The organism is Streptococcus oralis subsp. tigurinus (assembly GCF_002356415.1).
GTDB lineage: Bacteria > Bacillota > Bacilli > Lactobacillales > Streptococcaceae > Streptococcus > Streptococcus oralis_F.
Genome location: NZ_AP018338.1, coordinates 1 through 115343 on the forward strand (window position 1 = coordinate 1; position 115343 = coordinate 115343).

General features: G+C 39.4%; 113 protein-coding genes, 3 tRNA genes, 1 pseudogene and 1 riboswitch (1 of these 118 running past the window's edge). Of the genes and pseudogenes, 95 read left to right on the forward strand and 22 right to left on the reverse strand.

Annotation, left to right across the window (positions count from 1 at the left end):
- Window positions 1-153: 153 nt before the first annotated feature.
- The 3 genes from dnaA to STO1_RS00015 form a co-directional block, all read right to left on the reverse strand.
- Window positions 154-1515: a chromosomal replication initiator protein DnaA gene (gene dnaA, locus STO1_RS00005; protein WP_007520973.1), complete on the reverse strand. Its 1362-nt coding sequence runs from the start codon at window positions 1513-1515 to the stop codon at window positions 154-156.
- Window positions 1516-1731: 216 nt separating this feature from the next.
- Entirely contained in the window at window positions 1732-2490 is a 759-nt protein-coding gene (locus STO1_RS00010; RefSeq protein ID WP_045618162.1) for a ParB/RepB/Spo0J family partition protein, read from the reverse strand.
- 57 nt (window positions 2491-2547) lie between these two features.
- The gene (locus STO1_RS00015; RefSeq protein WP_007520971.1) at window positions 2548-3738 is read right to left on the reverse strand and encodes a serine protease HtrA; all 1191 of its coding nucleotides are present in this window, start codon (window positions 3736-3738) and stop codon (window positions 2548-2550) included.
- 185 nt (window positions 3739-3923) lie between these two features.
- On the opposite strand from STO1_RS00015, the gene rlmH reads away from it, so the two are divergent.
- The 7 genes from rlmH to STO1_RS00050 all read left to right on the forward strand — a co-directional run bounded on the left by rlmH (window position 3924) and on the right by STO1_RS00050 (window position 7091).
- On the forward strand, window positions 3924-4403 hold the full coding sequence (rlmH, locus tag STO1_RS00020) for a 23S rRNA (pseudouridine(1915)-N(3))-methyltransferase RlmH (RefSeq protein ID WP_007520969.1): 480 nt from the start codon (window positions 3924-3926) through the stop codon (window positions 4401-4403).
- 43 nt (window positions 4404-4446) lie between these two features.
- A tRNA-Arg gene (locus STO1_RS00025) sits at window positions 4447-4520 on the forward strand.
- 165 nt (window positions 4521-4685) lie between these two features.
- Window positions 4686-4808 carry a competence-stimulating peptide ComC gene (comC, locus tag STO1_RS00030; RefSeq protein WP_007520968.1) on the forward strand — a complete coding sequence of 41 codons (123 nt, stop codon included), beginning with the start codon at window positions 4686-4688 and terminating at the stop codon, window positions 4806-4808.
- A 12-nt stretch (window positions 4809-4820) separates the two neighbouring features.
- Window positions 4821-6140, forward strand: a complete 1320-nt coding sequence (gene comD / locus STO1_RS00035; RefSeq protein WP_007520967.1) for a competence system sensor histidine kinase ComD — start codon at window positions 4821-4823, stop codon at window positions 6138-6140.
- Complete coding sequence (gene comE / locus STO1_RS00040; RefSeq protein ID WP_000866082.1) at window positions 6137-6889, forward strand: competence system response regulator transcription factor ComE; 753 nt, start codon at window positions 6137-6139, stop codon at window positions 6887-6889. Before comD ends, comE begins: the two co-directional genes overlap by 4 nt.
- A 51-nt stretch (window positions 6890-6940) precedes the next feature.
- Window positions 6941-7012: transfer RNA gene (locus STO1_RS00045), tRNA-Glu, on the forward strand.
- A gap of 5 nt (window positions 7013-7017) precedes the next feature.
- Window positions 7018-7091, forward strand: a tRNA-Asn gene (locus STO1_RS00050).
- A gap of 38 nt (window positions 7092-7129) precedes the next feature.
- Here the strand turns inward: STO1_RS00050 and STO1_RS00055 are convergent.
- Window positions 7130-7672 carry a TetR/AcrR family transcriptional regulator gene (locus STO1_RS00055; protein WP_007520966.1) on the reverse strand — a complete coding sequence of 181 codons (543 nt, stop codon included), beginning with the start codon at window positions 7670-7672 and terminating at the stop codon, window positions 7130-7132.
- A gap of 127 nt (window positions 7673-7799) precedes the next feature.
- Here STO1_RS00055 and STO1_RS00060 point away from each other — a divergent pair, with 127 nt between their 5' ends.
- A complete protein-coding gene (locus STO1_RS00060; protein WP_061588635.1) occupies window positions 7800-10454 on the forward strand; it encodes a YhgE/Pip domain-containing protein in 2655 nt (884 codons plus the stop codon).
- Window positions 10455-10475: 21 nt separating this feature from the next.
- On the opposite strand, the gene STO1_RS00065 is transcribed toward STO1_RS00060, so the two are convergent.
- Both STO1_RS00065 and STO1_RS00070 read right to left on the reverse strand, forming a co-directional pair.
- Window positions 10476-13028 carry a YfhO family protein gene (locus STO1_RS00065; RefSeq protein WP_096421403.1) on the reverse strand — a complete coding sequence of 851 codons (2553 nt, stop codon included), beginning with the start codon at window positions 13026-13028 and terminating at the stop codon, window positions 10476-10478.
- Window positions 13029-13089: 61 nt separating this feature from the next.
- Window positions 13090-14712, reverse strand: coding sequence for an ATP-binding cassette domain-containing protein (locus STO1_RS00070; RefSeq protein ID WP_007520963.1), 1623 nt, complete (start codon window positions 14710-14712; stop codon window positions 13090-13092).
- 196 nt (window positions 14713-14908) lie between these two features.
- Here STO1_RS00070 and trpS point away from each other — a divergent pair, with 196 nt between their 5' ends.
- Together trpS and guaB are read left to right on the forward strand one after the other, a co-directional pair.
- On the forward strand, window positions 14909-15934 hold the full coding sequence (trpS, locus tag STO1_RS00075; protein WP_096421405.1) for a tryptophan--tRNA ligase: 1026 nt from the start codon (window positions 14909-14911) through the stop codon (window positions 15932-15934).
- A gap of 162 nt (window positions 15935-16096) precedes the next feature.
- Window positions 16097-17575, forward strand: a complete 1479-nt coding sequence (gene guaB / locus STO1_RS00080) for an IMP dehydrogenase (protein WP_000073416.1) — start codon at window positions 16097-16099, stop codon at window positions 17573-17575.
- 52 nt (window positions 17576-17627) lie between these two features.
- Here guaB and recF read toward each other — a convergent pair whose 3' ends face one another.
- Complete coding sequence (gene recF, locus STO1_RS00085) at window positions 17628-18725, reverse strand: DNA replication/repair protein RecF (RefSeq protein WP_096421407.1); 1098 nt, start codon at window positions 18723-18725, stop codon at window positions 17628-17630.
- Window positions 18726-18727: 2 nt separating this feature from the next.
- A complete protein-coding gene (yaaA, locus tag STO1_RS00090) occupies window positions 18728-19096 on the reverse strand; it encodes a S4 domain-containing protein YaaA (protein ID WP_061588637.1) in 369 nt (122 codons plus the stop codon).
- 158 nt (window positions 19097-19254) lie between these two features.
- On the opposite strand from yaaA, the gene yfmF reads away from it, so the two are divergent.
- The 12 genes from yfmF (at window position 19255) to tsf (ending at window position 30441) form a co-directional block, all read left to right on the forward strand.
- On the forward strand, window positions 19255-20505 hold the full coding sequence (yfmF, locus tag STO1_RS00095) for an EF-P 5-aminopentanol modification-associated protein YfmF (protein ID WP_084938518.1): 1251 nt from the start codon (window positions 19255-19257) through the stop codon (window positions 20503-20505).
- A complete protein-coding gene (gene yfmH, locus STO1_RS00100; RefSeq protein WP_096421409.1) occupies window positions 20502-21785 on the forward strand; it encodes an EF-P 5-aminopentanol modification-associated protein YfmH in 1284 nt (427 codons plus the stop codon). Before yfmF ends, yfmH begins: the two co-directional genes overlap by 4 nt.
- Before the next feature lie 36 nt (window positions 21786-21821).
- Window positions 21822-22643, forward strand: a complete 822-nt coding sequence (rodZ, locus tag STO1_RS00105; RefSeq protein ID WP_172843630.1) for a cytoskeleton protein RodZ — start codon at window positions 21822-21824, stop codon at window positions 22641-22643.
- A 10-nt stretch (window positions 22644-22653) separates the two neighbouring features.
- On the forward strand, window positions 22654-23199 hold the full coding sequence (pgsA, locus tag STO1_RS00110) for a CDP-diacylglycerol--glycerol-3-phosphate 3-phosphatidyltransferase (RefSeq protein ID WP_042903077.1): 546 nt from the start codon (window positions 22654-22656) through the stop codon (window positions 23197-23199).
- Window positions 23196-24023 (forward strand): energy-coupling factor ABC transporter ATP-binding protein, encoded by an 828-nt coding sequence (locus STO1_RS00115; protein ID WP_042768706.1) that lies wholly within the window; start codon window positions 23196-23198, stop codon window positions 24021-24023. Before pgsA ends, STO1_RS00115 begins: the two co-directional genes overlap by 4 nt.
- On the forward strand, window positions 24008-24847 hold the full coding sequence (locus STO1_RS00120; protein ID WP_096421413.1) for an energy-coupling factor transporter ATPase: 840 nt from the start codon (window positions 24008-24010) through the stop codon (window positions 24845-24847). The genes STO1_RS00115 and STO1_RS00120 overlap by 16 nt, the downstream gene beginning before the upstream one ends.
- Window positions 24840-25634 (forward strand): energy-coupling factor transporter transmembrane component T family protein, encoded by a 795-nt coding sequence (locus STO1_RS00125; RefSeq protein WP_045618149.1) that lies wholly within the window; start codon window positions 24840-24842, stop codon window positions 25632-25634. Before STO1_RS00120 ends, STO1_RS00125 begins: the two co-directional genes overlap by 8 nt.
- A 60-nt stretch (window positions 25635-25694) precedes the next feature.
- Entirely contained in the window at window positions 25695-26510 is an 816-nt protein-coding gene (gene mreC / locus STO1_RS00130) for a rod shape-determining protein MreC (RefSeq protein WP_061588640.1), read from the forward strand.
- A gap of 2 nt (window positions 26511-26512) precedes the next feature.
- Window positions 26513-27007: a rod shape-determining protein MreD gene (gene mreD / locus STO1_RS00135; protein ID WP_045618147.1), complete on the forward strand. Its 495-nt coding sequence runs from the start codon at window positions 26513-26515 to the stop codon at window positions 27005-27007.
- 93 nt (window positions 27008-27100) lie between these two features.
- Window positions 27101-28330: a peptidoglycan hydrolase PcsB gene (pcsB, locus tag STO1_RS00140; RefSeq protein ID WP_096421415.1), complete on the forward strand. Its 1230-nt coding sequence runs from the start codon at window positions 27101-27103 to the stop codon at window positions 28328-28330.
- Window positions 28331-28554: 224 nt separating this feature from the next.
- A complete protein-coding gene (gene rpsB, locus STO1_RS00145; RefSeq protein ID WP_002877761.1) occupies window positions 28555-29322 on the forward strand; it encodes a 30S ribosomal protein S2 in 768 nt (255 codons plus the stop codon).
- 78 nt (window positions 29323-29400) lie between these two features.
- Window positions 29401-30441 (forward strand): translation elongation factor Ts, encoded by a 1041-nt coding sequence (gene tsf, locus STO1_RS00150; protein ID WP_000808088.1) that lies wholly within the window; start codon window positions 29401-29403, stop codon window positions 30439-30441.
- Between the two features lie 279 nt (window positions 30442-30720).
- Here the strand turns inward: tsf and cysK are convergent, their stop codons facing one another.
- From cysK to STO1_RS00170, 3 genes are all read right to left on the reverse strand, one after another.
- Complete coding sequence (gene cysK, locus STO1_RS00160) at window positions 30721-31647, reverse strand: cysteine synthase A (RefSeq protein WP_096421417.1); 927 nt, start codon at window positions 31645-31647, stop codon at window positions 30721-30723.
- Between the two features lie 96 nt (window positions 31648-31743).
- Window positions 31744-32187 (reverse strand): PH domain-containing protein, encoded by a 444-nt coding sequence (locus STO1_RS00165; protein WP_033584681.1) that lies wholly within the window; start codon window positions 32185-32187, stop codon window positions 31744-31746.
- 15 nt (window positions 32188-32202) lie between these two features.
- Complete coding sequence (locus STO1_RS00170; protein ID WP_096421419.1) at window positions 32203-32838, reverse strand: YigZ family protein; 636 nt, start codon at window positions 32836-32838, stop codon at window positions 32203-32205.
- Between the two features lie 56 nt (window positions 32839-32894).
- Here STO1_RS00170 and STO1_RS00175 point away from each other — a divergent pair, with 56 nt between their 5' ends.
- The 23 genes from STO1_RS00175 (at window position 32895) to STO1_RS00285 (ending at window position 57010) form a co-directional block, all read left to right on the forward strand.
- Window positions 32895-34193, forward strand: a complete 1299-nt coding sequence (locus STO1_RS00175) for an ATP-dependent helicase ComFA (RefSeq protein ID WP_096421421.1) — start codon at window positions 32895-32897, stop codon at window positions 34191-34193.
- Complete coding sequence (locus tag STO1_RS00180; protein WP_096421423.1) at window positions 34190-34855, forward strand: ComF family protein; 666 nt, start codon at window positions 34190-34192, stop codon at window positions 34853-34855. The genes STO1_RS00175 and STO1_RS00180 overlap by 4 nt, the downstream gene beginning before the upstream one ends.
- A 79-nt stretch (window positions 34856-34934) precedes the next feature.
- Window positions 34935-35483: a ribosome hibernation-promoting factor, HPF/YfiA family gene (hpf, locus tag STO1_RS00185; RefSeq protein WP_096421425.1), complete on the forward strand. Its 549-nt coding sequence runs from the start codon at window positions 34935-34937 to the stop codon at window positions 35481-35483.
- Window positions 35484-35730: 247 nt separating this feature from the next.
- Entirely contained in the window at window positions 35731-36939 is a 1209-nt protein-coding gene (locus tag STO1_RS00190) for an acyl-CoA dehydrogenase FadE (RefSeq protein WP_000201480.1), read from the forward strand.
- Between the two features lie 80 nt (window positions 36940-37019).
- Window positions 37020-37868: a 3-hydroxybutyryl-CoA dehydrogenase gene (locus tag STO1_RS00195; RefSeq protein WP_025171502.1), complete on the forward strand. Its 849-nt coding sequence runs from the start codon at window positions 37020-37022 to the stop codon at window positions 37866-37868.
- A gap of 18 nt (window positions 37869-37886) precedes the next feature.
- Complete coding sequence (locus tag STO1_RS00200) at window positions 37887-39065, forward strand: acetyl-CoA C-acetyltransferase (protein WP_007520939.1); 1179 nt, start codon at window positions 37887-37889, stop codon at window positions 39063-39065.
- A gap of 319 nt (window positions 39066-39384) precedes the next feature.
- On the forward strand, window positions 39385-40164 hold the full coding sequence (locus tag STO1_RS00205) for an enoyl-CoA hydratase-related protein (protein ID WP_096421427.1): 780 nt from the start codon (window positions 39385-39387) through the stop codon (window positions 40162-40164).
- 16 nt (window positions 40165-40180) lie between these two features.
- The gene (locus tag STO1_RS00210; protein WP_096421429.1) at window positions 40181-40906 is read left to right on the forward strand and encodes a CoA transferase subunit A; all 726 of its coding nucleotides are present in this window, start codon (window positions 40181-40183) and stop codon (window positions 40904-40906) included.
- Between the two features lies 1 nt (window position 40907).
- Window positions 40908-41558, forward strand: coding sequence for a 3-oxoacid CoA-transferase subunit B (locus STO1_RS00215; protein WP_049537954.1), 651 nt, complete (start codon window positions 40908-40910; stop codon window positions 41556-41558).
- A 195-nt stretch (window positions 41559-41753) separates the two neighbouring features.
- Window positions 41754-42662: a LysR family transcriptional regulator gene (locus STO1_RS00220; RefSeq protein ID WP_172843631.1), complete on the forward strand. Its 909-nt coding sequence runs from the start codon at window positions 41754-41756 to the stop codon at window positions 42660-42662.
- A gap of 15 nt (window positions 42663-42677) precedes the next feature.
- Window positions 42678-43790 carry an acyl-CoA dehydrogenase family protein gene (locus STO1_RS00225; RefSeq protein WP_096421433.1) on the forward strand — a complete coding sequence of 371 codons (1113 nt, stop codon included), beginning with the start codon at window positions 42678-42680 and terminating at the stop codon, window positions 43788-43790.
- Between the two features lie 3 nt (window positions 43791-43793).
- Window positions 43794-44711: an MBL fold metallo-hydrolase gene (locus STO1_RS00230; protein WP_061588528.1), complete on the forward strand. Its 918-nt coding sequence runs from the start codon at window positions 43794-43796 to the stop codon at window positions 44709-44711.
- A 106-nt stretch (window positions 44712-44817) separates the two neighbouring features.
- Entirely contained in the window at window positions 44818-45756 is a 939-nt protein-coding gene (locus STO1_RS00235) for a nitronate monooxygenase (RefSeq protein WP_045617924.1), read from the forward strand.
- A 175-nt stretch (window positions 45757-45931) separates the two neighbouring features.
- The gene (locus STO1_RS00240) at window positions 45932-47905 is read left to right on the forward strand and encodes a DHH family phosphoesterase (protein WP_096421435.1); all 1974 of its coding nucleotides are present in this window, start codon (window positions 45932-45934) and stop codon (window positions 47903-47905) included.
- Window positions 47902-48354 carry a 50S ribosomal protein L9 gene (rplI, locus tag STO1_RS00245; protein ID WP_000864211.1) on the forward strand — a complete coding sequence of 151 codons (453 nt, stop codon included), beginning with the start codon at window positions 47902-47904 and terminating at the stop codon, window positions 48352-48354. The genes STO1_RS00240 and rplI overlap by 4 nt, the downstream gene beginning before the upstream one ends.
- A 43-nt stretch (window positions 48355-48397) precedes the next feature.
- Window positions 48398-49750, forward strand: coding sequence for a replicative DNA helicase (dnaB, locus tag STO1_RS00250; RefSeq protein ID WP_096421437.1), 1353 nt, complete (start codon window positions 48398-48400; stop codon window positions 49748-49750).
- 1 nt (window position 49751) lies between these two features.
- On the forward strand, window positions 49752-50027 hold the full coding sequence (locus tag STO1_RS00255; RefSeq protein WP_045617919.1) for a Veg family protein: 276 nt from the start codon (window positions 49752-49754) through the stop codon (window positions 50025-50027).
- Between the two features lie 90 nt (window positions 50028-50117).
- Complete coding sequence (locus STO1_RS00260) at window positions 50118-51227, forward strand: SH3 domain-containing protein (RefSeq protein ID WP_096421439.1); 1110 nt, start codon at window positions 50118-50120, stop codon at window positions 51225-51227.
- A gap of 84 nt (window positions 51228-51311) precedes the next feature.
- Window positions 51312-53945 carry a DNA polymerase I gene (polA, locus tag STO1_RS00265; RefSeq protein ID WP_096421441.1) on the forward strand — a complete coding sequence of 878 codons (2634 nt, stop codon included), beginning with the start codon at window positions 51312-51314 and terminating at the stop codon, window positions 53943-53945.
- Between the two features lie 103 nt (window positions 53946-54048).
- A riboswitch (TPP riboswitch) is annotated at window positions 54049-54151 on the forward strand.
- A gap of 73 nt (window positions 54152-54224) precedes the next feature.
- The gene (locus STO1_RS00270; protein ID WP_000647686.1) at window positions 54225-54515 is read left to right on the forward strand and encodes a thiamine-binding protein; all 291 of its coding nucleotides are present in this window, start codon (window positions 54225-54227) and stop codon (window positions 54513-54515) included.
- Entirely contained in the window at window positions 54478-55236 is a 759-nt protein-coding gene (locus STO1_RS00275) for an ABC transporter permease (RefSeq protein ID WP_172843632.1), read from the forward strand. The genes STO1_RS00270 and STO1_RS00275 overlap by 38 nt, the downstream gene beginning before the upstream one ends.
- 38 nt (window positions 55237-55274) lie before the next feature.
- Window positions 55275-56282: an ABC transporter substrate-binding protein gene (locus STO1_RS00280; protein ID WP_096421445.1), complete on the forward strand. Its 1008-nt coding sequence runs from the start codon at window positions 55275-55277 to the stop codon at window positions 56280-56282.
- Window positions 56282-57010 (forward strand): ABC transporter ATP-binding protein, encoded by a 729-nt coding sequence (locus tag STO1_RS00285; RefSeq protein WP_096421447.1) that lies wholly within the window; start codon window positions 56282-56284, stop codon window positions 57008-57010. The genes STO1_RS00280 and STO1_RS00285 overlap by 1 nt, the downstream gene beginning before the upstream one ends.
- Window positions 57011-57166: 156 nt before the next feature.
- Here STO1_RS00285 and STO1_RS00290 read toward each other — a convergent pair whose 3' ends face one another.
- From STO1_RS00290 to STO1_RS00305, 4 genes are all read right to left on the reverse strand, one after another.
- Window positions 57167-58333 (reverse strand): tyrosine-type recombinase/integrase, encoded by a 1167-nt coding sequence (locus STO1_RS00290; protein WP_096421449.1) that lies wholly within the window; start codon window positions 58331-58333, stop codon window positions 57167-57169.
- A gap of 269 nt (window positions 58334-58602) precedes the next feature.
- Window positions 58603-60198 (reverse strand): SIR2 family protein, encoded by a 1596-nt coding sequence (locus STO1_RS00295; protein WP_096421451.1) that lies wholly within the window; start codon window positions 60196-60198, stop codon window positions 58603-58605.
- 289 nt (window positions 60199-60487) lie between these two features.
- The gene (locus STO1_RS00300) at window positions 60488-60757 is read right to left on the reverse strand and encodes a DUF4177 domain-containing protein (RefSeq protein WP_096421453.1); all 270 of its coding nucleotides are present in this window, start codon (window positions 60755-60757) and stop codon (window positions 60488-60490) included.
- A 34-nt stretch (window positions 60758-60791) separates the two neighbouring features.
- Window positions 60792-61373, reverse strand: a complete 582-nt coding sequence (locus STO1_RS00305) for a helix-turn-helix domain-containing protein (protein ID WP_096421455.1) — start codon at window positions 61371-61373, stop codon at window positions 60792-60794.
- A 138-nt stretch (window positions 61374-61511) separates the two neighbouring features.
- Here STO1_RS00305 and STO1_RS00310 point away from each other — a divergent pair, with 138 nt between their 5' ends.
- The 15 genes and pseudogenes from STO1_RS00310 (at window position 61512) to STO1_RS09835 (ending at window position 68642) form a co-directional block, all read left to right on the forward strand.
- Window positions 61512-61697: a hypothetical protein gene (locus tag STO1_RS00310; RefSeq protein ID WP_096421457.1), complete on the forward strand. Its 186-nt coding sequence runs from the start codon at window positions 61512-61514 to the stop codon at window positions 61695-61697.
- A 254-nt stretch (window positions 61698-61951) separates the two neighbouring features.
- On the forward strand, window positions 61952-62206 hold the full coding sequence (locus STO1_RS00315) for a hypothetical protein (RefSeq protein WP_096421459.1): 255 nt from the start codon (window positions 61952-61954) through the stop codon (window positions 62204-62206).
- Between the two features lie 117 nt (window positions 62207-62323).
- A pseudogene (locus STO1_RS09975) lies at window positions 62324-62753 on the forward strand (hypothetical protein).
- 2 nt (window positions 62754-62755) lie between these two features.
- On the forward strand, window positions 62756-62905 hold the full coding sequence (locus STO1_RS09725) for a hypothetical protein (RefSeq protein ID WP_000391636.1): 150 nt from the start codon (window positions 62756-62758) through the stop codon (window positions 62903-62905).
- Window positions 62906-63122: 217 nt separating this feature from the next.
- Window positions 63123-63326: a hypothetical protein gene (locus STO1_RS09825; protein ID WP_096421461.1), complete on the forward strand. Its 204-nt coding sequence runs from the start codon at window positions 63123-63125 to the stop codon at window positions 63324-63326.
- A 1-nt stretch (window position 63327) separates the two neighbouring features.
- The gene (locus tag STO1_RS09830) at window positions 63328-63537 is read left to right on the forward strand and encodes a hypothetical protein (RefSeq protein ID WP_096421463.1); all 210 of its coding nucleotides are present in this window, start codon (window positions 63328-63330) and stop codon (window positions 63535-63537) included.
- A gap of 1 nt (window position 63538) precedes the next feature.
- A complete protein-coding gene (locus STO1_RS00340; RefSeq protein WP_096421465.1) occupies window positions 63539-63808 on the forward strand; it encodes a hypothetical protein in 270 nt (89 codons plus the stop codon).
- Window positions 63799-64314, forward strand: a complete 516-nt coding sequence (locus STO1_RS00345; RefSeq protein ID WP_096421467.1) for a hypothetical protein — start codon at window positions 63799-63801, stop codon at window positions 64312-64314. The genes STO1_RS00340 and STO1_RS00345 overlap by 10 nt, the downstream gene beginning before the upstream one ends.
- Window positions 64307-65761, forward strand: a complete 1455-nt coding sequence (locus STO1_RS00350; RefSeq protein WP_096421469.1) for a virulence-associated E family protein — start codon at window positions 64307-64309, stop codon at window positions 65759-65761. The genes STO1_RS00345 and STO1_RS00350 overlap by 8 nt, the downstream gene beginning before the upstream one ends.
- Window positions 65762-66285: 524 nt before the next feature.
- Window positions 66286-66450 (forward strand): DUF2292 domain-containing protein, encoded by a 165-nt coding sequence (locus STO1_RS00355; RefSeq protein WP_096421471.1) that lies wholly within the window; start codon window positions 66286-66288, stop codon window positions 66448-66450.
- Window positions 66451-66610: 160 nt separating this feature from the next.
- Window positions 66611-67180 carry a hypothetical protein gene (locus STO1_RS00360; RefSeq protein ID WP_096421473.1) on the forward strand — a complete coding sequence of 190 codons (570 nt, stop codon included), beginning with the start codon at window positions 66611-66613 and terminating at the stop codon, window positions 67178-67180.
- Window positions 67181-67197: 17 nt separating this feature from the next.
- Window positions 67198-67551, forward strand: coding sequence for a hypothetical protein (locus tag STO1_RS00365; RefSeq protein ID WP_096421475.1), 354 nt, complete (start codon window positions 67198-67200; stop codon window positions 67549-67551).
- A 178-nt stretch (window positions 67552-67729) separates the two neighbouring features.
- On the forward strand, window positions 67730-67942 hold the full coding sequence (locus tag STO1_RS00370) for a hypothetical protein (protein ID WP_033630508.1): 213 nt from the start codon (window positions 67730-67732) through the stop codon (window positions 67940-67942).
- Window positions 67943-67991: 49 nt separating this feature from the next.
- The gene (locus STO1_RS00375; RefSeq protein WP_096421477.1) at window positions 67992-68282 is read left to right on the forward strand and encodes a DUF7675 family protein; all 291 of its coding nucleotides are present in this window, start codon (window positions 67992-67994) and stop codon (window positions 68280-68282) included.
- Between the two features lie 15 nt (window positions 68283-68297).
- On the forward strand, window positions 68298-68642 hold the full coding sequence (locus STO1_RS09835; protein WP_231870001.1) for an ArpU family phage packaging/lysis transcriptional regulator: 345 nt from the start codon (window positions 68298-68300) through the stop codon (window positions 68640-68642).
- Between the two features lie 37 nt (window positions 68643-68679).
- Here the strand turns inward: STO1_RS09835 and STO1_RS00385 are convergent, their stop codons facing one another.
- On the reverse strand, window positions 68680-68895 hold the full coding sequence (locus tag STO1_RS00385) for a hypothetical protein (RefSeq protein ID WP_033630506.1): 216 nt from the start codon (window positions 68893-68895) through the stop codon (window positions 68680-68682).
- Between the two features lie 417 nt (window positions 68896-69312).
- On the opposite strand from STO1_RS00385, the gene STO1_RS00390 reads away from it, so the two are divergent.
- From STO1_RS00390 to STO1_RS00420, 7 genes are all read left to right on the forward strand, one after another.
- Window positions 69313-69771: a CtsR family transcriptional regulator gene (locus STO1_RS00390; protein WP_001211263.1), complete on the forward strand. Its 459-nt coding sequence runs from the start codon at window positions 69313-69315 to the stop codon at window positions 69769-69771.
- A 1-nt stretch (window position 69772) separates the two neighbouring features.
- Window positions 69773-72205, forward strand: a complete 2433-nt coding sequence (locus STO1_RS00395; protein WP_096421479.1) for an ATP-dependent Clp protease ATP-binding subunit — start codon at window positions 69773-69775, stop codon at window positions 72203-72205.
- Window positions 72206-72348: 143 nt separating this feature from the next.
- Entirely contained in the window at window positions 72349-73407 is a 1059-nt protein-coding gene (locus STO1_RS00400; RefSeq protein WP_096421481.1) for an AAA family ATPase, read from the forward strand.
- A gap of 9 nt (window positions 73408-73416) precedes the next feature.
- Window positions 73417-74196, forward strand: a complete 780-nt coding sequence (gene pnuC / locus STO1_RS00405) for a nicotinamide riboside transporter PnuC (RefSeq protein ID WP_084918029.1) — start codon at window positions 73417-73419, stop codon at window positions 74194-74196.
- A gap of 1 nt (window position 74197) precedes the next feature.
- Window positions 74198-74971, forward strand: a complete 774-nt coding sequence (locus STO1_RS00410; RefSeq protein ID WP_096421483.1) for an NUDIX domain-containing protein — start codon at window positions 74198-74200, stop codon at window positions 74969-74971.
- A 293-nt stretch (window positions 74972-75264) separates the two neighbouring features.
- Window positions 75265-75948, forward strand: a complete 684-nt coding sequence (locus STO1_RS00415; RefSeq protein ID WP_096421485.1) for a hypothetical protein — start codon at window positions 75265-75267, stop codon at window positions 75946-75948.
- Between the two features lie 126 nt (window positions 75949-76074).
- Window positions 76075-76761, forward strand: a complete 687-nt coding sequence (locus STO1_RS00420) for a DUF1275 family protein (protein ID WP_000764013.1) — start codon at window positions 76075-76077, stop codon at window positions 76759-76761.
- Between the two features lie 56 nt (window positions 76762-76817).
- Here the strand turns inward: STO1_RS00420 and dusB are convergent, their stop codons facing one another.
- Both dusB and hslO read right to left on the reverse strand, forming a co-directional pair.
- The gene (dusB, locus tag STO1_RS00425) at window positions 76818-77798 is read right to left on the reverse strand and encodes a tRNA dihydrouridine synthase DusB (RefSeq protein WP_172843633.1); all 981 of its coding nucleotides are present in this window, start codon (window positions 77796-77798) and stop codon (window positions 76818-76820) included.
- On the reverse strand, window positions 77785-78657 hold the full coding sequence (gene hslO / locus STO1_RS00430; protein ID WP_096421489.1) for an Hsp33 family molecular chaperone HslO: 873 nt from the start codon (window positions 78655-78657) through the stop codon (window positions 77785-77787). The genes dusB and hslO overlap by 14 nt, the downstream gene beginning before the upstream one ends.
- Before the next feature lie 286 nt (window positions 78658-78943).
- On the opposite strand from hslO, the gene STO1_RS00435 reads away from it, so the two are divergent.
- From STO1_RS00435 to STO1_RS00485, 11 genes are all read left to right on the forward strand, one after another.
- On the forward strand, window positions 78944-79075 hold the full coding sequence (locus STO1_RS00435; RefSeq protein WP_007518064.1) for a teichoic acid D-Ala incorporation-associated protein DltX: 132 nt from the start codon (window positions 78944-78946) through the stop codon (window positions 79073-79075).
- Between the two features lie 20 nt (window positions 79076-79095).
- Window positions 79096-80646 carry a D-alanine--poly(phosphoribitol) ligase subunit DltA gene (gene dltA, locus STO1_RS00440; RefSeq protein WP_096421491.1) on the forward strand — a complete coding sequence of 517 codons (1551 nt, stop codon included), beginning with the start codon at window positions 79096-79098 and terminating at the stop codon, window positions 80644-80646.
- The gene (gene dltB, locus STO1_RS00445; protein WP_096421493.1) at window positions 80643-81887 is read left to right on the forward strand and encodes a D-alanyl-lipoteichoic acid biosynthesis protein DltB; all 1245 of its coding nucleotides are present in this window, start codon (window positions 80643-80645) and stop codon (window positions 81885-81887) included. The genes dltA and dltB overlap by 4 nt, the downstream gene beginning before the upstream one ends.
- 13 nt (window positions 81888-81900) lie before the next feature.
- A complete protein-coding gene (gene dltC, locus STO1_RS00450; protein ID WP_000351972.1) occupies window positions 81901-82140 on the forward strand; it encodes a D-alanine--poly(phosphoribitol) ligase subunit DltC in 240 nt (79 codons plus the stop codon).
- The gene (gene dltD, locus STO1_RS00455) at window positions 82133-83401 is read left to right on the forward strand and encodes a D-alanyl-lipoteichoic acid biosynthesis protein DltD (protein WP_096421495.1); all 1269 of its coding nucleotides are present in this window, start codon (window positions 82133-82135) and stop codon (window positions 83399-83401) included. Before dltC ends, dltD begins: the two co-directional genes overlap by 8 nt.
- Before the next feature lie 142 nt (window positions 83402-83543).
- The gene (gene nt5e, locus STO1_RS00460) at window positions 83544-85607 is read left to right on the forward strand and encodes a cell surface ecto-5'-nucleotidase Nt5e (RefSeq protein ID WP_096421497.1); all 2064 of its coding nucleotides are present in this window, start codon (window positions 83544-83546) and stop codon (window positions 85605-85607) included.
- Window positions 85608-85755: 148 nt separating this feature from the next.
- Window positions 85756-86196, forward strand: a complete 441-nt coding sequence (gene adcR, locus STO1_RS00465) for a zinc-dependent transcriptional regulator AdcR (RefSeq protein ID WP_001249328.1) — start codon at window positions 85756-85758, stop codon at window positions 86194-86196.
- Entirely contained in the window at window positions 86196-86900 is a 705-nt protein-coding gene (locus STO1_RS00470) for a metal ABC transporter ATP-binding protein (protein WP_001269483.1), read from the forward strand. Before adcR ends, STO1_RS00470 begins: the two co-directional genes overlap by 1 nt.
- Complete coding sequence (locus tag STO1_RS00475) at window positions 86893-87699, forward strand: metal ABC transporter permease (protein ID WP_000950028.1); 807 nt, start codon at window positions 86893-86895, stop codon at window positions 87697-87699. The genes STO1_RS00470 and STO1_RS00475 overlap by 8 nt, the downstream gene beginning before the upstream one ends.
- 9 nt (window positions 87700-87708) lie before the next feature.
- The gene (gene adcA, locus STO1_RS00480) at window positions 87709-89214 is read left to right on the forward strand and encodes a zinc ABC transporter substrate-binding lipoprotein AdcA (RefSeq protein WP_096421499.1); all 1506 of its coding nucleotides are present in this window, start codon (window positions 87709-87711) and stop codon (window positions 89212-89214) included.
- A gap of 524 nt (window positions 89215-89738) precedes the next feature.
- Entirely contained in the window at window positions 89739-91418 is a 1680-nt protein-coding gene (locus STO1_RS00485) for an alpha-L-fucosidase (RefSeq protein ID WP_172843658.1), read from the forward strand.
- A 36-nt stretch (window positions 91419-91454) separates the two neighbouring features.
- Here the strand turns inward: STO1_RS00485 and STO1_RS00490 are convergent, their stop codons facing one another.
- The gene (locus STO1_RS00490) at window positions 91455-93542 is read right to left on the reverse strand and encodes a GH92 family glycosyl hydrolase (RefSeq protein ID WP_096421503.1); all 2088 of its coding nucleotides are present in this window, start codon (window positions 93540-93542) and stop codon (window positions 91455-91457) included.
- A 170-nt stretch (window positions 93543-93712) separates the two neighbouring features.
- Here STO1_RS00490 and STO1_RS00495 point away from each other — a divergent pair, with 170 nt between their 5' ends.
- The 17 genes from STO1_RS00495 to STO1_RS00575 all read left to right on the forward strand — a co-directional run bounded on the left by STO1_RS00495 (window position 93713) and on the right by STO1_RS00575 (window position 113156).
- Entirely contained in the window at window positions 93713-94993 is a 1281-nt protein-coding gene (locus STO1_RS00495; protein ID WP_061588550.1) for a glycoside hydrolase family 125 protein, read from the forward strand.
- 97 nt (window positions 94994-95090) lie between these two features.
- On the forward strand, window positions 95091-97736 hold the full coding sequence (locus STO1_RS00500; RefSeq protein WP_084939463.1) for an alpha-mannosidase: 2646 nt from the start codon (window positions 95091-95093) through the stop codon (window positions 97734-97736).
- A 95-nt stretch (window positions 97737-97831) separates the two neighbouring features.
- A complete protein-coding gene (locus tag STO1_RS00505) occupies window positions 97832-98701 on the forward strand; it encodes an ROK family protein (protein ID WP_096421505.1) in 870 nt (289 codons plus the stop codon).
- A complete protein-coding gene (locus tag STO1_RS00510; protein WP_007520893.1) occupies window positions 98695-100575 on the forward strand; it encodes a beta-N-acetylhexosaminidase in 1881 nt (626 codons plus the stop codon). The genes STO1_RS00505 and STO1_RS00510 overlap by 7 nt, the downstream gene beginning before the upstream one ends.
- 200 nt (window positions 100576-100775) lie before the next feature.
- On the forward strand, window positions 100776-101705 hold the full coding sequence (locus STO1_RS00515) for an ABC transporter permease (RefSeq protein WP_000714584.1): 930 nt from the start codon (window positions 100776-100778) through the stop codon (window positions 101703-101705).
- A 13-nt stretch (window positions 101706-101718) separates the two neighbouring features.
- Window positions 101719-102642: a carbohydrate ABC transporter permease gene (locus STO1_RS00520; protein WP_000818344.1), complete on the forward strand. Its 924-nt coding sequence runs from the start codon at window positions 101719-101721 to the stop codon at window positions 102640-102642.
- Window positions 102643-102749: 107 nt separating this feature from the next.
- Window positions 102750-104234 (forward strand): ABC transporter substrate-binding protein, encoded by a 1485-nt coding sequence (locus STO1_RS00525; RefSeq protein WP_096421507.1) that lies wholly within the window; start codon window positions 102750-102752, stop codon window positions 104232-104234.
- Between the two features lie 161 nt (window positions 104235-104395).
- Window positions 104396-105085 carry a CPBP family intramembrane glutamic endopeptidase gene (locus STO1_RS00530; RefSeq protein ID WP_096421509.1) on the forward strand — a complete coding sequence of 230 codons (690 nt, stop codon included), beginning with the start codon at window positions 104396-104398 and terminating at the stop codon, window positions 105083-105085.
- A gap of 56 nt (window positions 105086-105141) precedes the next feature.
- Complete coding sequence (locus STO1_RS00535; protein WP_172843634.1) at window positions 105142-105438, forward strand: bacteriocin immunity protein; 297 nt, start codon at window positions 105142-105144, stop codon at window positions 105436-105438.
- 131 nt (window positions 105439-105569) lie between these two features.
- Complete coding sequence (locus STO1_RS00540; RefSeq protein ID WP_020899966.1) at window positions 105570-106556, forward strand: oxygen-dependent tRNA uridine(34) hydroxylase TrhO; 987 nt, start codon at window positions 105570-105572, stop codon at window positions 106554-106556.
- A 121-nt stretch (window positions 106557-106677) separates the two neighbouring features.
- The gene (locus tag STO1_RS00545) at window positions 106678-107538 is read left to right on the forward strand and encodes a DUF4299 family protein (protein WP_084872353.1); all 861 of its coding nucleotides are present in this window, start codon (window positions 106678-106680) and stop codon (window positions 107536-107538) included.
- 154 nt (window positions 107539-107692) lie between these two features.
- Window positions 107693-108616, forward strand: coding sequence for a helix-turn-helix domain-containing protein (locus STO1_RS00550; protein WP_084872354.1), 924 nt, complete (start codon window positions 107693-107695; stop codon window positions 108614-108616).
- 94 nt (window positions 108617-108710) lie between these two features.
- Entirely contained in the window at window positions 108711-108932 is a 222-nt protein-coding gene (locus tag STO1_RS00555) for a hypothetical protein (RefSeq protein ID WP_084872356.1), read from the forward strand.
- 31 nt (window positions 108933-108963) lie between these two features.
- Window positions 108964-109827 (forward strand): ATP-binding cassette domain-containing protein, encoded by an 864-nt coding sequence (locus tag STO1_RS00560; RefSeq protein ID WP_084872358.1) that lies wholly within the window; start codon window positions 108964-108966, stop codon window positions 109825-109827.
- Between the two features lie 23 nt (window positions 109828-109850).
- On the forward strand, window positions 109851-110543 hold the full coding sequence (locus STO1_RS00565; protein WP_084872359.1) for an ABC transporter permease: 693 nt from the start codon (window positions 109851-109853) through the stop codon (window positions 110541-110543).
- An 8-nt stretch (window positions 110544-110551) separates the two neighbouring features.
- Window positions 110552-111133, forward strand: coding sequence for a hypothetical protein (locus STO1_RS00570; RefSeq protein ID WP_084872361.1), 582 nt, complete (start codon window positions 110552-110554; stop codon window positions 111131-111133).
- Window positions 111126-113156: an ATP-binding cassette domain-containing protein gene (locus tag STO1_RS00575; RefSeq protein WP_096421513.1), complete on the forward strand. Its 2031-nt coding sequence runs from the start codon at window positions 111126-111128 to the stop codon at window positions 113154-113156. The genes STO1_RS00570 and STO1_RS00575 overlap by 8 nt, the downstream gene beginning before the upstream one ends.
- 228 nt (window positions 113157-113384) lie before the next feature.
- Here the strand turns inward: STO1_RS00575 and STO1_RS00580 are convergent, their stop codons facing one another.
- The 3 genes from STO1_RS00580 to STO1_RS00590 form a co-directional block, all read right to left on the reverse strand.
- Complete coding sequence (locus tag STO1_RS00580; RefSeq protein ID WP_096421515.1) at window positions 113385-114347, reverse strand: DUF6574 domain-containing protein; 963 nt, start codon at window positions 114345-114347, stop codon at window positions 113385-113387.
- A 61-nt stretch (window positions 114348-114408) separates the two neighbouring features.
- Window positions 114409-115341, reverse strand: coding sequence for a DUF4097 family beta strand repeat-containing protein (locus STO1_RS00585; protein WP_096421517.1), 933 nt, complete (start codon window positions 115339-115341; stop codon window positions 114409-114411).
- Window positions 115334-115343 carry the 3' portion of a DUF1700 domain-containing protein gene (locus STO1_RS00590; protein WP_096421519.1) on the reverse strand. The gene runs 584 nt beyond the window's last position, so only the last 10 of its 594 coding nucleotides appear in the window; the start codon falls outside the window, past its right edge; the stop codon is at window positions 115334-115336. The genes STO1_RS00585 and STO1_RS00590 overlap by 8 nt, the downstream gene beginning before the upstream one ends.

Here is a 115343-nt window from a genome sequence, read left to right on the forward strand (position 1 = left end):
GGATTCTCCTTTATTTTAGTATTAGAAAGTTAATAGTAATAATAGAGTGTGTGAATTCTGTGGAAAACTGAGTTCTATTTAGTAAACTTAAGCTTCTAAGCTTGTTTAAAAAATGTGGATAAAAAAGATAAGAAAGGAAAACTTATCCACAAGCTACTTAATTTTCTTTTTGATTGCTTCTATTTCTAAACGTAAATTATCGTCTTCGTCAATCAATGATTTGATTTTAGCATGGGCATGAATCACGGTGGTGTGATCCTTTCCGCCAAATTCTTTTCCGATTTTTGGAAGACTGTTATCTGTCAGTTCTCTAGCTAGATACATAGCAACTTGACGCGCTAAAACGATATTTTGAACTCGTCTCGTACCCTTCATTTCTTTGACACTCACTCCATAAAAATTACCAACTTCAGTTTGGATTTTCTCAATTGGAATAACAAGTATCTGGCGGGCGTCTTGCTTACGTGCTCTAATAGCTTCCGCAGCAATATCAATAGTGATATCCTTAATCTTCTTCACTCTGGCAATTAAAGTGATATCGTTGATTGCTCCTTCCAGTTCTCGAACATTTGAGTCAAATTGGCCAGCCAAGTATTCCAGAGTATCACTTTGGAAATGGTAATCCAAATGCTCTGTTTTACTTTGAAGAATGGCGATACGTGTCTCAAAGTCAGGAGGGGTGATATTTTGCGTCAATCCCCAGCTAAAGCGCGTGACAAGCCTCTCCTCAAGGCCTTCTAGGTGTTTAGGACTTCGATCACTGGTTAGGACAATCTGTTTCTGCTTATCATGAAGAGCATTGAAGGTATTGAAAAATTCTTCCTGGGTTGCGACTTTTTTACCGCTGAGAGATTGGATATCATCAATCAATAAGAGATCAAGACTACGGTAAGTCTTTTTGAACTTTTCCATTTCCCCAAGTCGCAAGTGTTCAAGAAAGTCGTTGATAAAGCTTTCGGCAGGAATGTATTTGACACGCGCATCAGGAATATTTTTCAAAATCTCATTTCCAATCGCATTGAGCAAATGAGTCTTTCCAAGACCAGGTCCTCCATAGATGAAAAGAGGATTATAGGTCAGAGCTAAATCTTCAGATACAGCTAGTGCAGCTGACACCGCCCAAACATTCCCATCACCTTGAATAAAGTTATCAAAGGTATATTTTTCTTTTAATCCCGTTTCAGAATAGGGAATCGTTGGTAGTGTAGGTGTATAATCGTAAGTAGAGACACTATTTGTATCATTTACTTGAGGAGATTCTGTACTCTGAGGTTTAGTGAAAATATAGTGAGGTTTGATTTCAGAATCATAAATTTCAAAACCAGCAGCAATGATAATATCTTTTAATTGCTTTTCCCACACCATTTCCATCTCTGATCTCGGTAGAAATATAGTAGCTGTATTTTCTTCTACTTTGATAAGTTCAGCAGGTGTAGCATAGAAATCATACATAGATCGCGTCAATCTTTCTTGAGCAAATTCTAAAATACGATTCCAAAATTGCTTTTCTTTCAACTATTTTTCCTCCTTTACTATGATTTTAGTAGTTTAGTGCTAGACTTATTTTACCATAGATAGTAGGAATTTTCCACAGATTGTGGAAAAGAATCCACAATGTTAGTAGTATTTATCCACAGGTTGGGGATAAATAGATATTTCCTTGATTCAATAGGCTTTTTGATAAAAAAATTGGTGGATAAATTTGTGGGTTGAGAAAATAAAAGAACAGCCTCATTTCAGGCTGTTAATAATTCTATCGTATTCTTCTTGACTTGAAAAAGAGATGACAATCTTTCCAGTATCTTTTTTAGAAAGTTTAATTTCTACACTTAAACCTAGTAGTTTTTTTAATTTATCTTCTTCATCTTTGATGAAAGAATCGCTTTTTTTCTGCTTCTTTTTTTTTTTTTCTGTCAGTAGTGCTTCCAACCTTCTCACAGAAATATCTTCATTTTTGATTAGTTGGAAGAAATAGTCTTGCTGCTCTTTGTCCAAACCAACTAGTGAACGTGCATGTGCTTGAGAAATGTTCCCATTTTCTACTTCAGCTAAGATATATTCTGGTAGGGAAAGTAAACGAATAAAATTAGTGATATAAGGTCGAGATTTCCCCATTTTATCGGCTATCTCAGTGTGAGTAAATCCTTTTTCTACTAGAGATTCATAGGCGCGTGCTTCTTCAACAGGATTTAAGTTTTCTCTCTGCAAATTTTCAATGATTGATTGAACCATCATTTCCTGATCTGATAGGTGTTTCACAACGGCTGGAATAGAGGTCAGACCAGCCAAGAGAGAAGCTCGATATCGTCTCTCTCCTGCAAGGATTTCATAACCAATTACAGGAGATTGACGAACGATGATTGGTTGGATGAGCCCATTTTCTTTGATTGACTGAGCCAATTCTTTTAATTTTTCTACATCAAATTCTTTCCGAGGTTGGTAAGGATTTTTTTGTATTTCAGAGATAGAAATCATTTCAAATTTTTCCATGATTCTACACTAACATATCTTTTACTTTCTGTAAAGTTTTCTTTACACTGATGTCAATTAACGTTCCAAATCACCAGAATTCTTATCTAGTTTTATAGAGGTTGTTTCCTCCTTACCATTACGGTAGTAGGTTATTTTTATAGTGTCTCCAATAGCATGGTTGTAAAGAGCATATTGTAAGTCTGTTGATGAAGTAATCTCTTTGTCGTCAACTTTAGTAATGACATCGTATTTTTGAAGATGTCCATTTGCAGGCATATTACTTTGAACAGATCGAACAACTACCCCTGAAGTGAGGCCACTTGGAATGTTTAGTTTTCTAAGATCATTAGCTCCAACGTTAGATAGATTGACCATTTGGATTCCAAGAGCAGGACGAGTCACTTTACCATCACTTTCAAGCTGTTTAATAATATTTTGTACATCGTTTGAAGGAATTGCAAAACCAAGACCTTCCACAGATGTTCCACCATTACTTGCAATCTTACTTGATGTAATACCAATTACTTGTCCTTGAATATTTACAAGCGGACCACCAGAGTTACCAGGGTTAATGGCCGTATCTGTTTGAATGGCTTTTGTTGAAATAGCTTGACCATCTTCAGATTTTAGAGAAACATTTCGATTAAGACTTGAGATGATTCCCTGTGTAACTGTATTAGCATATTCTGAACCTAAAGGACTACCAATAGCAATCGCTGTTTCTCCAACATTAAGTTGGCTTGAATCACCAAATTCTGCCACTGTTGTAACTTTTTCTGAAGAAATTTTTACGACAGCAATATCAGAGAAGGTATCCGATCCGATAATTTCACCAGGAACTTTTGTACCATCAGCTAAGCGGATATCAACTTTTGAAGCTCCGTTAATAACGTGAGTATTTGTTACAATATAAGCATCATTTTCGTTCTTTCTATAGATGACACCTGATCCTTCACTTGCAATCTGTTGATTATCCGTATCAGAATTTGATTCTTCGGTTCCAAATACACTACTTTGTTTATTAGCAGAGTAAGTAATGACTGATACAACAGCATCCTTAATTTTATTCACTGCTTGAGTAGTTGAGTTTTCATTCTTGTATGATGTTTGAGTTACAGTGCCAGAATTATTATTTGTAGCTTGATTTCCTTGTTTTTGATAAAGTTGTAATGTTACGAAACTTCCTAAGGCACCACTTAAAAATCCTATTAGAATGATTACAAGAACTTTAACTCCCTTTTTGTAAAATTTTTGTAAGTGTTTCATAAACGCCTCCGTTTGTTATTTATTTACTCAGATTATAAACCTATTAACTTAATCCAAACTTAAAAGCTTAAAGTTTTACACAAGTTGTGGATAACTCACCTTATTCTGTGAATTTAATAGTATTTTTGGATGATTTTTTTGTGTATAAGATGTGAAATGAAGTGTGTATATGATAGAATAGAAGAATGAAAATAAAAATTGTAACAGTAGGAAAACTGAAAGAGAAATACTTAAAAGATGGTATTGCTGAGTATACCAAACGAATTTTACGTTTCGCCAAATTAGAAATGATTGAGCTCGCTGATGAGAAGACACCTGACAAAGCCAGTGAATTAGAAAATCAAAAAATTTTGGAAACAGAAGGCGCAAGAATTCTTTCTAAGGTTGGAGAAAGAGACTTTGTCGTTGTACTAGCCATTGAAGGAAAAACACTCTCCTCAGAGGAATTTAGTAAGCAACTAGAGCAGGCTTCTATAAAAGGATATTCAACTCTTACTTTTATCATTGGAGGAAGTTTAGGTCTAGCTCCTGTTGTAAAAAATAGGGCTAATCTTTCTGTCAGTTTCGGACGTTTAACCTTACCACATCAGTTAATGAGATTGGTTTTAATTGAACAAATTTACCGAGCTTTTACAATTCAGCAGGGATCTCCTTATCACAAATAGAAGATTGACTTAGCTCTTGTTTTTTGATAGAATGTTCATGTTAGGTCTCATAGCTCAGCTGGATAGAGCATTCGCCTTCTAAGCGAACGGTCGCAGGTTCGAATCCTGCTGGGATCAATTTTAGATGCAAAGCTGGGAGTTTTCCCAGCTTTTTTCTTAAAAAAGTGCGTTTCAGGTGCAAAAATGTACAGTTGAGAAAAATTTTTTCTTACATGGTCTTCATTTTGTATAATAGATTTGTAAGTTAACTTACAAGAAAAAAATAATACAGGAGATTTCATTATGAAAAATACAGTAAAATTGGAACAATTTAAAGAGGTAACAGAGGCAGAATTGCAGGAGATTCGAGGTGGAGAAATTAGAAAGGAAAATAATTTTTTATTTTATTTTTTTAAAAGAAAGTAAAGGGAGAAAAGAATGGATTTTTTCGCAATAATAAGCGTTATATTACATATTTTTATTACTAGTAAAAGTTATAATTTGATTTGTAATACAACTAGAAAAGAACAATACTTCTTTATTTTTTACACAGTAATAGTAGAATTTGTAATTGAATTTTTCTTCTATTCTATATATTTAAGTGGACTAGGGATTGAAAAATTTTTATATCCATTTATTTTATACGCTTATTTTATATGGTTTAAAAAGTTTGATAAGTATAGGGGAGTATTCCTAAGTTTCTTGCTTTCTCTCTTATATCATAGTACTCATACTTTTATAGCTGTAACCCTATCCTCGATAACAGGTGATGAGCTTGCATTACACTATGAAAGTATATTCTTTCTAGTAGTATTGTTGTTGACTTATTTTGTTATTTTAAAAACAATTCGTTATTTTCATTTGGAAATAAAATATTTTGATAAAGATTATCTGTACCCTTTTTTAAAAAAAGTAATAGTTGCTTTCTTTGGTTTGCATATCTTATTGTTTGTTTCAGATATAGTAAGTACGATTCATCACTTAAATAGTTTTGGAAGTATTTTATCAACCATTGTTTTTATCTGTCTGCTATTAGTTTTCTTTGCAATGAATTCTTATAAGGTTCAAATTGAAAAAGAGATTGCCCTAAAGCAGAAGAAATTTGAACAAAAGTATTTACAAACTTATACAGATGAGATTGTGGGTTTGTATAATGAGATTCGAGGTTTTCGTCATGACTATGCAGGGATGCTTGTCAGCATGCAAATGGCGATTGACAGCGGAAATTTACACGAAATTGACAGGATTTACAACGAAGTCCTAGTAAAAGCAAATCAGAAATTGAGGTCAGACAAATATACTTACTTTGATTTAAATAACATAGAAGATTCGGCTTTACGAAGTTTAATTGCTCAATCGATTGTATATGCACGAAATAATGATGTAGAGTTTACATTGGAAGTAAAAGATGTCATTACTAGATTGTCAATGGATTTACTTGATCTTGTTCGCATCATGAGTATTTTATTAAATAATGCTGTTGAAGGTGCCGCAGATAGTTACTTGAAACAAATGGAAGTTGCAGTCATTAAAATGGATTTTGAAACAGTTATAGTTATCCAGAATTCATGTAAAATCACTATGACGCCTTCAGAAGATTTATTTGCCTTAGGTTTCTCTACCAAGGGAAGAAACAGAGGTCTAGGACTTAATAATGTCAAGGAGATCTTAGATAAGTATGACAACATTATTTTAGAAACAGAAATGGAAGACAACACATTTAGACAAATTATTAGATTTAAGAGAGAATTTGAATGAAAGTATTAATTTTAGAAGATGTTATTGAACATCAAGTGAGACTAGAGAGAATATTAAATGAAATCTCGGAAGAATCGAATATTCCTATTTCATATAAGACAACAGGAAAAGTTCGTGAGTTTAAGGAATATATCGAAAATGATGAAGTAAACCAGCTTTATTTCCTAGATATCGATATTTATGGAATTGAGAAAAAGGGATTTGAAGTGGCTCAGTTTATTCGTCATCACAATCCTTATGCTATTATTGTCTTTATTACCAGTCGATCTGAATTCGCTACTTTAACTTATAAGTATCAGGTATCAGCTTTAGATTTTGTAGATAAGGACATCAATGATGAATTGTTCAAAAAACGTATCGAGCAGAGTATTTTTTACACTAAGAGCATGCTGCTTGAAAACGAAGATGTTGTAGACTATTTTGATTACAACTATAAGGGAAATGATTTGAAAATTCCTTACCATGATATTCTGTATATCGAAACAACAGGTGTTTCTCATAAATTGCGAATTATTGGTAAGAATTTTGCCAAAGAGTTTTATGGAACTATGACAGATATTCAGGAGAAGGACAAACATACTCAGCGATTTTATTGCTCCCATAAATCTTTCCTTGTCAATGTAGGAAATGTGAGAGAAATTGATCGAAAAAATTTAGAAGTTGTCTTTTATGAAGATCATCGTTGTCCTATTACCCGTTTGAAAGTTCGTAAACTAAAAGATATTCTAGAGAAAAAATCTAAAAAGTGATTGACAATAAGTAAGAAATTGATATAATGGTTATATCTGCTACAGATAGATGGTCCGTTGGTCAAGGGGTTAAGACACCGCCTTTTCACGGCGGTAACACGGGTTCGAATCCCGTACGGACTATTTTATCCGCCATAGCTCAGTTGGTAGTAGCGCATGACTGTTAATCATGATGTCGTAGGTTCGAGTCCTACTGGCGGAGTTAGATAAAAAGAACACCATCTGGTGTTCTTTTTATTCTTAGTTTGTATCACCTAACATTTTCATAAGGAAGTCTGTCATTTCTTGCGGACTTTCTTTTTTCCCATGAGCAATCCAAGTCTGACAAACACCAAATAGGGCATTTGTTAGATAAATACTGCTATATTCTAACTCAATTGAATTTAGTTGTAGTTGCATAAAACGTTTCTGAAGATCAGTACTAAGCATAATATGCAGTTTATTTCTCAAAAAATTTTGGATTTCTTTGGTTCCATTTTCAGAAAGAAGAGCAGCCAGAAGTGGTTCTGATTCTAGATATTCAAATACTTCTAGAATAGCATCTCTTTTATGATGAACATGTTTTTGGAAGATATATTCAAATGTATGAAATAACTTACTTTGATAGTGTTCAATCATATCATACTTATCCTTGTAATGAGTATAGAAGCTAGAACGACTAATTCCAGCTTTTTCTGCTAATTTAATTGTAGTAATTTGATCGAAGGGGTGATCTATCAATAATTGAACCATGGCATTTTCAATATTTCTCTTTGTCTTTAATCGTTTGTTACTTTCTTTCATAGTTTCTCCTTATGAACAATTTAGACTATATGTCTAAAAAATATTTTTTTATCTTGTAATTTAGATTTTTTAATGTATAATCTATTATATCAAAAATTTAGACAATATGTTTAAAAAAGGAGGAAATATGTTTAAAGAATGGAAAGCAATTTTTAAAAAACCGACATTCATTATTGTAATGATAGGAATTTCTCTTATTCCAGCTTTATACAATATCATATTTTTATCGTCAATGTGGGATCCATATGGTAAAGTATCGGAGTTACCTGTAGCAGTTGTTAATAATGATAAGGAAGCTTCTTATAATGGACAGACAATGACAATAGGTGAAGACATGGTGTCTAATTTAAAAGAAAATAAGACTTTAGATTTTCATTTTGTCAATGAAGAAGAGGGGAAAAAGGGGCTAGATGATGGCGAATACTATATGGTAGTAACTTTACCAAGTGACTTATCTGAAAAAGCTACTTCAATCCTAACAAATCACCCTGAACAGATGCAAATTGATTATCAAACTTCAAGTGGCCGTAGCTTTATTGCAAGTAAGATGAGTGATTCTGCAATGACACAATTAAAACAAACCGTCTCTACGAATGTAACTGAAACATATACTAAGGCACTATTTCAAAAAATGAGTGACTTGAAGTCTGGGATAAATAAAGCAGCTGATGGAAGTGAACAACTGGCTGATGGGACTAATCAGTTAGCAAAAGGAAGTCAAACATTGACGGCAAATCTTAATACTCTAGCTAACTCAAGTGTAACTTTTTCAAATGGAGCTGATCAATTTACAAAAGGCATGTCTGCTTATGTATTTGCCATAGAGCAATTACATCTTGGTTTAGGGGCTTTTAATAGTGGTTTACAAAGTTATACAAATGCCGTTTCACAAGTTGACACTGGACTTAGTCAATTATCTTCAAAAACTCCTGAGTTGGTGACAGGTATAAATCAGCTAAATACGGGCATAAAATCTTACACAGGTGGCGTTTCACAACTGGATGCAGGTCTCAGTCAATTTTCAGTTGGTGTAAATGCTTATGCAAGTAGTGTAGAAAAACTTTCCAGCGGAACGAGTCAATTATCTAACCAATCAGATACACTAAGAGATGGAATAGAGCAATTAAATACTGGTATTAAAGAAATTTCAAGTCAATTGGAGTCCTCATCTCAACAGAATGAACAAATAACTCAATTGGCGACTAGTCTAGGGGAACTGAATAAAATACTACAAGCTCTTACGATATCAGATACTACTCAACTGAAAAGTACATTATCAGAAGCTTTGCCAAATCTAACAACTCTTGCACAGGATATTGTGACTAAAAGTCAGACAGAACAAGAGAAAACTATTGTTAACCTTCAATCAACAGCTACTTATCAATCTCTTACAGAGGAACAAAAGAAAGAACTGACAGAAGCTATTTCTAAAAATTCTAATTCTACTATTGAGTCAGCAAAAACAATTTTAACGACAGTAGGGGGATTAAAAGAAAGTATAGAGAATTCAGAACAACAAGTATCTAATCTATCTGATGTGCAGACGAAAGCAAATCAACTCTTACCTGCAGCATCTAGCTCCTTGACAACCTTGTCAAATGGATTTACAACATTACAAACTTCTGTAAATAATCAGTTAGTTCCTGGAAGTCAGTCAATTGAAAAAGGAGTTGTAAACTATACTAAAGGATTGGATACTATTTCTATAGGTGCTAATCAACTAAGTGAAAAGAATGCAAGTTTAACAACTAGTCTAGATCAATTAGTTTCTGGATCAAGTAAGTTGACAGAAAACACATCAACCTTGACAGCTGGAGTAGATGCGTTAGCTGGAAAAGCTCCAGAATTAGTATCAAGTATAGAAAGTTTGTCATCTGGTTCTGCTCAATTGAATAATAAGAGTCCAGAGTTGATAGCAGGTATTACTAAATTACAATTTGGCTCTGGTCAATTAACAGATAAATCAACACAGTTACTTTCTGCAGCATCTCAACTAGGAAGTGGCGCTATGAAGATTGCAGATGGTGCTGGAAAACTAGCAGATGGTGGAACAACTTTAACCTCTAGTCTTGAAGATTTACAAACAGGAGTTGATTCATTAGGACAAGGATTAGGCAATGCTAATAATCAACTCAAATCAGCTTCGACAGAATCTAAAAATGCAGAAACATTATCTGAACCTCTAGTTCTCTCAAAAACAGACAATGACCAAGTTCCTGTAAATGGGATTGCCATGGCTCCTTATATGATATCAGTTGCTCTTTTTGTTGCTGCTATATCTACCAATATGATTTTTGCGAAGTTGCCTTCTGGACGTCATCCAGAGAGCCGTTGGGCTTGGTTGAAGTCTCGCTCTGAAATAAATGGGATTATAGCTGTCTTAGCAGGTGTTTTAGTTTATGGAGGTGTCCATCTTATCGGATTGACTGCGAACCATGAGATGAGGACCTTGATTCTAATTATAATCACAAGTTTAGCTTTCATGTCTATGGTTACAGCTTTAACAACTTGGAATAGCCGTATAGGAGCTTTCTTCTCTCTTATTTTACTTTTATTACAGTTAGCATCAAGTGCAGGGACTTATCCACTTGCTTTGACAAATGATTTCTTTAAAACTGTCAATCCATGGTTACCAATGAGTTACTCAGTATCAGGCTTACGACAAACAATCTCTATGACAGGAAATATTCATCATCAAGTAATTTTCCTTATTATAACTCTAGCCTTCTTTACTGTTTTAGGTATGCTGGCTTATCAACCTAAGAAGATGCAAGAGGATTAAAAAGATTGACCAAGGAATTGGTCAATCTTTTTCTGTCTTAGATAAATTTCGTCTGTGATTATAGATCCCAAAAAGAAGAAGGGCAGTTACTGAGCAGACTGCTCCAATAACAAAACCATTGGGAATAAAGGAAAGTGTAATGGTGCCTTTTCCCTTTGGGACATCAACTTTCATAAAACCAGTTTGAGCCTGCTTGATTTCAAGTTTTTCCCCATCTTGGTATGCAGACCAACCTTTGTCATAAGGTATAGTGAAGAAAATAGAAGTATCTTGTTTGACTTCATATGTAGCAAAGACTTTATTTTTAGAGGTGGATACTTCTATAGGTTGTTCTTTAATTTTTTGGATTGCTTCAGTAAGAGCCTGAGTATCTAAACGATAGAAGGTTGGAGATTCAAATGACACCTGAGAATTTCCAGGGAAACTAACACTGATATTGAAAGTTTTTTGTTCTTCAGTATAACCCAAATTAAAGAAATTAAATGCATTGTCAGTTGTAAAAGTCTTTTTTTCACCGTTGACAATGATGTCAACTTTCTTTTGCTTGTCGTTTGTAAAATGAAGATTTGAAAAAGAGAGATAGACTTGGCTATTTTGAGGAACCTCAATTTGATAATCAATCTTTGCATCTTCATTCGCAGAACCTGTGATGCTCGATAAACCTTCAGAATTATCTGTTTTATCATATGCTATTTGGGAGAAGTAATCTAAGTTGAGATTAGCAAGCTGGTTTATAAATAAAGCCTGATTATCTAGAGTATGATTATTAAAGTTTACATCGGTGTAAATAGATTGAGTGGCAAAGGCAATGGGTAAAGAGAGTTGATTTTTATATAAGGTTAAATGATCCTTTTGATAAATCTCTTGAAAGCCATACTTATCAAGTGAAGTTTCAGAAATATTGTACTGGATTCCAAATAAACTGTCTGCTAAAAGACTGTTATTTGCATAACGGAGATTGAGGTTGGTTCCAGAGGATTTGAATCCAAGTTTATCTAAACTAGTGCTAGCTGAACGATTTCGTACAGACGAGAATTGAGAGATTCCATTGTAATTAAATTTCATACTGTCATTTCCTGTCTGGATTTGCAGTTTTTCAGTACGTGTAAATGGATTGTCAATTTGGTTTATAATGGATTCCATAGCGGTGATATCTCTATTATAGGCGCTACGAGAAGCAAAGGCCCATTCTTTAGCTATTCCTTCCATTTGAGATGAAGCATTTAAGCTTATCTCAAATGTTATAAATAAAGACAAAAGAATTGCAAATAGATTTACAGAGATAAATTTTCTAATGACTGCAAGAAGTAAAAGAGCATAAACTAGTAGAAATTCAAGGGTGAGTAGGATATTCAAATCTGTTAAAAAAGAATAGTGTGATTTAAAGTATACAGTAGCCAAAAATCCTGCTAGTACAAGAAACAGTGAGAGAAATAGATTCCATAGCTTCAGTTCTTTCAGACGATTTAAGACCTCTGCTGCAGTATAAATTAACAGAGTAGAAAAAATCCAAGCATAGCGATGTAAAAACATATTTGGAGTATGCATCCCCTGCCAAAATAAATCAAGTGCCTCTATGTAAAAGCTTGTTATTAAAAAAGTGAAGAAGATTGCATAGATAAGTTTCACGTGAAACCTTATGGATTTTATTGTGAAAAATAGAATGGTTAAAATAAAAGGAAGCAATCCAACAAAAATCATTGGGATAGATCCATACTTAGTTGTATCAAAAGATCCAATGAATTGTTTTGCGAAAATATCCAGATACCAACTACTATCTGTCTTTAATTTTGTGATGGCAGTTAACTTCTCCCCATGAGTTTGTAAATCAAACAATGTAGGAAGAGTCATAATCAAACTAGCCATTCCTGCTAAAAAGGAGGTAACAACAAAATCAAGAAAAGATGATCTTCGATTTTTAAAGTCCCATGAAATTTGGCAGAGATACCAGAAAATAAGAAACAATGCTGTCATATATCCAAAATAATAGTTTTGAATAAACAAGATTGACAGACTTGTAAAGTATAGCAGGCGCTTCTTTTCTGTTATAAGCATGTGTAAACCAGTTATAATTAAAGGAATCAGGATAAAAACATCTAGCCAGGTTTTTATCTCTAACTGACTAACGGTAAAGCTCATTAAAGCATAGGAAGTAGATAAGGACAGTTTTAAAGATTTCGGAATATCTTTAAATAATCTATTTAGACTAAAGAAAGTTGACAGGCCAATCAATCCAAATTTTAATAGAGTTGTTAGATAAACAGCATCTGGCATATTCGACAGATTAAAAAAGTAAACCAGAGGTGAGAGAAAACTACCCAAGTAATAACTAGATAGAGCATAGAAATTCAGTCCGAGGCCACTTGTAAAGGTGTAAAACAAACTACCATTTCCATGTAAAATATTTCGTAAAGCCATATCAAAAATAACGTATTGATGGAAACCGTCTCCTAATAGTGGAGATGTATCACTATTCCAGTAGATACCCTGAGATAGATATACCCCTAACATAATTACTAAAGGAATAATGAAAGAAATAAAATAGGTTCGATATGTTTTTAAAAATGATTTCATGTTACCTCGTAGAATGGTAGAAAACTCAGTTGGTTAACCCAACTGAGTTTTGAAGTCTTATTTAGTCTTTCCAAAGGTCTTTGACTTTTGCTTGTACTTCTGCATTTTCTAGGAATTCATCATAGGTTTCATCGATACGATCGATGACGCCATTCTTAGACAAAACAATGATATGGTTTGCCAAAGTTTGAATGAACTCGTGGTCATGACTGGCAAAGATGATTGATTCTTTAAAGTTTTTTAATCCATCGTTTAAGCTTGAGATAGATTCCAAGTCCAAGTGATTTGTTGGATCATCAAGTACAAGGACATTTGATTTCAAAAGCATAAGTTTTGAAAGCATGACACGAACTTTTTCTCCTCCTGACAAGACATTTACAGGTTTGTTAACCTCATCACCAGAGAAGAGCATACGACCAAGGAAACCACGTAAGAAGGTATTATCGTCTTCTTCTTTACTTGCAAATTGACGCAACCAGTCAAGAATTGATTCTCCTCCTGCAAAATCAGCAGAGTTATCTTTTGGCAAGTAAGAGCGACTAGTAGTAACTCCCCACTTAACCGTTCCTTCATAGTCAATGTCCCCCATGATTGCACGAATTAGTGCAGTCGTTTGGATGTCATTTTGTCCAATAAGAGCCGTCTTATCACCTGGACGCAAGATGAAGCTGATATTATCTAAAATAGTCTCGCCATCGATCTTGACAGTTAGATTTTCTACTGTCAAGAGATCGTTACCAATCTCACGCTCTGCTTTAAAGTTGATAAATGGGTATTTACGACTGGATGGAACAATTTCTTCTAATTCAATCTTGTCAAGCATTTTTTTACGAGACGTTGCCTGTCTTGACTTAGAAGCGTTGGCAGAGAATCGAGCAACGAATTCTTGCAATTGCTTAATTTTTTCTTCCGCTTTGGCATTACGGTCTGCTAACAATTTGGTAGCAAGCTCAGAAGACTCTTTCCAGAAGTCATAGTTTCCGACATAGAGTTTGATTTTTCCAAAGTCAAGGTCGGCCATGTGAGTACATACTTTGTTGAGGAAGTGACGGTCATGGGATACAACGATGACCGTGTTATCAAAGTCAATCAAGAAGTCTTCTAGCCATGTAATTGATTGGATATCCAAACCGTTGGTTGGCTCGTCCAAGAGCAGAACATCTGGTTTACCGAAAAGTGCTTTGGCAAGGAGAACTTTTACTTTTTCACCATTGGCTAATTCGCTCATATTTTGGTAGTGCAATTCTTCTGGAATATTCAGGTTTTGAAGTAGTTGAGATGCTTCACTTTCTGCTTCCCAACCTCCAAGTTCAGCAAACTCACCTTCGAGTTCAGCTGCGCGAACACCATCTTCATCGGAAAAATCTTCCTTCATGTAAATAGCATCTTTTTCCTTCATGATGCTATAGAGTTTTTCATTTCCCATGATAACTACATCAATTGCACGTTCATCTTCATAGTCAAAGTGATTTTGACGAAGAACAGAGAGACGTTCATCTGGACCAAGAGAGATATGACCAGTTGTAGGTTCGATATCACCAGCTAAGATTTTTAAGAATGTAGACTTCCCAGCACCATTAGCACCAATTAATCCATATGTATTTCCTTCTGTAAATTTGATGTTGACATCATCAAAAAGTTTGCGATCACTAAAACGTAGTGAAACATCAGATACTGTAAGCAATGTTTTTCTCCTACTAATATGTAATACATTTATTCTACTAGAAAAGAGAGAAATATTCAAATTTTTCTTTGTCAATTTTATGTCAACTAAGTTTACAGTTGTATTTACAGTGAATTGGCTCTTTGATTTAAATAATTTTCTGTTATTTTAACAAAAAAATGCTATAATTGAAGAGACCATTTCGAAGGAGAAAAAAATGACGAAACCCATTATTTTAACAGGAGACCGCCCAACAGGTAAACTGCATATTGGACATTATGTTGGGAGTCTTAAAAACAGAGTATTACTGCAGGAAGAAGACAAGTATGACATGTTTGTTTTTTTGGCGGACCAACAAGCATTGACAGATCACGCCAAAGACCCTCAAACGATTGTAGAATCGATTGGGAATGTTGCCTTAGATTACCTAGCAGTTGGATTAGATCCAAGTAAATCAACTATCTTTATTCAAAGCCAAATTCCAGAATTGGCTGAATTATCTATGTACTATATGAATTTGGTGTCACTAGCTCGTTTGGAACGGAATCCGACAGTAAAAACAGAGATTGCTCAGAAAGGGTTTGGAGAAAGTATTCCGACAGGATTTTTGGTTTATCCGATTGCGCAAGCAGCAGATATTACTGCCTTCAAGGCTAATTATGTTCCTGTTGGGACAGATCAGAAACCAATGATTGAGCAAACTCGTGAGATTGTTCGTTCCTTTAATCATGCTTATAATTGTGAGGTCTTGGTGGAGCCGGAAGGTATTTATCCAGGAAATGAGAGAGCAGGGCGTTTGCCAGGTTTAGATGGAAATGCTAAAATGTCTAAATCCCTTAATAATGGTATTTATCTAGCAGATGATGCGGATACTTTGCGTAAAAAAGTCATGAGCATGTATACTGATCCGGATCATATTCGAGTGGAGGATCCAGGTAAGATTGAAGGAAATATGGTTTTCCATTATCTAGATGTGTTTGGTCGTCCAGAAGATGCTCAAGACATTGCAGAGATGAAAGAAAACTACCAACGTGGTGGTCTTGGTGATGTAAAGACGAAACGTTATCTACTTGAAATATTAGAACGGGAACTTGGCCCTATTCGTGAGCGCCGTATCGAATTTGCTAAGGATATGGGAGAAGTGTACAATATGCTTCAAAAAGGTAGTGAGAAAGCGCGTGAGGTTGCGGGGCAAACTCTATCTGAAGTTAAGGGAGCAATGGGAATAAATTATTTTAAATAATAGATAAAATATGAATCGTAAAACTATCTCTTCCATAGGATCACAGGGATAGTTTTTTTATGATTTCTACCATAAATATAATTGACAAATTTTCATAGAATGGTATGATAGATACAATACAAAAAGAGTCAAGTTCAAAAAGAAAGAAAAGAGGAAACTTCAATGTCTAATTGGGACACTAAATTTTTGAAAAAAGGTTTTACCTTTGATGATGTATTGCTTATTCCAGCTGAGAGTCATGTGTTGCCGAATGATGCAGATTTGACAACAAAATTGGCAGATAATCTGACTTTAAATATCCCAATTATAACAGCCGCCATGGATACAGTCACAGAAAGTCAAATGGCTATTGCCATTGCTCGTGCAGGTGGTCTTGGAGTAATCCATAAAAATATGTCTATTGCGCAACAGGCAGATGAAGTTCGTAAGGTAAAACGTTCTGAAAATGGTGTTATTATTGATCCATTCTTCTTGACTCCAGAACACACGATTGCTGAAGCAGATGAACTGATGGGACGTTACCGTATCAGTGGTGTTCCAGTTGTGGAGACACTTGAAAATCGTAAATTGGTTGGTATTCTAACAAACCGAGATCTTCGCTTTATTTCAGATTACAATCAGCCAATCTCAAACCATATGACTAGTGAAAATCTTGTTACTGCTCCTGTTGGTACAGATCTTGCAACAGCTGAAAGCATTCTTCAAGAACACCGTATTGAAAAACTTCCTTTGGTTGATGAAGAAGGCCGTCTCTCTGGCTTGATTACTATTAAAGATATCGAAAAAGTAATTGAATTTCCTAATGCAGCAAAAGATGAGTTTGGTCGTCTTCTAGTTGCTGGAGCGGTGGGTGTCACTTCAGATACATTTGAACGTGCCGAAGCCCTTTTTGAAGCAGGAGCGGATGCAATTGTTATTGATACTGCCCATGGTCACTCTGCTGGTGTTCTACGTAAAATTGCTGAAATTCGTGCTCACTTCCCAGACCGCACTTTGATTGCAGGTAATATTGCAACTGCAGAAGGTGCGCGTGCTCTTTATGATGCAGGTGTAGATGTTGTCAAAGTCGGTATCGGACCAGGTTCTATCTGTACTACTCGTGTGATTGCAGGGGTTGGTGTCCCACAAGTGACAGCAATCTATGATGCAGCAGCAGTTGCGCGTGAATATGGTAAAACAATCATTGCTGATGGTGGAATCAAGTACTCTGGAGATATTGTAAAAGCCCTTGCTGCAGGTGGAAATGCGGTTATGCTTGGATCAATGTTTGCTGGAACAGACGAAGCACCAGGTGAAACGGAAATCTTCCAAGGACGTAAATTCAAGACTTACCGTGGTATGGGATCAATCGCAGCAATGAAGAAAGGTTCAAGTGACCGTTACTTCCAAGGTTCTGTCAATGAAGCAAACAAACTCGTTCCAGAAGGAATTGAAGGTCGTGTTGCCTATAAAGGCGCAGCAGCCGATATTGTCTTCCAAATGATTGGTGGTATTCGCTCTGGTATGGGTTACTGTGGTGCAGCTAACCTTAAAGAACTACACGATAATGCTCAATTTATTGAAATGTCTGGGGCTGGTCTAAAAGAAAGCCATCCTCATGATGTACAAATCACTAATGAGGCGCCAAATTACTCTATGTAAGAAGTAAAAAAGAACTCCTGAAATTCAGGAGTTCTTTTTGTTTACATAAGTGTCAACTTTGATTTACAGATATCTGACCGTTTTGAATATTGAAAATACTAAGGTTCTCTGGCAAGTTTTGTAAGTGATCCAAAGTTGTTATTGTGATAAAGGTTTGGATAGATTGAGAAATGGTTTCTAGTAATTTTAGTTGTCGTGTGTTGTCAAGTTCGCTCATAACATCGTCAAGCAAGAGTATTGGAGACTCGTTAGTAATGCTTTCCATTAGTTCAATCTCTGCTAGTTTGATAGAAAGAACAAGACTGCGATGTTGCCCTTGACTTCCAAAACTAGCATCCATACCATTGATATAGAAAGCAATGTCATCTCGATGAGGGCCAACACCAGTATTCTTTTTAAATAAATCTCTTGCTTTACTTTTCTCTAAAGCCATTTTAAAAGAATTCGTTAGCTGTTCTTCATCAGTGAAGTTGACAGATGATTGATAAAATATTGACAACTCTTCTAATTGATTTGAAATTTCTAAGTGTTTTTTTTGACCAAATTTCTCTAACTCTTTAATGAATTTTATCCGATGCTTTATGACGCGACAACCGTATTCTACTAACTGATCGTCTAAGACTGACAGAAATGTTTCGTCAATCTTCTGGCTGGATTTTAGGTAAGTATTTCTTTGCTTGAGTATATGGTTATAGTTTGACAAGTCTGACAAGTAGATTGGTTTAATTTGTCCCAGTTCAATGTCTATAAATTTTCGACGAACAGAGGGCGCTCCTTTAATTAACTGGAGATCTTCAGGTGCAAAGAGGACCACATTCATATGTCCGATATAGTCTGAGAGGCGAGCTTGCTTTAAGTGATTGACTTTAGTTACGCGCCCTTTTGGTGTTAAATCAATTTCTAGAGGGATAGAACCTGTTTTTTTCTGTAGCAAGCCAGAAAGATGGAGTTGTTCTTCATCAAAATGAATGAGATTTTTATCTGTCCGAGTACGATGGCTACGTGTTAAGGCCAAGAAATAGATTGCTTCTAGAATGTTGGTCTTTCCTTGTGCATTTTGACCTAGAAAGACGTTTAATTTTGGATTAAAATCAATTTTTGTCTCTTTGTAGTTTCGAAAGGTTTTTATTGTTAAATGTTGGAGCCACATGATTATCTTCCTGGAAAACGTGGAGCTTGTTTGGTTTTAGGTGATAAAGTAGTTTTTTGTTTTTCTTTCTTTACACCTTTATTCATATCTTTGACAAGTTTAGCAATCCGCTCTTTTTCAATTTTATCTGCTTGATATTCTTCTTGCTCTTTTAAACTTGGTTGTGTTAATGTGATGTCAATCTTTAAATCAGGGATGTCAATTATATCTCCTATACGGATCTTTTTCCCACGTCTAGTTTCTAATTCACCATTAAAGTAAACTTGATGTTCCATCAAAAAGGATTTAATAGCACCACCGCTTTGTATAATTCCAAGCTCTTTTAGGAGCGCTTGGAGCGTAATAAATTCTTCAAATAATTTGTATTCCATAATTCACCTCAATCTATGGTATTATACCATATTTCTTAGAATTAAGTGAGCGAAATCACTGAAAATGAAAACGATTTTTCTTTTAAAAGCGATAAAGAGAATAAGAAATATTTTCCTTTTCGTGATATAATAGAACTCTATATGTAAGGAGGTAAGGTATGGAGTTAGTGCCTGGAATTTCAGCACATTTTGTTCAATCCAAAAAGTTTAAAACAAATAAAATCACTGTTCGTTTTACTGCTCCCTTATCTCTTGAGACAGTAGCAGGACGCATGTTAAGTGTGAGTATGTTGGAGACTGCCAATAAAGCTTACCCAACTTCTCAAGCTTTTCGTAGATATTTAGCAAGTTTGTATGGGGCAGATATTTCTACGAGTGCTTATCGTAGGGGACAGGCACATGTTCTTGACTTAACCTTTACCTATGTACGAGATGAGTTTTTGAGTAAAAAAAATGTCTTGACTTCTCGAATTTTGGAATTGGTGAAACAGACTTTATTTGCCCCCTTAGCTCTAGATGGAGCTTTTGAGCCAACCTTGTTTGAAATTGAAAAAAAGCAATTATTGGCTAACTTAGCTACTGATATGGATGATTCATTTTATTTTGCTCATAAGGAGTTGGATAGCTTGTTCTTTCATGATGAGCGTCTTCAATTGAGATACAGTGATTTACGAAATAGCATTTCAAATGAGTCTCCTGAAAGTAGCTATACTTGCTTTCAAGATGCTTTGAAAAATGATCGAATTGATTTCTTTTTCTTAGGTGATTTTAATGAAGTAGAAATTACAGAATCGCTGAAGTCATTGTCCTTTACAGCTAGAAAGAGCGATATTTCCATCCAGTACCATCAGTCTTATTCGAATGTTCTACAAGAAGGAATGGTTCAGAGAAATGTAGGACAATCTGTTTTGGAAATGGGCTATCATTCTCCTGTAAAATATGGTGATGATCAGCATCTGCCTATGCTTATTATGAATGGTTTGTTGGGTGAATTTGCACATTCGAAACTCTTTACAAACGTTCGTGAGAACGCTGGGATAGCCTATACTGTCTCTAGTCAATTGGATTTGTTTAGTGGTTTGTTAAGGATGTATGCAGGTATCAATAGAGAAAATCGGAATCAAGCTAGAAAAATGATGAATCATCAGTTGATGGATTTGAAAAAGGGCAACTTTACAGATTTTGAGCTTGATCAAACCAAGGAGATGATTCGAAGATCTTTATTGATTGCTCAAGATAGTCAGCATACCCTAGTTGAAAGACTCTATTTATCTGTACTATTTGGAAAAGCGACTTTTGACATTGATCGGATGTTGGAAAGATTAGAGAGTGTCGATAAAGAAGCTGTATGTAAAGCTGCCAACAGTTTGAAGTTACAAGCGATTTACTTTATGGAAGGAGTAGAATGACGAGGGTTACTTTTGAAGAAAAATACTATCCTGCTGTAAAGGAAAGAGTGTACAAAACACAGTTGTCAAATGGGTTGACAGTTTCTTTACTTCCTAAACAAGATTTTAATGAGGTTTACGGGGTTGTAACGGTTCAATTTGGCTCTGTAGATGCAACTTATACCAGTTTGGAAAAAGGGTTATGTCATCATCCAGCAGGAATTGCCCATTTTCTTGAACATAAATTGTTTGAACGAGAAAACTCTAAGGATATAATGGCTACTTTTACTCGATTAGGTGCGGACAGTAATGCCTTTACAAGCTTTACTAAGACTAGTTATCTTTTTTCAACAATTGACCATTTATTAGATAATTTAGATTTGCTTGATGAGTTAGTTGGAGATGCTCATTTTACAGAAGAGTCTGTTTTGAGGGAACAAGATATTATCCAGCAAGAACGAGAAATGTACCAAGATGATCCAGATTCGCGTTTGTTTTTTGCAACATTAGCCAATCTTTATCCTGCTACTCCTTTAGCAACAGATATTGTTGGGAGTGAGAAATCAATTTCTGAGATTCAAGTTTCAAATTTAAAAGAGAATTTTACAGACTTTTACAAACCTGTCAACATGTCACTGTTTTTGGTTGGAAATATTGATGTAAAAGTTGTTGAGGAATACTTTTCGAAAAAGGAAAAGAAGACTTTAGAACAGTTTACAGTTACAAAAGAGAAACTACCCTTGCAGCCTGTGAAGCAAACCGATAGCCTTCGGATGGAAGTTTCTTCACCCAAACTTGCTGTTGCGATTAGAGGTAATGGGCAAATAACAGAAGTGGAGTCTTATCGTTACAATATTTTATTGAAATTGCTATTTACGATGATGTTTGGTTGGACCTCGGATCGTTTTCAAAAGTTATACGAGACAGGGAAGTTAGATGCGTCATTGTCACTAGAGGTTGAGGTAAATAGTCGCTTTCATTTTGTGATATTGACGATGGATACCAAGGAACCTGTTTCTTTGTCGCACCAGTTTCGGAAAGCGATTCGTCAGTTTAGTAGTGATGCAGATATTACTGAGGAGCATCTCGATCTTGTTAAGAGTGAGATGTTTGGAGAATTTTTCAGTAGTATGAACTCTTTGGAATTTATTGCAACTCAATACGAGCCGATGGATCGCGGAGAAACAATTTTTGATTATCCGAAAATTTTACAGGAAATTACTTTGGAAGATGTTCTTGAAGCTGGGCATCGTTTGATTGATAATGGTGATCTAGTTGATTTTACAATTTTTCCAGCCTAAATAAGGCAAGAACACTAGAAAGAAGGAATGGTAAGTATGAGAAAAAAAACAATTGGCGAGGTTCTGCGTTTAGCTAGAATTAACCAAGGATTGAGTTTAGAAGAATTGCAGGAAAAAACTGAAATTCAGTTGAATTTTCTAGAAGCAATGGAGGCGGATGATTTCGATCAACTTCCTAGCACTTTTTACGCTCGTTCTTTTTTAAGAAAATATGCTTGGGCAGTAGAGTTAGATGAAAGAATTGTCTTGGATGCCTATGATTCAGGTAGTATGATCACCTATGAAGAGGTCGATGTTGATGAAGAAGCTCTGTCTGGTCGTAGACGGTCAAATAAGAAAAAAACGTCTTATCTCCCTTTGTTTTATTTTGTGCTATTTGCTTTATCAATTTTAATTTTTGTGACTTACTATGTTTGGAACTACATCCAAACTCAGCCAAGTCCTTCGTCAGCTAGTTATAGTGTTGTCAACTCAACTAGTTCCACAACCTCAACTAGTTCATCTTCTAGTGGTCAGACGTCTAGCTCATCTTCTACTACGGAATCAACTATTACAGTGTCAGGCGAAGGAAACCGCATTGAAGCTCGCTATAAAACGAGCAAGGAAACAGCTACGGTTCAGCTGACTGTTTCGGATGCAACTAGCTGGGTAAGTGTTTCAGGAAGTGAACTTGAAGGTGGTGTGACCTTGTCATCAGACAATAAAAACGCAAAAACAACAGTTTCGACGAAAGAACCTGTGACGATTACTTTGGGTGTAGTGAAGGGAGTTTCTTTAACTGTGGACAATCAAACAATCGATACCTCGAAACTGACAACTCAGACTGGAACTGTAACACTTACATTTACTACAGATTAAGGAAAAATCAATGAAAAAAGAACAAATTCCTAATGTATTAACTATTGGTAGAATTCTCTTTATACCTCTCTTTATTCTTATTTTGACTTTGGGCCATTCACAAGGCAGTCATTTGCTAGCAGCGATCATCTTTGCAGTTGCTAGTGTAACGGATTATCTTGATGGCTACCTTGCTCGTAAATGGAATGTAGTCAGCAATTTTGGAAAATTTGCTGATCCGATGGCTGATAAGCTGTTGGTTATGTCAGCTTTTATCATGTTAATTGAGTTAGGTATGGCTCCAGCTTGGGTTGTTGCTATTATCATTTGTCGTGAACTTGCGGTGACAGGCTTGCGCTTGTTGCTTGTTGAGACGGGAGGGACAGTTCTAGCAGCAGCTATGCCAGGGAAAATCAAGACCTTTAGTCAGATGTTTGCCATTATCTTTTTGCTCTTACATTGGAATTTAATTGGTCAGCTGTTGCTTTATATCGCTTTGTTTTTCACTATCTACTCTGGTTATGATTATTTTAAGGGTAGCGCTCATGTATTCAAAGGAACATTTGGTTCAAAATGAAATCGATTATTGAAGTAAAAGATCTGTCTTTTCGTTATAAGGAAGACCAGGATCATTATGATGTTAATAATGTCTCGTTTCACGTGAAACGGGGAGAATGGCTTTCGATTGTAGGTCATAACGGGAGTGGGAAATCGACAACTATCCGTTTGATTGATGGATTGCTTGAAGCAGAGTCTGGGGAAATCTGGATAGATGGGCAATTGTTGTCCTCTGAGAATGTTTGGGACTTGCGTCGACAAATTGGTATGGTTTTTCAAAATCCAGATAACCAATTTGTGGGGGCGACTGTTGAAGATGATGTTGCCTTTGGTTTAGAAAATCAGGGACTTCCTCGTGAAGAAATGAAGAAGAGAGTGGCCGAATCTTTGGAGTTGGTAGGGATGCTGGACTTTAAGAAGAGAGAACCAGCTCGTTTATCTGGTGGACAAAAACAGCGTGTGGCTATTGCGGGAGTTGTTGCCCTGAGACCAGCTATTTTGATTTTGGACGAGGCTACAAGTATGTTGGATCCTGAGGGACGCAGAGAACTGATTCAGACAGTTCAAGAGATTCGAAAAGACCACCAGATGACAGTCGTCTCCATTACACATGATTTAGAGGAAGTTGCGATGAGTGACCGTGTCTTGGTCATGAAAAAAGGCCAAGTGGAGTCAACCAGCAGCCCAAGAGAACTTTTTTCTCGGGATGACCTTGACCAGATAGGGTTGGATGAACCTTTTACTAATCAATTGAGAGAATCTTTGAGAGAGACTGGTTATCAGTTGCCGGATGGCTATTTGACAGAAGGAGAGCTAGAGGACAAGTTATGGGAATTACTCTAGAAAATGTGAGCTTTACCTATCAAGAGGGAACTCCCCTATCTTCATCAGCCTTGACTGATGTTTCTTTGACGATTGAGGATGGTTCCTATACAGCTTTAGTAGGGCACACAGGTAGTGGAAAATCAACGATTTTACAGCTTTTAAATGGCCTATTGGTACCAAGTAAGGGTTCTGTTCAAGTTTTTGATACTGTCATTACCCCTACATCAACCAATAAAGAAATTCGCCAGATTCGAAAGCAAGTCGGTCTAGTGTTTCAATTTGCTGAAAATCAGATTTTCGAAGAGACTGTTTTAAAAGATGTTGCGTTTGGACCACAAAATTTTGGAGTTTCTGAGGAAGAAGCACAGAAAATTGCGCGTGAAAAGTTAGACTTGGTGGGCATTGATGAGTCACTCTTTGAGAGGAGTCCATTTGAACTTTCGGGTGGCCAGATGAGACGTGTGGCCATAGCAGGTATGCTGGCCATGGAGCCAACTGTCTTGGTTTTGGATGAGCCGACAGCAGGGCTAGATCCTTTGGGCAGAAAAGAATTGATGACCTTGTTTAAAGAACTCCACCTTTCTGGAATGACAATCGTCTTGGTAACGCATTTGATGGATGATGTAGCTGCATATGCTGATCAGGTCTATGTTATGGAAAAGGGGCGTTTGGTCAAAAGTGGCAAACCGTGCGAAGTTTTCCAAGATGTAGCCTCTATGGAAAAAGTACAGTTAGGTGTGCCTAAAATCACAGCCTTTTGTAAACGTTTGGCAGATAGGGGTGTAGCTTTTAAAAAACTGCCAATCAAGATAGAGGAGTTTAAGGAGTCGCTAAATGGATAGTATGATTTTAGGACGTTATATACCAGGAGATTCCATCATTCATCGCTTGGATCCCCGTAGTAAATTGCTCGCTATGATCCTGTTGATTTTGATTGTATTTTGGGCCAATAATCCCCTCACCAATCTCATTCTGTTTGTAGCGACAGGTATATTTATCGCTTTGTCAGGCGTTTCTCTCTCATTTTTCGTTCAGGGATTAAAATCCATGTTCTTCCTGATTGCTTTTACGACTCTTTTTCAGCTCTTTTTCATTTCAAGTGGAAATGTCTTATTTGAGTTTTCTTTTATAAGAATAACGGATTATGCTTTGCAACAAGCTGGGATCATTTTCTGTCGTTTTGTGTTGATTATTTTCTTTTCAACTTTGCTAACGTTAACGACCATGCCTTTGAGTTTGGCAGCTGCAGTTGAATCTCTCTTAGCGCCTCTAAAACGCGTGAAAGTTCCTGTTCATGAAATTGGTCTCATGTTATCAATGAGTTTGCGTTTTGTTCCAACCTTGATGGATGACACGACGCGAATTATGAATGCTCAAAAAGCGCGTGGGGTTGACTTTGGCGAAGGTAGCATCGTTCAAAAAGTAAAGGCTATGATTCCGATTTTAATTCCTCTTTTTGCTACTAGTTTAAAACGTGCAGATTCATTGGCAATAGCCATGGAAGCGCGTGGTTATCAGGGAGGAAAGGGTAGAAGTCAGTATAGACAGTTGAGATGGAGTCAAAAGGATACACTGGCGATTCTTGTGATTCTGGTGCTGGGATGTTTCTTATTTTTCTTAAAATCTTAGCAGGTTTGTAGGATTGATAAGAAGCTCACAGTAGCAGATTTTTAGTATAAAGGTAGGAATATGAACCGTTTTAAAAAATCAAAATATCTAATCATCGTTTTTGTCACAGTTCTCGCAGTTTCTGTACTATTAGTGACAACTTATTCAAGTGCTATTGTGACGAAACTAGGAGATGGGATCTCTTTAGTGGATAGAATTGTCCAAAAACCCTTTCAGTGGTTTGACGATTTCAAATCGGATTTGGACCATTTGACGCAGACTTATAATGAAAATGAAAGCTTAAAAAAGCAACTCTACAAACTAGAAGTGGAGTCTAATCAATCAGAAAGTTTAAAAACTGAAAATGAACAACTACGTCAGTTGCTGGATATGAAGTCAAAATTGCAGGCTACAAAAAATTTAGCAGCAGATGTGATTACGCGCTCACCAGTATTTTGGAAGCAAGAGTTAACGATAGATGTAGGAAGTTCAAAGGGTGCTTCTGAAAATATGTTGGCCATTGCAAACGGGGGGTTGATTGGTAGTGTTTCAAAAGTAGAGGAGCATTCAACAACAATCAACTTGCTGACAAACACTGAAAATTCCGACAAAATTTCAGTTAAAATCTTGCATGGTTCTACTGAAATTTACGGAATCATCGTTGGTTATGACAAGGAAACCGAACTGCTTAAAATTAATCAATTAAATAGTAACAGCGACATTAGCACCGGAGACAAGGTGACTACAGGGGGACTCGGAAACTTCAATGTTAAGGATATTCCTATTGGGGAGGTTGTTGCCACAACTCATAGCAGTGATTATCTAACACGAGAGGTGACAGTAAAGTTAAGTGCTGATACTAAAGATCTTCATGTGGTAGAGTTAGTGGGGAATTAGCAATGAGACTGTTAAAACAAGTTGGTATTTTCTTTTTACTTCCTTTTCTTGTGCTAATTGATGCACATATTGGTCAATTAGTAGAATCCTTTTATCCACATTTTCACTTAGCCAGTCATTTTCTGTTTTTATTTCTCTTGTTTGAGACAATCGAAGTGTCAGAGTATCTCTATCTAGCTTATTGCTGTATAGTAGGTTTGGTGTACGATATCTATTTTTTCCACTTGATAGGAATTGCGACACTTTTATTTATCTTGATAGGTGCCTCACTTCACAAGTTTAATAGTGTGACTTTGTTGAACCGTTGGACGAGAATGTTAACAATAGTTGTGATGAGCTTCCTATTTGATATGGGTAGTTATCTCCTGGCCCTTGCTATGGGACTGACAGTAGAATCAATGCCAGTTTTCATTGTCTACAGTCTTGTCCCATCAATGATTTTAAACTTTTTGTGGATGGTGATTTTCCAGTATATTTTTGAAAAATATTATCTATAAGAAAGAAATAAAAATGTAACAAAGGCGTAATATTTATTATGTCTTTTTCTGGTATACTAGTAATGTCTTAAATAGAAGGAGTATCTACACAATATGAAGAAAAAAATCTTAGCGTCACTTTTATTAAGTACAGTATTGGTTTCACAAGCAGCGGTATTAACGACTGTTCACGCTGAAACAACTGATGAAAAAATTGCTGCTCAAGATAGTAAGATTAGTGACTTGACAGCTCAACAAAAAGAAGCTCAACAACAGGTAGATGAAATCCAAACGCAAGTTACAGCTATTCAAACACAGCAAGCAAACTTGCAAGCTGAAAATGAAACACTACAAGCGGAATCTAAAAAACTTGAAGGAGAAATTACAGAGCTCTCTAAGAATATTGTTGCTCGTAATGAATCTTTGGAAAAACAAGCACGTAGCGCACAAACAAACGGTGCTGCAACTAGCTATATCAACACAATTGTAAATTCAAAATCAATTACAGAAGCTATTTCCCGTGTTGCGGCTATGAGCGAGATTGTATCGGCTAACAACAAAATGTTAGAGCAACAAAAAGCTGATAAAAAATCAATCTCAGAAAAACAAGTCGCAAATAATGAAGCAATCAATACTGTCATTGCGAACCAACAAACGCTTGCTGACGATGCACAGACATTGACAACAAAACAGGCGGAATTAAAAGTTGCTGAGTTAAACCTTGCTGCAGAGAAAGCTACTGCAGAAGGCGAGAAAGCTACTTTGTTGGAACAAAAAGCAGCAGCTGAAGCAGAAGCAAAAGCAGCAGCTGAAGCAGAGGCAGCTTATAAAGCACGTCAAACAAGTCAACAAGAATCAGTTGTTGCTTCTGGAAACACAAGTTTCTCAGCTCAAGTGCAAGCAACATCTACATCAACGTCAGCATCAGCATCTGATGACGAGGACTCAAGCTACACTCCAGCACCTACACCTACTCCAACTCCTACTAGACAACGTCCAACATACAGTACAAATGCTTCAAGTTATCCAACTGGTGAATGTACTTGGGGAGCTAAAACATTAGCACCTTGGGCTGGAGATTACTGGGGTAACGGAGCACAGTGGGCTACAAGTGCAGCAGCTGCAGGTTTCCGTACTGGTTCTCAACCACAAGTTGGTGCGATTGCATGTTGGAATGATGGTGGCTATGGACACGTAGCGGTTGTTACAGCAGTTGATTCAACTACTCGTATTCAAGTATCAGAATCAAACTATGGTGGAGATCGTACAATCGGTAACAAACGTGGATGGTTCAACCCAACTACAACATCTGAAGGTTATGTTACTTACATTTATCCAAACTAATGAATGAAACGAAGAGGCTCGATTTGAGCCTCTTTTATTATTTTTAATCGAGAGCAAGATCGAAATCTATCAAAATCACTTGAAAATATCGCTAAAATGTGGTAGAATGAAACTTGTCGTGTAAACGATAATACTCATTCTTGATGAATTGTGAAACTGTTGCCCTCGGGTCGTTTTGCAAGTTGAAATCAAGAAGAGGAAAAAAACAAAAAGGAGAAATACTCATGGCAGTAATTTCAATGAAACAACTTCTTGAGGCTGGTGTACACTTTGGTCACCAAACTCGTCGCTGGAACCCTAAGATGGCTAAGTACATCTTCACTGAACGTAACGGAATCCACGTTATCGACTTGCAACAAACTGTAAAATACGCTGACCAAGCATACGACTTCATGCGTGATGCTGCGGCTAACGATGCAGTTGTATTGTTTGTTGGTACTAAGAAACAAGCTGCTGATGCTGTTAAGGAAGAAGCAGAACGTTCAGGTCAATACTACATCAACCACCGTTGGTTGGGTGGAACTCTTACGAACTGGGGAACTATCCAAAAACGTATTGCTCGTTTGAAAGAAATCAAACGCATGGAAGAAGAAGGAATCTTTGATGTTCTTCCTAAGAAAGAAGTTGCACTTCTTAACAAACAACGTGCACGTCTTGAAAAATTCTTGGGTGGTATCGAAGACATGCCTCGTATCCCAGATGTAATGTACGTAGTTGACCCACATAAAGAACAAATCGCTGTTAAAGAAGCTAAAAAATTGGGAATCCCAGTTGTAGCGATGGTTGACACAAACACTGATCCAGACGATATCGATGTAATCATCCCAGCTAACGATGACGCTATCCGCGCGGTTAAATTGATCACAGCTAAATTGGCTGACGCTATCATCGAAGGACGTCAAGGTGAAGATGCAGCAGAATTTGAAGCTTCAGAAGCTCAAGCTGACTCAATCGAAGAAATCGTTGAAGTTGTAGAAGGCGACAACGCTTAATTCAAATAAGTAATCATTACCTAGGAGGGCGGGGCTTAGCCCGGCTCTCCTATTTTTAAAAAATATAGGAGAATCAAAATGGCAGAAATTACAGCTAAACTTGTTAAAGAGTTGCGTGAAAAATCTGGTGCTGGTGTTATGGACGCTAAGAAAGCATTGGTTGAAGTTGAAGGTGATATCGAAAAAGCAATCGAATTGCTTCGTGAAAAAGGTATGGCTAAGGCAGCTAAGAAAGCTGACCGTGTTGCAGCTGAAGGTTTGACTGGTGTATTTGTTAACGGTAACGTTGCAGCAGTAGTTGAAGTAAATGCTGAAACTGACTTCGTTGCGAAAAACGCTCAATTCGTTGAGTTGGTAAATGCAACAGCTAAAGTAATTGCTGAAGGTAAACCAGCGAACAACGAAGAAGCACTTGCTTTGACAATGCCTTCAGGTGAAACTCTTGAAGCAGCCTATGTATCTGCAACAGCTACAATCGGTGAAAAAATCTCATTCCGTCGTTTTGCTTTGCTTGAAAAAACAGATGCGCAACACTTTGGAGCATACCAACACAATGGTGGTCGAATTGGTGTTATCTCTGTTATTGAAGGTGGAGACGAAGCGCTTGCTAAACAAATCTCAATGCACATTGCTGCGATGAAACCAACAGTTCTTTCTTACAAAGAATTGGATGAGCAGTTCGTTAAAGATGAGTTGGCACAATTGAACCACGTGATTGACCAAGATAATGATAGCCGTGCAATGGTTGGTAAACCAGCTCTTCCACACTTGAAATATGGATCAAAAGCTCAATTGACTGATGAAGTGATTGCTCAAGCTGAAGAAGATATCAAAGCTGAATTGGTTGCAGAAGGCAAACCGGAAAAAATCTGGGATAAAATCATCCCAGGTAAAATGGATCGCTTCATGCTTGACAACACTAAAGTTGACCAAGCATACACACTTCTTGCACAAGTATACATCATGGATGACAGCAAGACGGTTGAAGCCTACCTTGATTCAGTTAACGCTTCAGTAGTTGAGTTCGCTCGCTTTGAAGTTGGTGAAGGTATCGAAAAAGCTGCAAATGATTTTGAAGCTGAAGTTGCAGCTACAATGGCAGCAGCCTTGAATAACTAAAGAATCTGAAACAAAATAGTTCTCAGCCACAAAAAAGCTAGAGGTTTCCAATTGAGGAACTCTAGCTTTTTAATTTTGACTCCTTCTCTTATTGTATTTTAAGAGGTTATTGGCCATGAGTATGAATCCCATGTTAATTCTCACTTGACGCTTACCTCTCAGATTACATCTCGTGTAACCCCAGCAAGCCTTTATCTGCCCCAAAACTTTGTTTTAGAGAATAGGCTCTATATGAGTATATAAAAAGCCCTTTAATAAGGGCTAAGTGCATTTAGGAGACTACACTTCAAATTCGTAGAGTGCTGTAGACAAATAACGTTCGCCGTTATCTGGTGCTAAAGCAAGAACTTTCTTCTCTGTACCTAATTTCTTGGCAACCTCAATTGCCCCGTAAATTGCTGCAGCTGAAGAAATCCCAACAAGGAAGCCTTCTTTTCCACCAATTTCACGTCCGAGTGCTAGAGCATCATCTGACGTTACGCGGACGATACCATCATAGGCTTTTGTATCAAGGGTTTCAGGAATAAATCCAGCTGAGATGCCTTGAATTTTGTGAGGTCCTGGTTTTTCACCAGACAAGATAGCTGACTCGTCTGCCTCAACTGCATAAACTTGAATGTTTGAATTTGCTGCTTTAAGAGCGTGAGAAACACCTGAGATCGTTCCACCGGTGCCAACACCACCCACAAAAGCATCTAGTCCATCAGAACCGAAAGCAGCCAGTATTTCAGCTCCTGTTGTTCTTTCGTGCACTTCTGGATTAGCTGGATTATTAAATTGGAGGGGAAGGAAGCTGTCACGTTCAGCGGCGATTTCCTGAGCTTTGGCAATAGCCCCTTTCATTCCTTCACTTCCAGGAGTAAGGACGAGTTCAGCACCATAGGCTTGGATAATCTTACGTCGTTCCACACTCATCGTTTCAGGCATGACGATAACAACTTTATATCCTTTAGCGGCACCAACCCATGAAAGACCGATACCAGTGTTTCCACTCGTTGCTTCAACAATGGTAGCACCCGGTTTTAGAATACCATCTTGTTCTGCTTTTTCAATCATACTAAGGGCAATACGGTCTTTTACTGACGATCCAGGGTTAAAAGCTTCTAGTTTAACATAGACGTCTGCAGCACCCTCTGGAACAATGTTGTTGAGTTTAACAATCGGTGTTTGTCCAATTAGTTCAGTGATATTATTATAAATAGTCATAGATATACCTCTTTGTATAAGATGATACTAGTATAACGCGCTCAAGGCTATTTGTAAAATATAGAAATCCTATCAAAGTGATAGGATTTTTTTATATCAAAGGTCTAAGCCATTAATTTTTAATCGATTGTGATAAGCCAATTCTAATAAATAGGTGTAAAGCGGAAGGATGTCCGTTTTTTTAGGGAATTCAAATTTATGGAAACTCAGATGCTCATTATGTGCTTTTAGAAAGACATTTTCTAAATAAGTGATCGTAATCTCACTATCATCTATACCTGCTCCAGCAGTTTCCATTTCAACGTTTACAATGTTCATCAAAAAGAGTGACTTAACAGACATCTTGCGACCAGTGGCACCTTGCTTATCTGTAAAGATGATACGGATATTTGTAAAAATAATTGAATCGCGAATAAGTTTATATCCACTTTGAATTTCTTCATTCTCTAGTAGATATTGTCCATATTCTTTGATAAGAGTCTCTTTGTTTTCCTCGCTGAAGTTACCAGCAAGTCCTTGAATAAATTTTCCAAACGCCATGTATTTCTCCTTTGTTTACACTAAGTTTACAGGGACTTCAACTTCTCGTAAACCTTGATCCGTTAAAGTAACCTTTCCATTAAAAAACTCTACAAGAGCAGCCTTGATATTTTCTTTCTCTTCCTTATCAACATAAATCATTGTATCAACTTGATCTGTAAAGTTTGTATCCAGCTCCATGAGATTATGTTCTTTAAGAAAATTGCCATATTCTTGATACTGAGTGTAAGACATCTGAATGGCTATGCCAGCCTGTTCTTTGATTTCAATAATGCCAATTTTTTTGACAGCCAAGGCCACACTACCTGCATAAGCACGAATTAAACCACCAGCACCTAGTTTGATGCCACCAAAATAGCGGGTAACTACTACACAGACATTGGTAAGATTATGATTTTCTAAGACTCCGAGCATAGGGACTCCAGCAGTACCACTAGGCTCCCCATCATCACTCGTACGCTTGATTTCACTGCGTTCCCCTACAATAAAAGCAGAGCAGTTATGGGTGGCTTTATAGTGTTCTTTTTTGATGGTAGTGATAAAATCACGGGCCTCTTCTTCGCTATAAATACGCTTGACATGGCAGATAAAACGGGATTTTTTGATTTCTTCTTGGACCTGCCCATCCTCTTTAATTGTTCTAAATTCCATGATTTAATTGTACTAAAAAAATACCTAAAGTGCGAGATTTTTACGAATATTAAAGTATGAAAGTAAATCCAAATTACCTCGGTCGCTTGTTTACTGAGAAAGAATTAACTGAAGAGGAACGACAGATGGCGGTGAAACTGCCGGCAATGAGAAAAGAGAAGGGGAAATTGCTTTGTCAACGTTGTAATAGTACGATTCTAGAGGAATGGTATCTGCCTATCGGTGCCTACTATTGCAGGGAGTGTTTACTGATGAAGCGAGTCAGGAGTGATCAAGCTTTATACTATTTTCCGCAGGAAGATTTTCCTAAGCAAGATGTTCTCAAATGGCGTGGTCAGTTAACCCCTTTTCAGGAAAAGGTGTCAGAGGGATTGATTCGAGCAGTCGAAAAGAAAGAACCGACTTTAGTTCATGCTGTAACAGGAGCTGGAAAGACGGAGATGATTTATCAGGTTGTGGCCAAAGTGATTGATGAAGGTGGTGCAGTTTGTTTGGCCAGCCCTCGAATCGATGTGTGTTTGGAGCTGTATAAACGACTACAGAATGACTTTGCTTGTGAGATAGCACTACTTCATGGTGAGTCAGAACCCTATTTTCGAACACCACTAGTTGTTGCAACAACTCATCAGTTATTAAAATTTTATCATGCTTTTGATTTGTTGATAGTGGATGAGGTAGATGCCTTTCCTTATGTTGACAATCAAATGCTTTACCATACTGTAAAGAATAGTGTAAAGGAGAATGGCATGAGAATCTTTTTAACAGCTACATCTACTGATGAGTTAGATAGGAAGGTTCGCACAGGAGAATTAAAAAGATTAAGCTTGCCGAGACGGTTTCATGGAAATCCTTTGATTATTCCTAAACCAGTCTGGTTATCGGATTTTAATCGCTGTTTAGAGAAAAGTCAGTTATCACCTAAGTTAAAGACCTATATTGAGAAACAGAGAAGAACAGGTTATCCATTGCTGATTTTTGCATCAGAGATTAAGAAAGGTGAGGGACTAAAAGAAATACTAAAGGTGCATTTCCCGAATGAGAGCATTGGCTTTGTATCTTCTGTCACAGAAGATCGATTAGAGCAAGTACAAGCTTTTCGAGACGGAGAACTAACAATACTGATCAGTACGACAATATTGGAACGCGGAGTTACCTTCCCTTGTGTAGATGTTTTCGTAGTAGAAGCTAATCATCGTCTCTTTACCAAGTCTAGCTTGATTCAGATTGGTGGGCGAGTTGGGCGTAGTATGGACAGACCAACTGGTGAGTTGCTCCTCTTTCATGATGGATTAAATACTTCCATCAAAAAGGCAATCAAGGAAATCAAGCAGATGAACATGGAGGCAGGTTTATGAACTGTTTATTATGTGGACAGACTACCAAGTGTGAGCTGACTTTTAGTAGTCTCTTCCTTTTGAAGGATGACTGCAGTTATCTTTGCTTAGCTTGTGCTTCTAGTTTTGAGAAGATTGGTGAGAAATATTGTCCAAACTGTATGAAAACAGGGGTGTCAACTCAGTGTCAAGATTGTAAACTTTGGTGTAAAGAAGGAGTGCAGGTTGATCATAAGGCGATTTTTACCTATAATCAAGCTATGAAAGACTTTTTCAGTCAATATAAGTTTGATGGCGATTTTTTGCTTAGAAAAGTTTTTGCTTCTGTTCTTGCTGAGGAGCTGAAACAGTATAGAGGTTATCAATTTGTTATAATTCCCCTAAGTCCTGAAAGATTGCTTGAGAGGGGATTTAATCAGGTTGAAGGTTTGGTTGAGGCAGCAGGCTTTTCTTTTAAAGATATATTAGGAAAAAGAGAAGAGAGTGCTAGTTCCTCTAAAAGCCGTTTGGAAAGGTTGACTACTGAAATTCCATTTTTTATTAAAAATGGAATCTCACTTCCTAAGAAGAAGATTTTGCTGATTGATGACATCTATACAACAGGGGCAACTGTGAATCGTGTGAAACGACTTCTGGAAGAAGCGGGTGCTTTGGAAGTTAAAACTTTTTCCCTTGTAAGATGAGGAAAAAATTTGCAAAATGAAAATGAAAGCGCTATAATATAGTTAGAAAAACAAAAATGTTTAGAAAGAAGGTACTTATATGATTAAATATAGTATCCGTGGTGAAAACCTAGAAGTAACAGAAGCGATTCGTGATTATGTAGTTTCTAAACTCGAAAAGATCGAAAAGTATTTTCAACCTGAGCAAGAGTTGGATGCACGTGTGAATTTGAAAGTTTACCGTGAAAAAACAGCAAAAGTTGAAGTAACGATTCCACTTGGATCTATTACTCTCCGTGCAGAAGATATTTCTCAAGATATGTATGGCTCTATCGATCTTGTAACTGATAAAATTGAACGTCAAATTCGTAAAAATAAAACAAAAATCGAACGGAAGAATAAAAATAAAGTTGCGACAAGCCAACTCTTTACAGATGCCCTAATTGAAGATGAAAATGTTGTGCAACCAAAAGTAGTTCGTTCAAAACAAATTGATTTAAAACCAATGGATTTAGAAGAAGCGCTTCTTCAAATGGATTTATTGGGACATGATTTCTTTATCTATGTAGATGTAGAAGATCAAACAACAAATGTTTTGTATCGTCGTGAAGATGGTGAGGTTGGTTTGCTCGAAGTAAAAGAATCATAAAATTGAAATAACTAATAAGAGTGGTTTACTGATTTGTAAACCACTTTTTCTTGTGCCTATAAGTAAGTAGAAAAACGAGGAAATCCTTGATAAAACAGTCAGAATCGGACCCTATAATCTGAACTTATAGGGGTGTTTATATTTATTAAGTAGACAAAATAATACCCTAAGGGATAGAATGGGGTTGTCAACAAATAGCGAATACAAAAATGTAAGCGCTCTTATAACAATTAAAGGAGTCATGACTATGGCAACAAAAGAAGAAATTTTACGCGAACTATATCCTGAAGACCTTTTTCACTATGCGGATGGTCTAACTTTGGGAGAAGCAGAGGTTTTACAAGAAACTCGCCGTTTGATTGAGAAACATCTCCGTCCGGTTATTAATGAATACTGGGAAAAACCTGATTTTCCTTTTGAAGAATTCTATGCTGTAGCTAAGGGCGCTCAAATTATGAACAATCCAAAATTGTTTGAGGGACGTGAAGGTAGCTGGAAACCATCTGAACTTTATATTGCCTTCTTGTATCTTGAACTTGCTCGCTTCGATGCTTCTATGGCAACATTCTACACTGTTCATGGCGGACTTTGCTACAACACAATTCTCTTGGGTGGTGATGAGCGTCAACAAAAAGAATTTCTTCCAAAACTAGCTGCATTTGATTGGCAAGGTTGCTTCGCTTTAACTGAACCTCTTTCAGGTTCTGATATTGCTGGAGGACTTGCAACTACTGCAGAACGTGTTGGAGACAAGTGGATTCTAAATGGTGAAAAACGCTGGATTGGTGGTTCAGATACTGCGGATGTCGTTCCTGTATTTGCTCGTGATGTTGCGGATGGCAAGGTGAAATGCTTTATCGTTCGTAAGGGAGCTCCTGGATATCATGCAGAACCAATCCCACATAAGATTGCTCTTCGTTGTGTCCGCAATGGCCATATTACTATGAAGAATGTAGAGGTTCCAGATTCAGACCGTTTGGTAAATATCAATGGTTTTGGTGATGTAGCCCGCATCTTGACCTTCACTCGTGCGGACGTTGCTCACATTGCTATGGGAGTGACTTGTGGATCTTATGTAGCAGCTCTTAAATATGCTAAAGATCGTGAACAGTTCAAACGTCCAATTGCCAAATTCCAAATTGTTCAAGAAAAATTGGCTCGTATGCAGGCAAATGCTGTAGCAGTTATTGCTTATTCAACTCGTATTGCTGAGATGCAAGAGAAAGGGAATGAATTGATGCTTAACTCGGCTCTTGCTAAGATGCACAATTCCTTGGTGATGCGCGAAACAGTTGCCCTTGCTCGTGAAACTTGCGGAGGTAATGGTATTACGCTTGAGACAGACGTTGCTCGTTTCTTTGCAGATGCTGAATCAATCTATACCTATGAAGGTTCACACGAAGTGAATGCCTTAATTGTTGGTCGTGAGATTACTGGACTAGGTGCCTTTGTTTAATGTCAGAAGGGCGATTGAAGGATTTTTGTTCAATCGTCCTTGCTTCATGCACTGGATTTTTGTAGAATAAGAAGGAGAAAATAATGATATCTAAGGTGATGATTATTGGTTCTGGTCAAATGGGAAGCGGAATTGCTCAAGTATTTGCTCAGGCTGGTTTTACAGTTTACTTAAACGATATTAAAGAAGAATTTGTTCAAAGAGGTTTGAACAATATCACAAAACAATTGGAACGTTCAGTTGAAAAAGGACGGATGTCTGCGGATGAGAAGAATCAGGTATTGGCCAATTTGCTTCCATCTGTTTCATATGAAGATGCGAAACAAGTCCAATTGGTGATTGAAGCTGCAACTGAGAATCGTGAGATTAAGTTGAATATTTTCAAACAATTGGATGAATTGACTGATCCTAAAACTATCTTAGCATCAAACACATCCTCTTTGTCAATCACGGATATAGCTGCTGCTACTAAACATCAGGAGCGCGTGATTGGAATGCACTTCTTTAATCCTGCCCCAATCATGAAACTTGTAGAGGTTATTAAGGCCTTGCAGACTTCAGAAGAAGTGGTTCAGGCGGTTCGTGAACTGACAGTGAAAATTGGTAAAACACCAGTTGATGTTAAAGATTCTTATGGTTTTGTTGTGAACAGAATTTTGATTCCTATGATCAATGAAGCCATTTACATTCTAGGTGAAGGAGTGGCTAGTGCCGAGGAAATCGATGAAGCGATGAAACTTGGTGCAAATCATCCTATTGGACCTTTGGCTCTTGCTGACTTGATTGGATTGGATGTTTGTTTGGCTATTATGGGCGTCCTAAACCAAGGGTTTGGCGATCAAAAATACCGTCCTGCCCCTCTTCTTAAGAAAATGGTCGAAGCAGGAAAATTGGGACGGAAGACAAAAGAAGGCTTCTTTACTTACTAGACACTGATGGAGGTAGTCATGAAAGACGTAGTTATTGTTTCGGCAGTGCGAACACCTTTAGGTTCCTTTGGCGGGAGCTTGAAGAATGTTTCTGCTGTTGATTTGGGATCTTTGGTAATTAAGAGTGCTTTGGAAAAAGCGAATATTAAACCAGAACAGGTAGATGAAGTGATTATGGGGAATGTCCTAGGCGCAGGTTTAGGCCAAAACGTGGCTCGCCAAATGAGTATTCATGCTGGGCTTCCTGAATATATACCAGCCTTTACCATTAATAAGGTTTGTGGTTCCGGTTTGAAGGCAGTGCAGTTAGCTGCTCAAGCGATTAAGTGTGGAGATGCAGATATTGTCGTGGCTGGTGGTGCAGAAAACATGAGCCAGGCTCCATATGTTTTGCCAAGCTTCCGTTGGGGTGGCCGTATGGGAGATTCGAAAGTGGTAGATACCATGATTAAGGATGGTTTGTCTGATGCCTTTAATGACTACCATATGGGGATTACAGCTGAGAATGTGGCAGAAGAATATGGTATTAGCCGGGATGATCAAGATGCGCTTGCTTTGGAATCACAGAAACGAGCAGTGGCGGCTATAGAATCTGGACGCTTTAAGGAAGAGATTGTTCCAGTGGTTATTCCTCAACGTAAAGGCGATCCTATCGTCTTTGATACAGATGAATTTCCTAGAAAAGATGCTAGCTTGGAGAGTCTGTCTAAGCTACGTCCTGTTTTCAAAAAAGACGGTTCTGTTACAGCGGGGAATGCCTCAGGTATCAATGACGGAGCTGCAGCTGTCTTGGTCATGAGTGCTGAAAAAGCTGAAGAATTGGGACTTCCAGTCATTGCTCGCATTCGTTCGTATGCAAGTGCAGGTTTGGATCCTAAGATTATGGGATGTGGACCGATTTATGCGACTCGCAAAGCTCTTGAAAAAGGTAATTTGACAGTTGATGATCTCGACTTGATCGAGTCAAATGAAGCCTTTGCTGCTCAGGCTTGTGCGGTTGGGAAAACACTTGGCTTTAACACAGATATTGTCAATGTCAATGGTGGCGCGATTGCTCTTGGTCACCCAATTGGGGCTTCAGGTTGCCGTATCCTAGTGACTCTGGTACATGAGATGATGAAACGTGATGCTAAAACTGGTTTAGCTACTCTCTGTATCGGAGGAGGGATGGGAACAGCCCTCATCGTTGAACGTTAGTTATTAGAAAACTGAACGTCATTTCCTCTTTTTCAATATTACGATTACAAAATGAGATATTGATCCGATCTCATAGTTACATACCTTATCAAGTGTCTTTCTCTAAAAGGGCTTGATAAGGTATTTTTATTTTTCTAAAACTTTAAGGTTGGATTGGATGACCATATACTATAAGCTGGACTTATAGGTATATAAATAAAGATTAAGTAGACGGATGGGGAAAAAAGGGATATGATGAAAATGTAAGCTCTTACATTTTGTGTTGGTATTTGTTGACGCTGTACTCTGTACTCAAAATAAATCAAGTAGGAGCAGAACAATGAGTAAAACTGTTTTATTAGAGGTTAAGAATGGTCTTGGCTATCTAACAATTAACCGTCCATCAGCTTTGAACGCCTTAAGTTCAGAAGTCTTAAAGGATTTGAATCTCGTTTTAGACCAAATTGAAGCAAGCGAGGACATTCGTGTTGTCATTGTGACTGGTCAAGGGGAGAAAGCATTTGTCGCGGGAGCAGACATTAAAGAGATGGACCAAATGTCTCCAATTCAGGCTCATGAATACATGACCTATGCGAACGACACCTTTACCCGCTTATCTGAATTGACCCAGCCAACTATTTCAGTATTGAATGGTTATGCTTTGGGAGGCGGCTTGGAATTAGCTCTTTCAACTGATATCCGAATCGGCTATGACAAGACAATGGTTGGTTTCCCTGAAGTTGGCTTGGGAATCATTCCTGGTTTTGCAGGTACCCAAAGAATGTCTCGTTTGATTGGTACTAGTAAAACAAAGGAATTAATCTTTACTGCTAGAATGGTTAAAGGACAAGAAGCATATGATCTTGGAATTCTTAATAAGTTGGTAGAAGCAGAAGAACTATTGCCTGCAGCAGAAGAGCTGGCGGCAGCGATTATGAAAAATGCCCCGCTAGCAGTTGAAAAAGCTAAACATATTATCCAAGTTGGCTCAGAACTCCCTCTGAAAAATGCTATTCGTTTGGAAACAGAAGCGGAAGCTCTTCTCTTCTCTACAGAAGATAAAGTTGAAGGAATGCGCGCATTTGTTGAAAAACGTAAAGCCGTATTCAATCGTAAATAAAAGTTGAGGTGTTAGTATGAAAGCTGTTTTATCATTACAAGAAGCTATTTCTAAAGTTAAATCAGGTGATGTCGTTGGGATTTCAGGGTTCCTTGCCGTTGGTGAACCATTGGAATTGATCGAAGAATTGGTTAGACAAAATCAACAAGATTTGACTTTGGTTTCAGTTGTTACTTCACATCCAGGTAAAGAAGTGGGTGTTGGACGTCTCTGTGAAAACCACCAAGTTAAGAAATATGTTGCTGCTCACATCGGAACATCTCCTGCTGCTCAAAAAGCATACTTTAGTGGAGAAATGGAAGTAGAATTTACTCCAATGGGTACCGTTGTTGAACGTCTTCACGCTGCTGGAGCAGGTCTTGGAGGAGTTTTGACACCGACTGGAGTTGGTACAATTCTAGAAAACGAACATGAAAAAGTAGTTCGTAATGGTCGCGAGTACCTTATTTATGACCCTCTAAAACTTGACGTAGCATTGATTAAAGCTACAAAAGCTGACAAGTATGGAAACTTGTACATTGATGGTACAACTAAGAACATTTCATTGCAACTTGCTCTTGCGGCAGATACAGTTATCGTTGAAACAAATGAAATTGTTGAAGTTGGTGAAATTAAACCGGATGATATTTACATCCCTGGTATCCTTGTTGACTATGTAGTCCAAGGCTTAACTCCAGAAGAACACCATAAGATGATGGGCGACCTCTGGACAGAGACTAACAAATTAGCGGGGGTAAAATAATATGAAACCAAAAGAAATTATTGCAAGACGTGTTGCTCTTGAATTTAAAGATGGTGATGTTGTAAACCTTGGATTTGGTATTCCAAATGCTTCTGCAGACTTCATCCCAGAAGGTGTTAACGTAATTCTTCAAGCTGAAAACGGTGCCCTTCGATTTGGGGAAACACCGACTAAAGATAACTACAATCCAAACCTAGCAAACTCAGGTGGTGCGCCAATCACTCTTCTTCCAGGAGCTGCTTTGTTTGATTTGCAAACATCATTTGCAATTATTCGTGGTGGTCACGTTGATGCGACTGTTCTTGGAGCTCTTGAAGTAAGCCAAGATGGAAGCATTGCTAACTGGATTATCCCAGGAAAATTTGCACCTGGTATGGGTGGAGCGATGGACCTTTTGGTAGGTGCTAAGCGCGTAATCGGAGCAATCCAACATACTACAGGTGGTGAATCTAAACTCTTGAAAGAGTGCACATTGCCTCTATCAGCTAAAGGAGTATTGGATCTTGTCATAACAGAACTAGCTGTTTTTGGATTCCAAGATGGTAAATTCTTATTGAAAGAGTTGGCTCCTGGTGTGACATTAGAAGAAGTTCTTGAAAAAACAGCTGGGGAAGTCATTGTCTCAGAAGACTTAAAGACGATGCCGATTTAAGCAAAAAAAGAACTATTTTCTACTCAGTGTGTTATAATATAAACTAGATAGTATTGTAAGCGCTTTATATATAACGTTAAAATGAAGTATTCAAAATGTTATTTCGATAAGAAAGTCAGTAGACAACTATTAAACACTAGAATAGTTGTCTAATTGACTTGCTAAAATAGTGAAGGAAAGCTAGGTGATGGGTAAGTGGATATTATCCAAATGAACTATTTCATCAATATCATAGAATGCGGATGCAACCTTTCCATTGCTGCAAAGAAGATTCACATTAGTCAATCAGCCTTGAGTCAATTCGTGACAAATTTTGAAGCAGCTGAAGGGGTTCAATTATTCAATCGCAAGAATGGAAGATTAGAAAGTTTAACAGAGGCGGGACGCAAGATTTATCGTTATGCGACCGAGATTGTTAATCGACATGAAGAAATGCTTTCCATGATCCATATAGAAGCTCAAAAGCAAAAAGGCACCATTAATCTTGGTATTCCATCCTTGATTTTACGAGTTTATTTTGCTAGTGCCTTGCCGCATTTTCTGAAAAATAATCCTCATATCCATATCCAGGTTACGGAAGGTGGAGGGAAGGAAATTCGTCAAAAAATGGTTGATGGAGATTTGAATTTCTCTATTCTGATAGAGCCTACGAGCTTGGATGCTAAAAAATATGAACAACATATCATTCAATTGGATGAATACGTTGCTTATATGGATAAGGATCATCCGCTGGCTCAGAAAAGCTTGTTGGAATGGTCTGATATTGCTAGTTATGAATTGGCAACCTTCAACAAAACATTTACGACTTATGATTTAGTGACAGAAAAACTTCGTTCGCAACGAATTGAGGCTAAATTTGCTTATCTTTCCTCTACTTGGGACTTCTTAGTTGAATCAACTCATCAGACAGATTTGATTGCCCTTTTGCCAAGGCCGGTTGAATTTTTTGTGGACAAGAGTCGTTTTAAGGCGGTTAGATTCAAGGATCCGATTCCATTTAATATTTGGTTTTGTAGACCCTATAAAAACTCCTACAATGAAGTAGAGTCTTATGTGTATGAAGAATTGTTGAAAGATTATTACCAACCGTTTTCTGACAACTAAGATGAGGTGAATGCGATGACCTATAATGACGTGCTGGCGCGAGAATTGAAGGCAGACGTGAAAGTGTTGATTCGGGACTATTTCAAGTCTCGTGAGGATGAACAACAGTTCCCTAGAGAATTACTTTATCAGTTTATCGAGCAATTTGATATCTTTTCCTTGCTTTTAGATAGTCAAGATTCTGTTTTGAGAACTGAGTTTTTGACCTTTATTCGCTTGATTTCAAAAGATTTCCCTGCTTTTTCTGCTGTTCTACTAACTCAGGCATGTTATGGTATCTATCCTATTTTACGATATGGGAGTCAGGAACAACAATCGCGTTATGTAGAACCCTTAGTAAGGGGAGAAATCTTAGCTGGCTTGGGATTTTCTGAAGGAAAATTGATGGACAGCTTGGAGGTTATTGAAACAACTGCAAGGAAAACAGAAACAGGTTGGTCTTTAACTGGGAAGAAGTCAATTGTATCAAATTGTCGCTATACAGATATTTTGTTAATCTTAGCCAAGGTTCAGGAAGCTAACGGACAAGATGGATACGGATTTTTCATTGTTGATACGACTCGACCGGGAGTTGCTTTTGGAGATGATATTACAAAACCTGGTTTACAGGGCTTACCTGTGAATTCGGTAACTTTTGATCAGGTCAAATTGCCAGAAGATAGTTTGCTAGGATTGACCTTAAATGGGGAAAGTCAGTTAAATGATATTATCAAAAAATTACAGCTTGGATTAAGCGCAATCTCTATCGGTATCTCTGAGGGAGCTTTTGAAAAAGGTCTGGCTTTTGTAAAGGTCAAAAGAGGATTTGGGAAACGATTAATCGATGCGACAGTCTATCAACATCAATTTGCAGAATTGTATACTAAGCTGTGTGCGGCTGAATCTTACTTTGCCTCCTACAAGGATAGGATGAAGGAGGATTCACTCTTTATATCTCAAATAAAACTTTATACGACAAAAGTAGCAATTGAGATTTCTGAGGAAATTATTAGATTAATTGGACCTTTTCAAACCTTGGATGACATCCCCATAGACCGTTATCTAAAGGATGCCAAAACGATTGAAATCTATGGAAAATCTGGGGATTCGATTCGCAAAAGAATAGCAGCCCAATGGATAAAGGAGTAAAGCATGGCAGAACTCACCTTACAGGAATATCAATTTCATGATATGAAACTGATATGGCTACGTGGAGCCGATAAATTGACGGATGCAGGGACTCTTTTTGGTCCGGTTCCGAAAGTTGTGTGGTCTCGTTACTACCCAACAAATGATGCTAATATGATGGCGGAATTGACGGATCCTATTTTGATCCAGTACAAGGGTAAAAATTACTTGATAGATGCAAGTTTTGATACGGCAAAATTATCCGATAAACAAAGGCGCAATTTAGGAATCTTGTCTGAAAGTCGTGTAGAAGAAAGTTTAGCTCTTTTAGGGCTCTCGCCTGAAGATATTGACATCGTGCTGATGACACATATGCATCACGATCATTCTGGTGGCTTGACGCATGTGAATGATCAAGGGAAGCTGGTTTCCAAGTATTCAAACGCCAAGATTATTGTGAATGATGTCGAATGGTATGAGATGAGAAACCCTAATAATCGAACGCGGGGAACTTATCTGAGAGAAAATTGGGAACCGATTCAAGATCAGGTGACGACTTTCTCGGAGTATATCAATGTCATTCCAGAAATCCAAATGATTCACACAAGTGGTCACAGCAATGGCCACAGTATTATCTTGCTCAAACAGGGGAAAGATACGATGATCCATATGGGGGACTTGATGTTATCACATGTTCATCGAAATCCTCTCTGGGTTCCAGCAGTTGATGATTATCCTATGAAGTCAATTTTAGCCAAAGAGAAGTGGTTGCGTCAGGCTTTTGAGAATCATTACAAGTTTTTCTTTTACCATGATCAATTTTTCGCGGTAGTAGAGTTTGACAAGGAAGGGAAGGAATTTGTAGATTATGTTCTACGTTCTCGCCCCCCACTGATTCCTTTTACAGATCAGCAGGATCGTAAGCCAGACTTCTTAGGATAGCAGAATATGAGGAGACAAATGTAACATTTTCTTGTTGACGGGGATAATGGTGCATCATGCATCCATTTGCCAACAAGAATCAACAGAAAATAAAAGGAGGACTCATATGTCAATTACAAAACTTTTACAGATTCAATATCCAATTTTCCAAGGGGCTATGGCTCAAATCTCGCACTATCAACTAGCAGCAGCTGTTTCTGAGGCTGGAGGTCTGGGAATTATCGCTTCGGGTGGTATGACCGGAGAACAGTTGCGAGAAGAAATTCGTGAACTGAGAAAGTTGACAGATAAGCCTTTTGGTGTCAACATCATGTTGATGATGAAAAATATCAAGGATATTGTGACCGTTATCATCGAAGAAAAGGTTCCAGTGGTAACTACAGGTGCAGGAACTCCTAAGCATATCATGCCTTACTTGAAAGAAGCAGGAATCAAGGTTATTCCAGTTATTGCCAGTGTCAAGCATGCTCAAAAAATGCAAGAATTGGGAGTTGATGCTGTAATCGCTGAGGGTTCAGAAGCTGGTGGCCATATTGGAGAGACCAATACAATGGCTCTTATCCCACAAATCGTTGATGCGGTAACAATTCCAGTCATTGCTGCAGGAGGTGTGGCAGATGGTCGTGGACTTGCTGCGGCGATTGCCCTAGGTGCACAAGGGGTTCAAATGGGAACAGTTTTTCTTGCTTCAGAAGAATGCCCAATTTCTCCAGCCTATAAAGAAGCTATTTTGGCGGCAAGTGATACAGCAACTGCGGTTACAGGCCGCATTGCGGGAGCGCCAGTTCGTTGTATTCGCAATGAGATGACGGATCACTACATTGAATTAGAGCAGAAAGGTACAAACCGAGAGGAACTGGAAGAAATTACGATCGGTTCTCTATCTAAGGCTGTCTATGAAGGTGATACAGTTCATGGTTCAATGATGAGCGGACAAATTGCGGGTTTGGTGAAAGACATCAAACCATGTAAGGCTATTTTAGAATCAATTGTGAAACAGGCGCAAGAGTGCCTACAAGACATTCGACTAGAATTAGGTGAATAATTTAGTCTAGGTAGAAGATTCTGTAATACTGAGGAGAAAGGAGAGCGAGGTATTTGCTCTCCTTTTTTATATAGGGTTTCTTTAAGAGAATCTTGCTATAATAAAAGCAGTACTTTCTCTTTAAAGGTCGCTTTTTAAGGGCATTTGTGATATAATAATGCGCAAGAGGTTTAGAATGAAAAAAAATAATTTAACTCCGAATTCTGCGATTCTACTAGGGATTGCAACTTTCGGAACCTTAACAATGCTGATTATTTTTTCACAAAATAATGTTGTAACAATCAGTGTCTTGTTTTTATTTGTACTTCTTTATCTGCTTTTATTTGTCTGGCAAAAAAAACAGTATGAAAAGAGCGAAATTGAACAAATCCAATACGTAAATCATCAAGCTGAAAATAGCTTGAGTACTTTGCTTGATCAAATGCCGGTGGGAGTCCTGAAATTAGACTTATCTAGTGGCGAAGTGGAATGGTTTAATCCCTATGCTGAGCTGATTTTGACGAATGAAGAAGGGGAAATTGATGTTGAATTAATTCAAACCATCATCAAGGCTTCTGTTGGGAATCCTGGTTCGTATGCTACCTTGGGCGAAACACGGTATGCTGTTCATATGGACAAGGCTTCGGGTGTTTTGTATTTCTTTGACGTTTCAGGGGAATACGAAGCAACTGTTGAATTGGTAACGAGTCGACCAGTGATTGGGGTCATCTCGGTAGATAATTACGATGATTTGGAGGATGCGACGTCTGACTCTGATATCAGCCATATCAATAGCTTTGTAGCTAATTTTGTTTCAGAATTTGCTAGTAAGTATGCTATGTTTTCTCGCCGTGTGGGGATGGATCGTTTTTATTTATTCACAGATTACACAGTACTCGAGGAATTGATGAATGATAAATTCTCTGTTATTGATAGTTTCCGAGAAGAATCAAAACAGAGGCAACTGGCCCTAACCTTAAGTATGGGATTTTCTTATGGTGATGGAAATCATGAAGAGATAGGGAAAATTGCCTTGCTCAACTTGAACTTAGCAGAAGTTCGCGGTGGTGACCAGGTGGTGGTCAAGGAAAATAACGAAACCAAGAATCCTGTCTACTTTGGTGGAGGAACTGCTGCATCTATCAAACGTACTCGTACACGTACCAGAGCCATGATGACAGCAATTTCTGATAAGATTCGAAGTGTTGACCAGGTTTTTGTAGTCGGTCATAAAAATCTAGATATGGATGCTTTGGGCTCTGCTGTTGGTATGCAGTTGTTTGCAAGTAATATTATTGAGAACAGTTATGCTGTCTACGATGCAGACCATATGCCAGCAGATATCGAGCGTGCTATTCAGTTCTTGAAGAAGGAAGATATCACGAAACTCTTATCTCTTACAGATGCGATGAAGCTAGTTACAAACCGTTCATTATTGATTCTGGTGGATCATTCCAAGACGGCTCTGACCTTGTCAAAAGATTTTTATGATTTGTTCACTCAAACTATTGTTATTGACCATCATAGACGTGATCAGGATTTCCCTGATAATGCAGTCATCACCTATATTGAAAGTGGGGCAAGTAGTGCCAGTGAGCTGGTCACAGAATTGATTCAGTTCCAAAATTCTAAGAAGAATCGTTTGAGTCGTATGCAGGCCAGTGTTTTGATGGCTGGTATGATGCTGGATACCAAGAATTTCACATCTCGCGTGACGAGCCGAACCTTTGATGTGGCTAGCTATCTGAGAACACGGGGAAGTGACAGTATTGCTATCCAGGAGATTGCTGCGACAGATTTTGAAGAATACCGCGAAGTGAATGAACTCATTTTACAAGGTCGTAAGTTGGGTTCAGATGTCTTAATTGCCCAAGCTAAGGATTCGACCACTTATGACACAGTTGTCATCAGTAAGGCTGCCGATGCTATGTTGGCCATGTCCGGTATTGAAGCCAGCTTCGTTCTAGCGAAAAATACACAAGGATTTATCTCAATCTCAGCTCGAAGTCGCAGTAAAATCAATGTTCAACGCATTATGGAAGAGTTGGGCGGCGGTGGCCACTTTAATCTAGCTGCTGCGCAAATCGAGAATATGAGTCTGTCAGAAGCAGGAGAAAAATTGACTCAACTTGTCTTGGATGAACTAAAGGAAAAGGAGAAAGAAGAATGAAAGTAATCTTTTTAGCAGATGTCAAAGGAAAAGGGAAAAAAGGCGAAATCAAGGAAGTGCCAACTGGTTACGCTCAAAATTTCCTGATTAAAAAGAATTTGGCCAAGGAAGCAACTGCTCAAGCAGTAGGCGAGTTGCGTGGAAAACAAAAATCTGAAGAAAAAGCCCATGCAGAGATGATTGCTGAAGCAAAAGCCATCAAGGCCAAGCTAGAAGCAGAAGAAACTGTTGTAGAGTTTGTTGAAAAGGTTGGGCCAGATGGTCGTACATTTGGTTCCATCACCAACAAGAAGATTGCAGAAGAATTGCAAAAGCAATTTGGTATCAAGATTGACAAGCGCAATATTCAAGTGCAAGCACCAATTCGAGCAGTAGGTTTGATTGATGTACCAGTGAAGATCTATCAAGATGTTACAAGTGTCATCAATCTTCGTGTAAAAGAAGGTTAAGTTTACAACTTCTTGACAAGATTGTAAAAGGAAGGAAAGTCGGATGGCAGAAGTAGAGGAACTGCGAGTTCAACCTCAGGATATTTTGGCAGAACAATCTGTTTTGGGGGCTATTTTCATAGATGAGAGTAAGCTCGTTTTTGTCCGAGAATACATTGATTCCCGTGACTTCTTTAAGTATGCCCATCGGTTGATTTTCCAAGCGATGATAGACTTGTCGGATCGTGGGGAAGCGATTGATGCGACGACGGTTCGGACGATTTTGGATAGTCAAGGTGATCTCCAAAATATTGGTGGCCTGTCCTATCTTGTCGAAATTGTCAACTCTGTACCAACTTCAGCTAATGCAGAATATTATGCTAAAATCGTAGCCGAAAAGGCTATGCTACGTCGCTTGATTTCCAAGTTGACAGAGTCTGTCAACCAAGCCTATGAGGCTTCTAAGCCTGCAGATGAAATCATCGCTCAGGCTGAAAAGGGACTCATTGATGTTAGCGAAAACGCCAATCGTAGTGGGTTCAAGAATATTCGCGATATTTTAAATATCAACTTTGGGAACTTAGAAGTTCGGTCACAACAAACAACGGATATCACTGGTATTGCAACGGGCTATCGAGATTTGGACCATATGACGACAGGTCTCCACGAGGAGGAGCTAATTATCCTAGCGGCGCGACCAGCGGTTGGTAAGACGGCCTTTGCCTTGAATATTGCTCAGAACATTGGGACTAAGTTGGACAAGACGGTAGCTATCTTTTCACTGGAAATGGGTGCGGAAAGTCTAGTAGACCGTATGTTGGCGGCCGAAGGCTTGGTGGAGTCTCATTCTATCCGTACAGGTCAATTGACTGATGAGGAGTGGCAAAAGTATACCATTGCTCAAGGGAACCTAGCCAACGCGAGTATCTATATCGATGATACGCCAGGGATTCGAATCACGGAAATTCGTTCGCGCTCACGTAAACTGGCTCAAGAAACAGGCAATCTAGGCTTGATTTTGATCGACTACCTACAGCTTATCACAGGGACTGGTCGTGAGAACCGCCAACAAGAAGTCTCTGAAATTTCTCGTCAGTTGAAAATCCTAGCTAAGGAGCTAAAGGTTCCAGTCATTGCTCTCAGTCAGTTATCTCGTGGTGTGGAACAGCGTCAGGATAAGAGACCAGTCTTGTCTGATATTCGTGAATCGGGTTCCATTGAGCAGGATGCGGATATCGTAGCCTTTCTATATCGTGACGACTATTATGATCGTGCGGGTGAAGAAGAGGAAGGAATTCCAAATAACAAGGTAGAGGTTATCATCGAGAAAAACCGTAGTGGGGCTCGTGGAACGGTGGAATTGATTTTCCAAAAAGAATACAATAAATTTTCAAGTATCTCAAAGAGGGAGGCATAAGATGTCAGATGCATTTACAGATGTAGCCAAGATGAAAAAAATCAAAGAAGAGATCAAGGCGCATGAGGGACAAGTCGTTGAAATGACTTTGGAAAATGGCCGTAAGCGCCAAAAAAACAGACTGGGTAAGTTAATTGAGGTTTATCCATCTTTATTTATCGTTGAATTTGGGGATGTTGAAGGAGACAAACAAGCCAATGTTTATGTTGAATCCTTCACCTACTCAGATATCTTAACAGAGAAGAATTTGATTCATTATCTAGACCAAGAATCCTAAAATGAAGTGAGCTTTGCTCACTTTTTTCTTTTTCTTTCGAATAGTATAAACGAGGGTAACCTCGGAAATTTATATTATTAAGGAGAATGAATGACGTTTTTTAAATCAGGAGTTAAGAAGAGTAGATGTACTCAGTTGAGTGTAGGGCTGGCTACTTTGTTCGTTACGAGTACCTTTTTGTTTGGTGGGGAATCGGTTCAAGCCGACAGTGTAGCGCGTGGAGATGATTATCCGCTTCACTACAAAAATGGTAGTGTAGAAATCGACCAGTGGCGGATGTATTCTCGCCAGTGTACCTCTTTTGCGGCCTTTCGTTTGAGTAGTGTAAATGGCTTTGAGATTCCTCCTGCTTACGGAAATGCGAATGAATGGGGACATCGTGCAAGGCGAGAAGGCTACCGTGTGGATACTAAGCCAGAAGTTGGAGCTATTGCTTGGTCGACAGAAGGTTATTATGGGCACGTGGCCTGGGTATCAAATGTATCAGGGGATACGATTGAAATCGAAGAGTATAACTATGGGGTTCGAGAAAAGTATAACCGTCGAAAAGTCAAGGCTAGTTCGATGACAGGTTTTATTCATTTCAGGGATTTATCAGCTACCCATAGTGTGAGTGAGGGTTCTCGTAACTCAGAGCTTCCGTCCAGCGGGACAATAGTATTCACGGGGAAATCGCCGATTATGGACCAACCGTCAAGTACAGGACAGGTTATTGATTACTATTATGCTGGTGAGAGTGTGAGTTATGATCAAGTTCTTGAAAAGGATGGTTATAAGTGGCTCGGCTATCTATCCTACAGTGGTGCTAGAAGATATGTGCAGTATGCAGAGTTAAGCAATACAGAGAAAGGCTGGAAAAAAGAAGGAGGGAGTTGGTATTACCGAGAGAATGGTAAGCTAGTGATAGGCTGGAAAAAAGTTAACGACAATTGGTATCATTTAAAAGAAAATGGGGCCATGTCAACTGGCTGGATTAAGGATGGCTCTCACTGGTATTATCTAAAGGCTTCAGGTGAGATGCAGACGGGATGGCTCAAGGAAAATGGAACATGGTATTATTTGGAGAGTTCAGGGGCTATGAAGTCTAGCCAGTGGTTCCAAGTAGGAGGAAAGTATTACTACGTTAATGCTTCAGGGGCTTTAGCAGTGAATACCACTGTGGATGGCTATCAAGTAGATAGTAACGGAGCTAGAATCTAGAAAGAATATAAAAAAGAGGACTTCATTACCATTTGCCTATTCTTTCCGATGGTATTTTTCCCCTCTTTCCTTTATAATGGGTGTATGGACAAGAAAAAATTATTATTAATTGATGGATCTTCTGTTGCTTTTCGAGCTTTTTTTGCGCTCTATCAGCAGTTGGATCGTTTTAAAAATGCTAATGGCCTTCATACCAATGCAATCTATGGCTTTCAACTCATGTTGAATCATGTCATAGAGCGGGTTGAGCCCAGCCATGTTTTGGTAGCTTTTGATGCTGGTAAGACGACTTTTAGAACAGAGATGTATGCAGACTACAAGGGTGGCCGTGCTAAAACTCCAGATGAGTTTCGTGAGCAATTTCCCTTCATTCGTGAGTTGTTAGACCATCTTGGGATTCGCCATTATGAGTTGGCCCAGTATGAAGCCGATGATATCATCGGGACTCTAGGCCGTTTGGCTGAGAAGGATTCTTTTGATGTGACTATCGTTAGCGGAGACAAGGACTTGATCCAGTTGACGGATGAGCATACGGTGGTCGAGATTTCCAAAAAAGGTGTGGCTGAGTTTGAGGCCTTTACGCCGGACTATCTCATGGAAAAGATGGGCCTCACGCCAGCTCAGTTCATTGATCTTAAGGCTCTTATGGGGGATAAGTCTGATAATATACCTGGTGTCACCAAGATTGGTGAAAAGACGGGCATTAAGCTCTTGTTAGAACATGGGTCTCTTGAAGGTATTTATGAAAATATCGATAGCATGAAGGCTTCTAAGATGAAGGAAAATCTCATCAATGACAAGGAACAAGCCTTCCTGTCTAAAACCTTGGCGACTATTGAGACTCAGGCACCGATTGAGATTGGCCTTGATGATTTGCTCTATAGTGGACCAGATGTGGAAAATCTCGGAAAATTCTACGATGAGATGGGCTTCAAACAGCTCAAGCAAGCCTTAAATATTTCATCAACGGATGCGCCTGAAAACTTGGATTTCACTATTGTTGACCACGTCAGTCAAGACATGCTGAGTGCAGACTCTATCTTCCACTTTGAGCTTTTTGGTGAGAACTACCATACAGATGACTTGGTTGGTTTTGCATGGTCTTGTGGAGACAAGCTCTATGCTACAGATAAACTTGAGCTCTTGCAGGAACCGATTTTCAAGGAATTTTTAGAAAAAACGCCTCTGAAAGTGTATGATTTTAAGAAAGCCAAAGTCCTCTTAAATCGTTTTGGTTTGAATTTACAGGCCCCTGCTTTTGATAGTCGCTTGGCCAAATACCTTCTCTCTACTGTCGAGAATAATGAAATTTCAACAATCGCGAGTCTCTATGGTCAAACTTACATGGTCGATGATGAGACCTTCTACGGCAAGGGGGTCAAGAAGGCCATCCCTGAGAGAGAGAAATTCTTGGAGCATTTGGCTCGCAAGGTTACTGTATTGGTTGAGACCGAACCTGTTTTACTTGAAAAAATCAGTGAACATGGACAGTTAGACCTTCTCTATGACATGGAGCAGCCTCTGGCCTTTGTCCTTGCCAAGATGGAAATTGCTGGTATCAAGGTCAAAAAAGATACTTTGATCGAGATGCAGGCTGAAAATGAACTTGTCATTGAAAAACTGACTCAAGAGATTTATGAGCTGGCTGGTGAGGAGTTTAATATCAACTCGCCTAAACAGCTTGGTGAACTACTTTTTGAAAAGTTAGGTCTCCCCCTCGAATACACTAAGAAAACCAAGACAGGTTACTCAACAGCGGTGGATGTGCTAGAGCGCCTAGCCCCTATTGTGCCAATTGTTAAGAAAATTCTAGACTACCGTCAGATTGCTAAGATTCAATCGACTTATGTGGTTGGCTTGCAGGATTGGATTTTAGATGATGGCAAGATTCACACGCGCTATGTACAGGATTTGACCCAGACAGGTCGTCTGTCTAGTGTGGATCCAAACTTGCAAAATATTCCTGTTCGTTTGGAACAAGGTCGCTTGATTCGTAAGGCTTTTGTGCCAGAGTGGGAGGATAGTGTACTACTCAGCTCGGACTATTCACAGATTGAGTTGCGCGTTTTGGCGCATATCTCTAAGGATGAGCACTTGATTAAGGCTTTCCAAGAGGGAGCCGATATCCATACCTCAACAGCTATGCGTGTTTTTGGAATTGAACGCCCTGAGGATGTGACTCCAAATGACCGTCGCAATGCCAAGGCTGTTAACTTTGGAGTGGTTTACGGGATTTCAGATTTTGGTTTGGCAAACAATCTTGGTATTAGTCGTAAGAAGGCCAAAGCCTACATTGATACCTATTTTGAACGTTTTCCTGGAATCAAAAACTATATGGAAGAAGTGGTACGTGAGGCGCGTGATAAGGGCTATGTAGAGACCCTTTTCAAGCGTCGTCGAGAGCTACCAGATATCAATTCGCGCAACTTTAACATTCGTGGTTTTGCAGAGCGGACAGCTATCAACTCTCCTATCCAAGGTTCGGCGGCGGATATTCTCAAAATTGCTATGATTCAGCTAGACAAAGCTCTAGTTGAAGGTGGCTATCAGACCAAGATGCTCTTGCAAGTGCATGATGAAATCGTCCTTGAGGTTCCAAAATCAGAACTAGAAGCCGTCAAAACTCTAGTGAAACAAACCATGGAAGAAGCCATCCAGCTCAGTGTCCCACTCATTGCTGATGAGAATGAAGGAGCAACCTGGTACGAGGCTAAATAAGAAAGTTATGAAAGAGTTTGAAGCATTTGCCTTCAAACTCTTTTTCATGGTTTTCTGTAAGCAGTTTCCTTGACATCTTACTTGTTTTGCGTTATCATATGTCCATATAATATACGGGAGTCTGTGTACAGTCTGAGAGGAAGTGTTAAACTTCGACCGCACCTGATCTGGGTAATGCCAGCGTAGGGAAGGATACTTAGTCGAATTCTGCACCTTTTCCGTATATATGGGAAAGGTTTTTCTTTTTGTCAAAAGGAAACCTGAGAAAAGGAGGTTTTTATGAAAGCAAGCATTGCCTTGCAAGTTTTGCCCTTATCACAGGGGATTGATCGAATTGGTATTATCGATCAAGTGATTGCTTATCTGCAAGCTCAGTCCGTGACCATGGTGGTGACACCATTTGAAACGGTCTTGGAAGGGGAGTTTGATGAGCTTATGCGCATTCTCAAAGAAGCGCTTGAAGTGGCCGGGCAGGAGGCAGATAATGTCTTTGCCAATGTCAAAATAAATGTGGGAGAGATTTTAAGCATTGATGAGAAACTTGAAAAGTATGATGAGACGACAGATTAGTCTTTTGGGATTTCTCGGAGTCTTGTCGGTCTGGCAGTTAGCGGGAATATTCAAACTTTTACCCAAGTTTATCCTGCCAACTCCTTTTGAAATTCTCCAGGCCTTTGTTCGCGACAGAGAATTTCTCTGGCACCATAGCTGGGCGACCTTGAGAGTGGCTTTACTAGGTCTAATTTTGGGAGTTTTGATTGCCTGTCTCATGGCTGTGCTCATGGATAGTCTGACTTGGCTTAATGATCTGATTTACCCTATGATGGTGGTTATCCAGACCATTCCGACCATTGCGATAGCTCCTATCTTGGTCTTGTGGCTAGGTTATGGGATTTTGCCCAAGATTGTCTTGATTATTCTGACGACAACCTTCCCTATCATTGTCAGTATCTTGGACGGTTTTAGACATTGTGACAAGGATATGCTGACCTTGTTTAGTCTGATGCGTGCAAACCCTTGGCAAATCCTGTGGCATTTTAAAATTCCGGTTAGCCTGCCTTACTTTTATGCAGGTCTGAGAGTCAGTGTCTCCTACGCCTTTATCACAACCGTGGTATCTGAGTGGTTGGGAGGTTTTGAGGGTCTTGGTGTTTATATGATTCAGTCAAAAAAACTGTTTCAGTATGATACCATGTTTGCCATTATTATTCTGGTGTCGATTATCAGCCTTTTGGGTATGAAATTGGTCGATGTTAGTGAAAAATATGTGATTAAATGGAAACGTCCCTAAGATAAGGATGTTTTAGAAAAAGAAAAGAGGAAATGAAAATGAAGAAAACATGGAAAGTGTTTTTAACGCTTGTAACGGCTCTTGTAGCTGTCGTGCTGGTGGCTTGTGGCCAAGGGACTGCTTCTAAGGACAACAAAGAAGCAGAACTCAAGAAGATTGACTTTATCCTAGACTGGACGCCAAATACCAACCACACAGGGCTGTATGTTGCCAAGGAAAAAGGTTATTTCAAAGAAGCTGGAGTGGATGTTGATTTGAAATTGCCACCAGAAGAAAGCTCATCTGACTTGGTAATCAATGGCAAGGCACCATTTGCTATCTATTTCCAAGACTACATGGCTAAGAAATTGGAAAAAGGGGCAGAAATCACTGCCGTTGCTGCTATCGTAGAACATAATACATCAGGAATCATCTCTCGTAAATCTGACAATGTAAGCAGTCCAAAGGACTTGGTTGGTAAGAAATACGGTACTTGGAATGACCCAACGGAGCTAGCTATGTTGAAAACATTAGTAGAATCACAAGGTGGAGACTTTGAGAAGGTCGAAAAAGTACCAAACAACGACTCAAACTCCATCACACCGATTGCCAATGGTGTCTTTGACACTGCTTGGATTTACTACGGTTGGGATGGTATTCTTGCCAAATCTCAAGGCGTAGATGCTAACTTCATGTACTTGAAAGACTATGTCAAGGAGTTTGACTACTACTCACCCGTTATCATCGCAAACAACGACTATCTAAAAGACAACAAGGAAGAAGCTCGCAAAGTCATCCAAGCCATCAAAAAAGGCTACCAATACGCTATGGAACACCCAGAAGACGCTGCCGATATCCTCATTAAGAATGCCCCTGAACTCAAAGAAAAACGTGACTTTGTCATCGAATCTCAAAAATACTTGTCAAAAGAATATGCAAGCGACAAGGAAAAATGGGGACAATTTGATGCTGCTCGCTGGAATGCCTTCTACAAATGGGACAAAGAAAATGGTATCCTTAAAGAAGACTTGACAGACAAAGGCTTCACTAACGAATTTGTAAAATAATGACAGAAATTAGACTCGAACATGTAAGTTATGCCTATGGCGATGAAAAGATTTTAGAGGACATCAACCTGCAGGTGACTTCGGGTGAAGTGGTTTCTATCCTAGGTCCAAGTGGTGTTGGAAAGACCACCCTCTTTAACCTAATCGCTGGGATTTTAGAAGTCCAGTCTGGGCGAATTATCCTTGATGGCGAAGAAAATCCCAAGGGGCACGTGAGTTATATGCTGCAAAAGGATCTCCTCTTGGAGCACAAGACGGTTCTTGGCAATATCATCCTGCCCCTCTTGATTCAAAAGGTGGATAAGGCGGAGGCCATCGCCCGAGCGGATGAAATCCTTGCGACCTTTCAGCTGACAGCTGTACGGGACAAGTATCCTCATGAACTTAGCGGTGGGATGCGTCAGCGTGTGGCCTTGCTTCGGACCTACCTTTTCGGGCACAAGCTCTTTCTCTTGGATGAGGCCTTTAGCGCCTTGGATGAGATGACCAAGATGGAACTCCACGCTTGGTACCTTAAGATTCATAAGCAGCTGCAGCTGACGACCCTCATCATCACGCATAGTATCGAAGAGGCCCTCAATCTCAGCGACCGCATCTATATCTTGAAAAATCGTCCCGGGCAAATTGTTTCAGAAATTAAACTAGATTGGTCTGAAAACGAGGACAAGGAAGTCCAAAAAATTGCCTACAAACGTCAAATCTTGGCGGAATTGGGATTAAATATTTAGAAAAATAGGGAGTTGGTGAAGATTATTCTTTACTTGCTCCCTTTTCCTTTTAAAAAATCAAAAATTTCGGTATAATAGTCAATTATACCGAAATCATTCTATAATCGTTGATACATAAGGGTTTTATGTATCGCTTTTTTTATTTTGTGGACTTTTTTAAGAACTTTTTATTTTTTCGAGGGCAGTTTCAAAGAATGAGACTGCTCTTTTTTGGTTCTCTTTTGATAAATGGCTGTAAGTATCCATAGTTACAGATATTTTTGCATGGCCAAGCCGTGTCTGTATTTCCTTGTATGGCAGGCCAGCATTAAGCAAGATACTAGCGTGAGTGTGTCGGAAAGCATGAAAGCCTAAATCAGTACAGTTAGCGTTTTTTAAGTGCTTATGTAGGCGATAATCAAGCTTTCGAGTATTGATATAGTTGTCAAAGCTATCAGAGAATACTTTCTCATAGGTTAAGCCAATGTTTCTACCGTTTTCTGCTTGTCTTGCTCGGTAGAGACGAAGCATGAGCACTGTTTTATGATCGATATCTAGAACTCTATAGCTTGATTTTGTCTTAGGACTGTTTACCTGGTTTAAAATGTTGAGTGTTTTATTAATATCGATCGTTCCGTTCTGCAGGTCAATATCAGACCATTCCAGGGCCAGACATTCACGGATACGCAGTCCAGTAGCTAGGAGCGTTTTATAAAGCACAGTATCATAAAAATTGATAAAGGTATTTTCTAGGTTATCGAGATAGAAGAGAAAGCTTTTAAGTTCCTGATCTTGAAAGTATTTAATTTCTTGTTTATCTCTGGTTATCTTTCTAGGAATGACAATATCACGAGTAGGGTTATTGTCTAATGCTTGGATAGAAACCCCATACTGTAGAATACGTTTATTTAAGGCGTGAAGATGATTGTATTCTTTATACCCCGTTCCGTCCTGATTATACTCATCCGCCCACTTATTTACTTGAGTTTGGATAATAACAGGAGTAAGTTTATCTAGTTTGTAAGTACCAAATGAGGGCAAGAGGTAGTTATTTAAGCAACCTTTTATCTTAATCTGCGTATTAGTCTTTACGGTATGCTGGTAGGTTTGCCAAAACAAGTCCACAAGTTCGCTATAGGTTGTTATATGCGAGCGTTGTTTCCGTGTAGAGCCGTTTTTCTCAAATTCTACCTTAGCCTGGGTGGCTTTGTTTTTGAGTTCTTTTTTTGTTCGTGCTGATATGGTAGTCTTGACCTTTTTTCCAGTCACAGAATCAATGCCAAGATAGATACTAGAGCGGTAGACTGCTGATCCGTCTTTTTTCGTGTGTTGTGTGATTTTCATGGTTTTAACTCCTTTTCCATCAGCAGGCAAGCAATTAGAAAAGGTTTTGAATTTATAGAGTGTAATAAATCACAAGTACGTTATTGTTTTTACAATATTTCTAATAATTTTTTATTGATAGTTTTTAGAAGTTGACTATCACTTCTAAAAATTATAAAATAGTGTTGAAGAATGTGTCTTTTTCTAATAGTCTATTAGAACCTGCCTTCTCGCCCACTCTGACGATAGTTTTCTGCTAATTCTTGCAGTCCTCTATCGTTTTTTTTTGTCTAAATTATATCCCCGTTTTTAAGTAAGTCATAAGCTAATAATAGTCTTCTTTGAGCAGATAAGTCACTCACTCTATTAAAGTAGCTTTCTCTTAAATTTGGAAGAATATTACTGTTTATGAAATCTAAAACACTGTCTACCGAAAATTTATTAATATTATAGGTAATCAATTCTAGCTTTGCTAATTTTGGAGAAGATAATCGTAAAATATCTTCTATTTTATCATATTCTTTTTGATAAGCTTTAGGAATAGAATCGATTAAATTATCTAATTTCCCCATAATGGAAATTCTTCTTTCTATTTTTTCTATTTCTTTAGGAGATAGGAAAGAATACTTATTTAAATCAACATTTTTTAGGTATTTTACTAAAGGAATTCTTGTCTGGGTATTTTCATTTGCAATAAAACGAAGTGCAACTTCGGGTAAAAAAGTAGCACCATCTTTAAAATAATCCTCCACATAATCAATAAAATCAGGGTTAACAAACATATTTTTTTTATCCCCTAATGCTACAATAATGCGACGTTTTTGAATATCTTCAGGTAAGGTATCAAGATTTTCAGCACTAACAAGAAAGTTATCTAATTCACCTTTTTCTCCAAAAGTCACAACAATTTTTTTAATCGCTGATTCAAACTTACTAACTTCGTAAGGAGTTAATCCCTGATTAATCTTGCCTATTTCCTGAAAAAGTCTCAAATAATTATTAGTTTTTAGTATAGAGTGAGAGATATTTATTGAAGGGTTATTGATTATTAGCTCATCAAAAACATCTATATCTTCGTGGTATTCAACTACAGTAATTCTGTTAGTATTTTTTCGTAGGTCGTCATTAGGTAACTGAGAAGCAAAATCAGTTAAAAGTTTCTGTACATTTCTATCAGAAAGCGAATAACCTATAAAAATAATTGGAGAATTGATAAGATTTGAAAGGATTTTAGCACTAATTAATATCGAGTTTTTATCATAACTGTTATAATCTTCCTCAGTTATAACAATACTTGAAGGATCGTTTACATCACCATGAATTTTAAATAATTCAGACCAGTTAAAAGTTTCATCAAAGAATCCTTTTTGGCCAACATAAATAGTTGGTTTTTGATTTATCGATTCTAGTAAATCTTCTGTTAAGGTGTCATAATTTGTGGTCACGATAACCTTTGCTTTCGATAGAAATATTTTATACTCCTCTAGTTCTTCTTTCATTTCTTCTTTGATTGTGTATTCAGAGAATCTTTTGGTAATCGAAAAATTGAAAGGAGAAATTTTATTCACGTAAGCTTCCTGAATTGTTAGGCCATCAAGTGTTATTTTGTTGCTATAAAATAAATCGTCGTACTGCTTTTTTATGTAACTTGCAGTTTTGATATTTATTAAAAATTGTCTTTTATCCTCCAGAGTACTTTTTATTTCATCGTCATTCTGCTCTAAATTTCTCATATATTGGTAAATATTTTGATTTTCATTAAGTTGTTCCCAATACTCTTCGAGAAGATTAGACCAAGTAGGGAAATTTTCTAAGTATCTTTTAGACATTCCTGATCCAATAAAAACGATAGGATAACTATTATTTTCAATAATATCTTTAATCATCAAATTATCCCCCTGATTTTTTTAAAAAATTAGTAAGTATGATTAAATTGTGGTTTACACAATATTTTAAAACTATGTTTCTATGTTTTTAATATGTACCTAAAAGTGTTATTACTTGTATATTTTTTTATATATCTTTATATTTCTTTTTCTTTTAGATAGAAAAGGTTTTGAGTTTATACCATGCGAGGAGCTACGAGAATGCCCCTATTTTCGATTTTAAGCAGTCAGACGGCAATTGTACCAGATAAGAAAATAAAGCGCTTATGGGGCTTATAAAAGATATTAATTAGATAATCTTCTCAAATACCATTGTAGCCTGGATACGGTCACCACCGCCTAGTCCTTTGCTTCCGCCATTGGCGGTTGTGATTGTATGCAGGCGATAACCTTTTGAAGCTTGTTTATTGATAACATCTTCTAATTCTGTAAGGTTTCCTGATCTAGTGCCGAAAAACTTTTCTTTCAATGTTACCTGAAGGACAACGTAGTGTAGTCCATTTACTCCAGATGCAGTAGAAAAACTACCTTCTTGTTTTACAGTATCAAAAAATCCCATGGGGGTTACTCCTTGTTATACATATTTTTATTTGTTATTTATCTGACAACGATTTTAATAGGTTTAACACAATCTGTTTATCTTCTTCAGATAGAAAGATGAAGTTTACCAATAATTGAACCTCTTGAGGGTTTAATGTTCCAAGAGTAAATAGAAAATCATTAAGTTTTTGCTCTGCTTCATTAATAATCTTATCATCTGATAAGTATTTTTCTATGTCATGCTTGCTTAACTCGTTAAAATTTGGAATGAGACTTTTTAAAATTTCTTCACGATACCTATTTAGAAAATCTTCCCCTTTTAAAGTTAATAGATTCTCAGTACCATCAGCCGTTTTTAATTCATAGTATGCTCTAAAAGCTTTAAAAAAAGCTTCATCTGAACCATCTTTTTGACTAAGTTCTTTTACGGTTTCAATAAAATTATCTTCATGGCCTAAAAGCTGACCAATGCTAACTTTAAAATGTTCTGCTAATTTTTGTAAGTATTCATATTTAATTTTTAATTCTGTTTCTTTTTCCCAACGGGATATAGTCATCTCTGATACTCCAAGAAGTTCAGCAAGTGTCTTCTGGGTATCCCCGTTCTTTTTTCGTAACTCTTGTAATCTGTTCATTGTATATTACCTCAAAATAATTATAACACAAAAAAACAATTTTTAACAAAAATGTTAGAAATTGTTGACAACTAACATTTTATTTAGTAAAATACAAGAGAACTAACAAAAATGTTAGAAAAGAAAGGAGAAATATCATTGCTTATTACCTCAACACAAGCAAAAGCAATCCGCCGAAAGCAAGCAGACAAAAAATTGACTGGTAAGCAAGCAGGCGAGGAAATCGGAGTTACACAAGTTACCTATCGAAAAATTCGAGACGGTGGCGAAGTAAAGCCGAGCATTTACCAAAAAGCCATGCAGTGGCTTGCTGAAGATTATTAGAAAGGAGTCAACTAATCACTATTTTAGTTTATATTTACAGATTTCTTGTATAGTGCTTTAGCACTGAAGATTGATTTATCAGACTAGCTAACTATTCGCTAGATTAAGATGCTTGCTACCTATGGCAGTATCAAGGATTTATAACGGTTTTGTCTCCTATCTCAATTAGTAAATCCATATGATACTGTTTTAAGTGGCAAGCATGAGCAAAAAGAAGAAAGGAAACTTATTATTTAAGTGTAGAAATTTTAAGAATGGACAATAATATAGAATTTGAAACAATTACTAACAGCAAGGGTTTTCCAATTCCCAAGTATTTCAAGGATTTTAAAAAGCTAGTTGAGAAAGACAGACAACTAGCCGAATATCTTTGTATGAACTATGAGGACTTAGAAAGTGAAGACCTGGGCGCATTTCTTGAAACAGTGGAGCAGGGACTCAGTTGGATTCTGGATCTTATCGAAAGTAAAGACTTGCTATATAAACCCAAGTCAGGGAAAAAAGCATGAAAAAGACAACAAAAAAAGTCACTTGCTCAAATTTTGGTCGAGGAGAGCAAGCGACAATAAATTGGTATAGATATTTTTTCTATACCTTGATTATAGCATAGAAAGACAAGGTACACAATGGGAAAGAAACACCAATCAGTAAAATTTAAGGATATTGCTGAAAAATTGCCTGAACTAGAGGGCAAAAACTTAGAAGAAATTGCTAGAGTGCTAGGCTACCGTAACCTAGACAGTTGCAAGGTTAATCTTTACAATCTCAGACAAAACAAGCGACTAGGTTTTTAAAGTAGAAAAAGGAGTTTACACTAAGTTTGAACTCTTGGACGATACTGTAAAAGAAGAACTGGAAGACAAGGAACTTGGGGAACGTGGTCGCTGTTTGAAGAGCGTAGACAGATACAAGGCTATGTTAAATGCTTTTTCTATCGCCTTTGATAGTACGGTCAAGGCGGAAACCAGACAAAAAGCAGGACACGACGGCTTGAAAGCCTTGGATAGAATACCAGATAAACATTACGCCCTACTTTATGACATGATGGAGAGTTAGGGATGGAAGAAAAGACACATTTTGCTAGATTCATGCGTAGAGCTATGGAGTTAGCAAGGCAATTACATAGCAAAGAAATCCAACGTGATGATTTTGATAGAGCCTGGAAAAGATTAGGCGATCAAATCGAAAACGAAACAAAGACAAACTAAAAAACCGAAGTGCAGGCAAGCAATTAGAAAAGGTTTTGAAAAATGAGTGCTGACACGGCGACTCTAAGCACTTGTTTAGAAAAAATGTGGGTGATTACCCACGATTACCCACGAAACATCACTACATGCGTCCGCCAACTTGGGGCAATCGCCCAGCGTTTGGAGTGGTGATAATTCAGTATAGGAAACGGCAAGAAAAAGGATAACAAAGCAAAAAATGACAATAACAAACTTAAAAATAAATACACAAGCAGACCTTGACAATCTAATGTCTGAGGTCAAAGCAGAAAGTCCAAACCTCTTTCAATTCATAAGTGATTTTATCAATAAAAAAGTATCCATAGAAGAAGTGGAAGCCTTTCTAAAAATGGAACATGAAATACAACAGTTATACATCAAGAATTACAAAGCGAGGACATAGCATGAATGAACTAGAATTAACGAATATACAGGCTCTTTTCTCTAGCGTGGTACTTATTGGTTTACTGGTTTATCTAAACCACCGAGACCGCAAAAAAAGCGTCCAGATTGAGCGAGAAAATAGACAGATGAAAGAAACACCTAGCGAGGATTTAAGTCCTTGCTACGGACGATATATTCAGCTTGCAGGGGTGAGACCGTGGGGGTGCTAGTATGTTTGAAAAAATGATTGAGGATCTAAAGTCGAATATTCTGGAATCAGTGGAACGGTATCTAAAGAACCATGAAAAAATTCCTCCAAAGAAGTTGAATTTGATTAGTAAAACGGAACTTAAGAAAGAGTTAAATATAGGTGATAAAACCCTGAGTAGTTGGGAACATGCAGGTTTACGACAATATATTCCACCAATCGAGGATACTAGAAAGGCTTATTATAAAATTTCCGAAGTTCTCAAGTTCTTGGGGGTGGAAGAATGCGAGTGATCGAGTTGATTTTATCAGCTGACAAATTAGCATTATTTGCCTTTCTTAAGTCTACCCCTACCCAAGTTTGGAAGAATGGAAACTATTATAAGTTTGTCTACTATGAGCCAATAGGTGAGGGGTTGACGGATTTTCGTTACAAAGGCTTATATGTGGCTATCAGAGACGAAAAAAGTGATAGGGAAGGCTGGGAACTAGCTAGACCATTAGAAATTACCTTGGCTAGTCCTGAATTGCTGATGATCCTGAAAGATTTAGAGGTAAATAAATTGACAGAGCAACGGCAGGGGCTTGGAGTGGAGTTAAAAGGCTGGGTTTTTGACCTGATTTGTAATGGCATTTATACCAGGTATGAGACTTCACTTTTTGTCCGATTGCTATTTGTGAATGGTTACAGTTTTAGTCAGTTAGTGGATTTGTTTTCTACTATCGTCAAACGGAAAGAATTGGCCAGTTATTTCCTTGAAGTAGCGACAAAATTCTATAAGGAGGTGGCTTTTGAATAGTGAAGAAATTGTAACTAAAATTATCGAAGAGAATCAGCAACAAATACCGCCTACCGTGGTGGACTTGACCCAAGCAAGAGAGACCAACGAGGATAATAATAGTCTGAATCTAACACCGAAAACCAAAGGGAAAGGCTTTGCGGTTACCTTGGACAATCTTAAGAAGATTTTAAGTGGAGATAGCAAACTGAAGGGGGCGATACAGTACAATACATTCACTTATGAAATTGACGTGACAAAAGCAACAAAATTGAACGGTAGAACCTTAAGCGGAACCATTGACGACCTAATTATTAGAGAGATTAGGGCTTATATTGCTACAAAGTACAAGATAGATTATAAAAAAGGGGATATCGCTGATATTTTGGAGGTGGTGGCTGGTGAGCATAGCTACAACCCTTTAAAAGACTATCTGGAATCATGCGAAAGCGAATATAGAGAGTTAGTGAATCAGCGTGATCCCTTTGCTATTTTAAGGCATTATCTGAATATCAAAGATGACGAATATAACCGTATTGTCATGGACTTGTTTTTCCGTGGGGCGATTGCTAAGGTATTTGATCCCTCTATTAAGTTTGACTTTGTGCTGGACTTGACTGGAAGGCAGGGAGTAGGAAAGACCCAATTTTTTGAGGGACTATTCACTCACAAGTATTTTACAACCGTTGAAACTTTCACAGACAAAGACGATAAGGCTAGAATGGTTAGAAATTGGTGTGTATTTGATGATGAAATGGTGGCCAGTAAAAAGGCTAGTTTTTCAGAGTTGAAGAAGTTCATCACCGAAACCAAACTAGAGTATAGACCGCCTTATGCTTCCAGTGATAGACGACTACCCAAGAGTTTTATCATCGTGAGGGCAACTAATGATCATGATTATTTGAACGACTTAACAGGGGAAAGGCGCTTTCTTGTTGCTGAAGTACATAAGGATACCACTTATAAGGACAGGAAGTGGACGGAAAAAGACCGTAGAGCCTTTTGGGGCGCTATGGTAGTAGCTTGGAAGTCTAACCAGTCTTTGACGCTGACAGACGAGCAGGAGAACCTGGTAAATGAGGTAAGAAGTAGGTACAAATTTGCTGATGAAACTCTTGAGGATTTGGAGCGTTATTTAGCCTTGCCTTATCCCAAAAATATGTACCAGTATCCAATATCAGATCGGACAAGATACTATTATATCTATGACATGATGAACGAAGGATATTTTAGAAATAGCGAAGGTGGAACGGCGGAACTGGATACAGATAAATATGGTGAATTGGTAGATAGGAGCAAGATGACCATTAACCTATTTTTCCAAGAGGTATATTTGACTGATAATGTACCATCAAAGGATAAGGCAAAGGTTAAAAAATTCATGCAAAATCGTGACGGTTGGGAACACAAACGATCTTTAAAATTTGGAAAAAGTGTTAAGCCTGGTTACTCAAAACCTAAAAGGTAGTTAGGGTAGTCACTAATTCAAAAAATAACTACCTTTTAGAGGGTAGCTAAAGCCTTTAAACAAAAAGGATTTAGAAAAAGGGTAGTTTTTAAGATTTTACTGACTACCCTATCAAACCCTTGATATTATTGACTTTTATATTAAAAAGTAGTTATTTTACATTATTTGTAAACTATATAGAGTAAATAGAATTAAGGTGTTTATTATTATTTTTTTGTGAGCAAGGTGACTACCTGACTACGCTTTTTGTAACCCCTTGGGACTGTAAGGTGGAGGTGGTAGTCACTAGATGCCCAAAAATGACTACCTTTTTGAAACTGATTATTTTTCAGTGATTGGATTTGATTTTTGGAGGTTATTTTAGCTATAAAATTCATGTGTATTTAACATAATGAAAAAATGTAAATTAAAAAACGCAAAACAGACCTATCCCCTTGATACAAAAGGGATTGAGAAAACGGCTTGAATTTAACAGAATAGAAGATATGTTAAATATATGACACTAAAAAAGAGAGGAAAAACAGATGAATCCGAACAAAGATTACACGCCATTTTTACAGGATAACTTTATTATTTTTGTCAAAAATGGTATAATAGAAATGAAAAAAATACCAGACTTTGGAAGTGTAGTATTTACCAGTCAAGATGGTAATATTGTCCAGATTGAAACAACAATTAAAGAAAGATAGCTGACTAGAAAACTAGAGGCGTAACATTAAAGCTAAGTGGCTTTTTGTTACGTCTCTTTTTACTTTTGGAAAGAGGAGAACAATGAGGAATAAAGATCCAGTAGACAATCGTAGGTAACAAGTACAATAAAAAAGAATAAAAGAAATGAGGAATAAAAACATGGAAACATTACAAACTATTGAAACAAAAGTAACTAAACTAATCGAACAAAACCAAAAAGATATTACAGAAGCTGAAGAAGAACTAACTAAGACAGGGCAAATTATTTTAGAAGCACAGGCAGAGTTACTACAGGCTCAAAGAGAAATAAATGCCCAAAAGTATACAGAAGCAAAAACGAAACTATGGACAGCAGAGCAAACAAAAGAATTGTATGAAAAACAACTAGAGACAATAAGTAATCAGCCTGTAATTTCTTATGAAGAATATCATGAAATTATTGGTGATATTACAAAACTAGCTAATAAAGAGCAAGAGGACTGCTATACACAAGCTTGTGAAAAGTTGAAAGAAGTTGTGGCAATTGCTAATATTGCTCTAGAAAAAGCTAACAAAGCTGATCAATTGCTTAAAAAAATCGAAGGCCAATTAACTAAGAATAGTGAATCATACAAGAAAAATAAAACAGGAGTATATCTATTCTACTCCGGGGTAGGCTATAACCCGCAGAGAGCATTTTATAAACACAAAGAACAATTAGAAAGAATTATAGATAATTTTTCAAAATAAAGGAAAGGAAAGAAAACATGAACTTATTTAGTCATAAAAGAGACCTTGGAGAAATTATAGGAGAACTACAAGTAGGTGCTCAAAAAGAAAGAGAAGAACAACAAGAACAATATAACAAAATCAGAGAGAAGGAACTTGAAAGGGATTTAAAGGAACAAAGAGAATATGAGAGTTTAATAAAAAAGACAAGTATACACTTAGAGCAAGAAAAAGAAAGAGCATACAATACTAAAGTAAAACAACTTACATCGGATGCAAAAAAAGAAATAGAAAAGAAAGTAGCGCAAGAAAATCATTATAAAACGGCTGAAGAAAAGGCAGAAGATGATTGTTATCGTTCTCTGATAAAAGGAATAATTTTTGAAGAATAAAAAAAACACAAAAAAATTAGGATAGGGGGGGTATCCCCCTCCCCCTCGGAGCTCCCGGACTTCACGCCGTCACTGTACATTTTTTCTCGCGCCAAATCACAGAATTAAGTAATAATGAAATAAAATGTTAGGGCTTAGAAATATAAAAAATGATATAATCGAGGTGTGGTAATTATGTATGAAAAAAGATGAAATTAAAAAATATTTAGAGACCGATCTTGAATTTAATGTTAATGGCCGAGGTGCTTGTTTCTTATCTAGCGTTTGTGTAGTTGGTTATGATTATGAAGGTCAGCAGTTTAATACGATTGATGAAGCTATGGAAGCTAAAGTTTTTGATGGTAAAAGTTTAGTGGATATATGGGATGAAGTTTTTCCACAAGTATCTTAAAATAAAAATATGGTCACATTATTTGACTAAGATGATAGAAAGAGCCTGAATGATGTTAAATAACGACTTAACGGAATGCGATAAACCAAGTTCATCCGATGGAATGGATAAAGTTTTTATTTCAGAGTCTAATATTGAAGGATACAGTGATTTTTACAAAAATAATGAAGAATCAAAAATTTGGTGGATTGATAAGATAGATGTTAGAGGAGAGCTGTTGTTCAGTTTTGATCAGCAAAAAATTTATAACTTATTTCTTGATTATCCCCACAATATGATGGAAGAAGAAGTTAGAATTTTTGATAGTGAAAATCCTTTCTGGAGAGAATTTTTTCAATGAGTTGGGTAGTATGAAATGGACGTAGACAACACAGAAACAGCAAAAAGAGCATATCATTTTTTGAAAAGTTACAAGTCGCTGAAGAAGTTAGCCAATCTTAGAGATACTCCAGGCGCATTTGAAACCAAAGCTATCGAGATTGTCAAAATGATAGACTCTTATAGTAGTGGCCTAGACGAAAAGAAACGTAGTATATTTTATAATTTATTTATTGTTTCCCAAAAACAAAAGCATACTTTAAAAGAACTATATAGCTTACTGAATATTGATAAAACAGAGTATGACCGTCTCAAAAGTGAAATCCTACTAGATTTTGCTCGTAGTTATCGAGAAGGAGCATTATTGACATATTACGATTGAAAACTACTGGTGGAATAAAAAGCCCCTAGAAACAAATCTAAGGGCTTTTTGACTGCTCGGTTTTATCAGCAATTTCAACTTTTAAAATTTCATTTTCAAATAACCTCGTCCATCGTAAACCTGTTTTAACAGATAAAGCATCATACTCTTCATCAAAAGTATCCTTATCTTCAAAAAGACAAATTCCCTCAAAGGTCTGGTTATCAACGTCTGTAATCGTTACAACTTTATTGTTAAACTTTCTAAGTTTCATTTTTTTATTTTCCTGATTTTGTAGCACTATAGTTTGTTATATTATTGGAATCCCCTTAACGTAAGCTTCCTTAACTTCTGCAAGAGTTATAGTATCATTATACTTCAATATTGGAGCTATTGCTAATGATTGAGAGAGTATTCTAGATATGCTATAATATTACCAGGTAATAAAAAAGCACGTTTGACCGTGCTAGTTTCTTGCCTGCTGAACTCGTCAATATTACGCCCTTTTTAGGGCTCTTTTTTGTGGACTTTTTTAGGAACTTTCAAGAAAAACCAAGGCGTCCTAATGCCTTAGTATTTTTAAAGAAAGTCAGTATTTTCAAGGGTTGAGCTCTAAAAATTTGACTTATAGAGTGTTAAATGATAGTATAGTCAAAGATAGTCAAGGTTCAAAGAAGGAGTTTGATTTACTATGAGATTTAAAAATACATCAGATCATATCGAAGCCTATATCAAGGCAATTTTAGACCAGTCTGGTATCGTGGAATTGCAGCGGAGTCAGTTGGCGGATACCTTTCAGGTTGTGCCAAGTCAGATCAACTATGTCATCAAGACACGTTTTACGGAAAGTAGAGGTTACTTGGTTGAGAGCAAGCGAGGTGGTGGAGGCTACATTCGCATTGGGCGGATTGAGTTTTCCAGTCATCATGAGATGCTCCGCGATTTGCTTTACTCGATTGGTGAGCGAGTTAGTCAGGAGATTTATGAGGATATTCTCCAGCTTTTGGTGGAGCAGGACTTGATGACCAAGCAGGAAATGACCTTGCTGACTTCAGTAGCAACAGATCGTGTCCTAGGGGAGGAATCCTCAGTTGTCCGTGCCAATATGCTCCGGCAGCTATTACAAGAGGTAGATAGAAAAGAGAAGTAAGATGAATTATTCAAAAGCATTGAATGAATGTATCGAAAGTGCCTACATGGTTGCTGGCCATTTTGGAGCCCGATATCTAGAGTCTTGGCATTTGTTAATTGCCATGTCCAATCACAGTTACAGTGTGGCAGGTGCGACTCTAAATGATTATCCTTATGAAATGGACCGTTTAGAAGAGGTTGCGTTGGAACTGACTGAAACGGACTATAGCCAGGATGAAACCTTTACAGAATTGCCCTTTTCCCATCGTTTGGAGGTTCTCTTTGCAGAAGCAGAGTATGTGGCCTCAGTGGTCCATGCTAAGGTGTTGGGGACAGAGCATGTCCTCTATGCGATTTTGCATGATGGCAATGCCTTGGCGACTCGTATCTTGGAGAGGGCTGGTTTTTCTTATGAAGACAAGAAAGATCAGGTCAAGATTGCTGCCCTTCGTCGCAATTTAGAGGAACGTGCAGGATGGACTCGTGAAGACCTCAAGGCTTTACGCCAACGCCATCGTACGGTTTCTGATAAGCAAAATTCTATGGCTAATATGATGGGCATGCCTCAGACTCCAAGTGGCGGTCTAGAGGACTACACGCATGACCTGACGGAGCAAGCGCGCTCTGGCAAGTTAGAGCCAGTCATCGGTCGGGACAAGGAAATCTCGCGTATGATTCAGATTTTGAGTCGGAAGACCAAGAACAATCCGGTCTTGGTTGGGGATGCTGGTGTCGGGAAAACAGCTCTGGCACTTGGACTTGCCCAGCGTATTGCTAGTGGTGATGTGCCTGCGGAAATGGCCAAGATGCGTGTGTTAGAGCTTGATTTGATGAATGTCGTTGCGGGAACACGTTTCCGTGGGGATTTTGAAGAGCGCATGAACAATATCATCAAGGATATTGAAGAAGATGGCCAAGTCATCCTATTTATCGATGAACTCCATACTATCATGGGTTCTGGGAGCGGGATTGACTCGACTCTGGATGCGGCTAATATCTTGAAACCAGCCTTGGCTCGTGGAACTTTGAAAACTGTTGGTGCGACTACTCAGGAGGAATATCAAAAACATATCGAAAAGGATGCAGCCCTTTCTCGTCGTTTCGCCAAAGTGACGATCGAAGAGCCAAGCGTGGCCGACAGTATGACCATTTTACAGGGCTTGAAGGCTACCTATGAGAAACACCACCGTGTGCAAATCACAGATGAAGCGGTTGAAACAGCTGTCAAGATGGCGCATCGTTACTTGACAAGCCGTCACTTGCCAGACTCTGCCATCGATCTATTGGATGAGGCGGCAGCAACAGTGCAAAACAAATCCAAGCATGTGAGAATGGATGAAACCGACTTGAGTCCAGCTGACAAGGCCTTGATGGATGGCAAGTGGAAACAAGCAGGCCAGCTAATCGCAAAAGAACAAGAATTGCCTGTCTATAAAGACTTGGTGACAGAATCTGATATTTTAACCACCTTAAGTCGCTTGTCAGGTATCCCAGTCCAAAAGCTGACGCAAACAGATGCTAAGAAATACTTGAACTTGGAAGCAGAACTGCATAAACGCGTCATCGGACAAGATCAAGCTGTTTCAAGTATTAGCCGTGCCATTCGCCGTAACCAGTCAGGTATTCGCAGTCACAAGCGTCCGATTGGCTCCTTTATGTTCCTAGGACCGACGGGTGTCGGTAAGACCGAATTGGCTAAGGCTTTGGCAGAAGTTCTTTTTGATGACGAATCAGCCCTTATCCGCTTTGACATGAGTGAGTATATGGAGAAATTCGCAGCCAGCCGTCTCAATGGAGCTCCTCCGGGTTATGTGGGCTACGAAGAAGGGGGGGAGTTGACCGAGAAGGTCCGCAATAAACCATACTCCGTACTCCTCTTTGACGAGGTCGAGAAGGCCCACCCAGATATCTTTAATGTCCTCTTGCAGGTCTTGGATGATGGAGTTCTAACAGACAGCAAGGGGCGCAAGGTTGACTTTTCAAATACCATTATCATCATGACGTCAAACCTTGGTGCGACAGCCCTTCGTGATGACAAGACTGTCGGTTTTGGGGCCAAGGACATTCGTTTTGACCAAGAAAATATGGAAAAACGAATCTTCGAAGAGTTGAAAAAAGCTTATCGACCAGAGTTTATCAACCGTATTGATGAAAAGGTGGTCTTCCACAGCTTGGATAGCGAACACATGCAGGAAATTGTCAAGATCATGGTTAAACCATTGATTGCTAGCCTAGCAGAGAAAGGCATCGACTTGAAACTGCAAGCTTCGGCACTGAAGTTACTAGCTAGTCACGGTTACAATCCAGAAATGGGAGCTCGTCCACTTCGCAGAACACTGCAAACAGAAGTGGAAGACAAGTTGGCAGAACTCCTCCTTAAGGGAGAACTGGTAGCAGGTAAGACCCTCAAAATTGGTGTCAAAGCTGGACAATTGAAATTTGATATTGCTTAAAAATGAGAATCAGGAGGAATCCTGATTCTTTTTTATCACTTTTTTATAAAAAATAATAAAAACCCTTGAAAAAATAAAAATATAAGATATAATAAAAACATAGAAAATAAAAATATCAAAAATTATAAAAAGGTAAAATGTTTATGAAAAAGAAAACAGCAGTAGTATTTGGGACCTTTGCCCCTCTTCATCAGGGTCATATCGATCTGATCCAGCGAGCGAAGCGTAAGTGTGACCAGGTCTGGGTAGTCGTTTCAGGCTACGAGGGAGACCGAGGGGAGCAGGTAGGTTTAAGTCTTCAAAAACGATTTCGCTATATCCGAGAGGCTTTTCGTGATGACGAATTGACCTCTGTCTGCAAGCTGGATGAGACCAATCTTCCCCGTTATCCTATGGGCTGGCAGGAGTGGTTGAACCAGATGTTAGAGGAGATTTCCTATGATGAAACCCAGCAAGAACTGACTTTCTTTGTGGGAGAAGAAGAATACCAGCAAGAACTAGCTAAACGTGGATTTAGCACTGTCTTGCAAGAAAGAAAGTTTGGTATCTCAGCGACTATGATTCGAGAAAATCCAAGCAAATATTGGAAATATATTGCTCAACCCTTCCGTCGTCAGTTTACTAAGAAAGTGTTAATTATGGGAAGTGCTAGCAATGGGAAGACCACTCTGGCCAAGGATTTGGCAAGGTATTACGATGCGCCCGTTAGTCTGGAATACGCGCGTGAGTACCAGATCAAAAACAATGTCCGCGACGATGAATTGACTCCAAAAGATTACTATTATCTCCTTTTAGGGCAGTATGACCAGACCTCCAAGCTAATCGATAGCAATGCCAATCGAGGCCTAGTGATAGCCGATACCAACTCCTTGGTAACCAAGGGTTACTATGACTATTACATGGAGACTGAGGACCAAGAGGACTTATCAGGAGAAACCTTTGACAATCTCTTTGCCTCCATCTTGGCCAAGGAAAAATGGGATTTGATTCTCTTTTTGCAGCCTGTTGGCTCCTATGTCAATGACGGATTTAGAGATATGACCATGGCAGAAGACCACATTCGCTACAGTTTTTCCCAGCATTTGGACCAGATGAGGGAGCGATACTTAACCACCATTCCTTTAGTTTATCTAGCAGAGGATTATCTAGGCAATTATGAAGCAGCAAAAGTGGCTATTGATGCCATTTACCAAGCAGATTAGGAGAAAAATATGAAAAAACTAACTGAAAAAATCACACAATTTATCGAAAACTTTAAAAATGTCCATGCCGAAGCCCGCAAGATTGGTTTTGCAGGAATCATGCGCTTACTATGGAAAGATCTCTTTGTCGGCCGTAGCCTTTTCCAGTGGTTGTATCTCATCGCCCTGTCAAGTGTTCCCTTGATCTTGGAGTTTACACAAAATACGGAAAGCCATGACTGGCTTAGCTTATTTGCATCCTGGACTGGGATTGTCTGTGTTATCTTGGTAGCAGAAGGGCGTGCAAGCAATTATCTCTTTGGGGCCATTAACTCAGCAATCTACTTGATCTTGGCCATGAATGCGACTTTTTATGGCGAAGTCTTGACGACGGTTTACTTCTTTGTCATGCAGCCGATTGGTCTCTATGCTTGGCTGTCCAATCGTATCAATGAACAGGAAAAACCAGAAGAATCCCACTTTGAAGCTAAGAAATTATCTGTTCTTGACTGGCTCAAGTACTTAGCCTTGACTGCCATTATCTGGATTGGTATGGGCTTGGCTTACCAAAGTATCCATAGCGCTCGCCCTTTCCGTGATAGTGTTACCGATGCGACCAATGGTGTTGGTCAGCTCTTGATGACACGTCTCTACCGTGAGCAATGGATTTTCTGGATTGCAACTAATCTCTTTAGTATCTACCTCTGGTGGGGTGAAAATATCCACATTCAAGGGATGTACTGGGTTTACACACTCAATAGTCTAGTGGGATGGTACCAATGGACCAAGGCAGTTCGAAAGGAGGCATAAGATGGCAGACATAAAGATTCCATCAGGGATGATGGAAAAAGAATATTTTGAAATTCATGCCAGTCAGGAGGAGTTTTTAGACTGGTACTACAAGCAGGAACTCCCTCAATATGAAAAACCAAGTGTGACAGTGGATATGGTAGCCTACTGCTTTGTCGAAGGAAAGATCAAACTCCTGCTGATTCGTCGCAAGGCTCACCCTTATCAGAACTGTTTGGCCTTAGTTGGAGGCTTTATGGACAAGGGAGAAGATGCTGCACATGCCTGTCAGCGCGAAGTGAGAGAAGAAGTCAATCTCGATCTACCTTTGGAAAAAATCGAGCAATTGATGACCGTATCGACTCCCGGGCGTGATCCGCGGGGCTGGACAGTGACCATTGCCCACTTGGTGTACCTACCTAGTCGTGCCTTAGACCTCGTTCAGGCAGGTGACGATGCTAAGGATGTCGTTTTCGTAGATGTCGATTTCCAGACAGGCAAATGCTTCCTAGAGGGAGTGGAGCTGGACGAGCAAGCCTTCGCCTTTGACCATTATGCCATTATCCAAGAATCTATCAAACGAATCCAAGGCCGTCTCGACTGGAATCCGACCTTCCTCTACCTGCTGGAGGAGGAGTTCACTGTCTACGAGGGGACTGAACTGGTCAATCTTATCAACCCAGGTCGCCCCATCGTCAGCAATAACTTTCTCGTAAAATACGGAGAATATGTAGAAGAAGTCGGGCTCAAACGAGTACCTAAAAAGAAGCCAAGAAAAACCTATCGATTGAAATAAAGAGGTCGGGACCAAAATCCCGACCTCCTTGTTTACTATTATTAGATTGCTTTTCTGTTGCGACTGTTTTTATTATAGAACAATGCAAGCGATTATATAAGTACGATGCAAAAAATAGGACTCTAATCTAGGAAATTTTTCTATTTTTTCGTTTCAATTACGAATTGAAATAGTGGAGGGAACAATTTTTAAAATAGGTTCTCTAAATAGTTGACAGATTCAAAGCCCAATGTTACAATTATATTACAAAAAGATTTCTTAACATTTCAAAAATGTTACAAAGGAGTAGAAAAATGAAAAAGAAAACCTATATCAAATTGATGGCAGCGACTGTATTGGCTTCTACCTTGCTACTGGGAGCTTGTGGAAATAAAAACGAAACCGCTCAAACCAGTAGCTCTGCCAAGACAAGTCAATCATCAAGTTCCAAAGCAGCTTCTTCTAGCAAAGAAAGCAAGACTCAAAAATCTTCAAGCTCAGCTTCATCTGAAAAGGCTCAGGCATCTTCTGGTCAGTCTTCTACAACAGCAGATCAGTCACAAGCGAAACCAGCGCCTGAATCAAGACAAGAACAAGCAGCTCCTAGTCAACAAGCTCCAGCTCAGGCTCCATCAACTCAGCAAGGTTCTCAAGCCCAGTCTAACCAGTCAGGCTATGATCCAACAACTGACCGCAAACTTCAAGACAAGCAAGCAGAACACAACAAACGCTACAAGGGTGTTTTAACCATGGTCGATGGTGATTTCTCAGCAGCTGCAGGCAACTGGAAGGGAGCGAATGGCGAAACTATTACGGTTTCATCAGGGGGCCAATTTACAGTAGAAACTGCAGAAGGAAATAAAGAAAACTACTCTATTAGAGGCTACTCTTACACTCTTGATGATGGCAAGTATAATGCTAAAATCGGAGGAGGAAAAATCATCCAAATTACAACAGGTGCGGATGGTAAAGTTTCAAGCGTTGCCTTGATTCAATAATAAAATTTTGTGTTTTAACTCTTACTAGAAATCGTTCTGTAAAAGAGTGAATCAACTGTTTTTCACTTAGTTTCTCCAAGAGAATGTGGTATAATAAAAAAATCAAAGGAAAACGAGTGATAATACATGGCGGATAAATTAATCTTACCTCAAAACACACGATTGATGGGAGTATTTCTTGGGTTTGTAGGTGGTTCTTTGGATGTGTTTTGCCATATTCAATACCATAGTTTGGTAGCGACACAGACAGGGAATATTCTCCTACTTATATCTGATTGGCGCTACTCAAATGTTATCAATACGATGTTGCGATTCTGCTCCATTATTTTCTTTTCTCTAGGATTTCTGTTTGCATTGCACATGAAAGAATACCGCAAAACGGCCTACTGGCGGGTTAAGATGTTGCTCCCCTTATTTATCGGGACCCTTATCTTGCCTTTCTTTTCACGATTTCCTCTATTAGAAGTTCCTTTCATTGCTTTTGGAACAGGAATGATGATGCTAACATTTACGGGCAGTTTGATTGAAGATCATCCCTATGTCATTTTTATGACATCTGGAAATTACCGAAAGATGTTGACCGCTTTGTATCGCATTGCTAGAAGAGAAGGAAATATCCAAGAATACCGTCGTCAAGCCTTAAATTATGGGATTGTTGTGGGAAGTTTCATAGTGGGGGCAATCAGCTTGGCTGTATTGATGCATTTTCTTCATGAATGGTCTGTTTGGATTATCAGCCTCAATTTGTTTTTGATTATGTCCTACTATATAGCTAGAGTGAAGCAATTAGATTTACAAGATGAAAACATATAAAAAACGGCAAAACTCAAAAATGAGTCTTGCCGTTTTTGTAAGTTGTAGATGTGAGACTATGCTTTGTCTAATTGCAAGAGGGCTTCAATTTCTGCCAGAGTGCTAGCTTGTGAAATGGCTCCACGAAGTTTGGCTGCACCAGATGTTCCCCGAAGGTAGTGAGGAGCGAGTCCACGGAATTCACGAACTGCAATGTTTTCCCCTTTGAGGTTAATCAAGCGTTTCAAGTGTTCGTAAGCAATTTTCATCTTGTCTTCGAAGGTCAAATCAGGGAGGATTTCTCCAGTTTCAAAATAGTGATTGATCTGGTTGAAGAGGTAGGGATTTCCCATGGCTGCTCGGCCAATCATAACTGCGTCAGCACCAACTTCTTCGATACGCTGTTTAGCGTCTTGAACCGTACGAATGTCACCGTTGGCGATAAATGGAATCTTGGTCAAAGCTTGAGCGACCTTATGAAGGGTCTCGAGGTCAGCGTGACCAGTATACATTTGCTCACGGGTACGACCGTGCATGGTAAGGGCAGAGACACCAGCAGCCTCAGCGGCGAGAGCATTTTCCACGGCTAGGGATGGATCAGACCAGCCGGTGCGCATTTTGACAGTAAGTGGGATATCAAGGACAGACTGGACTTTGTTGATGATAGAGTAGATTTTGTCTGGATCCTTGAGCCACATAGCGCCAGCTTCGTTCTTCACGATTTTGTTAACTGGGCAGCCCATGTTGATATCGACGATATCGGTCTTGGTGTTTTCTTGGATGAATTCTGCTGCGCGTGCGAGGCTGTCTTCATCGCTACCAAAAAGTTGGATAGAGACAGGGTTTTCGCCTTCATCGATATGAAGCATGTGCAGGGTTTTTTCGTTGTTGTATTGGATTCCCTTGTCAGAGACCATTTCCATCACAACGAGTCCAGCTCCAAGCTCTTTTGCGATGGTACGAAAGGCTGAGTTGGTGACACCAGCCATGGGCGCTAAAACAGTACGATTGGGAATCTCAACATTGCCAATCATAAAAGGTGTATTAAGATTTGTCACGAATGAGTTCCTCCAGGTCGTTTTCATCAAAATTATAAGTTGTTTGGCAGAATTGACAAGTGATTTCTGCCCCGTGGTCTTCCTCTTTCATTTCCTCTAAGTCTGAGCTTGGAAGGCTGGCAAGAGCATCCATAAAGCGGTCTTTGCTGCAGTCACATTGGAAACGGATTTCTTCTTCGGAAAGGCGTTTGTAGGATTCGTCGCCGTAGATAGCCTTGAGAAGGGCTTCGATATGGTCGTCGCTTTCTAGAAGAGTTGAAATGGCTGGCATTTCTTGGATGCGTTTCTCAAAGCGAGCAATCTCTTCTTCCTTGGCCCCTGGCAATACTTGGAGAAGGAAGCCACCTGCGACTTTGACCTTGTCGTCTTTATCCAAAAGAACATTGAGGCCGACGGCTGAAGGAGTTTGTTGACTTTCGGTCAGGTAGTAGGCCAAGTCTTCACCGATTTCCCCGGATATGAGGGGAGTCATAGAGTTGTAAGGATTTCCAGTACCATAGTCTGTGATAACGAGAAATTGACCATTGCCGACAAAAGGTCCGACTAGGACTTCACCTGTTGCGGTCTTTTTGATGTCAACACCTGGATTTTGAACGTAGCCTTTGACATTTCCCTTGGTATCTGCGACCGTTATGATGGCACCGAGAGAGCTCGTTCCAAGAACTTTTACAGTAATCTTGGTATTTCCTTTTTCATTGGCTGCGAGAATTTGGCTAGCGATAAGGGCACGACCAAGTGCAACAGTCGAACTGGCTTGAGTTTGATGTTTTTCTTGAGCAGTGCGGACGGTTTCTGTGCTGTCAAGGACAAAAGCACGAAAGGCTCCGCTTTCTGATATAGTTTTAATAATTTTATCCATAGCTACTATTTTAGCATAAAAATGCCCAAAGAGGGAGCCGTGTGTTTGTTGTTATTCTTTAAACTGTTTAATTTCTGATGACTGGTATAGGAGATTTATAGAAATGGAAATCTTTGCCTGCATCTACTGTTAACATTTTAATTTATCTTAAAATAACCTAAAACGAACTTTTAAGTTATGGTAAACAGTTGAAAAAAAGGTTGATAAAGTGGTAAAATGTTAGGAAGATAAGTTACTAATAGTGCGTATTTGTAGTCGATAGAAATGATATATTAATGGATAGCTTATGAAAAAACAACGAAACCTACATGTATTTTTAGGCCGGACGGCCCTATATTTTGTAATCTTACTTGGCTTGCTTTATTTTTTTAGTTACCTTGGGCAGGGACAAGGTGGCTTTATTTATAATGAGTTCTAGTTTAAAGGAGAAAAGGAACAGTGTCTAATAAACCGATAAAAGATATGATTGAAACGATTGAGCACTTTGCTCAAACACAGCCAACATATCCTGTCTACAATGTTTTAGGTCAAGAGCATACTTATGGCGATCTGAAGGCTGATTCAGATAGTTTAGCTGCAGCTATCGATCGACTTGACTTGCCTGAGAAATCTCCAGTCGTCGTTTTTGGTGGTCAGGAATATGAGATGTTGGCTACCTTTGTAGCACTGACTAAGTCAGGGCATGCCTACATTCCAATTGACAGCCATTCGGCCTTGGAACGAGTTTCTGCTATCGTAGAAGTTGCAGATCCAAGCTTGATTATTGCTATCTCAGATTTTCCATTAGAGCGAGTCTCTACGCCAATGATGACTTTAGCTCAGGTTCAAGAAGCCTTTGCTCAAGGGGCTAGTTATGAGATTACACATCCAGTCAAAGGAGATGATAATTACTACATCATCTTTACTTCTGGTACGACCGGTAAGCCTAAGGGGGTGCAGATTTCCCATGACAATCTCCTCAGCTTTACCAACTGGATGATTACAGATAAGGAATTTGCGACGCCAAGTCGTCCACAAATGCTGGCTCAGCCCCCTTATTCTTTTGACCTATCTGTCATGTACTGGGCACCGACCTTGGCACTTGGTGGCACGCTTTTCGCTCTTCCTTCAGCCATTACTCAGGACTTCAAAAAACTCTTTGCGACGATCTTTTCCTTGCCAATCGCTATCTGGACCTCAACACCGTCCTTTGCAGATATGGCCATGTTATCAGAAGACTTTAACAGTGAGAAAATGCCAGGAATCACGCATTTCTACTTTGATGGTGAAGAATTGACGGTCAAAACAGCTCAAAAACTGCGCGAGCGATTCCCAAATGCTCGTATTATCAATGCCTACGGTCCAACAGAAGCGACAGTAGCTTTGTCAGCAGTTGCCGTCACTGATGAGATGTTGGCGACTATCAAACGCCTGCCAATCGGCTATACCAAGGCGGATTCTCCAACCTTTATCATTGACGAGGAAGGGAAGAAAGTTCCAAATGGTGAACAGGGAGAAATCATCGTTTCTGGGCCAGCTGTTTCAAAAGGCTATATGAATAATCCTGAAAAAACGGCAGAAGCTTTCTTTGAATTCGAAGGTCTTCCAGCCTACCACACAGGGGATGTAGGAACCATGACAGATGAGGGCTTGCTTCTCTATGGTGGACGCATGGATTTCCAGATTAAGTTTAATGGTTATCGCATTGAACTTGAAGATGTCTCTCAAAACCTCAACAAGTCTCGCTATATCGAGTCGGCTGTTGCTGTCCCACGTTATAACAAGGACCACAAGGTACAAAATCTACTGGCCTATGTCATCCTAAAGGACGGCGTTCGTGAACAGTTTGAACGTGATATCGATATTACCAAGGCTATCAAAGAAGACCTAGCAGATATCATGATGTCTTATATGATGCCGTCTAAGTTTCTCTATCGAGACAGTTTGCCGCTAACGCCTAATGGTAAAATTGATATCAAGGGCTTGATTAACGAGGTAAACAGTAGATGATGGAGCTTTATAAACAGCTACCTCATTTGGAACCTTATGGTGATCTTCAGTACTTTTTATACGTAATTGCTGCGACTTTACCTATCTTTATTGGTCTTTTTTTCAAGAAACGTTTTGCCTTGTACGAGGTGCTTGTTAGTCTCTTCTTTATCGTCACCATGTTGGTAGGTGGAAAGACGAATCAAATAAGCGCACTTATCCTTTATGTTATCTGGCAAGTACTTCTTGTATCTTTCTACAAAAGGTACAGGAAACAATGGGATAGTAAATGGATATTTTACCTGGTTAGTTTTTTATCTCTATTGCCTATCGTCTTTGTGAAAGTATCTCCTGCTATTCATGGACCTCAATCTTTGTTTGGATTTTTAGGGATTTCTTACCTAACCTTTCGTGCTGTTGGGGTTATCGTTGAGTTAAGAGACGGTGTCATTAAGGATTTAACGATTTGGCAATTCTTACGTTTTCTTCTCTTTATGCCGACTTTCTCGAGTGGTCCCATTGATCGTTTTAAACGCTTCAATGAAAATTATGAGACCATTCCTGAACGGGATGAGTTGATGAACATGCTAGAAGGGGCTGTCAAGTATATCATGCTTGGCTTCCTTTACAAGTTTATCTTGGCCCATGTTTTGGGAGAGATATTACTGCCTCCGCTGAAAAATTTGGCCTTGCAGACAGGTGGTTTCTTTAACCATTATGCTCTTGCAGTTATGTATACCTTCGGTTTAGAACTGTTCTTTGACTTTGCGGGCTACTCTATGTTTGCCTTAGCCATTTCAAACTTGATGGGTATTCATAGTCCTATCAACTTTAACAAGCCCTTTTTGTCAAGGGATTTAAAAGAATTTTGGAATCGCTGGCACATGAGTTTGTCTTTCTGGTTCCGTGACTTTGTCTTTATGCGGATGGTCATGGTGTTGACCAGAAAGAAGGTCTTTAAAAATCGCAATGTGACCTCAAGTGTAGCCTATATTCTCAATATGCTGATTATGGGATTTTGGCATGGTGTGACCTGGTACTATATCGCCTACGGACTTTTTCATGGGATTGGGCTGGTCATCAATGACGCTTGGGTTCGTAAGAAAAAAGCGCTCAATAAAGAACGGAAAAAAGCTGGAAAGGGTTCCTTACCTGAGAATCGCTGGATTCAGTTGCTTGGCATGGTTGTCACCTTCCATGTCGTGATGGTTTCATTCTTAATCTTTTCTGGATTTTTGAATGATTTATGGTTTAAAAAATAAAAGGATATGAAAAATGGATATCAAATCAGAAGTTATTGAAATTATTGATGAGTTGTTTATGGAAGATGTTTCTGACATGATGGACGAAGATCTTTTTGATGCCGGTGTCTTGGATAGCATGGGAACGGTTGAATTGATTGTTGAGATTGAAAACCGTTTTGACATTCGTGTTCCAGTGACGGAGTTCGGTCGTGATGACTGGAATACGGCTAATAAAATCGTAGAAGGTATTACGGAGTTGAAGAATGCTTAAACGCTTGTGGCTGATCTTCGGGCCTATCTTCATTGCTGGATTTTTGGTTCTTCTACTCATCTTTTTTTATCCAAGTACAACAAGCCATAATCTGACGGAGGAGAAATACTCCGCGGCTTCTATTAGTACAGAGAGCTTTAAGGAGAGAAGTCAAAAAGTGAGGGCTCTTACGGATCCAAATATGCGTTTTATTCCTTTTCTAGGGTCCAGTGAATGGATTCGATTTGATAGTGTCCATCCAGCTGTTTTAGCGGAAAAATACCATCGTCCCTATCGTCCTTACTTTCTAGGTCAAGCAGGAGCAGCCTCTCTAAATCAATATTTTGGTCTACAGCAAATTTTGCCAGAAATAGAGAATAAGCAGGCGGTATTTGTGATTTCGCCTCAGTGGTTTACGGAGACAGATTATGAACCCGCAGCGTTTCAGAGATTTTTTAACAGTGACCAATTGACAGCTTTTTTGGAAAATCAATCTGGTGATATTGCTGCAAAGCATGCGGCTATTCGATTGTTAAAGCAGAATCCTAATGTTGCATTAAAAGGCATTGTTCAAAAACTGTCAAAGGGTGAAGAATTATCAGAGGTTGATCAGGTTGCTATTGATATTTTTGCGCGATTCAATGAAAAGCAATCCGCTCTCTTTGGACAATTCTCCATTCGAGGAAAACTCAAGTACAAGGAACACGTGGAGAACTATTTAAAGGATCTTCCGGATCAATTTTCTTATGATGAGTTAGAAAAAATTGTTCGTAAGGACGCAGAAGCAAATACGACCAATAACGATATGGGGATGGAAAATCATTTCTATACGAGAGAGGTTAAAAAGGATTTAAAAAAATGGGAAGGGTATCAAAAAAATTACAACTTCCTCAAGTCCTCTGAGTACAATGATTTGCAGCTGGTCCTCAATCAATTTGCTAAGTCGAATGTCAATGTACTCTTTGTCATCCAGCCCGTTAACAAGAAGTGGATGGAGTACACAGGGCTCAGCGAAGAGATGTATCAACATGCAGTGGAGAAAATTCGTTACCAATTAGAAAGTCAGGGCTTTACCAATATTGCTGATTTTTCAAAAAATGGAGGAGATCCATATTTTGTTAAAGATACCATTCATCTAGGATGGTTGGGTTGGCTAGCTTTTGATAAGGTTGCCAATCCTTTCTTAACGGATCCAAAGCCAGCTCCAGACTACAAGATGAATAACCGCTTCTTTAGCAAGGACTGGGCGACCTATGATGGGAATATGAATGATTTCCAATAAAACCAGATAAAAGTTTGGGATTTGAACCCAAGCTTTTTTTGTTTAAATAGCGAATGTTTTAGATGAAAATAAGTCAAAAGTTTCAAATTTTCTAGAAATATCGTATAATATAAAGGAAAAAAGAAAAGAAAAGGATTTCAAAATGAATAAACGTTCTTTGTTACCTGTCTTATCGACAGCTCTATTAGCCCCAGCCTTTTTAGCTGGACAAGTATACGCTGAAGAAGCAACAACTCCTGCAGAAAGTTCAGCTGTTGTAGCAACTCCCGCCACGTCGGAGGCTCCTGCTCCTGTGTCGAACCCTGTAGCGTCAGCAACTCCAACAAACGAGGTAGAGACTCCAGCAACCGTTGCATCTGCAGAAGCTCCGTCAGCTCCTGCTGAATCTACTAAAAGCGAAGAAAAGGACACCGTTATCTTACACACCAATGATGTCCATGGTCGTATCGTAGAGGAAAAAGGAGTAATTGGAGATGCCAAGTTAGCGACTGTCATTGAGCAGGAACGTGCGAAATCAAATCAAAATACTCTGGTTGTTGATGCGGGAGACGCCTTCCAAGGTTTGCCGATTTCCAACTCTACGAAGGGTGAAGCGCGTGCTGAAATTCTCAATCAGATGCAGTATGATGCCATGGCAGTAGGAAACCATGAGTTTGACTTTGGCCTTGATGAAGTTAAAAAATACAAGGAAATCTTGAAATTCCCATTACTTAGCTCAAATACCTATGTCAATGGCGCTCGTCTTTTTGAAGCTTCTACAATTGTTGATAAAGATAAGACTGTGGAAGGTGATGAATTTGTTGTAATCGGTGTGACAACACCTGAAACCGCTACAAAAACCCACCCTAAAAACATTAAAGGGGTAACTTTTACAGATCCAATCTCTGAAGTCAATAAGGTCATCGAAGAAGTTCAAGCCAAGGCTCGTGCAGAAGGCAAGGACTACAAACACTATGTTGTGCTCGCTCACTTGGGTGTAGATACCACAACTCCAGTCGAGTGGCGTGGTTCAACCTTGGCAGAAGCTCTATCTAAAAATCCTCGTCTCAAAGGCAAACGTGTGACAGTTATTGATGGGCATTCTCATACAGTAGCTTCCACAACTTATGGCAACAATGTTACCTATAACCAAACAGGAAGTTACCTTCATAATGTTGGGAAAGTTATCTACAAATCACGTCAGCTTTTGGGGAATCCTACGTTGATTGCAGCTGCTGATGCCAAGAAATTGACTGCCAATCCAAAAGTTGAAAAACTAGTCAAAGACATTAAACAAAAATACGATGCTGAAAATGCAGTTGAGATTGTCTCAAACAGCCCTGTAGAACTAAACGGTGATCGTGAAAATGTTCGAGTTCGTGAAACCAACCTCGGAAACGTCGTAGCAGACTCCCTCTATCAGTATGGTCAAACAGGATTTAGCCATCCGACAGACATCGCTGTGACAAATGGTGGTGGCTTGCGTGAAACCATTGCAAAAGGCAAACCAATCACTAAAGGAAATGTCATTGCTGTTCTTCCATTTGGAAATACCATTTCACAAATCCAAGTGACGGGGCAACAAGTCTTAGATATGTTTGAAAAATCACTCGGATCTATCTTGCAGGTCGATAAGGATGGCAAGAAGGTCTTGGATGAGAACGGACAACCATTGCTAGAACCAAGTGGTGGCTTCTTGCAAGTTTCAGGTGTGAAGGTCTACTATGATACCAACCTACCATCAGGTAAACGTGTCTTGGCCATCCAGGTCAAAAACCGTACAACTGGTCGTTATGATCTCCTAGACCTCGCAAAAAACTACTATCTTGCAACCAATGATTTCTTAGCTGCAGGTGGTGATGGCTACACTATGTTGGGTGGCGCTCGTGAAGAAGGCCCATCTATGGATGCTGCCTTTGAAGAGTATCTGAAAACCGCTGATTTGACCCAGTATGAAAAGATTAATCCGAACTCACGGACGATTTCTGTGGATTCTACAACTTTTAGTCTGCCAGTAGAAACGCCTCAAACGAATGCAGCTGCTAGCGATGCGACTACGAATGTACCACTGACTTATGAGGTGGCAGGTCAATTTAGCAAGAAGGCAGTTGTCTCAGAAAAAGCTCTCCCAAATACAGGAAGTGAGCAATCCATCTTCTTGCTCTTGATGGGAATGGTAGCTGGTTTGGCAGGTATCTTATCGAGCCGAAAACCAAAGCTAAAATAGGTTAAATTTCACATCTAGAAGAGTCTAGGGAAACGTTTTTACGCCTTTTTCCCTTGACTCTTTTTTGGTTTATGATATAATTAACCAGTAAAGAATCGGTGGCTATCTATGTTTTTTTACTAAAAGATAGCTAGGGAAGGAGTAACACATGAGACAGCTTGCACAGGAAATCGATAACTTTTTAAACGAGGTGATCTTGAGATCTGAGAACCAGCATGAAATTCTGATTGGGCATTGCACAAGTGACGTAGCCTTGACCAATACTCAGGAACACATCCTCATGCTCCTGTCAGAAGAATCCTTAACCAACTCGGAGTTGGCTCGTCGTCTCAATGTCAGTCAGGCGGCAGTGACCAAGGCTATCAAGTCTTTGGTCAAAGAGGGTATGTTAGAGACATCCAGAGATCCAAAGGATGCGCGTGTGATTTTTTACCAACTGACAGAACTGGCTCGACCAGTGGCAGAGGAACACCACCATCATCATGAACACACGCTCTTAGCCTATGAACAAGTGGCAAGTCAGTTTACTCCAAATGAACAAGAAGTGATTCAGCGGTTTTTAACTGCTTTAGTAGGAGAAATCAAATAATGCGGTATATTACAGTAGAGGACTTGTCTTTCTATTATGACAAAGAGCCTGTCCTCGAGCACATCAACTATAGTGTTGATAGTGGGGAGTTTGTTACCCTGACTGGTGAAAATGGAGCTGCCAAGACGACGCTGATTAAGGCTAGTCTAGGCATCTTGCAGCCAAGATTTGGCAAGGTAACCATCTCAAAAACAAATACTCATGGGAAAAAGCTTAGGATAGCTTATCTTCCCCAGCAAATTGCCAGTTTTAATGCTGGCTTTCCAAGTACAGTTTATGAATTTGTCAAGTCGGGTCGCTATCCGCGAAAGGGTTGGTTTCGTCGTTTGAACGCCCATGATGAGGAGCATATCAAGGCCAGTCTAGACTCGGTTGGTATGTGGGAACATCGTGACAAACGAATTGGTTCCCTTTCGGGAGGGCAAAAGCAACGAGCAGTGATTGCCCGGATGTTTGCTTCTGACCCAGATATTTTTGTCTTGGATGAGCCGACGACAGGGATGGATGCGGGAAGCAAAAATGAATTTTACGAACTCATGCACCATAGTGCCCACCATCATGGCAAGGCTGTTTTGATGATTACCCATGATCCTGAGGAGGTTAAGGACTATGCGGATCGCAATATCCATCTAGTGCGCAATCAAGACTCGCCGTGGCGTTGTTTCAATGTTCACGAAAGCGACCAGGAGGTGGAACATGCTTAGTTTGTTATCTTATGATTTCATGCAGCGTGCCTTCTTGGCGGTCATTGCCATGAGTCTTTTTTCTCCAGTTCTTGGGACCTTCCTTATCTTACGTCGTCAGAGTTTGATGAGTGATACCCTCAGTCACGTTTCTCTGTCAGGGGTAGCCTTTGGTCTGGTTTTGGGAATTTCTCCAACTATTTCAACCATTGCTATCGTCTTGATCGCAGCGGTCTTTCTAGAGTATCTCCGGACAGTCTATAAGAACTTTATGGAAATCGGAACAGCTATCCTCATGTCAACAGGACTTGCAGTGTCTCTTATCGTGATGAGTAAGGGCAAAAGTTCTAGTTCCATGAGTTTGGACCAATATCTCTTTGGGTCTATTGTGACTATTAGCCAGGAGCAGGTGATGTTCCTCTTTGCCATTGCTGTGGTCGTTTTACTCTTGACTTTCTTGTTCTTGCGACCAATGTATATCCTGACTTTTGATGAGGACACGGCCTTTGTGGATGGCTTGCCAGTTCGTACCATGTCTATCCTCTTTAACATGGTGACAGGGGTGGCGATTGCCCTTATGATTCCAGCAGCAGGAGCCCTTTTGGTGTCGACCATTATGGTCTTACCGGCTAGTATTGCCCTGCGTCTGGGGAAAAACTTCAAATCCGTTATGTTGCTAGCCAGTGCTATAGGCTTTTTGGGAATGGTGGCAGGTCTCTATATTTCCTACTATGCGGAAACCCCTGCCAGCGCTAGTATTACCATTATCTTTGTAGCTGTCTTTTTGTTAGTCAGTCTACTGAAACGTTTTATCAAATAGGAGAATGAAATGAAAAAACTGAGCTTACTACTAGCTAGTCTATGTGCCTTGTTTTTAGTGGCTTGTTCCAATCAAAAGCAGGCAGATGGGAAGCTAAATATCGTGACAACCTTTTACCCTGTCTACGAATTTACCAAGCAAGTCGCAGGAGATACTGCTAATGTAGAACTTCTAATCGGTGCTGGTACAGAACCTCACGAATACGAACCGTCCGCCAAGGCAGTTGCTAAAATCCAAGACGCAGATACCTTCGTCTATGAAAATGAAAATATGGAAACTTGGGTTCCAAAATTGCTAGAATCCTTGGATAAGAAAAAAGTGAAAACTATCAAGGCGACAGGTGATATGTTACTTTTGCCAGGTGGTGAGGAAGAAGAGGGAGACCATGACCATGGAGAAGAAGGCCATCACCATGAGTACGATCCCCATGTTTGGTTATCACCAGTTCGTGCCATCAAACTAGTAGAACATATCCGTGACAGCTTGTCAGCAGATTATCCTGATAAAAAAGAGACTTTTGAGAAGAATGCGTCTGCCTATATCGAAAAATTGCAAGCCTTGGATAAGGCCTACACAGATGGCTTGTCTCAAGCTAAACAAAAGAGCTTTGTGACCCAGCACGCTGCCTTTAACTACCTTGCCTTGGACTACGGTCTCAAGCAAGTATCTATCTCAGGTCTCTCACCAGATGCAGAGCCATCAGCAGCACGTTTGGCAGAATTGACAGAGTACGTCAAGAAAAATAAAATCGCCTATATCTACTTTGAAGAGAATGCCTCTCAAGCCCTTGCTAATACCCTTTCCAAAGAGGCAGGTGTCAAAACAGATGTCCTCAATCCTTTAGAAAGTCTGACAGAAGAGGACACCAAGGCGGGAGAAAATTACATCTCTATCATGGAGAAAAACCTCAAGGCTTTGAAACAAACAACAGACCAAGAAGGACCAGAAATCGAGCCAGAGAAGGAAGAAAACACCAAAACAGTTCACAATGGTTACTTTGAGGATGCAGATGTCAAAGACCGCACCTTGAGTGACTATGCAGGTAACTGGCAGTCGGTCTATCCTTTCCTTGAGGATGGAACTTTTGATCAAGTCTTTGATTACAAGGCTAAGTTGACTGGCAAGATGACCAAAGATGAGTACAAGGCCTACTATAGAAAAGGCTATCAGACAGATGTGACTAAGATCAACATTACGGATAATACTATGGAATTTGTTCAAGGTGGACAAAGTAAGAAATTCACCTACAAGTATGTCGGCAAGAAAATTTTGACTTATAAGAAAGGCAATCGTGGGGTGCGCTTCCTTTTTGAAGCGACAGATGCGGACGCTGGACAGTTCAAGTATGTTCAGTTTAGTGACCACAATATCGCCCCAGTCAAGGCAGAACATTTCCATATCTTCTTTGGAGGTACTAGCCAAGAAGCCCTCTTTGAAGAGATGGACAACTGGCCAACCTACTACCCAGATAACCTATCTGGACAAGAAATCGCCCAAGAAATGTTGGCGCATTGATGCAAGAGAAGATCCCGCAAATCTGCGGGATTTTTTGCTAGAAATGATTAGGTTGTTAGGTATTATAGTATCACAGATGTACTGTTCACAATGTGATAAAGTAGTCATTTTCTACTGGCTGCTTCTCACTAGCTGGCGAATGCAAAAGCTACGATTGTACAAATTATAGAATCTTTTCAGGGGATTTAGGAAGGGAGCTTAGTCATATTGACGCTGCTATCGCTTTTTGTTATAGTCAAGGAGAGAGCGGTCTGGAACACTAGTTTATTCACAGTCTGTGGATAAGTCTAGGGGAAAATGATATATAATCCAGGGCGATGAAGCATCCTGATAATAGCTCCGTATGTTAGTGAATTTCTGGAAAGTTAGTATAAACCCTAGTACAGAGCTGTTTGATAAAGGTCTGTTTAGCGTGAAGGCTCCCAAGTCTAAGAGCTGGCTTCTGGAGAAGCTGATTTTTAGGCATGCTTTCTTATCCACAAATTGTGGATAACTTTGTGAACAAGAGAAAGAGATACGAGATGATGACGAAAATAAAACCGCATGGACCATTACCAAGTCAGGCCCAGCTAGCTTATTTAGAGGATGAACTAGCTGCCTTTATCCATTTTGGTCCCAATACCTTTTATGACCAGGAATGGGGAAGTGGGCAAGAGGATCCTATGCGTTTTAACCCGACCAAGTTGGATGCGCGTGAATGGGTTCGGGTGCTCAAAGAAACGGGTTTTAAAAAGCTGATTTTGGTGGTGAAGCATCATGATGGTTTTGTGCTCTACCCGACAGCACATACAGATTATTCGGTTAAGGCTAGCCCTTGGAGGGATGGAAAGGGGGACTTGCTCCTTGAGGTTTCCCAAGCTGTGACTGAGTTTGATATGGATATGGGAGTGTATTTATCTCCTTGGGATGCTCACAGTCCCCTCTATCACGTGGACCGAGAAGCGGATTACAATGCCTACTATCTGGCTCAATTGAAGGAAATCTTGTCAAATCCTGCCTATGGAAATGCTGGTAAGTTCGCTGAGGTGTGGATGGATGGTGCTCGAGGAGAAGGGGCTCAGAAGGTCAACTATGAGTTTGAGACTTGGTTTGAAACCATTCGTGACTTGCAGGGCGATTGTTTGATTTTCTCAACTGAGGGAACTAGTATTCGCTGGATTGGAAATGAACGAGGCTATGCAGGGGATCCCTTGTGGCAAAAAGTCAAGCCAGACCAGTTGGGGACAGAGGCGGAATTAGATTATCTACAGCACGGAGATCCCTTGGGGACGCTATTTTCAATCGGTGAGGCAGATGTTTCTCTTCGGTCAGGCTGGTTTTACCATGAGGATCAGGATTCCAAATCTCTCGAGGAATTGGTCGAAATCTACTTTCACTCGGTAGGGCGGGGAACTCCACTCTTGCTTAATATCCCACCGAACCAAGATGGCCTCTTTGATGAAAAGGATATCCAGCGTCTCTATGAATTTGCTGCCTACCGTGACGAGCTATATAAAGAAGATTTGGCTTTGGGAGGCACGGTATCTGGCCCTGCTCTATCACCAGACTTTGCCTGTTCTCATCTGACAGATGGGCTAGAGACCAGTTCATGGGCAAGTGATGCAGAGTTGCCAATCCAATTAGAGCTTGATTTAGGTGCACCTAAAGCTTTTGATGTGATTGAGTTAAGAGAAGATTTGAATTTGGGGCAACGTATAGCTGCTTTCCATGTTCAGGTAGAGCTGGATGGTGTCTGGCAGGAGTTTGAATCCGGCTATACTGTTGGCTATAAACGCCTTTTGCGAGGATCCATGGTAGAGGCTCAGAAGGTGCGTGTGATCATTACAGAGGCACAGGCTTTGCCTTTGTTGACCAAGATTTCACTCTATAAAACACCTACCTTGTCGAAAAAAGAAGCTGTTCAACAGTTAGAGTTTTCAGAAAAAAGTCTAGTTGTGACCAAGGGAGAAAATGTCCACTTTACAGTGAAGCGAAGAGAATCTAGCAGTCCTTTAGAAGCTAAGATTTCGATTCAACCAGGGACGGGTGTGCATGGTGTTGCTTATCGGGACGAGATTCAAGTCCTTGCGTTTCAAGTTGGCGAGACTGAAAAAAAGCTGACGCTACCAACCTTGTATTTTGCAGGCGATAAAAACTTAGATTTTTATCTAAATCTGACGGTAGATAGGCAGCTGGTTGACCAGCTTCAGGTCCAAGTTTCATAAAAGAAGAACCTTTGCGCGATGCAAAGGTTCTTTTGGTTAGGAGTGATTTGGTAGCCAGCTGAGGGTGAAGGTCAGTTGCTCAGCTTTCAAGAGGTCTTGGTGTTGAATGCTAGATACAGGAGCCTTGTCCAATCGGCATTCTTTGACAAAGTTGAAATGGCTGTGGTTTTGCTCGGCATGGATATCCAGCCATTTATTTTCCTTGGCTAGGTAGATACGGAGGTGGTCAAAGAGAGGAATTCCGAGATCGTAACTTGGCTTGCCCGGACAGATCGGGTAGAATCCAAGAGCTGACCAGATGTACCAAGCAGAGAGACTGCCATTGTCCTCATCGCCAGGATAGGCTTCCCAGCTGGGGTGAAAGGCTTTCTGACGCAAGGTTTTGATGAGTAGAGCAGTGTAGTCAGGGTAGTCGCTGTAGCGGAAGAGATAAGGGATGTGGAAGCTCGGTTGGTTGGAAATGGCGATTTGCCCAAAAGGAGCGGTAGCCATCTCGCTCATCTCGTGAATCTCGTAACCATAACCAGTTGTTTCAAATAGAGGAGCATCTTGACAGATTTTCAAAAGGTAGCGGCTAAAGTTTTCCTTTCCACCCATCAGTTGACGCAAACCTGGGATGTCATGTAAGACGCCTAAAGTCGCTTGAATAGCAGAACATTCGGCGTAGTCACGTCCCCAACTATAAGGAGAGAAGTCTGGTCGGAAGTTGCCTTGACTATCTCGCGCTCTCATGTAGCCCGTCTCGGCGTCAAAGAGATGGCGGTAATTCTGCGATGCGACCTTATAAGTTTGGGCGATGTCATTTTGACCAAGCTTTTCGGAACAGCTGGCGATACAAAAGTCGCTATAGGCATAGTCAAGGGTGTGGCTGACGCTTTCGTGGTGGTCGGTTGAAAGATAACCTAATTCTTGGTATTGAGCTAAACCGTGGCGACCGTTGATGCCAAGAGGATCAGACTTGGTGGCTGTCTCCAGCATGGCTTGGAGGAGTTCTTCTTCCAAGTCGGGGGCCATTTCCTTGCAGGCGCTATCTGCGATAATGCCGTCTAAAAGAGTGCCAGGCATCATGCCGCGTTCATCTGGGGCTAGCCATTTTGGAAGAAAACCAGTATCGCGGTAGCTATTGAGGAAACCTTCTAGAAAGCGGTGATAGTGTTCTGGTATGATAAGGGCAAAGAGGGGGAAGGTGGTGCGGAAGGTATCCCAGAAACCATTGTTGCTAAAGAGAACACCAGGTTTGATAGTGCCAGTAGAAAAATCCATGTGGATGGCCTGCCCTGACTCGTTCACCTCATAAAATGTCTGTGGGAAGAGGAAAAGTCTGTAGAGGCAGTGATCAAAAAAGGTTCGGTCGGCTTCCCCTGTCTCCACGATATCAAAACGATGGAGGAGATTTTTCCAATCCGCTTGGGCCCTTGATTTACAGTTATTAAAATCTTCTTGAGGTAGATTAAGCAGTGCTTGAGAAGGGGAGATGAAAGAAGTCCCTAGCTGAATCTTGGCATGACTATCTGCGAGGTCAATTCGCCAGTCTCCACTTTCTTGGCTCATAGCAAGAATATCCGTATTCATTTGTAGAGCAGTAAAGAGTATCAGCGGATTTTTATTGGTCTCTGTTTCGCCCTCTTGTCTTAGGGCCAGAGTCCGCTTATCTACTTGCTTGACTGTCAAGTCATCTGCTGTGTGAAGATAGAGGGATAGGGCCTTGCCTTGCTTTTGCTCCAAACGAATAGAAGCGCCATAGCAAGTCGGTGTGAGCTGGATTTCAATCTGAAAGCGCAGGGAGAAAATCTTCAGATAATGAGGTTGGAAAGAGGCCTTATCCATATCATAGGAGGATTGACGGTGAAAGAGGCTATCTCCCCCAAGCTGGCCGGTGACAGGTGTCAGAAGGAGCCAAGAGTAGTCCCCAATCCAAGGACTGGGCTGATGGGTTAATCGAATTCCCTGAAAAATGGGCAGATGCGGATCGAAAAACCAAGCTCCCTCATGGTCACTGGTCTGGGGTACAAAATAATTCATCCCAAAAGGGACGCCTGTGTAGGGCAGGGTATTTCCCCGAGAAAAGGCATGCTTGCTAGCAGTACCAAAGCGGGTATCGATGGTTTCAAGTAGTGGTTTCATGGTATTTCCTTTAGCTGTTTTTCTACATTATATCAGAAAAATGAGACCTTTAGATATGGGGTTCGAAAGTAAGCAATTTTGTAGAAAAATGACTATCATTTGTGTATGTATTTTCTGTCTCAAAAACTATATACTGAACATGAAACTTGTTTGAAAGAGGAAACTGCACGATGATTTATTCGAAAGAAATTGTTAGAGAATGGCTAGACGAAGTAGCGGAGCGGGCTAAGGACCATCCGGAGTGGGTGGATGTCTTCGAGCGTTGCTACACAGACACCTTAGACAATACAGTTGAGATATTGGAAGATGGTTCAACTTTTGTGCTCACAGGAGACATTCCCGCCATGTGGCTTCGTGACTCGACTGCCCAGCTTAGACCCTACCTTCATGTGGCTAAGAGAGATGCTCTTTTGCGCCAGACAATCGCTGGTTTGGTCAAGCGTCAGATGACCTTGGTGCTCAAGGATCCTTATGCCAACTCCTTTAACATTGAGGAAAACTGGAAGGGCCACCATGAGACTGACCACACGGACCTTAATGGCTGGATTTGGGAACGCAAGTATGAGGTGGACTCGCTTTGCTATCCTTTGCAGTTGGCTTATCTCCTTTGGAAAGAGACTGGTGAGACCAGTCAGTTTGATGACACTTTTGTCGCTGCGACCAAGGAAATCCTTCATCTCTGGACAGTAGAGCAGGACCACAACAACTCTCCATATCGTTTTGTCCGCGATACGGACCGCAGGGAAGATACTCTGGTAAATGATGGTTTTGGACCTGACTTTGCCGTGACAGGAATGACCTGGTCAGCTTTTCGTCCGAGTGATGACTGCTGCCAGTATAGCTATTTGATTCCGTCAAATATGTTTGCCGTAGTCGTCTTGGGGTATGTGCAAGAAATATTTGCAGAACTAGACATAGCTGATAGCCAAAACATCATGGCAGACGCTAAACGCCTGCAAGCAGAGATCCAAGAAGGTATTGAAAACTATGCCTACACCACCAACAGTAAGGGCGAAAAGATTTACGCCTTTGAAGTGGATGGCCTAGGAAATGCTAGCATCATGGATGATCCAAACGTCCCAAGTCTACTGGCTGCTCCCTATCTTGGTTACTGCCATGTGAATGACGAAGTGTATCAAGCGACTCGTCGTACCATTCTGAGCCCTGAAAATCCCTACTTCTACCAAGGAGAATACGCTAGCGGTCTCGGAAGTTCTCATACCTTCTATCGCTATATCTGGCCAATCGCCCTTTCTATCCAAGGCTTGACGACAACAGACAAGGCGGAGAAGAAATTCTTGCTCGATCAGCTCGTTGCCTGCGATGGTGGGACAGGTGTCATGCATGAAAGCTTCCACGTGGATGACCCAACACTTTACTCTCGTGAATGGTTCTCTTGGGCCAACATGATGTTCTGTGAGTTGGTACTGGATTACTTGGATATACGTTAAGGAGCATGCTTTCGCTCAATTGATTCTAGGAAAGAATCACAAATTCACGTTTAAAACGTTAAAAATAAAAATTTAAGTTAGAATGAGGTTTTACTTCATGGAAAATGTTGTTGTACATATTATTTCTCACAGCCACTGGGATCGTGAGTGGTATCTACCTTTTGAAAGCCACCGTATGCAGTTGGTGGAATTATTTGATAATCTTTTTGACCTTTTTGAAAATGACCCTGAGTTCAAGAGTTTCCACTTGGATGGACAAACTATTGTCCTAGATGACTACTTGGAAATTCGCCCTGAAAATCGCGACAAAGTCCAACGTTACATTGACGAAGGCAAACTCAAAATTGGTCCCTTTTACATCTTGCAGGATGATTACTTGATTTCAAGTGAAGCCAACGTCCGCAATACCTTGATTGGTCAAGCAGAATGTGCAAAATGGGGCAAATCCACTCAGATTGGTTACTTCCCAGATACCTTTGGAAATATGGGGCAAGCTCCCCAAATCCTTCAAAAATCAGGTATTCACGTGGCAGCTTTTGGGCGTGGTGTGAAGCCGATTGGATTTGACAACCAAGTCCTCGAAGATGAGCAGTTTACTTCCCAATTTTCAGAAATGTACTGGCAGGGTGCGGACGGAAGTCGTGTCCTCGGTATCCTCTTTGCCAACTGGTATAGTAATGGGAATGAAATCCCAGTTGATAAGGATGAGGCCCTGACTTTCTGGAGACAAAAATTGTCAGACGTACGTGACTATGCTTCGACCAACCAATGGTTGATGATGAACGGCTGTGACCACCAGCCTGTACAGCGAAATCTGAGCGAAGCCATTCGTGTGGCAAATGAACTCTTCCCAGATGTAACCTTTGTGCATAGTTCCTTTGATGACTATGTCCATGCAGTAGAAAGTGCCCTACCGGAGCAGTTATCTACGGTTACAGGTGAGTTGACGAGTCAAGAAACAGATGGTTGGTACACGCTTGCCAACACTTCCTCATCACGGATTTACCTTAAACAAGCCTTCCAAGAAAATAGTAACCTGCTAGAACAAGTGGTGGAGCCATTAACTGTCATCACTGGTGGGCACAACCATAAGGACCAGTTGACCTATGCTTGGAAAGTTCTTCTACAAAATGCGCCACATGACAGTATCTGTGGCTGTAGCGTGGACGAGGTTCACCGTGAGATGGAGACACGTTTTGCCAAGGTCAACCAAGTCGGAAACTTTGTGAAAACTAACCTTCTCAACGAGTGGAAGGGTAAAATCGCAACCCATGAAGCCCAAAGCGACCATCTCTTTACGGTTATCAATACAGGCTTGCATGATAAGGTTGATACGGTCAGCACAGTGATTGATGTGGCGACTTGTGATTTCAAAGAATTGCACCCAACAGAAGGCTATAAGAAGATGGCAGCCTTGACCTTGCCAAGCTACCGTGTTGAAGACTTGGAAGGACATGCTGTAGAAGCGAAAATCGAAGATTTGGGAGCTAATTTTGAGTATGATTTACCAAAAGACAAGTTCCGTCAGGCTCGTATTGCTCGACAAGTGCGCGTGACAGTCCCTGTTCATCTAGCACCTCTCTCTTGGACAACCTTCCAATTGCTTGAAGGAGAACAAGAACACCGTGACGGTATTTACCAAAATGGAGTGATTGATACGCCATTTGTAACGGTCAGTGTGGATGAAAACATCACGGTCTACGACAAGACAACTCATGAAGCTTATGAAGATGTTATTCGCTTTGAAGACCGTGGTGACATTGGAAATGAGTACATCTACTTCCAACCAAAAGGAACAGAGCCTATCTACGCAGAACTCAAAGGCTATGAGGTCTTGGAAAATACAGCACGTTTTGCCAAGATTTTGCTCAAGCATGAATTGACAATTCCAGTAAGTGCAGACGAAAAACTGGATGCGGAACAAAGAGGCATCATCGAGTTTATGACGCGTGAAGCTGGGCGCTCAGAAGAATTGACAAGCGTTCTTCTTGAAACAGAGATGACCGTCTTTGTTGACAATCCACAAATTCGTTTCAAGACTCGCTTTACTAACACAGCCAAGGACCACCGTATCCGTCTCTTGGTCAAGACTCATAACACACGTCCAAGCAATGACTCTGAAAGCATCTATGAGGTGGTGACACGACCAAATAAACCAGCTGCTTCTTGGGAAAATCCTGAAAATCCTCAACACCAACAAGCCTTTGTCAGTCTGTATGATGATGAAAAAGGGGTGACAGTGGCTAATAAAGGATTGCACGAGTATGAAATCCTTGGAGACGACACCATTGCAGTGACCATTTTGCGTGCATCAGGTGAGTTAGGTGACTGGGGTTACTTCCCAACACCAGAAGCTCAGTGCTTGCGTGAGTTTGAAGTTGAGTTTACACTTGAATGCCACCAAGCAGGGGAACGTTTCTCAGCTTTCCGTCGTGCCAAAGCCTTCCAAACACCATTCACTAGTCTTCAGGTTGCTAAACAAGAAGGAAGTGTTGCTGCGACTGGTAGCCTCTTGAGTCATGCGGCACTCAGCTTGCCACAAGTCTGCCCGACAGCCTTTAAGGTAGCTGAAAATGAAGAAGGATATGTACTTCGTTACTACAATATGAGCCAAGAAAATGTGCGCATATCTGAACACCAACAAACCATTCTTGACTTACTTGAGCGACCATATCCCGTTCATTCAGGACTATTGGCTCCACAAGAAATTCGTACAGAATTGATTAAAAAAGAAGAAATCTAAGATTTGAAAGTGTTTGATAACTAATAATAAGAGATAGAAAGGAGGGGCGAAAGAGTAAGGATTGACTACTGATTCGCCCCTTTTTTGGTGAAAATATGACCATTGCAACGATTGATATCGGAGGGACTGGGATTAAGTTTGCCAGTCTGACTCCTGATGGAAAAATACTAGATAAGACAAGTACACCGACACCAGAAAACTTGGAGGATTTACTGACTTGGCTAGACAAATGCTTGTCAGAGCAAGATTATAAGGGCATTGCTATGAGCGTTCCAGGCGCGGTCAATCAAGAAACAGGTGTAATTGAGGGAATCAGTGCCGTACCTTACATCCATGGCTTTTCTTGGTATGAGGCTCTTGCTCATCATCAGCTACCTGTCCATCTAGAAAATGATGCCAACTGTGTTGGACTTAGTGAATTGCTGGCTCACCCAGAGATTGAAAATGCAGCCTGTGTCGTGATTGGGACAGGAATTGGCGGAGCTATGATTATCAATGGTAGGCTTCACCGAGGGCGACACGGCTTGGGGGGAGAGTTTGGCTACATGACAACCATTGCCCCAGCAGAAAAGCTCAATAACTGGTCGCAACTAGCTTCTACAGGGAACATGGTGCGATACGTGATTGAAAAATCTGGTCAGACTGACTGGGACGGACGCAAGGTTTACCAAGAGGCCGCAGCTGGCAATGTTCTTTGTCAAGAAGCCATTGAGCGTATGAACCGCAATCTGGCTCAAGGCTTGCTCAATATCCAGTATCTCATCGATCCAGATGTCATTAGCCTAGGTGGCTCCATCAGCCAAAACCCTGATTTTATTCAAGGTGTCAAGAAGGCTGTCGGTAACTTTGTCGATACCTACGAAGAATACACGGTCGCACCTGTTATCCAAGCTTGCACCTATCATGCAGATGCCAATCTCTACGGTGCCCTTGTCAACTGGCTACAGGAGGAAAACCAATGGTAAGATTTACAGGACTTAGTCCCAAACAAGCGCAAGCTATTGAGGTTTTAAAAAGTCACATTTCCCTACCAGATGTGGAAGTGGCAGTCACTCAGTCTGATCAAGCCTCTATTTCTATCAAGGGTGAAAGCGAATACTATCAACTAACCTATCGCAAACCTCACCAACTCTACCGCGCCTTGTCCTTGTTGGCAACGGCTCTAGCAGAAGCTGACAAAGTAGAGATTGAGGAGCAGGCGGCTTATGAAGATTTAGCCTACATGGCAGACTGTTCCCGCAATGCGGTGCTGAATGTGGCTTCTGCCAAGCAGATGATTGAAGTCTTGGCTCTCATGGGTTACTCGACCTTCGAGCTCTACATGGAAGACACCTACCAGATTGAGGGGCAGCCATACTTTGGTTATTTCCGTGGAGCCTATTCGGCTGAAGAGTTGCAGGAAATCGAAGCCTATGCCCAGCAGTTTGACATGACCTTTGTGCCTTGCATCCAGACCTTGGCCCACTTGTCAGCCTTCGTCAAATGGGGTGTCAAAGAAGTGCAGGAACTTCGTGATGTGGAGGACATTCTCCTCATCGGAGAAGAAAAGGTGTATGACCTGATTGATGGCATGTTTGCCACTCTATCTAAACTGCAGACTCGCAAGGTCAATATCGGGATGGACGAGGCTCACTTGGTTGGTTTGGGGCGCTACCTCATCTTGAACGGCGTTGTGGACCGTAGTCTCCTTATGTGCCAACACTTGGAGCGTGTACTGGATATTGCTGACAAGTATGGTTTCCACTGTCAGATGTGGAGCGATATGTTCTTTAAGCTCATGTCAGCGGATGGCCAGTATGACCGTGACGTGGAGATTCCAGAGGAAACTCGTATCTACCTAGACCGTCTAAAAGACCGTGTAACCTTGGTTTACTGGGATTATTATCAGGATAGCGAGGAAAAATACAATCGCAATTTCCGCAATCACCACAAGATTAGCCAAGATATTGCCTTTGCAGGCGGAGCTTGGAAGTGGATCGGTTTTACGCCCAACAACCATTTCAGCCGTCTCATCGCTATGGAGGCCAACAAAGCCTGTCGTGCCAATCAAATCAAAGAAGTCATCGTGACGGGTTGGGGGGATAACGGTGGCGAGACAGCCCAGTTTTCTATCCTACCCAGCTTGCAAATCTGGGCAGAACTCAGCTACCGCAATGACCTAGACCGTTTGTCTGCACACTTCAAGACCAATACAGGTCTATCGGTTGAGGACTTTATGCAGATTGATCTAGCCAACCTCTTGCCAGATCTACCAGGCAATCTCAGTGGTATCAATCCCAACCGCTATGTCTTTTATCAGGATGTTCTTTGCCCGATTCTTGATAGACACATGACACCTGAACAGGACAAACCGCACTTCGCTCAGGCCGCTGAAACGCTTGCTGCTATCAAAGAAAAAGCTGGTGACTACTCTTATCTCTTTGAAACTCAGGCTCAATTGAACCAGATTTTAAGCAGTAAAGTGGATGTGGGACGACGTATCCGTCAGGCCTACCAAGTAAACGATAAAGAAGGTCTGCAAGAAATCGCCAGACAAGAATTACCAAAACTCAGAAGCGAGATTGAAAACTTCCATGCTCTCTTTAGTCACCAATGGTTGAAAGAAAATAAGGTCTTTGGCTTGGATACAGTCGATATCCGTATGGGCGGACTCTTGCAACGTATCAAGCGAGCAGAAAGCCGTATCGAAGCCTATCTGTCTGATCAGATTGACCGCATCGAAGAATTAGAAGTTGAGATCTTACCATTTACTGACTTCTACGCAGACAAGGATTTCACAGCAACTACAGCCAATCAGTGGCACACTATTGCGACCGCATCGACGATTTATACGACTTAAAGGTCTTTTTTCCGAGTCAGAGTGTTTCTCGTGAAACCTATTTCTTATAAAAAACTTCTCCACAAAAAATAATTTGTGGAGTTTTTTCTATAATTAGTAGTTTAACCTGACCTTCAAATAGGAGTATACTAATAATGTAATCGTTATCAAACCTAAAAATTCGATGAAATCAGTTTTTAGGAATAAAAAGGGAGGAAATTATGAAAAAGTTTTCAAAGACCTTGAGAGATAACTGGATCTTTCTCTTGATGGTTTTACCAGGGGCACTCTGGTTGATTCTATTCTTTTACATTCCAGTATTTGGGAATGTGGTCGCCTTTAAAGACTACCATATGACCAGTAATGGTTTCATAGATAGTATTGTGAATAGTAAATGGGTCGGGTTAGATAATTTCAGATTCTTGTTTAGTTCAAAAGATGCCTTTATCATCACTCGAAATACCGTTCTTTATAATCTCGGCTTTATCTTTATCGGTTTGATTGTATCAGTAGGGATTGCCATCATCCTCAGCGAGCTTCGCTCTAAGAGAATGGTTAAGATTTTCCAAACGTCTATGTTGTTCCCTTACTTCCTGTCATGGGTTATCATCAGTTTCTTTACAGATGCCTTCCTAAACATTGACAAAGGGGTCTTCAACCATTTCCTAACATCCATTGGCATGAAGGAAGTCAACTTCTACGCTGACTTAGGCATTTGGCCATACCTTCTCCTTTTCCTAGGTATTTGGAAAGGCTTTGGATATAGCAGTGTCATGTACTATGCGACGATCATGGGGATTGACCCAACCTACTATGAAGCAGCAACAGTGGACGGGGCTAGCAAGTGGCAACGCATTCGCAACGTAACCATTCCTCAGTTGACTCCACTTGTGACAGTTTTGACCATTCTTGCAGTCGGAAATATCTTCCGTGCAGACTTTGGTCTCTTCTATCAAATCCCGCACAATGCTGGTCAGCTTTACAATGTAACTAACGTTTTGGACGTATATGTCTTTAATGGTTTGACTCAGACTGCAGATATCGGTATGGCTTCAGCAGCCGGTCTTTACCAATCCGTTGTCGGTTTGATACTGGTTATCCTATCAAACTTGCTTGCAAGACGAGTCGATCCAAACTCAGCTTTATTCTAGAAAGGAGGAGAATATGGCAGAAAAGAAAATTAAAAAAGAAAAAATCGATAATGTCGGCATTCACTCCTTTAGTAAGAAGGCAGATATCTTCTTCAGTATTATTTCTGGATTGATTGCTCTCTCTTGTATCTTGCCCTTTATCTTCGTTATCATCATTTCGGTGACAGACGAAAAGAGCATCCTCCAGTATGGATATAGCTTTTTCCCTTCGAAGTTTGGTGTAGATGGATTCCAGTTCCTAGCTCAGTTTAAAGATAAGATCCTCCAAGCGCTCTTTATCTCAGTTTTTGTAACCGTAGTCGGAACAGTGACCAACGTCTTCATCACAACCACCTATGCCTACGCCATCTCACGGACAACCTTTAAGTACCGCAGATTCTTTACAATTTTTGCCCTTCTTAGTATGTTGTTCAATGCTGGTTTGGTACCAGGCTATATTGTGGTAACTCGCCTGCTTCAACTGGGTGATACCGTTTGGGCCTTGATTGTTCCAATGCTTCTCTCACCATTCAACATCATCTTGATGCGTTCCTTCTTCAAGAAGACCATTCCAGAAGCCATTCTCGAATCTGCTCGTATCGATGGTGCCAGTGAAGCCCGGATCTTCTTCCAGATTTGTTTGCCATTGTCACTTCCAGGTATCGCAACCATCACGCTTTTGACAGCTCTTGGTTTCTGGAACGACTGGTTCAACGCCCTTCTTTACATCAAGAGTGACAACTTGTATCCATTGCAATATTTGCTCATGCAAATCCAGCAAAATATGGACTACATCGCAAAAGCAGTCGGCCTATCTGGTCAACTGGGAGTCGCTCTTCCAAAGGAAACAGGACGTATGGCCATGGTTGTGGTTGCAACCCTTCCAATCGCGATTCTGTATCCATTCTTCCAACGCTACTTTGTTAAAGGTTTGACCATCGGTGGTGTGAAAGAATAGCACTTGCTGAGAAACACCGTTTCTCTCTTCCCAACTTCATCTTAGTGATTGAAGTAAAAATCATTAAATCGTTTATAAGTTTAAAAACAAAAAAAGGAGTTTTTATCATGAAAAACTGGAAAAAATATGCTTTTGCATCTGCTAGCGTAGTCGCTTTGGCTGCTGGTCTTGCTGCTTGTGGAAACCTTACAGGTAATAACAAAAAAGCTGCTGATACTACTTCAGGTGAAAAACCTGTTATCAAAATGTACCAAATCGGTGACAAACCAGACAACTTGGATGAATTGCTAGAAAATGCAAACAAAATCATCGAAGAAAAAGTCGGTGCTAAATTGGATATCCAATACCTCGGATGGGGTGACTATGATAAGAAAATGTCCGTTATCACATCATCTGGCGAAAACTATGATATCGCATTTGCATCTAACTATGTCGTAAATGCTCAAAAAGGTGCTTATGCTGACTTGACTGATTTGTACAAGAAAGAAGGAGCAGAGCTTTACAAAGCACTTGACCCAGCTTACATCAAAGGGAACACTGTAAACGGTAAAATCTATGCAGTACCAGTTGCAGCTAACGTTGCGTCATCTCAAAACTTTGCCTTCAACGGAACTCTTCTTGCTAAATATGGAATCGATATTTCAGGTGTCACTTCATACGAAACACTTGAACCAGTCTTGAAACAAATCAAAGAAAAAGCTCCAGATGTAGTACCATTTGCGGTTACGAAGAACTTCATCCCATCTGATAACTTTGACTACCCAGTACCAAACGGACTTCCATTCGTTATCGACCTTGAAGGGGATACTACTAAGATTGTAAACCGTTACGAAGTACCTCGTTTCAAAGAACACTTGAAGACTCTTCACAAATTCTATGAAGCTGGATACATTCCAAAAGACGTAGCAACAAGCGACACTTCATTTGACCTTCAACAAGATACTTGGTTCGTTCGTGAAGAAACAGTAGGACCAGCTGACTACGGTAACAGCTTGCTTTCACGTGTTGCTAACAAAGACATCCAAATCAAACCAATCACTAACTTTATCAAGAAAAACCAAACAACACAAGTTGCCAACTTTGTTATCTCAAACAACTCTAAGAACAAAGAAAAATCAATGGAAGTGTTGAACCTCTTGAACACTAACCCAGAACTCTTGAACGGTCTTGTTTACGGTCCAGAAGGCAAGAACTGGGAAAAAGTTGAAGGTAAAGAAAACCGTGTACGCGTTCTTGATGGCTATAAAGGAAATACTCACATGTCAGGTTGGAACACAGGTAACAACTGGATCCTTTATATCAACGAAAACGTTACAGACCAACAAATCGAAGATTCTAAGAAACAATTGGCAGAAGCCAAAGAATCTCCAGCGCTTGGATTTATCTTTAACACTGACAGTGTGAAATCTGAAATTTCAGCAATTTCTAACACAATGCAACAATTCGATACAGCTATCAACACTGGTACTGTAGACCCAGATAAAGCTATTCCAGAATTGATGGAAAAATTGAAATCTGAAGGTGCCTACGAAAAAGTATTGAACGAAATGCAAAAACAATACGACGAATTCTTGAAAAACAAAAAATCATAAGCTCGATTGATTTCGTGTATTCATTCCTAATTCCTAAAAATGTGATCACTGCCTTCCTTAGTTTCCTAGGGGAGGTAGTGATTTTTAGGATGTAAAAAAAGAAAAGAGTAGTTCTAAGAGTTTTGGCGATGTGATACACATGTATCTACAGGAGGTCCATTATGAAAAAATATCGTCTTCTTTTCAAAATGAGTGCTGTCTTCTCCTACCTATTTTTCGTATTTGGTCTTTCTCAGCTGACGTCTATTGTTCAAAATTATTGGCAATTTTCTTCTCAGGTAGGAAATATCTTCTGGATTCAAAATATCTTAAGTCTGCTATTTAGTGGAGTCATGATTTGGATTCTGCTTAAGACAGGCCATGGTTATCTCTTTCGCATTCCGAGAAAAAAATGGTTCTGGTATTCGATTTTGACAGTCCTAGTAGCGGTAGTTCATATATCTTTTAATATTCAGACAGCTAGATATGTTCAGTCAACTGCTGAAGGTTGGGCTCTACTGATTGGTTTTAGTGAGACTAATTTTGCTGAGCTAGGTATCTATATAACTCTGTTCTTTCTAGTGCCACTGATGGAAGAGTTAATCTATAGAGGATTACTTCAACACGCCTTCTTTAAACATTCGCGATTTGGCCTTGATTTGCTTCTTCCTTCCATTTTGTTTGCTCTCCCTCATTTTTCAAGTCTGCCTAGTCTGTTAGATATTTCTGTCTTTGCAACATTTGGAATCATCTTTGCCAGTTTGACCCGCTACACCAAGAGCATTTATCCATCCTATGCGGTGCATGTGATTAATAATATTGTCGCGACATTACCATTTTTGCTGACTTTTCTACATAGGGTATTTGGGTAAAATATTGGTACGAGAGTTAGGAATGATAGCTTTTCAATTTAAGGAGGAAAATAAGTATGACACCATTAAAATGGTTTGCTGGAGGAAGTGAAAGACGTTGTGAAGCCATGACTATCATAAATCATCTATTGGAAGATATAAAGGATGAGCATCAACTTACTCCCTTGAAAAATCAGTTAGTGATTTATAAAAGACGACTAAGGGACGACGGGACCTCTGTTCCATTTATATTGAGCCAAATGAATGTTGACCTTTCGCGTGTATTGATTGAAAACAAGCTAAGTTTGTCAGAAAGTCAAGCCGAGCAGATCAAAAAATTGAGAGAATTATCTGTTATTCGGTATGGTTACTGATGAAGTGCAGTGGCAGGTCTCTCTATATAATTTCCGGTCAAATAAATTGCATTCGTTTTCTCAAGTGGGTATACTAGAATAGTCGAATGAAAAATTCTGAAAATTTAAGAATAGAAAAGAGAACAAATCTTATGGCAAAAGATATTCGTGTCTTACTTTACTACCTCTATACTCCAATTGAAAACGCAGAGCAATTTGCGGCAGATCACTTGGCTTTCTGTAAATCAATCGGCCTTAAAGGCCGTATCCTAGTCGCTGACGAGGGAATTAACGGAACAGTTTCAGGTGACTACGAAACAACTCAAAAATACATGGACTACGTTCACAGCCTCCCAGGAATGGAAGACCTCTGGTTCAAGATTGACGAAGAAAATGAACAAGCCTTCAAGAAGATGTTTGTTCGCTACAAGAAAGAAATTGTCCACCTTGGTTTGGAAGACAACGACTTTGATAATGACATCAACCCACTTGAAACAACAGGTGCTTATTTGTCTCCAAAAGAGTTCAAAGAAGCCCTTCTTGACGAAGATACAGTGGTCCTTGACACACGTAACGATTATGAGTACGATCTAGGACACTTCCGTGGGGCTATCCGCCCAGACATCCGCAACTTCCGTGAGTTGCCACAATGGGTTCGTGACAATAAGGAAAAATTCATGGACAAGCGTGTTGTGGTTTACTGTACAGGTGGCGTTCGCTGTGAGAAATTTTCAGGCTGGATGGTCCGTGAAGGCTACAAAGATGTTGGCCAATTGCACGGAGGAATCGCAACTTACGGTAAAGACCCAGAAGTTCAAGGTGAACTTTGGGATGGGAAAATGTACGTCTTTGACGAGCGTATCGCCGTTGATGTCAACCATGTCAACCCAACCATCGTAGGAAAAGACTGGTTTGATGGAACACCATGTGAACGCTATGTCAACTGTGGAAATCCCTTCTGTAACCGTCGTATCTTGACATCAGAGGAAAATGAAGACAAGTACCTTCGTGGATGCTCACACGAGTGTCGTGTTCACCCACGCAACCGCTATGTTTCCGAAAATGAATTGACACAAGCAGAAGTGATCGAGCGCCTAGCTGCAATCGGTGAAAGCTTGGATCAAGCAGCTACTGTATAACATCAAACAGTCCTTAGGGGCTGTTTTTCTATGCTTTTTATCTAAAAATCTAAAGTTTGTTTCTGTATCTTTCAGGAAAATAGGTTATACTATGTGTAAACGATTTCAAAGGAGGCCAGTTATGGCGAAAACATTTTTTATCCCAAATAAAGAAAGCATTCTAGGACAACAGGAGGTTTTGACTGCCAAGTCTATCTTGGCCTTGGTGGAGGGCTTGGAGTCACACAGTTATGATGCGGTCTATCTCCGTCAGTCCCTCAATCGTCTCGAGTATATCGAGTGTGGGATTGTAGGCCAGTCGCAATTTCTCTTCAAGGTCAACTATGTGGATAGCCGAAAAGGCTATCAAGTGGTGATTCCAGATTTTCTTACTAGAGCGGACTGGGAGATTGTAGAGACTCTCCTCCAGGCCCTATCGAGCAAGTTGGGGGAAGCGGTAGAAGGGCTAGATGGTTTTGATTTTGAAGCTTATTTCCGACAAACGGTCAAGCATTATTTAGCGGATAAGGCGATTCGTTTAGTATATTGCCAAGGACTCTTGTCCCCTATCTATCTCAACAAGGAATACCTCGAGAGCTTTTTGGCTGAGGATGGATTGGCACGTTTTGAAGAGCTGGTCAAGAAGGTTCAAGGATCTGATGCCTACCTTGCCAGTGTGAAATTTTACCCAGACGCCCAAGGTAAGGTGCACGGTATCTATCACCTAGCCCAGGGAGTCAAGACAATTTTGCCAAAGGAACCCTTTGTACCAGCTCCTTATACCGAGCAGCTGGCGGGCAAGGAGCTTATTTGGGAGATTGACCTAGTGACGATTTCTGGTGATGGCTCAAAAGCAGAAGACTATGAAGCCATCGCTCGCTTGGATTATGCAAGATTCCTAGAGTCATTACCAACAGCATTTTACCACCAACTAGATGCCAATCAACTAGAAGTACAAGCCATTTTGGGAAAAGACTTTGAAGAATTGGCACAAGAAAAGTAAAGCAGGTCAACTGCTATTTAGCATGCGAAAGATAGTTTAGCTTAGTTAGGTTTTGTAATGTGAAATTTCAAAAATTGCTTAGTTCAATGAAAAATAGTATAATATAACAAAAAATAGAATATTGTTCGTTAAATAATGATCAGGAGATCTTGAGATGGATATCAAGAAGGAAGTAGGTAAAAGAATCCGAATGTTGCGAGAGATGAAACATATCACTCGTGAAACTCTTTGTGATGATGAAACTGAGATAACGGTGCGCCAATTAGCACGGATTGAATCAGGGCAGTCTTCCCCAAGTTTATCTAAGGTAGAGTATATAGCTTACAAACTAGGTTGTCCAATTTCACATATAGTAGATATGGATCATATGATTTTACCTTCAGAGTACTTGATAGTAAAGGATAAACTTATTAAGTTTCAAACTTATGGAGATGATGATAGAATCCAGGTTAAGGAAGAGTTGTTTGAAAGAGTTTACGAACACTATTATGACAGTCTACCTGAGGATGAGCAGATTGCTGTTAGTGCCTTACAAGCTAGTTTTGATGTCTTTGTAAGTGAAGATGCAGGGTTTGGCGATGCTTTGCTTGATGAGTATTTTGAGCAAGTAAAGATAAGGAAAAACTACTCGGTGAATGATTTGCTTTTGATAAAGCTGTACTTTGTTTCATGTTTAGCAAGACCGACTGAGTATAATCCTGAACTATTTTGGATGCTTTCTAAAAAACTTATAAGAGAAACAAATTCATCAGATTTAGAGACAGCCTATATGTTAAAAAGAACTGTGCTTGATTCTTTAGCTGTTCAATGGATGGAAAAATCTTACTCCACTTTTGAGCCTTATGTTAAGGCAATGAACACATTGATGACCTTATCGCAGGATTTTCAAAACAAGCCAATTGTCGATATGCTAGATGCTATGTGTACCTTATTTCATAAACAGGATAAGGAAAAAGCTATCCAATTATATGACAGAGCTATTGTTTGTGCTCAAGCATTTGGGGACTCAGTATTAGAAGCGCGTATATTGGGAGAAAAAGAAAGAGATTTAAAAACTTTTGAGGAAATGAAGAGCTAACATGACATTTTTGTCATGTTTTTTTGTTTTTGAAAGCGGTAAACTAGAGATGTAATGAAAAGTCAAGAGAGTTATTTGGGTTAGGAGGGAAGAGATGAGCAATCTTAGTATCTCACTAGAGACTTTTATACAAACTCGCCACAGTTTGATAATTCGAAATAACACGACTGATCAAAAGTTGGTAGAGATAGTATTAAATAACGAAGTCTTTCGCCTAGCAATTTTAGATGCAGGTGAAGAGCGAGTTTTAATTCTGCCTGAGGAAGTTACAGATGTAAAGAATTTTGGAATTTCAGAGGTGGAGGATAATTCATGAAGCCAAAAGATCTAATGAACGGAGAGAAACTATGAATCGTGTGATTTTAAGTCTTAAAAATATCGATAAAACATATGGAAAAGAACAGGTTCTCCATAATGTTTCCTTTGATATTGGGAAAGGGGAAATATGTGGCCTTATTGGTGAAAATGGTGCTGGCAAGACAACATTAATGAGAATTCTCCTAGGACTCATTCGAGCTGATAAGGGAGAAATCGAGAGTGTTTCGCAGCATAAGATTGGCAGTATTATCGAATCACCTGCCCTTTATCCAAACTTGACTGGACGTCAACACCTGCAATATTATAAAACAAGATTTGGTTTAAAGACAGATATCACAAAAATGTTGGAATTGGTTCACTTGCCTGAACCGTCATGGGATCGAAAAGTAAAAAACTATTCTCTTGGCATGAAACAAAGATTATCGATAGCAATTGCGCTTTTGGATAATCCAGAGCTTATTATCTTAGATGAACCCGTGAATGGGTTAGATCCTCAAGGGATTTCAGATTTAAGAAAAATGATTTTGAATTTAAGGGATCAGTTAGGAGTTACTTTTTTAATCTCGAGCCATATTCTGTCAGAATTGGAATTTATAACAGATAAGTATATCATCATGAAACAAGGAAAGATTCTAAATGTGATGAGTTCACAAATGCTAGCGACCAATTTATCTGAAAAAATTTTCCTAAAGACAAGTGATAATCAGATTCTACAAATGTTTTTAGAAAAAGAGGGCGTTGACCATTTTGAGCAGGATGACTATCTGGTTGTGACAGAGAAGGAAAAATTAATGGCTATTTTGGAATATAGTGTCGCTTCAAATCTAGTAATACAGGATATTTATATTAAGAAGGAACGCTTTGAGGACTACTATTTGCGTAATATTATCTGATGATTTAAGAAAGGAGGAGAGTCATGAATTCTCTTAAAGCAGATATGTATAAATTTTACTGGGAAAAAAGAGGAGTGCTTCCTAGTTTGTTGATAGGATTATTAATTTTGTTATTCTCCTTATTTTTTAAGTCATCAAATGAAAATGAGCCGGCATTTCGAGTGTTGATTTCAAATGTGAGTGGTTTCATTCCTTTGCTTTTTATCTCTGCCAATTTATTTTTCTGGGGGGAAGATTATAGTTTCCGTACGATCAATATTCTGCTCACAAAAGAAAAACAACGATGGAAGTTATTTTTATATAAAACCTTGGGAACCTTTTGTTTGTCTTTCCTATATGTGATTATTTTTTATAGTTTAACAGCTCTTGTTTATTTGGAAGGGGATATGGTGTTGATTGTTTCGACATTTTTACACCAACTACCATACTATTCTGTCATTATAAGTATCTCGTTATTGATTTTTCAAATATTTGATAAGGTTTATGAATCATGTATGATTTATACACTCTACATTTTACTATTTGATAACCTATTGGCTTACGTCCTTCCAAACTCTGGTGAGAGTGTGAAAGACTATTTACTGATGACTTTAAATTTGAAAGCATCACCAAGTTTTAGTCAATTTACCCTTACAAACGTATGCTATCCTATCGTGGTGAGTATAGCAGTACTTGTGCTTGCGTTAGCTGTATTTAGTAAAAAAGAATTTAAGTAGGAGGACTAATGATGAAAAAAATAGGAATTGTAGTTGGGCTGTTGTTACTGTTTGTAGTAGCTGGAATTTTATTAACCTTAAAACGAGGAGAGACGACAATCAGTGTGAAACAATCATGGACTCTTTCTTCTAAAAGTATTAAAACGTTAGAGTTTTATGGCTCAAAGCAAGCAATTGATGTTAAAGTTGTAAAGAGTGAATCAGATGAAACAAGTGTTCAAATAGAAGGAAAAGTTTCCGAAGAATCAGCGAATAATATATCTAAAAACGTTAAAATGAGTTCAGATAGTCTATATCTACCATTTTCACAACATGGTTTTAATTTGGCTCTGAGTTCAGAAGGGAAAGACAAGTTATATGTAACTATTTCCTTAGGGAAAAATGCTACTTTCGAAAAAATATTTATAGATACTCTTGTTGGCGATGTATCTATTACAGTTCCTCAAGATTTTGATGGGATTTATACTTTACATACAAACAATACAGGAGAAATTTTAAGGGTTCCTACCACAAATCAAACTTCGAATAGCGTCATTGAAGTTGATGGCTATAGTAAGATAAGTGTTGAAAAAGGAGAAAATAATGGTTAGTCACTATAAACAAGCAACTTTGCTGGATTGTGGAATGGCTTGTGTAAAGACAATCATTTCTTATTATTTCCCAAAATTAGAACATTTAGATAGTCTACAATTTGATAATAATAATCACCAAGGACTGTCTTTGTTTGAAATAGAAGGTATGCTAAAAAGCTATGGTATTGATGCGGATTCTTATCAAATTGACACTCCTAGTTTGTTAAATAACGTATCATTTCCTTATTTGATGGTAGTAGAAAGAGCTGGTTTACCTCATTATATTGTTGTATTAGATAGAGATAGTAATTTATTGACGGTTTCTGATCCTGCAAATGAGGAAATTGAGAAAATTTCAAGTTTAGAACTTTTTAGTCAGAGTGTAGGAATTGTTTTAATTCCCCAAAAGAGTGAGAGTGTTAATTTAGAAGATAGAAAAGGTGTTGTTACTTTGAGCTATGCAGATAAGTTATATCATAGATTTCTATCTTCACTTAGTTGGAAGAGAAAGTTTGCAATCTTTTTCTTGGGAATAGCCAAAATTATCTTACCAGTTACTATTGCTTTTTTTCTACAAATAACAATGTCTAATCTGCTTAATATTCAGTTTAGCTTTCAGTTATTTAGTCTCGCTTCAATAATATTAGCTTCATATTTGTATTGGCAGTTCTCTATATTAGAAACGAGATTAAAAGGAAAGATTGAGAATGATTTTTTAAATGATATTCTGTCCTCTTTTTATCAGAACCAATTAAATGATTTTTCTTTAACTAAGAATTATGAGTATGTTAGTAGTTATTTTTGGAATTTGTTGTTATCAGCAACAGGTATTATGCAAAAATTTTACTTAAAGGTACAGCTTTTAGTGTTTTGCTTGCTACTATTATTGCTATTAAAATTGAATATCATTATTTTCGCAGTTACAAGCTTATCTATAGTTATTCTTGGTTTATATGTAAATTTTGAGATACGAAAAGTTGTAAAAAATCAACGAGAATTTATTGCTAAGAGTTCTAACTTTAGTTCTCTTGTAGAAAATACAATTTATGGTTTGCAAGATATTATAAGTTTCCAAAAATCTAGCGACTTTATCAAAGAATTTAATGAAAGACTCAATGAACTGTTGGGAACGAAACTAGATAGTACACATATTACCAATAGATTATTAGCTTCTACTCAGATATTTATCGGTTTAACTGGTTCATTTTTGATTGCTACTATAATTTCTATGAGAGATTATGAACATATAGCAGAGTATGCAAATAGTATTTTGATTCTATTACTTTTATCCAGCATTTTAAGTTCTTTAATTACATCTTGGGTAGCATTGAAAAAAAGTCAATATTCCTTTGAGTTTATTGGAACAGAGGAGGTAGAAGCGAAAAGGGATGTTATTCCTGTTTCAGTAGCTAAAATTAAACAGTTGTCATGTCGGAATTTATGTAAAAAATGGGATGAAAGATCGGTGTTTAATAAATTAAATTTCGAGTTTAATAGTGGTGAATTAACCGTTATTACAGGCGGTAATGGAACTGGGAAATCATCTCTTTTGAATATTATTCAGGGATTATCTTCTCCAACAGAGGGTGATATTGTACTGAATGGAATGGAAAGTTTTTCTACTTTAGAGGAGACTGATATTTTGGATTATTTAAGCGTGTATTCATCTGAATTTCATGTATTCCCTGGAAGTGTTTCAAAAAATATTAATTTCACCCTATTTAATAAGGAAAACTATGAATCAAATAATCTTGATAGTCTGAATCTCAATGTATCTCTGAGTCATCAGATTGATGGGAAAGCCACCAATATTTCGCAAGGTCAAAAACAAAAAATTCTACTCATGAGGAGTTTATCACAAGAAAAGGACATCTATCTATTCGATGAGCCTACAGAAAATTTGGACAGAAACTCAACTGAATTATTTCTAAATGAGGTTGAGAAATTAGTGAACGAGGAAAAGATTGTTATTGTCGTGACTCATGATAAGGATGTTATTGCTAGAGCAAGCAAAGTTATTAATATGGATGAATTTCATTAAAAGTTAAAAAATGGAGATTGGTGGTTTCTAATCTTCATTTTACCTATAACTAATTTGCAAAATATTTGGAATAATGAGTTTCATAGCAATGTTATCATACGACTGAACTTTAGGAATAAAACCCATCCTAGGACAAGATTTTGAGGAATTGGCAAGCATCGAGTAGACCTTGTCCAAAAAAGAGTAAGCATAAAAATCCCTGTCATTAACAAATGGCAGGGATTTTAGTTAAAAGAAGGTCAGGATGCGAAGGTAGTCTACTGTCAGCGCGAGCTCTGCAATGAAGAAGGGTAAGAGAATAGCACCATCAAGTAAGACAGCTAGTAAGAAACGATAGAATGGGTCAAGGCCACTAGTCTTACTTGGTTTACTAATCACAAAGAGATTGCCAAGGGCAAAGATGGCCATGCTTAGAAGAGTGAGGATCCCAGCAAATCGTAAGCCACCAAAGAGTGCAAAGAAACTTGCTAGAGCTGTTAGGACAAGCGGGATAGCAAAGAGTCTGCTGTAACGATCGAAAGCTTCTTGAAAAGTGAAGTCGCTCTCCTGGTCCAGTACACGTCGGACAGTAAAGCCTCCCAAAATGATGGAAAAGTAAAATAGAGCGCTAGTGACCAAGATAGAAAGTCCAGCAAAGAGATCTAAAGGTGGGAGCTGGCTAGGAGAGCTATTAGCCATAGAAATCATATAGCCATAGTAGAGGCGCTTGATATGATAGATACTAAAGAAAAGGTTGAACGAGGACAGCAGGGTGAGCAGGCCAAAGACACTGTAACGATGCTTTTGGTCCGTAGTCTTGCTAGCAGTTGGTTCTTGGATAGCATCCAGCAGCCAAGTCCAAAACAGTGCGATTTCTTCTTTGAATCGGGCAGTTTTACGAGGATCAATATCTGGGATATAAGGACTTTCTAAAGCCTTGCTGAGGATGCTTTTTTCTTTTGCAGAGTTTTCTTGCTTGTGTTCCTCTTCAGCTTTCCCTTCTCCCTCTTCCTCGGTTTGGGTTTCCTCAATCATTTCGGGAGCTTCCTCCTCATGCCTTTCCAACTCTTTAGGTGAGACAGGTGTTTCTTCGCTTGCTTGTGGTTCAGTTTCCACAGTTTCTGAAGTCTCAGGCTCGTTGGGCTGGTTTTCCGATTTCGTCTGAGGTGATTTCTTCTCAAGATCGGCACTTTCAAACCATTCTTGTGTCATGGTGGAACCTCCTTTTTATGGTCATTTTCTATCTTTAGACTAGCATATGAAAGCGTTTTTGTCAATGGTTTCTAGGTGGAGCAGAGTATTCTTCTTCCTTGGGTAGGTAGATATCCTGATTGGCTTTTATAATGAGCATATCCTTAGCATCTGCTTTGTCTGTCTTGTAGGGGTTGGCAAGTTCATTCTCTTTTTGTCTAGGGTGTTCTCTTTGTGCATTACAATAAATACCGCCATGCTGAGAAGAAATATCTAGATTGATACGATCGAATTCTGTCTTAGAAAGAAAGAGTCTTAAGTCGTTATGAGAGTCTAGCTCAACCTTACCGCGGACCTTAATATTCTCAGCATAGATGTGTTCCTCTTCGGTCTTGACCTGGCTATCTGTCAATTCGGTATCAAAGATATTGATAATACGAGGTGTTGTTAGTGTACTGTTTTTGATAGAGCTTTCTGTTATTCTTAAGAGATAGCCTTTTGTTTTAATTGTCGCATTTTCAAGGTTGGCTTGCCGGATAGTGGTCTGTCCACGATTGGCTGAGACGGTGATCGCTTGCAGTTTTCTTCCTTTAGGGAGAGAGAGAATGACTTCGTCAAAACGATTAGAATAGCTGCTAGCGATACGAAGTAGGCCTTCGATTCCTGAACCGAGAAAACGATGTTGGGAGGCTTGTTTGTCAGTGACGCTCAGTGTTTTGTCACTCATGCCAGTAGTTAGATCGTGACGACCAGACACGGAAGGATGATAGGTGATGTGAATCTTGTCATCTACAGACTCTGTGATGGTTAGGCTATGTTCCTCAAGGGCTAGATCAAGTTTTTCCACTTCATTTCCAAAGGTCACTTCTTCGATACGATTGTCATAGACGGGGTCTTTTGACATGGCAAGTAAACTTTGAATACCATTGGACTGCGCGCCTACAATGATCATGATAAAACCGAGGATTGTAGAAACCACACCAAAGATGAGAAATCCTTTTGTCAATTTACGCATGT

Coding starts and splice junctions, on each gene's coding strand:
- STO1_RS00010 (WP_045618162.1), bottom strand. CDS start 2,490: ATGGAAAAATTTGAAATGATTTCTATCTCTGAAATACAAAAAAATCCT.
- STO1_RS00015 (WP_007520971.1), bottom strand. CDS start 3,738: ATGAAACACTTACAAAAATTTTACAAAAAGGGAGTTAAAGTTCTTGTA.
- rlmH (WP_007520969.1), top strand. CDS start 3,924: ATGAAAATAAAAATTGTAACAGTAGGAAAACTGAAAGAGAAATACTTA.
- comC (WP_007520968.1), top strand. CDS start 4,686: ATGAAAAATACAGTAAAATTGGAACAATTTAAAGAGGTAACAGAGGCA.
- comD (WP_007520967.1), top strand. CDS start 4,821: ATGGATTTTTTCGCAATAATAAGCGTTATATTACATATTTTTATTACT.
- comE (WP_000866082.1), top strand. CDS start 6,137: ATGAAAGTATTAATTTTAGAAGATGTTATTGAACATCAAGTGAGACTA.
- STO1_RS00055 (WP_007520966.1), bottom strand. CDS start 7,672: ATGAAAGAAAGTAACAAACGATTAAAGACAAAGAGAAATATTGAAAAT.
- STO1_RS00060 (WP_061588635.1), top strand. CDS start 7,800: ATGTTTAAAGAATGGAAAGCAATTTTTAAAAAACCGACATTCATTATT.
- STO1_RS00065 (WP_096421403.1), bottom strand. CDS start 13,028: ATGAAATCATTTTTAAAAACATATCGAACCTATTTTATTTCTTTCATT.
- trpS (WP_096421405.1), top strand. CDS start 14,909: ATGACGAAACCCATTATTTTAACAGGAGACCGCCCAACAGGTAAACTG.
- guaB (WP_000073416.1), top strand. CDS start 16,097: ATGTCTAATTGGGACACTAAATTTTTGAAAAAAGGTTTTACCTTTGAT.
- recF (WP_096421407.1), bottom strand. CDS start 18,725: ATGTGGCTCCAACATTTAACAATAAAAACCTTTCGAAACTACAAAGAG.
- yaaA (WP_061588637.1), bottom strand. CDS start 19,096: ATGGAATACAAATTATTTGAAGAATTTATTACGCTCCAAGCGCTCCTA.
- yfmF (WP_084938518.1), top strand. CDS start 19,255: ATGGAGTTAGTGCCTGGAATTTCAGCACATTTTGTTCAATCCAAAAAG.
- yfmH (WP_096421409.1), top strand. CDS start 20,502: ATGACGAGGGTTACTTTTGAAGAAAAATACTATCCTGCTGTAAAGGAA.
- rodZ (WP_172843630.1), top strand. CDS start 21,822: ATGAGAAAAAAAACAATTGGCGAGGTTCTGCGTTTAGCTAGAATTAAC.
- pgsA (WP_042903077.1), top strand. CDS start 22,654: ATGAAAAAAGAACAAATTCCTAATGTATTAACTATTGGTAGAATTCTC.
- STO1_RS00115 (WP_042768706.1), top strand. CDS start 23,196: ATGAAATCGATTATTGAAGTAAAAGATCTGTCTTTTCGTTATAAGGAA.
- STO1_RS00120 (WP_096421413.1), top strand. CDS start 24,008: ATGGGAATTACTCTAGAAAATGTGAGCTTTACCTATCAAGAGGGAACT.
- STO1_RS00125 (WP_045618149.1), top strand. CDS start 24,840: ATGGATAGTATGATTTTAGGACGTTATATACCAGGAGATTCCATCATT.
- mreC (WP_061588640.1), top strand. CDS start 25,695: ATGAACCGTTTTAAAAAATCAAAATATCTAATCATCGTTTTTGTCACA.
- mreD (WP_045618147.1), top strand. CDS start 26,513: ATGAGACTGTTAAAACAAGTTGGTATTTTCTTTTTACTTCCTTTTCTT.
- pcsB (WP_096421415.1), top strand. CDS start 27,101: ATGAAGAAAAAAATCTTAGCGTCACTTTTATTAAGTACAGTATTGGTT.
- rpsB (WP_002877761.1), top strand. CDS start 28,555: ATGGCAGTAATTTCAATGAAACAACTTCTTGAGGCTGGTGTACACTTT.
- tsf (WP_000808088.1), top strand. CDS start 29,401: ATGGCAGAAATTACAGCTAAACTTGTTAAAGAGTTGCGTGAAAAATCT.
- cysK (WP_096421417.1), bottom strand. CDS start 31,647: ATGACTATTTATAATAATATCACTGAACTAATTGGACAAACACCGATT.
- STO1_RS00165 (WP_033584681.1), bottom strand. CDS start 32,187: ATGGCGTTTGGAAAATTTATTCAAGGACTTGCTGGTAACTTCAGCGAG.
- STO1_RS00170 (WP_096421419.1), bottom strand. CDS start 32,838: ATGGAATTTAGAACAATTAAAGAGGATGGGCAGGTCCAAGAAGAAATC.
- STO1_RS00175 (WP_096421421.1), top strand. CDS start 32,895: ATGAAAGTAAATCCAAATTACCTCGGTCGCTTGTTTACTGAGAAAGAA.
- STO1_RS00180 (WP_096421423.1), top strand. CDS start 34,190: ATGAACTGTTTATTATGTGGACAGACTACCAAGTGTGAGCTGACTTTT.
- hpf (WP_096421425.1), top strand. CDS start 34,935: ATGATTAAATATAGTATCCGTGGTGAAAACCTAGAAGTAACAGAAGCG.
- STO1_RS00190 (WP_000201480.1), top strand. CDS start 35,731: ATGGCAACAAAAGAAGAAATTTTACGCGAACTATATCCTGAAGACCTT.
- STO1_RS00200 (WP_007520939.1), top strand. CDS start 37,887: ATGAAAGACGTAGTTATTGTTTCGGCAGTGCGAACACCTTTAGGTTCC.
- STO1_RS00205 (WP_096421427.1), top strand. CDS start 39,385: ATGAGTAAAACTGTTTTATTAGAGGTTAAGAATGGTCTTGGCTATCTA.
- STO1_RS00210 (WP_096421429.1), top strand. CDS start 40,181: ATGAAAGCTGTTTTATCATTACAAGAAGCTATTTCTAAAGTTAAATCA.
- STO1_RS00215 (WP_049537954.1), top strand. CDS start 40,908: ATGAAACCAAAAGAAATTATTGCAAGACGTGTTGCTCTTGAATTTAAA.
- STO1_RS00225 (WP_096421433.1), top strand. CDS start 42,678: ATGACCTATAATGACGTGCTGGCGCGAGAATTGAAGGCAGACGTGAAA.
- STO1_RS00230 (WP_061588528.1), top strand. CDS start 43,794: ATGGCAGAACTCACCTTACAGGAATATCAATTTCATGATATGAAACTG.
- STO1_RS00235 (WP_045617924.1), top strand. CDS start 44,818: ATGTCAATTACAAAACTTTTACAGATTCAATATCCAATTTTCCAAGGG.
- STO1_RS00240 (WP_096421435.1), top strand. CDS start 45,932: ATGAAAAAAAATAATTTAACTCCGAATTCTGCGATTCTACTAGGGATT.
- rplI (WP_000864211.1), top strand. CDS start 47,902: ATGAAAGTAATCTTTTTAGCAGATGTCAAAGGAAAAGGGAAAAAAGGC.
- dnaB (WP_096421437.1), top strand. CDS start 48,398: ATGGCAGAAGTAGAGGAACTGCGAGTTCAACCTCAGGATATTTTGGCA.
- STO1_RS00255 (WP_045617919.1), top strand. CDS start 49,752: ATGTCAGATGCATTTACAGATGTAGCCAAGATGAAAAAAATCAAAGAA.
- STO1_RS00260 (WP_096421439.1), top strand. CDS start 50,118: ATGACGTTTTTTAAATCAGGAGTTAAGAAGAGTAGATGTACTCAGTTG.
- polA (WP_096421441.1), top strand. CDS start 51,312: ATGGACAAGAAAAAATTATTATTAATTGATGGATCTTCTGTTGCTTTT.
- STO1_RS00270 (WP_000647686.1), top strand. CDS start 54,225: ATGAAAGCAAGCATTGCCTTGCAAGTTTTGCCCTTATCACAGGGGATT.
- STO1_RS00275 (WP_172843632.1), top strand. CDS start 54,478: ATGAGAAACTTGAAAAGTATGATGAGACGACAGATTAGTCTTTTGGGA.
- STO1_RS00280 (WP_096421445.1), top strand. CDS start 55,275: ATGAAGAAAACATGGAAAGTGTTTTTAACGCTTGTAACGGCTCTTGTA.
- STO1_RS00285 (WP_096421447.1), top strand. CDS start 56,282: ATGACAGAAATTAGACTCGAACATGTAAGTTATGCCTATGGCGATGAA.
- STO1_RS00290 (WP_096421449.1), bottom strand. CDS start 58,333: ATGAAAATCACACAACACACGAAAAAAGACGGATCAGCAGTCTACCGC.
- STO1_RS00295 (WP_096421451.1), bottom strand. CDS start 60,198: ATGATTAAAGATATTATTGAAAATAATAGTTATCCTATCGTTTTTATT.
- STO1_RS00300 (WP_096421453.1), bottom strand. CDS start 60,757: ATGGGATTTTTTGATACTGTAAAACAAGAAGGTAGTTTTTCTACTGCA.
- STO1_RS00305 (WP_096421455.1), bottom strand. CDS start 61,373: ATGAACAGATTACAAGAGTTACGAAAAAAGAACGGGGATACCCAGAAG.
- STO1_RS00315 (WP_096421459.1), top strand. CDS start 61,952: ATGGACAATAATATAGAATTTGAAACAATTACTAACAGCAAGGGTTTT.
- STO1_RS09725 (WP_000391636.1), top strand. CDS start 62,756: ATGGAAGAAAAGACACATTTTGCTAGATTCATGCGTAGAGCTATGGAG.
- STO1_RS09825 (WP_096421461.1), top strand. CDS start 63,123: ATGACAATAACAAACTTAAAAATAAATACACAAGCAGACCTTGACAAT.
- STO1_RS09830 (WP_096421463.1), top strand. CDS start 63,328: ATGAATGAACTAGAATTAACGAATATACAGGCTCTTTTCTCTAGCGTG.
- STO1_RS00340 (WP_096421465.1), top strand. CDS start 63,539: ATGTTTGAAAAAATGATTGAGGATCTAAAGTCGAATATTCTGGAATCA.
- STO1_RS00345 (WP_096421467.1), top strand. CDS start 63,799: ATGCGAGTGATCGAGTTGATTTTATCAGCTGACAAATTAGCATTATTT.
- STO1_RS00355 (WP_096421471.1), top strand. CDS start 66,286: ATGAATCCGAACAAAGATTACACGCCATTTTTACAGGATAACTTTATT.
- STO1_RS00360 (WP_096421473.1), top strand. CDS start 66,611: ATGGAAACATTACAAACTATTGAAACAAAAGTAACTAAACTAATCGAA.
- STO1_RS00365 (WP_096421475.1), top strand. CDS start 67,198: ATGAACTTATTTAGTCATAAAAGAGACCTTGGAGAAATTATAGGAGAA.
- STO1_RS00370 (WP_033630508.1), top strand. CDS start 67,730: ATGAAAAAAGATGAAATTAAAAAATATTTAGAGACCGATCTTGAATTT.
- STO1_RS00375 (WP_096421477.1), top strand. CDS start 67,992: ATGATGTTAAATAACGACTTAACGGAATGCGATAAACCAAGTTCATCC.
- STO1_RS09835 (WP_231870001.1), top strand. CDS start 68,298: ATGGACGTAGACAACACAGAAACAGCAAAAAGAGCATATCATTTTTTG.
- STO1_RS00385 (WP_033630506.1), bottom strand. CDS start 68,895: ATGAAACTTAGAAAGTTTAACAATAAAGTTGTAACGATTACAGACGTT.
- STO1_RS00390 (WP_001211263.1), top strand. CDS start 69,313: ATGAGATTTAAAAATACATCAGATCATATCGAAGCCTATATCAAGGCA.
- STO1_RS00395 (WP_096421479.1), top strand. CDS start 69,773: ATGAATTATTCAAAAGCATTGAATGAATGTATCGAAAGTGCCTACATG.
- STO1_RS00400 (WP_096421481.1), top strand. CDS start 72,349: ATGAAAAAGAAAACAGCAGTAGTATTTGGGACCTTTGCCCCTCTTCAT.
- pnuC (WP_084918029.1), top strand. CDS start 73,417: ATGAAAAAACTAACTGAAAAAATCACACAATTTATCGAAAACTTTAAA.
- STO1_RS00410 (WP_096421483.1), top strand. CDS start 74,198: ATGGCAGACATAAAGATTCCATCAGGGATGATGGAAAAAGAATATTTT.
- STO1_RS00415 (WP_096421485.1), top strand. CDS start 75,265: ATGAAAAAGAAAACCTATATCAAATTGATGGCAGCGACTGTATTGGCT.
- STO1_RS00420 (WP_000764013.1), top strand. CDS start 76,075: ATGGCGGATAAATTAATCTTACCTCAAAACACACGATTGATGGGAGTA.
- hslO (WP_096421489.1), bottom strand. CDS start 78,657: ATGGATAAAATTATTAAAACTATATCAGAAAGCGGAGCCTTTCGTGCT.
- STO1_RS00435 (WP_007518064.1), top strand. CDS start 78,944: ATGAAAAAACAACGAAACCTACATGTATTTTTAGGCCGGACGGCCCTA.
- dltB (WP_096421493.1), top strand. CDS start 80,643: ATGATGGAGCTTTATAAACAGCTACCTCATTTGGAACCTTATGGTGAT.
- dltC (WP_000351972.1), top strand. CDS start 81,901: ATGGATATCAAATCAGAAGTTATTGAAATTATTGATGAGTTGTTTATG.
- dltD (WP_096421495.1), top strand. CDS start 82,133: ATGCTTAAACGCTTGTGGCTGATCTTCGGGCCTATCTTCATTGCTGGA.
- nt5e (WP_096421497.1), top strand. CDS start 83,544: ATGAATAAACGTTCTTTGTTACCTGTCTTATCGACAGCTCTATTAGCC.
- adcR (WP_001249328.1), top strand. CDS start 85,756: ATGAGACAGCTTGCACAGGAAATCGATAACTTTTTAAACGAGGTGATC.
- STO1_RS00470 (WP_001269483.1), top strand. CDS start 86,196: ATGCGGTATATTACAGTAGAGGACTTGTCTTTCTATTATGACAAAGAG.
- STO1_RS00475 (WP_000950028.1), top strand. CDS start 86,893: ATGCTTAGTTTGTTATCTTATGATTTCATGCAGCGTGCCTTCTTGGCG.
- adcA (WP_096421499.1), top strand. CDS start 87,709: ATGAAAAAACTGAGCTTACTACTAGCTAGTCTATGTGCCTTGTTTTTA.
- STO1_RS00485 (WP_172843658.1), top strand. CDS start 89,739: ATGACGAAAATAAAACCGCATGGACCATTACCAAGTCAGGCCCAGCTA.
- STO1_RS00490 (WP_096421503.1), bottom strand. CDS start 93,542: ATGAAACCACTACTTGAAACCATCGATACCCGCTTTGGTACTGCTAGC.
- STO1_RS00495 (WP_061588550.1), top strand. CDS start 93,713: ATGATTTATTCGAAAGAAATTGTTAGAGAATGGCTAGACGAAGTAGCG.
- STO1_RS00500 (WP_084939463.1), top strand. CDS start 95,091: ATGGAAAATGTTGTTGTACATATTATTTCTCACAGCCACTGGGATCGT.
- STO1_RS00505 (WP_096421505.1), top strand. CDS start 97,832: ATGACCATTGCAACGATTGATATCGGAGGGACTGGGATTAAGTTTGCC.
- STO1_RS00510 (WP_007520893.1), top strand. CDS start 98,695: ATGGTAAGATTTACAGGACTTAGTCCCAAACAAGCGCAAGCTATTGAG.
- STO1_RS00515 (WP_000714584.1), top strand. CDS start 100,776: ATGAAAAAGTTTTCAAAGACCTTGAGAGATAACTGGATCTTTCTCTTG.
- STO1_RS00520 (WP_000818344.1), top strand. CDS start 101,719: ATGGCAGAAAAGAAAATTAAAAAAGAAAAAATCGATAATGTCGGCATT.
- STO1_RS00525 (WP_096421507.1), top strand. CDS start 102,750: ATGAAAAACTGGAAAAAATATGCTTTTGCATCTGCTAGCGTAGTCGCT.
- STO1_RS00530 (WP_096421509.1), top strand. CDS start 104,396: ATGAAAAAATATCGTCTTCTTTTCAAAATGAGTGCTGTCTTCTCCTAC.
- STO1_RS00535 (WP_172843634.1), top strand. CDS start 105,142: ATGACACCATTAAAATGGTTTGCTGGAGGAAGTGAAAGACGTTGTGAA.
- STO1_RS00540 (WP_020899966.1), top strand. CDS start 105,570: ATGGCAAAAGATATTCGTGTCTTACTTTACTACCTCTATACTCCAATT.
- STO1_RS00545 (WP_084872353.1), top strand. CDS start 106,678: ATGGCGAAAACATTTTTTATCCCAAATAAAGAAAGCATTCTAGGACAA.
- STO1_RS00550 (WP_084872354.1), top strand. CDS start 107,693: ATGGATATCAAGAAGGAAGTAGGTAAAAGAATCCGAATGTTGCGAGAG.
- STO1_RS00555 (WP_084872356.1), top strand. CDS start 108,711: ATGAGCAATCTTAGTATCTCACTAGAGACTTTTATACAAACTCGCCAC.
- STO1_RS00560 (WP_084872358.1), top strand. CDS start 108,964: ATGAATCGTGTGATTTTAAGTCTTAAAAATATCGATAAAACATATGGA.
- STO1_RS00565 (WP_084872359.1), top strand. CDS start 109,851: ATGAATTCTCTTAAAGCAGATATGTATAAATTTTACTGGGAAAAAAGA.
- STO1_RS00570 (WP_084872361.1), top strand. CDS start 110,552: ATGATGAAAAAAATAGGAATTGTAGTTGGGCTGTTGTTACTGTTTGTA.
- STO1_RS00575 (WP_096421513.1), top strand. CDS start 111,126: ATGGTTAGTCACTATAAACAAGCAACTTTGCTGGATTGTGGAATGGCT.
- STO1_RS00580 (WP_096421515.1), bottom strand. CDS start 114,347: ATGACACAAGAATGGTTTGAAAGTGCCGATCTTGAGAAGAAATCACCT.
- STO1_RS00585 (WP_096421517.1), bottom strand. CDS start 115,341: ATGCGTAAATTGACAAAAGGATTTCTCATCTTTGGTGTGGTTTCTACA.